The organism is Sphingopyxis sp., from assembly GCF_050725655.1.
GTDB lineage: Bacteria > Pseudomonadota > Alphaproteobacteria > Sphingomonadales > Sphingomonadaceae > Sphingopyxis.
This window is the reverse complement of sequence record NZ_JBOHHT010000026.1, coordinates 1-89,440: the sequence shown is the minus strand read 5'-3', so window position 1 is coordinate 89,440 and position 89,440 is coordinate 1. Positions and strand designations below refer to the sequence as shown.

The window sequence follows — 89,440 nt, the reverse complement described above, 5'->3', positions numbered from 1 at the left end:
TGATCCGGGGTCCATCAAACTGATGTCGCGCGAATGGATCCCGGATCAAGTCCGGGATGACGAAGAAAGGATGTCCGCAATCCACCCCCAAATCCAGCATCCGCCACGCGCGCCAAATCTCAATTTTCCGGATAAAACCGGCTGATCGCATCGACCACGCAGGCGGGCTTTTCGACGCCTTCGATCTCCACGGTCACCCGGACCACCGCCTGGATGCCGCCCTTCGCTTCCTCGGCCTTGACCAGTTCGCCCTTGCCCCTGATCCGGCTGCCGGCCCGGACGGGGCTCAGGAAGCGCAGGTTGTCGGTGCCGACATTGACGCCCATCGAGATGCCGCGCACCTCGACCAGTTCGGGGAGGAAGCGGTTGACGAGGCTCATCGTGAGATAGCCGTGTGCGATCGTACCGCCGAACGGGCCGTCCTTCGCGCGTTCGGGATCGACATGAATCCATTGGTGATCGTCGGTGGCCTTGGCGAACAGGTCGATGCGATCCTGCTCGATCGCGACCCACTCGGTCGGCCCGAAGCTCTCACCCACCGCGGCGAGCAGCTCCATCGGGTTTTTGAAGATACGCGCACTCACGCCTGCTGGCTCGAGACTGCGAGCACTTCGCCCGTCATGTAGGAGGAAAGCTCGCTGGCCAGGAAGAGCATCACGTTTGCCACCTCCCACGGCTCGGCATAGCGGCCGAAGGCTTCCTTCTCGGTCAGCTCCTCGAGCAACCCCGGCGGGGTCACTTTGGAAAGCGAGGCGTGCATCGCGAGGCTGGGTGAGACCGCGTTGATGCGGACGCCCTGTTCGGCGGCCTCGAGCGCCGAGCAGCGCGTGAAGGCCATCACCCCCGCCTTCGCCGCGGCATAATGCGCCTGCAGTTTCTGCGCGCGCCAGCCGAGCACCGAGGCGTTGTTGACGATCGCGCCCTTCTGGCGCTCGTACATGTGCGGCAGGATCGCGCGCGTCATCCGGAAGACGCTGGTGAGCGTCACGTCGAGCACCTTGTGCCATTGATCGTCGGTCATCTCGACCACCGACGCCGCGCCGCCGAGCCCGGCATTGTTGATGAGTATATCGATGTGCCCCATCGCGCCGATCGCGCCCGAAACCAGCGCCTGTACCTGATCCTCGTCGGTGACGTCGCAGACGAACGTGCGGGGGCGTGCGAAGCCGAGCGCGGCGATCCGGTCGGCGGTCTCGCCGAGGCGGCGTTCGTGCATGTCGGAGAGGAAGAGCGTCGCGCCCTCCTCGGCCGCGCGCTGCGCAACCGCACCGCCGATGCCGCTGCCCGCCGCGGCGGTAATCAGCATGGTCTTGCCTTTCAGCAGGCCGGTCGGGGTCGGGTATTCGGGGGCGGGTCTTGCCACGCTTGGCTCCTTCATTTGAGGTCGCCGCGCGGCTCGCGGGGTAGCCCCAGTGCGCGCTCGGCGATGATGTTGCGCTGGATCTCGTTGGTGCCGCCATAGATTGTGTCGGCGCGGCTGTAGAGGAACAGGTTGGGAAGCGCGGGGAAGGCGTATTCGTGCCCCGCGACGGTCTCGCCCGCCTGTCCCAGCACGTCCATCGCGAGTTCGCCCAGATCGCGGCGCCACGTCGCCCACTGGATCTTGTAGGTGAGCGCCGCCGGGTTGAGCCCGCCGCCCTCCGCATCGGTGAGCATACGTAGCGCGCCATAGCGCATCAGCCTCAATCCGATCTCGGCCTTGGCGATGCGCTGGCGGATCAGCGGGTTTCTCGCCTCGCCATTGGCGCGCGCCGCGGCGATCACCGCGTCGAGTTCGTTGCGAAAGCCCATTTGCTGCGCGAGCGTCGAGACGCCGCGCTCGAAGCCGAGCAGCCCCATCGCGACCGCCCAGCCATCACCGGGTTCGCCGAGGATGCTCTCGGCCGCGGTGCGCGCGTCGTCGAAAAAGGTTTCGTTAAACTCGGCCTCGCCCGTGATCTGGTGGATCGGGCGGACGGTGACGCCGCTCTGGTCGACGGGGACGAGCAGGAAGGATAGCCCCTTTGGTCCCTTCGATCCTGCCTCGGTGCGCGCGATCACGAAAATCCAGTCCGAAAATTGGGCGAGACTGGTCCAGACCTTCTGTCCCACGATCACCCATTCATCGCCCTCGCGCCATGCCTTGGTGCGGACATTGGCGAGATCGGAGCCCGCATTGGGCTCCGAATAGCCCTGGCACCAGATTTCCTCGCCTTTCGCGATCTTCGGCAGGAAGCGCGCCTTCTGTTCGTCGGTGCCGAAGGCGAGGATGGTGGGGCCGGCAAGCTCAATGCCGATATGGTTGAGCCGGGGCGGGGCGCCCGCGCGCGCATATTCCTCGGCGAAGATCACCTGCTGCGCGAGCGTTGCGTCGCGGCCGCCATAGGGCGTGGGCCAGCCGACGCAGCTCCAGCCCGCCTCGCCCAGCCGGCGCTCCCAGTCGCGGCGGCGTTCGGGCATTTCGGTCAGGCTGGTGAGCCCGCGCACGTCGGCGAAGGGGCCTTCCAACTCGGCCTTGAGCCACGAAGCGGCCTCGGCGCGGAAGGCTTCTTCCTCAGGGGAAAATCCAAGCTTCATGCGGCTTCGTCCAGTCCGGCGAGCCCCGCCACCTGCTCGCGGTGCCAGTCGGGTGTGCCGAGCAGGCTCGCATTGCTGCGCGCGCGCTTGAAATAGAGATGCGCGTCATGCTCCCAAGTGAAGCCGATCCCGCCGTGGAGCTGGATCATCTCGCCCGCGCAATGGGTGTAGGTGTCGCAGGCGAAGGCTTTGGCGGCGTGGACGGCGAACGGTGCTTCGTCCGACGCTTCGTCGATCGCGCAAGCGGCCCAATAGACCGCCGAGCGGGCTTGCTCGATGGCGATCATCATGTCCGCCAGCCGGTGTTTGACCGCCTGGAAACTGCCGATCGAGCGGCCGAACTGGACGCGTTCCTGCGCATAGGCAACCGTCCGGTCGAGACACGCCTGCGCGCCGCCCAGCGCATCGGCGGCGATGGCGAGCCATCCCGTGGTGCGCGCGGCGTGTACGGCGGCGCGAGGGTCCGCGAGCGTTTCGACGGCGACCCCGCCGAAATCGAGCCGGGCATAGGGGCGCGTCTGGTCCATGCTGGTGAGCGGGGTGACGCCGAGTCCGAGTGCGCCGCGCTCGACGATCGCGACACCATTGTCGGTCGCAACCACGAATATGTCGGCGCTGGCGCCGTGAGGCACGAGGAGCGCGGCACCGGTTAGCGTCCCGTCGCTGAGCGTCGCGCCCGGCATTCCGCCGGTGTTCGCGGCGACGAAGCTTGCCACCAGCTCGCCCGACGGAAGACGGGGGAGGAACCGCTCCTTCTGTTCATGGGTGCCGCCCGCAAGAATCGCCGGGGCAGCAAGCGCCAGGCTGGCGAGGAGGGGCATCGCCGCAGTGTGCCGTCCCGCCTCCTCGGCAAAGATCGCTAGTTCAACCATGCCGAGTCCTGCGCCGCCCAGTGCCTCGGGAATCGCGACGCCGGCGAGTCCGAGTTCACCGGTGAACGCCCGCCACAGGGGTTTGTCGATGCCCGTATCCGCCATTGCCGCGCGCGTGCGCTCGCTTGTCGCATTCTCCGCGAAGAACGCCTTCGCCGTTTCGGCGATCATCCCCTGTTCGTCGGTGAAGGCGAAATGCATCTTAGCTGCCCCAGACCTGGCGCGGTTCGCTGCGGACGGCGAGCAGCTTGTCGACCGCATCGCCGACCTTGGCGGGCGTCCACTTCGCCTGCTTGTCGACCGTCGGGCCGAGTCGCCAGCCATCCTCGATCGTGATGCGCCCGCCTTCCAGCTCGAAAACGCAGCCCGTCACATGCTTCGACTGTCCGGAACCGAGCCATACGACCGTGGGTGCGATATTGTCGGGATCCTGCGCGTCGAAACCGCTTTCGACCGCGGCCATCTTATCGGCAAATGCGCCTTCCGTCATCCGCGTGCGCGCAGCGGGGGCGAGCGCGTTGGCGGTGATGCCATACCGCCCCAGCTCGGCCGCCTGCACCAAAGTCAGCGCGGCGATGCCGCCCTTTGCCGTTGAATAGGCCGCCTGCGCGATCGAGCCCTGGAGGCCCGCGCCGCTGGTGGTGTTGATGATGCGCGCGTCGACAGGATGGCCCGCTTTCTGCTGCGCGCGCCAATAGTCGACCGCGTGGCGGGCGACGCAGAAATGACCGCGCAGATGGACGTGCATCGTCGCGTCCCATTCTTCGAGGGTGGCGGAGACGAACATGCGGTCGCGCACGATCCCGGCATTGTTGACGACGACGTGCAGGTTGCCGAACGCCGCGACCGCGGCATCGACGATGCGCTTAGCCGCATCCCAGTCGGTGATGTCCTCATGGTTGGCGATGGCGTTGCCGCCCGCCGCCTTGATCTCGGCCACCACGCCGTCGGCGGCCGAGGTGTCGCGGCCTTCGCCTGAGAGACTCGTGCCGATGTCGTTGACGACGATATTGGCGCCCTCGGCCGCGAAAGCGAGCGCATAGGAACGCCCGAGCCCGCGCGCCGCGCCGGTGATGATGACGGTCCGTCCGTCGCAGATGCCCATGTCGCTTACAGCCTTTCGATGATGGTGACGTTGGCCTGGCCGCCGCCTTCGCACATGGTCTGGAGGCCATAGCGGCCGCCGGTGCGTTCGAGCGCGCCCAGAAGCGTTGTCATCAGGCGGGCGCCGGTGGCGCCGATGGGGTGGCCAAGCGCGATCGCGCCGCCCTGCACATTGACCTTCTCGTGCGGGACGCCGAGTTCCTGCATCCAAGCCATCGGGATCGACGCGAAGGCTTCGTTGCATTCGAACAGGTCGATGTCGTCGACGGTCATGCCCGCCCTTTCGAGCGCATATTTCGTTGCGGGGATCGGGCCGGTGAGCATCCAGACGGGATTGTCGGCGCGCACCGACAGGTGATGGATGCGTGCGCGGGGTTTCAAACCATGCGCCTTCACCGCGGCCTCGCTGGCGATCAGTAGCGCCGCGGCGCCGTCGCAATTCTGGCTCGCGATACCCGCGGTGATCACGCCGCCTTCGTTGACGGTCTTGAGCGTCGCAAGCCCTTCGGGGGTCGTCTGGGGGCGGACGGTTTCGTCCTGCTCGAGCCCTTCGAAGGGCGCGATCTCGGCCTTGAACCAGCCATTGTCGATCGCAGCTTGCGCGCGGCGGTGCGATTCCGTCGCGAACGCCTCCATCGCCTCGCGACTGATCTGCCATTTATCGGCGATCATCTCGGCCGACTTGATCTGGTTGATCTCTTCGGTGCCATAGCGGGCGTCCCAGCCCTTTGCGCCGATAAAGGGGCTGTCAAAGCCATAGGCTTGCCCTGCATACATGGCGGCCGAAATCGGGATCGCGTTCATCGCCTGGCTGCCGCCCGCGACCACCAGGTCCTGCGTGCCGCTCATCACGCCTTGCGCCGCAAAATGCACCGCCTGCTGCGAAGAACCGCACTGGCGGTCGATCGTCGTGCCGGGGACATGCTCGGGAAGACCCGCGACGAGCCAGGCGGTGCGGCCGATGTCGCCCGCCTGCGGGCCGATCGTGTCGCAGCAGCCCCAGACGACATCGTCGACGAGACCCGCATCGATGCCGGTGCGCTCGACCAATGCCAGAATCGGATGCGCGGCGAGGTCGGCGGGGTGGACGGCGGCGAGGCTGCCCTTCTTGCGCCCGATGGGGGTGCGGACGGCGTCGATGATATAGGCTTCTGCCATCGTCTCTATTCCTTATGCGAAGCTGTGGCCGGGGCCGATTGGCAGCGCGCCGCCGACGACGGCGGCGTCGATGCGCGCGAGGTGAAAGGCGTGGTCGCCCCATGCGCTGGCGAGCGCCCAGGCGCGTTTCATCCAGAAATGCAGGTCGACTTCATAGGTATAGCCCATCGCGCCGTGCGTCTGGATCGCGGTTTCGCTCATCGCCCAAGCGGCGTCGGCGGCGGCAAGCTTGGCGTGGCTGACGTGAACCGGCGCGCTGGCCGAGCCTTCGGTGAGCGCCACTGCGGCGCGCTGGATCACCGGCTTGGCGAACTCGATCTTCACCACCGCGGTCGCGAGATGATGCTTGACCGCCTGAAAGCTGCCGATCGGCTGGCCGAACTGGCTGCGGTTCTTCGCATAGTCGGTCGCCTGTCCAAGCATCGCATCGGCGATGCCGACAAGCTGCGCGGCGGCGATCAGCGCGGCATGGTCGAGCAAGGTGTCGGCCGATCCGACAGCGGTGCCCGATGGGGCGACGGGCGCATAGAGGCGGCGGAGCGGGTCGACGCTGTCGAGAAGTTCGGCATCCCCGTTGTGCTCGGTGAGCAACAGCGCGCCGCCCTTGATTGACAGGATGTGGCTCGCGGCGCCCAAATCGGCGACCCACGGATTGACCGGGTGCTGGAGCGCGACCTTCGCCTCGCCCGCGGCGATCGCGGCGAGCAGTGTTTCCTGCCCCCCCGCCTTTACGATCAGCGGCGCGGCGATCAGCGCGGTGTCGGCGATCGGTTCGGCGACCCCGGCGCGGCCGAGTTCGGCGGCGATCAGCACCGCATCGAGCAGCGAGAGCCCGAGCCCGCCCTGCGCTTCGGGGACGAGCAGGCCGGGCAGGCCCATCTCGGTGAGGCCCTGCCAGACGTCGGCCGACCGGCGACTATCGCTGGCGTCGAGCGCGCGCAGCACTTCGGGCGTATGGACGCCCGCCAGATAATCGCGCACGCCCTGCGTCAGCGTCGCCTGATCTTCGGTAATTATGAAGTCCATGGCGGCTTACCTCGGCAGGCCGAGCAGGCGCTCGGCGATGATGTTGCGCTGGATCTCGTTCGACCCGGCGTAGATCGGGCCCGAGAGCGAGAAGATATAGCCTTCGAGCCACGCATTGAGCACGCCGCCATCGAGGTGTCGCAGCTCGGCGGACGCGCCGAGCAGCTGCATCGCGGTGCGGTGCGCGGCGCGGTCGAGTTCGGACCAGAAAATCTTGTTGAGGCTCGCCTCGGCGCCGATATGCCCGCCGGCCATGATCTTCGACGCGACGGCATAGGTGTTGTAGGCATAAGCCTGCGCGTCCATCCACGCCTGCATCACTTGCTCGCGCGCGGCGGACGCCGCCTTGGCTTCATGCTGACGGAACAGCTTGACGAGGCGTTCCGCCGCCGCCTGGAAGCGGGCAGGGGACCGCAGCATCAACCCGCGCTCGAAGCCCGCGGTCGCCATCGCGACATTCCAGCCTTCGCCTTCGCCCGCGATGCGGTTGTGGGCAGGAACACGCACCTCGTCGAAGAATAGCTCGGCAAAACCCGGATCGCCGTGGAGCTGGCGGATTGGGCGGCGCGTGACACCGGGCGCGTTGAGATCGAACAGGATGAAGCTCAACCCCTTGTGGCGCTTCGATTCCGGGTCGGTGCGAAACAGGCCGAAGCCCCAGTCGGCGAAGCTCGCGCGGCTCGACCAGGTCTTCTGGCCCGAGATCACATAATGATCGCCGGCGCGGATCGCCTTGGACGTAATCGCCGCCATATCCGACCCGGCATTGGGTTCGGACCATGCCTGCGCCCAGATTACCTCGCCCTTGGCCATCGGCGTCAGGAAGCGCGCCTTCTGTTCGTCGGTGCCGAATTCCATGACCGTCGGGCCGAGCAGGAAGATGCCGTTCTGGTTGACGCGCAGCGGCGCACCGGCGCGATAATATTCTTCTTCGAAGATCAGCCACTGGATCAGGTCGAGCCCGCGCCCGCCAAATTTCTCAGGCCATGTGACCATGCCCCAGTTGCCGCTCGCGAGCTTGCGCTCCCACTCGACATGCTGGTGATAGCCCTCTTCGCGTTCGAGCGTGATGAGCGGCTCCTTCGGGACATTGGCGTCCATCCACGCGCGCACCTCGGCGCGGAATGCCTGTTGTTCGGGGGTATAGGCGAGATCCATCAGAATTCGGCCGCCTTGCCCGTCTCGACAAAGGCGTCGCGCGATTTCTGGCTGTCTTCGTGCATGTACATTTCGAGGGTGAAGCCCTGCTCCCAGCGATAGCCACGATCGACATCGCGCGGTTCGAGCCCGTTCAGCGCCTCCTTTGCAATCACCAGCGCCTTGCGCGACTTGCCCGCGATCACGCTGGCGAAGGCGCGCGCCTCGTCGACCAGCGCCTCGCGCGGCACGACCTTCTCGACCGCGCCCAGCCGGTACGCTTCCTCGGCGGGGATATTGCCGCCCGTGAAGAAGGCCGCGCGGACCTTGTGGAGCGGCAACATGCGCGACAGGTGCGAGGCGCCGCCCATCGCGCCGCGATCGACCTCGGGCAGCGAGAAATAGGCATCGTCGGCGGCGATGATCGTGTCGGACGCGCCGCAGATGCCGATGCCGCCGCCGATCACGAATTTATGCACCGCAACGACCACGGGCACTTCGCAATCACGTACCGCCTTGAAGGTCAGATAATTGCCGCGGTTGAGCAAAGTGATGCGCTCGGGATGCGCCTGCATCTCCTTGATGTCGACACCGCCGCAAAAGCCGCGCGCGCTTTCGGCGGCGCGGATCAGCACGACATTGACCTCGGGGTTGCAGCCGGCGTCGCGGATGATCGCGGGCAGGCTGTTCCAGGTGGTGCTGTCGAACGCGTTGACCGGCGGGACGTCGAAGACGATCTCGGCGATGCGGTCCTTGATTTCGGTATGGATCGGCATGGGTCAGGCCCCCGTTTGCGAAGGAGAGGAAAGCGCGGCGAGGCGCGCGCGCGCATCGCGCTCGATGTCCGCGAGAAGTTCGGCGCAGCTCGGAAGGTCGGCGAGCCGCCCCGCGACGAGGCCGGTCGCCATCAGGCCATGGTCGGGGTCGCCCTCGACGACCGCTTTCTGGATCAGCATCGGCGCCGAGGCGGCCATCATCGCCTGCGGCAGGGTCAGCCCGCCATGGCTGGTCATGCCCCTCGCCGCCTTGAACAATTCGCCGAACGAGGCGCCGGTCTGCCGCTTCATCGCGAGCCCGCTTTCGATTGCGCGGCGCCAGATACCGAGGCCCGACGACCGCTCGATCCGGTCGAGCAGCGCATTCTTGATCATCCGCTGCGGCAGGCCATCGACCTTGGTCGAAACGAGAATATCGTCGGTGCCCGCCTTCACATAGCGCGCTTTGGTGAGGTCGGGGATCGGGCTTTCGCGCGTCATCAGGAAGCGCGTGCCCATGGCGATGCCGACCGCGCCATAGGCCAGCGCCGCTGCGAGCCCGCGTCCGTCGCCAAAACCGCCCGCCGCGATTACCGGCACCCTCACCGCATCGAGCACCTGCGGCAGCAATATCGTCGAGGCGACCGATCCGGTGTGCCCGCCGCCTTCGCCGCCCTGCACCGTGACCATGTCGACCCCCAGCTCGACCATCTTCTGCGCATGTTTGACCGCGCCGACGGTGGGGACGCAGAGGATGTCCGCATCCTTGAAGCGGCCGATCATCTGCGCGTCGGGCCCGCGTCCGAAGCTGACGGCGCGCACCTGGTCGCGGTGCTTCAGGATGACCTCGACGATCTCCGCCGCGCCCGGCTGGAACATGTGGAAATTGACCCCGAAGGGCTGCTTCGTGCCCTGCTTGACCGCGATGATCGCGGCTTCGAGCTCGGCTGGCTGCATCACCGCGCCCGCGAGAAAGCCGAATGCGCCCGCCTCGCTCGACGCGATCACGAGCGCCGGCGTCGCGATCCAGCCCATCGCGGTCTGGATTACCGGCAACCGGCAGCCAAGCCGTTCGGTCAAGATGGTGGCGAGCGGGCCGGTCATCAGCCTTCGCCCCGATCCTTTTTGGCGGCGTCCTTCTTGTTGGCTTCGGCCATCTTCTTGCCGTCGAATCCGGCGATATAGTCGCCCTTGACCAGGCTGTTGTTGGCGTGGGCGAAATGATGATAGCCGAACGCCGCGTCGATCCCGGCATTCTTGCCCGCCAGCGTCTCCATATGGTTGCACGCCTGCTTCGCGAGTTGCAGCGCGAGGCGGGGCTGCGTCGCGATCCGCTCCGCGACGCGCCTTACCTCGTCCGCGAGGTCGGCGCGCGGCACGACGCGGTTGACCATCCCGGCCTCGCGCGCCCGCTCGGCGCTCATCCGGTCACCAAGGAACAGAAACTCCTTTGCCAGCCGGACATTGAGCTCATGGCAATGCGCGAAATATTCGAGGCCCGGAAAGCCCATCTGCAGCACCGGATCCTGAAAGAATGCGTCGTCCGAGGCGATGATCAGGTCGCACACCCAGGCGAGCATCAGTCCACCGGCGATGCAGCCGCCGTGGACCTGCGCGATGGTCGGCTTGGGAATGTCCCGCCACCTTTTGCACATGCCCAGATATTGTTCATGCTCGCGAGCATAGGCTTTTTCGGCGCCCGCCTTGGTCGAATGATCGTACCACATCAGCCGGCGCGCGACGCGCGAATGAAAATCGCGTCCCGGCGTGCCGATGTCGTGGCCGGCGCTGAAATGCTTGGCGTCCGATTTCAGGACGATGACCTTGACCGCATCGTCGTCGACCGCGCGAAAGAAGGCGTCGTCGAGCGCGTAGGTCATCTGGCTGTTCTGGACATTGTGATATTGCGGGCGGTTGAGCGTCACCCACGCGATGCCGTCCGCCGCCTCATAGAGGACCGGCGTGTCGGTCTCATAGACCGGCGTTTCGTCGACCGGCGGGACCAGCCCGTCATTCTGCTCGCTCATGGCTCAGCTCCTCTTGCCCGCTGGATTGTCCTTGATCACGGTCGCGCGCAGACCATGCGGGTCGAGCCGCGCGATGATCGCAAGCTGCTCGGCGGTCGGGGCGGGGGTCGTCTCGATCTCGGCTGCGGCTTCCAGCGCGAAGCCGGTCGCCTCCTGCACCTCGTCGAAGGTCACGCCGGGATGGAGCATCACAACGCGGATCGCGTTGTCGGTGCCGCCGAAGTCCATGACGCAAAGGTCGGTGACGATCAGCCGCAGGTCGACGCGGCTGAAATTGACGCCGGGGGTACGCCGCGCCGGATTGTAACCGACGCTCGACACCATATCGACCTCGCCCTCGACGAAGATGCGCTTCGAATGGGCGGGGACGAACATCGAATTGATGTGGCAGATGCTGTTGCCCGGAAAACCGCGCGCGCCGAGCATCTGGACCTTCGGCTGGTCGTAGGTGCCGCCGAGATAGGAGATATTCGTCTGGCCGAAACGGTCGATCTGGCTCGGCGTGACCATCGCATGGCGCTTGCCGGACCAGACTGCGGCGTCGAAAAAGCGCGAGAAGGGGAGGTGGCCCGCGGCTTTGCGGTCGTCGTAACCGCGCGGGCCGAGCGGCACCGGATCCTCGACCAGCCAGGCTTCGCCGTCGGTCATCATCAGTTCGGAGGTATGCGTCAGCTTAGCGAGCGAAGCGGCGAGGCGCGGCGCGGGGCCGATGCCGGTCGCGACGAGTTCACCATTGCCGCGCCATGCTTCGGACGCGGCGACGATGAGCTGTTCGCAAAGGGTGAAGTCGGGTGCGGTGGTCATGTCGTCCGCCTCAGAAAATGGGAAGGGGGAGGGCGGCGACGGCATCCTTGCCGCCGACGCGGTCCAGATAGCCCGTCTCGTCGGCGCCGATGGTGTCGGCGAGCCAGGCGTCCCAGCCGCCGTCCTCGCGAGCGCTTGCGGCATAGGTTTTGAGGTGTTTCATGTCCCAGCCGTACGACGGCGGCATCGAGGTCGGGTGCGCGCCGAGCGGCGCCTCGACGACGGCGTGGACGAAGCAGCGCTCGACGATGTTGGCGCGTGCATCCTCGGGATAGCTATGGTCCATCCGGTCGACGATCTCTTCGGCCGAGACGAAGGTGCGGTCGGCGGCGCGGGCGAACCACTCGTCATAATAGGTGTCGGGGCCAAGCGCCTGGATATTGCCGAGCTTGTCGGCGCGGTTGACGTGAATGAGCGCCGCATCGAGCTTCAGCGGTGGCATCGCGAGCACCACCTCGCCATCGTGGTAGGGCGACTGGACGGTCTTGAACCCGCCGTGCGTCATGACGTCGGTGCCGAGGCCGACATGGGTGGGGAGGAAGGGCAGGCGGAACGCCGCGGCCTTCAGGCCCCATTGCAGCATGCCTTCGTCGAGTTCGAGAATGTCGAGCGTCCCGGCCTCGCGGGCCTTACGAAAATAGGGCTCGAGCGGGATCGCATCCATCGAGACGAAGCCGAAAATGAGCTTCTTCACCTTGCCCGCAGCGCAGAGCATCCCGACGTCCGGGCCGCCATATGCGACGATCGTCAGGTCGGTCAGGTCCGAACGCAGGATCGCGCGGACCAGCGCCATAGGCTTGCGCCGCGGTCCCCAGCCGCCGATTCCGATCGTCATCCCGCTCTTCAGCGAGGCGACGAACTCTTCGATGGTCAATTGCTTGTTCAATCCACTCTCCAGCCCACAGGCGCCGGGCACGAGGGCGCCCGCGATGTCGATCGATGGATAGGCGCGCTGGTTGTTCGCCCGATACCACCATATGGAGAGAGACTTTCACGCCGCCCGATAGGAGAGAGGCGGACGAGAAACGGAGATGGATATGGCGGACGAGAAACAGCGCGTGGCGCTCGTGACCGGCGGCAGCCGCGGTATCGGCCGCGCGATCGCGGAGCGGCTGCTGGAAAAGGGGATGCGCGTCGTGATCTGCGGCCGCAATGCCCCCGACGACCTGCCGCGCTACCATGACGCGGCGGCCGAGTTCGAGGCGTGCGACGTGCGGTCGGCGGACGACGTCAACGCGATGATCGACCGCATTTTTGAACGCCACGGCCGGCTCGACCTCGCCGTGAACAATGCCGGCGGATCACCCGAGGCCGATGCGGCTTCGGCATCGCCGCGCTTTTCCGAACGCGTCGTCGCGCTCAATCTGCTCGCACCGCTCCATGTCGCGCAGGCCGCCAACCGCGTCATGCAGGTGCAGGAGGACGGCGGCAGCATCGTCAACATCGCCAGCGTTTCGGGCGCGCGGCCTTCGCCCGGCACCGCGGTCTATGGCGCGGCCAAGGCGGGGCTGCTCAGCCTCACCGAATCGCTCGCGATGGAATGGGGACCTAAGGTGCGCGTGAATGCGATCATCGTCGGGCTGGTCGCCACCGAGGCCGCGGCCGACCATTATGGCGGCGAGGCGGGGATGAAACGTATCGACGCGATGCTCCCGCTCGGCCGGATGGCGCGCGGGCCCGATATTGCAGGTGTCGTCAGCTTCCTCGCATCGCCCGATGCTGCTTATGTCAGCGGCGCGAAGATCGCTGTGCACGGCGGCGGCGAGCGGCCGATCTTTCTTGGCCTCGCGCAAGCCGATTGAAGCGCGCAAGCCGATTGAAGCGTGGGTGGCGGCCGCTAGCCGGGCCGCTCCGGCGCAACGGCAGCGCGGGTAAGCAAATGGAGCAGCGCGCGGAAGCTTTCGAGTTCCGCGGGGTCGGCGGCGTCATAGCTGCGGTTCGAACCGAGCTGTTTGCTATTGCACACATAGAAGAGCGAGCTCGACCCCACCGCGTTGACGACATGCATCGGCGGCAGCGGGCGAAAGTCGCCGACGGCCACACCCTCGTTCACCACGATCTCGACATCGCGCAGCAATATGTTCGAGAATTGCGTGGGGTCGCCGCGGCGCGGTGAGACGTCGGCGACGAGGCGCTGAATGATCCGCGCTGCGGACGGCCGCGCGACGAGGAAGTCGAGCCACCCGTCGAACAGCGCGAGCAACTTGTCGATCGGCTTGTCGTGCTGCGCGATGCGGGTGAGTGCTTCGCCGTGCATCGAGGCGAAGATGTCCTCCTCGACCGCGTCATACAGCTCCTGCTTGTTGGAGAAATAATAGACGATCGACGGGCGGCGGATTCCGACCGCGGCGGCGACGTCTTCGAGCCGTGCCGTGGTGAAGCCGACTTCGGCGAAAACCGTCTCGGCCGCGTCGAGGATTGCCTGGCGCGTCGCCTCGCCGCGCGCATGTCTGATGGGCTTCACATTCAATGCTCGAAAACCTTCCATATCGGCGCCTGTCGGGCGCCCCCCTTTTGGCGGAATCAAATCGCGCTTGCAATCTACCTTCATGACGGTAGAAATCTACCTACACGAAGGTAGAATCGCGAAACGAGGCGAACGCTCGCCCGAATGTTCCATGGAGGGGAAGACGATGAAGAAGATTTCCGGGCCGCAGGCCCGCCTGCTGTTTTGCATGCTCGCAGTGACCACGGCGCATCCGGCGCTGGCGCAAAATACCGGGGCCGCACCCGATCAGGCCGCCGGTCTTGATGAAATCGTCGTCACGGCACAGAAGCGCGCCGAGTCGCTTCAGGACACCCCGATCTCCATCGCCGCCTTCACCGCTACCGATCTGGAGACCAAGGGTATCACGGGGCTCACCGATCTGCGCGCCAACGTCCCCAACCTTCAGCTTACCCCGCACCCCAACAGCGCCGCGACCACGCAGATATTCATGCGCGGCGTCGGCCTGAGCGACGACCAGATCACGCAGGATGCGGGCGTCGCCGTCTATATGGACGGCGTCTATGTCGCGCGCAGCCAGGGGCAGGCGCTCGAAGTCGCCGAGCTTGAGCGCGTCGAGGTGCTGCGCGGCCCGCAGGGCACGCTTTATGGCCGCAACGCGACGGGCGGTGCGATCAACTTCATCACCAAAAAGCCCGAACTCGGCGATTTCGGCTTCAAGGGGCAGGTGACACTCGGCAACTACGACAATCGCCGTATCAAGGCCGCGGTCAATGTGCCGATCGGCAGCACGCTCGCGGCGCGCTTTTCCTATGCGAACATCCAGCAGGACGGATTTGTGAAGAACCCCGGCACCGGCGTGAAGCGCTGGGGCGACAAGGATCGCCAGGCGATGCGCGCCGATGTGCTGTGGCAACCCGACGATGCGTTCAGCCTGCGCTACAGCTATGACCGTTCGGAAATTGCGGACACCCCGATCTTTGTCGCCTTCTCGCCGCTGCATCCGCTGACTATTCCGCGCCCGACCGCTGGCAGCCCGCTGGTCCGCGATCTGCTGGCCAACGACGTGACTTCGCAGGGGCACAGCCTGATCGGTGAGTGGAACGCCACCGACTCGCTCACCGTCCGCTCGATCACGGGGTATCGCAAGCTCGATAACTTCCAGAATCAGGATTATCTGACGGGCGTGCTCGGCCCGACGCCGCTGCAGAAGAACAGCAGCCGCGCCACGCAGGATCAGTGGAGCCAGGAGCTTCAGTTTGTCGGCGACGCGCTGGATCGCCAGCTCGAATATGTTGTCGGCGGCTATTGGTTCTCCGAAGAAGGCGACAATTTCAGCAACAGCTTCAGCCCGCCGACGCGGACGCGCAGCTTCACGACCACCACGATCGAGAACGAGTCCTGGGCGGTATTCGGGCAGGCGACCTACTCCCCAGAATGGCTCGACCGGCGCTTTCACCTGACGATCGGCGCGCGCCAGAGCTGGGACAAGCGCGAAGCGACGCTCGCGCGCGCGACCCAGGTTAATGAAGGCCCGATCGTGCCCGTGCCCGGCGTTGGCGACGGCAGCCGCAAGTTCAAGGATTTCAGCCCCAGCGTCATTCTGGCTTATGACGTTGCCGAAAATGTGAACGTCTATGGCAAGGTGGTGAAGGGCTATAAGTCCGGCGGATACAATACCCGCGCCAGCTCGATCCCGCGCTTCAACCAGGGTTTCGATTCGGAAACGCTCTGGTCCTACGAACTCGGCATGAAAAGCCAGTTCCTCGACAACAAGCTGCGCTTCAACGTCGCGGCTTTCCAGTCGAAGTACAAGGACATCCAGATCAACGTGCAGTCCGATCCGACCAACGTCCGGATCACCGACGTGCTCAACGCGGGCAAGGCGACGGTGAAAGGCATCGAGGCCGATCTGACGCTCGCGCCCGTTCGCGAGCTGCGTTTCACGATCAACTACGGCTATCTCGATGCGCAATATGATGAGGTTGTCGATGCAACGGGTGCCGACATCTCGGCCAATTTCCGCTTCTCCAACGCGCCGAAACACTCGCTGGGGCTGGACCTCAACTACGATCTGCCGCCGACGCCGGTCGGTACATTTTCGACCAATGTGAATTACACGATGCAGAGCGACAAGTTCGTCAGCTCGAGCATCTCGAGCGGCAAATTCATTGTCGGCGACTACGGGCTGCTCAACGCACGGCTGACGCTGGCCGATATTCCGGGCGTGGACGGCCTTCGCGTCGGTCTGTGGGGTCGCAACCTCACCGACAAGGAATATTACGTCACGCAGTTCAACATCGGCCGCCCCGGCGCGCTGTTTGGCGAACCGCGCACCTATGGCGTCGATCTCAGCGTCGAATTCTAAGGGGATTCGCGATGAGATATGCTGCCCTGACGCTCGGCGGCGTGCTCGCCCTGTCCCTGTCCGGTGTCGCCATCGGGCAGGGGGCGAAGGATTTTCGCGCGGGCACGCCCGACGTCGCACGCACGCAAAAGGATTTCGCGGGCGGCGCCGATGAGTTCCGCTTCGTCGTCATCGGCGATCGCACCGGCAAGCACCGCCCCGGGGTGTTCGAGGATGCGATGGACAAGGTCGAGGCGTTGCGCCCCGATTTCGTTATCAACATCGGTGACCTGATCGAAGGCAATACCGAGGATCGGGCGCAGCTCGGCGCGGAATGGGACGAGGTCAACGCCGCGATCGACCGGCTCAGCGTCCCCTTCTTCTATGTGCCGGGCAATCACGACCTGACCAACGAGGTGCAGCGGACCGAATGGCGCAAGCGTCTGGGCGCCGATTATTACAGCTTCACCTACAAGCGCGCGCTGTTCCTCGTGCTCAATACCGAGGACCCGCCCCAGCCCAAGATCGCGCGCATGAAGCTGTTTCAGCAATATGGCGGCGAGGCGATGAAGACGGTGTTCGAGGCGCTCCAGGGCGATCCCGCAAAGGCCGAGGCGCTGTTTGCGAGCGATCCGAAGCTGGCCGAGCTGGCGGGCAAGATCAGTGATTCGGAGAATGTCGCGTTCAGCGCGGATCAGGTGAAGATGGTGCGCGACGCGCTGGCGAAAAATCCGAAGGTCCGCTGGACCTTCGTGCTGATGCACCGTCCCGCATGGAAGGTGAATTCGCCCGCCTTTAGCGAGATCGAGGGGTTGCTGAAGGATCGGCCGCATACCGTGCTCGCGGGGCATCACCACAAATATGCCTATGAGGCGCGCGGGGGGCATGACTATGTCCAACTCGGCACGACGGGTGGAATGCCCGGCGGTGCGATCGACGATCCCGCGGTCGTCGATCACGTCATGTGGGTTTCGGTCGCCGGCGGCGCGCCGCGTGTCAGCAATTTGAAGCTCGACGGTTTTTTCGGAAAGCAGGGACCGTCACCGGTCGTCAAGGTTCGTTGACGCGGACGCCGGCACCCGGGAATTGAAGATGGTCCGCATATGGAGTGTGTCTCGCAATGAATTTCACTGATCTTTCGCCCGCGCTCGGCGTACCCGGGACTGCTGTCATCGTCACCGGGGGGGCGTCCGGGATCGGGCTCGCCTCGGCGCGCGCGCTGGCTGCGGTTGGCCGGGCGGTCGCGCTCTGGGATATTAATGTCGGCAAGGCCGAGGCCGAGGCTGCGACGATCGCGCAGGAATTCGGCGCAAAGGCCATCGGAATCGGCGTCGATCTTACCGATCTGGACGCCTATCCGGCCGCGATCGCAGCTAGCCGCGATGCGCTCGGCGCGCTGGGCGGGCTCGTCCACGCCGCAGGCATCGTCGACACCGCCTCGCTGGAAGGGATCACGCCCGAAAGCTGGGCCGCGGGCATCAACACGCATCTGCGCCCGCTCGCACTGCTGACGCAGAGGCTCCATGGCGACTTTACAGCCAATCCGGGTTCGGCGGTGGTCGCGATCACCTCGATCAATGCGACGCTCGGCAACGCGGTCAACCCGATCTACAGCGCGGCCAAGGGCGGCATGCTCTCGCTCGTCCGCTCGCTCGCCGATCGGCTGGCGCGCGACAATATCCGGATCAATTCGGTATCGCCCGGCCAGATCATGACGCCGATGATGAAGCCCGCGGTCGACAATTTGCCCGAGGGCTTTTTCGAAAAGCGGATCCTGCTCGAACGCATCGGCGTGCCCGAGGAGATCGGACGCGTCGTCCGCTTCCTGCTCTCGAACGAAGCGAGCTATATCACCGCCGCCGAACTGGTCGTCGACGGTGGCAATATCTCGTCGCAGCGCGGCTGAGCGCAGGAAGGAGCCTGAAGATGAGGAATCGCGATCACCCGATGTGGCGGGCTGCCCTTGCAGGCACATTGGTCCTGACTCTGCAGGCATGTGCGACGGTCGACCAGCGGCCAGTTGCCAGCGCGGTTGCCGAACAGCCGGCTGTCATTCCCTTCACCTCCGCCACCGTATCGGCGGATGGAACGATTAATTGGTCTGCGCCGGGCGCGGGTCAGGTTACAGTTTATGCGGGCACCGATTCCGCGGTGAGCGATCGGACGAAGCCGGTGGGGCAGGGTGACGCGACGGGCAGCCTCCGGGTTTCCGGTCTTGCCCCCGGCAAGCGCTGGTTTTTTGCGCTCGTTCCCGATCGGGGCGCGCCGCTGGTCATCGCGGACCGCGGGCTTCACCTCAAGACGATACCCAATTTGCGCGACATCGGCGGCTACCGCACGGCCGACGGCCGCTGGGTGAAGATGGGGATGCTCTATCGTTCGGATCAGCTCGACCGGCTGAGCGATAGCGACCTCGGCGCGATGGGCGATCTTGGCCTCGCGCTCGTCGCCGACCTGCGCACCGCAAGCGAACGCAGCCATGAACCCGATCGTGTGCCCGCCGGCGCCGAGCATCTCATGCTCGACGTCGTCGCGGACAGCAAGGGCAGCGTTGGCGGCGATATGCGTCAGGCGATAGCGACGATCGCGGCGGGCAAGGGCGCGGAGATGCTGACCGAGGCGAACCGCGATTTCGTCTCGTTGAACAGCGCGCGCAGCGCGTATCGCACGCTGCTCTCCCGCATCGGCGCAGAGGGCGCCGGACCGACGCTGTATCACTGTACCGCGGGCAAGGACCGCACGGGCTGGGCCAGCGCGGTGATACTGACTCTGCTCGGCGTGCCGCGCGAAACGGTGATGGCCGATTATCTTGCAAGCAACGACTATTTGCGCGCCAAAAACGAGGCCACGATGGCCACGCTCGGTGCATTGCCGACGCCGATAGCGCGGGAAAATCTCGAGCCGGTATTGACCGTCCGCGCCGCCTATATCGAGGCGGCCTTTGCCGAAGTCGATAAACGCTATGGCTCGTTCGATCGCTATGTTCGCGAGGGGCTTGGCCTGGATGATGCCGCGATTGACCGGCTTCGCACGGCCTTGCTGGCAGGCGTGCCGCAATAGCGCCGAATTCCGGTTCAGGCAGGTAAAGGGACTGAAATTCCCCAATGATTTGAATGCCCGTGATATTCATGCCGGGCACGCCATTTCCCTTTGTAGGCCGACCATTGAAGCGCCCGGCTGACAGGCCGCGCGGCACTCGACCCGCCCGTCCGGCTGGCCTAGCATGACCCTCGTCACTCAAACCTTGCGGGCGGGCCATGGATCGCATCGACGCGATGAAAATTTTTGTGGCGGCGGTCGACGAGGGCAGCCTCGCCGGCGCCGCGCGGCGCCTGCGCCGCTCGCCGACCGCAGTCAGCCGCGCGATCGCCTCGCTCGAGGCGCAGATCGGCGTGGAGTTACTCCACCGCACGACGCGCAGCATCCGGCTGAGCGAAGCGGGGCGGCATTATGCCGCCTCGTGCCGCCGCATCCTCGCCGAACTGGAGGAGGCGGACCTGCTCGCGGGCGGCGAGCGGTCGGCGCCGCGTGGCATGCTGACGCTGTCGGCCCCGCCGATCAGTGGCGAGGAAATATTGCGCCCGGTCCTCGACGAATTTCTGGATGCCTATCCGCTGGTGTCGGCGCGCCTGCTGCTGGTCGACCGGTCGGTCCATCTGGTCGACGAGGGTGTCGATATGGCGCTTCGGGTCGGCCAGCTTCCAGACTCCTCGCTGGTCGCGACGCGCGTTGGCGACGGTGTGCGGCGCGTGATCGTCGCCTCGCCGCGCTACCTCGGCGCGCATCCGCCGATCGAGGAGCCTGGCGATCTCGCCGGGCACCAGATCGTCTCGCTGACGCATTTCGGGATCGAGTCCTGGGCGTTCGGCACCGGCGCGCAGACGCGAACCGTCCATTTCACGCCGCGGCTCGTCGTCAACACGGTACGCGCCGCGGTCGGGTCGGCGGTCGCGGGGCGCGGGCTGACGCGCGTCTATTCCTACCATGTCGCGCGCGAGGTAAAGGAGGGATCGCTTCAAATCCTGCTCGCCGCCGCCGAACCGGCGCCGCAGCCGGTGCATCTGCTCGCCCCCGGCGGCCGCATGGCAGTGCCAAAAGTGCGCGCCTTCGCCGATTTCGCGGCGCCGCGGCTTCGCGCCGCCTTCGCGCGGCTGGCGATCGACGCTCGCGAGCTCTAGTCGCGTCGTTATCCCGATATTCGGCATAATGCCTGCCACATAGGGCGGATTATCATCATATGCCGCGCGACCTAACTTGCTCCTGTCGGCGCATGGCGCGCCGTACGGGCGAGCCCGCCTCGACCCGTCTTCACGCAAGCAAAGGTCCAATATCATGAGCAATGCACAGAAAGTCGCCGTCATCACCGGCGCATCGCAGGGTATCGGCGCTGCCCTTGTCGGCGCCTATCTCGACCGCGGCTACCGCGTCGTCGCGACCTCGCGTTCGATCAAGCCGCCCGCCAATCCCGACGTTCTCGCGATCGCCGGCGACATCGGCGACCCCGCCACCGGCCCGCGCGTGATCGCCGAGGCGCTCGCACGCTTCGGGCGCCTCGACACGCTGGTCAACAACGCGGGCATCTTCACCGCAAGCCCGTTCACGGACTTTACCGCCGAGCAATATGACGCGAACATCTCCACCAATCTGGCCGGCTTCTTCCACATCACGCAGGCCGCGGTCGCAGCGATGGAAAAGCAGGGGCGCGGTCATGTCGTGAGCATCACGACGAGCCTTGTCGATCATGCCAATTCGAACGTGCCGTCGGTGCTCGCTTCGCTGACCAAGGGCGGGATCAACGCCGCGACGCGGAGCCTCGCGATCGAATATGCCAAGCGCGGCATTCGCGTGAACGCCGTCTCGCCCGGCATCATCAAGACGCCGATGCATTCCGAAGAAACGCACGCGTTCCTTTCGGCGTTGCATCCGGTCGGGCATATGGGCGAGACGTCGGACATCGTCGACGCGGTCCTCTATCTGGAGAATGCGCAATTCGTGACGGGCGAGATCCTGCACGTCGACGGCGGCCAGTCGGCCGGTCACTAATCCACCCAGCCAAGGAGAAAGATCATGCCGATGGTAACTGTCCAGGTCACGAAGGAAGGCACCGAGCCCGGTGTCGACCATGTGACCGCCGAGCAAAAGGCCGCGATCTATCAGGGGATCAGCCAGGTGCTTTTCGATGTGCTCGGAAAACCGCCTGAATGGACATGGGTCGTTTTCCAGGAAGTCGAGATGGAAGATTGGGGCTGGGGCGGTATGCCGGTTGCGGAATATCGCAAGAAGCTCGCCGCCGCCGCTGGCTGACCCTTTCGACCCCAGGAGACGACCATGACCACCCGCTATCTGACCCAGCTGCTCGGCATCGAATTGCCGATCATCCAGGCACCGATGGCGGGTGTCTCATCGCCCGCCATGGCCGCCGCGGTCAGCGAAGCCGGCGCACTCGGTTCGATCGGCGTCGGCGCGACCGACGCGGGCGGCGCGCAGGCGATGATCGCTGCGGTACGCGAACGGACGGGGCGGCCCTTCAACGTCAATCTCTTCTGCCATCGCCCGGCGGCGACAAATGACAGCGTCGAAAGTGCGTGGATCGACAGGTTCCGCGACCTCTTCGCGCAATATGGCGCTGCGCCGCCCGATCATCTTTCCGAAATTTACCAGAGCTTCGTGACCGACGATGCGATGCTGCACATGCTGGTTGCCGAACGGCCCGCGGCCGTGAGCTTCCACTTCGGCATGCCGCCGGCGGACGCGATCGGTGCGCTGCGCGATGCCGGTATCGTCCTGCTCGCCTCGGCAACCAATCTGGCCGAGGCGCGGGCCGTCGCGGCTGCCGGCGTCGACGCGGTCGTCGCGCAAGGGTGGGAAGCGGGCGGGCATCGCGGCGTCTTCGACCCCGACGCGCCCGACGACCGGCTCGGCACGGCGGCGCTGGTTCGCCAGCTTGTCGGCGCGGTCGACCTGCCGGTGATTGCGGCGGGCGGCATCATGGACGGCGCGGGTATCGCCGCGGCGCTGAAGCTCGGCGCCGCGGCGGCGCAGCTCGGCACCGCCTTTCTCGCGAGCGACGAGAGCCTCGCCGACGCGGGATACCGGGCTGCGCTCGCCAGCGAGGCGGCGCATCGAACGGCGATGGTGCGGGCGGTGTCGGGGCGTCCGGCGCGGATATTGGCGAACAACTTCGCCGCGCTCGATGCCGACATCGCGCCTGCCGTCATCCCCGACTATCCCATCGCCTATGACCTCGGGAAGGCGCTCAATGCTGCCGCCAAGGCGCGCGGCGAATATGGTTTTGGCGCGCAATGGGCAGGGCAGGGCGCACCGCTAGCCCGCGCCATGCCGGCCGCCGGTATCGTCATGGTGCTGGCCGCTGAACTGACCGCCGCAATGGAGCAGGACCATGGGTGATTTTAGCGAAGCCTTTGCCACGCTCGGTCCCGCCGACTATTATTTCCGTATCCTGCCGCGCTTCGCGACGTCGGATCCGCGCTACGAATGGCTGAACCGCATCCTCGCGGTCGGCATCGGCCACCGCCTGCCGGAGGGGCCGGTATACAGCGTTTTCGCGATTATCTGAGGTTGAGCTTCAGCGTCTGGTCCCGCTCAACCGTGGCCGACGTCCAGCACCGCCTGCGCGAACGCCGCCGGCGCCTCCTGCGGCAGGTTGTGCCCGATGCCGCCGCCGATGTCGCGATGCTCGTAGCGCCCGGTGAATTTGGCGCGATAGGCGGCGGGCTGCGGGTGCGGGGCACCGTTCGCGTCGCCTTCCATCGTGATCGTCGGGACGCCGATCGCCGGCGCTGCGGCGATCTGGCGGTCGAGGTCGGCGTATCGCGCCTCGCCCTGGGCGAGCCCGAGTCGCCAGCGATAATTGTGGATCACGATGTCGACATGGTCGGGATTGTCGAACGACGCGGCGCTCTGTGCATAGGTCGCTTCGTCGAAATTCCATTTGGGCGAGGCGAGCTTCCAGATAAGCCGGTTGAAGTCCTTGCGGTTCTTGTCGTAGCCGGCGCGCCCGCGCTCGGTCGCGAAATAGAATTGATACCACCATTGCAGTTCGGCCTCGGGCGGCAGCGGTGCCTTACCCGCTTCCTGCCCGGACACCAGATAGCCGCTGACCGCGACCAGCGCGGTCGTCCGCTTCGGCCAGATCGCCGCGACGATATCGGCGGTGCGGGCGCCCCAGTCGAACCCGGCGAGCGTCGCGCGCTCGATCCGCAGCGCGTCCATGAAGTCGATCACGTCTATGTTGTCGACATCCTCCATCGATATACCAAAGAGCGATGGATATGCCGGGGTCGTTATGCTTTAATTGGGCGGCGATGGCTGAAGATAAACCTCGTTACAAATCCTACAACAGTCCCGCCGGTGGTTGGGGCGCGGCCGCCGCCACCGCAAAGGTGCTGCTCGAACAAAGCGTCGTCACGAAGGGGTCGCGTGCGCTCCTGTCGATGAACCAGCCAGGCGGCTTCAAATGCCCGAGCTGCGCCTTTCCCGACGCGAGCTGCACCAAGAAACTCGAATTCTGCGAAAATGGCGCCAAGGCGCTCGCGCATGAGGCGACGAAATTCCGCGTCACGCGCGAATTTTTTGCGCAGCACAGCGTGTCCGACCTGATGGAGCAGTCGGACTATTGGCTGGAAATGCAGGGGCGGCTGACCGAGCCGATGCGTTACGACGCCGCGAGCGACCATTATGTGCCGGTGAGCTGGGGCGATGCCTTTGCGTTGATCGGCGCGCATCTCCGCGCACTCGCCAGCCCGCACGAGGCCGAATTCTACACCTCGGGCCGCACCGCGAACGAGACGGCCTTCCTCTATTCGATCTTCGTGCGTGAATTTGGGACCAACAATTTCCCCGACTGTTCGAACATGTGTCACGAGCCGACGAGCCGCGGGCTGCCGCATTCGATCGGGGTCGGCAAGGGCACAGTGATCCTCGATGATTTCGAGCATGCCGAGGCGATTTTCCTGATCGGCCACAACGCGGGGACCAACGCGCCGCGGATGATGACCCCGCTGGTCGAGGCGCGCAAACGCGGCGTCCCGATCGTCGCGGTCAATCCGATGCCCGAACGCGCGCTCGTCCGCTTCACCGAACCGCAGGACATCGTCCAGATGGCGACCTTCGGCTCGACCGAGATCAGCAGCGAATTCGTACATATCAAGATCGGCGGCGACCTCGCGCTCTTGAAGGGCATGATGAAGGTGATGTTCGAGCGCGAGGCGGCGGGCGAGACGGTGCTCGATCACGACTTCATCGCCGAACATACATCGGGGTTTACCGAACTGAAGGCCGATATCGAGGCGCAGATATGGCCTGACCTTGCCGCCGCCTCGGGGGTCGACGAAGCCCAGATACGGCGCTGCGCCGAAATCTATATCCGATCGAACGCGACGATCATCTGTTACGGCATGGGGGTGACCCAGCACCAGCAGGGGTCGCAGCTGGTCCAGCAGATCGCGAATATCCTGCTGCTCAAGGGCAATTACGGCAAGCCTGGGGCGGGCATCTCGCCGATCCGCGGCCATTCGAACGTGCAGGGCGACCGCACGGTCGGCATCGATGAAAAGCCGAGCCAAGCCTATCTCGACAAGGTTCGCGATGTCTTCGGTTTCGAACCGCCGCGCGAAGAGGGCCATCATTCGGTCGAATCGGTCGAGGCGATGCTGGCCGGCACCGCAAAGGTCTTCATCGGCCTTGGCGGCAATTTCGTCCGCGCGGTCCCCGACACCGACCGCGCCTATGACGCGATGCGCAAACTGGAGCTCACTGTCGGCATCGCGACCAAGCTCAACCGCGGGCATCTGGTGCACGGCCGTGACGCGCTGATCCTGCCCGTCGTCGCGCGCTCCGAACGCATCGAAACCGCGGCGGGCGAGCAGTTCGTCACGATCGAGGATTCGATGTCGAACGTGACGGCATCGCGCGGCGTGCTCGAACCCGCCAGCGACGATCTGATGCCCGAGACCGAGATCGTCTGCCGCGTGGCGATGGCGACGCTGCCGCACAGCAAGACCGGCTGGGCGCGCTATATCGACGATTATAGCCTGATCCGCGACAAGATCGCCGCAGTCTACCCCGCGCTCTACGACGGTTTTTCGGAGCGCATCAAGGCGCCGATGGGCTTCCACCTCGACATCCTCCCGCGCCGCCGCGCGTGGGCGACGCCGAACGGCAAGGCCAATTTCCTCATCCTGCCGGGGCTTGCCGTCAATACGGCGGTCGACGATCCCGACATGCTGCGGCTTGCGACTGTCCGCTCGCACGACCAGTTCAACACGACGATCTACAGCTATAATGACCGCTATCGCGGCGTGTATAACGACCGCATGGTCCTGTTTATGAATGCCGACGATATTGCGGCGCGCGGGCTGGAAGCGGGAACGAAGGTGGCACTCGAAACGATCAGCGTCGACGGCATCGCGCGCCGGGTAGGGGGGCTGACGATCCTCGACTATCCGATGTCGCGCGGATCGGTGGCGGGCTATTATCCCGAGCTCAACCCGCTGCTGCCGCTCGCCTATTACGACAAGACCAGCGGCTGCCCGGCGGCAAAATCGATCCCCGTGCGCGTCGTCAGGGCTGCGGACTGACGCCGCCGATGCCCGTCGGCAAACATATCGCGCCCGTCCGTTTTCTGATCTTTCCGTTCGTGCTGGTCGCGGCGATGGGAGCGGCGCTCGCATCGGGCATCGATCCGCGCACCGCCTTCCTGATCGGCTTCGACCTCGCCGCCTTCGTCTTTCTTTGCACCGTGATGCCGCTGCTGAGCGCCGACGCCGATCAGATGCGCCGCCGCGCCGAATTTAATGACGCAAACCGTGTGGGCCTGCTCGCCATCACCGTGCTGCTGTCTCTCGTCATCCTGTTCGCGGTGGGCACGCTGATCGCGAGCCCGGGCAAGCTTGGTCGCTGCGACGTCATCCTGATCATCGCGACGCTCGCGCTCGCGTGGCTGTTCGCGAACATCGTGTTCACGCTCCACTACGCGCATCTCTATTATCTGCAAAAGGACGGCCGCGATCAGCGCGGGATCGAGGTGCCCGGGGTACACGAGCCCGGTTACTGGGACTTCCTCTATTTCGCCTTCACGCTCGGCATGACCTTCCAGACCTCGGACGTCACAATATCGGGCGCGCATATGCGGCGCGTCGTGCTCGGCCACTGCATGGCAGCGTTTATCTTCAACATGGGCATTTTGGCGTTCACGGTGAACGCCATCGGCGGATCATAAACCCGTCAGACGCTCGAGGTCGGCGACGCTGTTGATGTTCGGCGGCACGAAATCGCTGAAGACCGCCCGTGCGCCGATCCGGCGGGCATAGGCCCGGACCGCAAGGTCGCGTCCGTCCTCGAGGATGGCCCGCAGATCATCGACCGAGGCAACCGGCCAGAGACCAATCACCGGCTGCGTCTCGATAAAGGCGGGCGACGGTTCGAGCAGCGTGCGAAGGTCATCGGGCAAACGGAGACAATCGACCGGCGCCGTCAGCACCTGATCGAAGCCCTGATCCGCCGCATGGATAAACGCCCCCGCAATTCCGCCGAGCGGGCCCATGCCGGGGCGCGGCCAATCGGCGATCTCGTCCCTGCCGACAACGACCACCGCATCGCAATGCGGACGCAGCGCCGCCGACGCATGGTCGAGCAATGTCCGCCCACCCAGCATCGCCAGCGCCTTGTCCGACCCGAACCGGCTCGACCGCCCGCCCGCGAGCACGGCGCCGAGCGTCCTCATGCAATCATCCCATGCGGATCGCTGACAACCAGCGCAGAATCCGCGCGCGCCAGCGTCACGAGCGTCAGCCCCGCCTGCACCGCGCGTGTCGCGGCAAGGCTCGTCGGCGCCGAGATGGTGACGAGCATCGGACAACCCGCGAGCACCGTCTTTTCGACGAGTTCATAACTGCACCGCGCCGACAGCAGGATAAAGCCGGTGGCGGGAGACATATCGGCACGCGCCAGCGCCCCGATCAGCTTGTCGAGTGCATTGTGTCGCCCGACATCCTCGCGCGCGAGCAGGATGTCGCCGGCGGGCGAGCAGAAGGCGGCGGCGTGAACCGCACCCGTTGCGCGGCCGAGCGGCTGATGATCGTGCAGCGCCGCGAGCGCCGCCGCAACGGCGTCACGATCGGTCCCGATGCGCGCGGTCACCGGCGGAAGAGGCCGCAGCACCTGCTCGATATTCTCGATCCCGCACAGCCCGCAGCTGCTCTCGCTCACGCGCTTGCGCGCGCGTTCGAGCGCGAGCACGTTGCGCTCGGGCGGCAACCAGATACGCAGTGCCCAGCCGCCCTCGATCGGGTGCGCGTCGATTCGCCCGATCTGCTCGGCCGTTTCGACCAGGCCCTCGCCAAGCGCAAAGCCGACGGCGTAATCTTCGAGGTCGGCGGGCGTTGCCATCATCACCGCATAGCCGATGCCGCCGACCTCGACGGAAACCGGCGCCTCGACCGGAACGCCGCGGGTCAGTTCCGCGTCGCCGGGCTCGCCAAGCCCCAGTCGCCGGACCGGAAGGTCGATCATTTCCTGATTCATGATCGCACCGTAACGCATTCGCGCTCGCCTGTCTCAGCCGGCACGGCCGAGCCGTTCGCCGAGGAAGTCGACGAACACGGGCAGCGCGAATTCGCGCTCGCCGTCGCGGAAGGGCCAGACCGGTTCGGCTGTCAACATCGGGGCGCTCAACCTCGGTAATGCGGTTGGCGCTGCGGTCGACGGCGGCGTGATCGGCCTCGGCTCTGGTTTTCCGGCGGTCTCGATTGCAGGCGCGGCGATGGCGGTCGCTGGACTCGCGATCGTGCTCGCATCGCGCACGCAAAAGTCTCCGGCGCTCGCCCAAGCGTGACGATTGCCATTTCGGCGGCGGAGCTTATGCAATCGCGGTCATGAACGCCGAAATTCTCGCCGTCCTCCTTGGCAATGTCCGCCCCTTTCGCGGCGACGATGAACCGAGCGCCATCGGCAAGCTGCCGGTGGCGGATGTGGTTGCTGTCGGCGCGATGGGGCTTGTCGGTGACGAGCAGGCCGACCGGACGGTGCATGGCGGCATCGACAAGGCGATCCACCATTACCCCGCCGACCATTATGACTGGTGGCGGGGGTATCTGGGCGAGATGCCGCTGCTCGATGCGCCGGGTGCGTTCGGAGAGAATATCTCGACAGCCGGGCTCGACGAGCGGAATGTCTTTCTCGGCGATCGCTTCCGCCTCGGCACCGCGCTCGTCGAAGTGACGCAGGCGCGCCAGCCGTGCTGGAAGCTCGATCATCGCTTCGGGGCCAGGGGCGTGATGGCGCAGGTCGTGAAGACGCGGCGGACGGGCTGGTATTACCGCGTGCTCGAGACGGGGCAGGTTCAGGCGGGCGACACGCTCGACCTCGTCGAGCGGCCCTATCCCGAATGGCCGCTGTCCTCGCTGTTTGGCCTGTTGATTGGCGGCGAGGCAAAGGATCGTCCGGCGGACCTGCGCGCGCTCCGCGACGTGCCGATACTCGCCGAAACCTGGAAGGTGCGGCGCGCCAAACTCGCCGAACAATTCGGCGCCGACTAGGGCCAGGGCATCGGGGCGGCCATCGCATAGCGCTTCGGCGGCACCCCGACATGGCGGGCAAAGGCGGTGCTGAACGCGCTCGCCGATCCATAGCCGACCCGTTCGGCGATCTCGTCGAGCTTGCCTTCGCGGCGGCGCAGCAGGTCTTTGGCCAGACTCATCCGCCAGCCTTGCAGATATTCCATCGGCGGCACGCCCTGCGTGCGGGCGAAACGGTCGAAAAAGGCCGAACGCGACAGTGCCGCCTTCTTCGCGAGTTCGGCAACGGTCCACGGATGCGCGGGCGGGCCATGGATCTGCCGGATCGCCGCAGCAGGGGCAATCGCATTTCGCTGCCGGTGCGGACGCTTTGGCGATCGCCGCTGTATAAGCGTCACGAAGTCTGATCAGGCGGGCTGAGCGGCAGGGCGCTTCGCGTCGAGCCAGGCGGCGAGCTTCGCGACCTCATCGTCGCTGAAGTGCAGTCCCAGCTTGCTCCGCCGCCACAAGATATCTTCGGTCGTGCGCGCCCATTCGCGCGTGACCATCCACTCGACCTCCGCGGCGCTGAGCCCATGCGCGATCTCGCCGCCGAGGGCTTCCCAATCCTCGGCCTTGCCAAGCCAGACGCGCGCGTCGGTGCCATAGGCCCGGGCGATGCGGTCGACCGTCGCGGCGGTCAGGAAGGGGTAGGCGAGCCTATATTCGGCCTTGAGCGCCGCCACGCCGTTCGTCGGGAAGTTGCCGCCGGGAAGCGACGCCTTTGCGGTCCAATGCTTGGTCGACAGCGCCGGAACATGATCGACAAGTTCATCGACCGCGGCCTCGGCGACATGGCGATAGCTTGTGATCTTGCCGCCATAGATGGTGAGCAGCGGCGCGCCTTCCGCGAGGTCGAGGTCGATACGATAGCCGCGCGTCGCGGCTTCGGGGCGGCCCGATCCGTCCTCGATCAACGGCCGCACGCCCGAATAGGTCCAGACGACATCGGCAGGGGTGATGGGCGCGCGGAAATAGAGGCTGGCGCCTTCGCACAGATAGGCGATTTCTTCGTCGCTCGCCTTCGCCTCGCTCGCCGGCCCGTCATGATCCTGATCGGTCGTTCCGATCAGCGTGAAGTCGCGCTCATAGGGAATGGCGAAGAAGATGCGCCCGTCGGGAAGCTGGAAGAAATAGGCATAGTCGTGGTCGAAGATCTTCCGCACGACGATGTGCGATCCGCGCACCAGCCGCATCTGATGGTCGGGTTCGGCGTCGGCGCGTTTGAGAAGGTCAAGCACCGCGGGCCCCGCGGCATTGACGATACTGCGGCCGGAGAAGCGATATTGGTGGCCCTGATCGTCGCTCGCGTCGACCACCCACAGGCCATCCTCGCAGCGCAGCATTTCGGCGCGCGTGCGCGTGCGGACGCGGGCGCCGCGATCGGCGGCGTCGCGCGCGTTGAGCGCGACCAGCCGCGCGTCGTCGGCCCAGCCGTCCGAATATTCGAAGCCGTGCACATATTGCGGCTGGAGCGGTCCGCCTGCCGCGTGACGGCGCAGATCGATCGAACGCGTCGCGGGCAGTTTCTTGCGGCCGCCGATATGGTCGTAGAGGAAGAGGCCGAGCCGCAGCAGCCAGCGCGGACGCAGCCCCGGCCGATGCGGCAGGACAAAGCGAAGCGGGCGGATGATATGCGGCGCGATGCCCCACAGCACCTCGCGTTCCTTCAGCGCTTCGCGGACGAGCCGGAATTCATAATGTTCGAGGTAACGCAGCCCGCCGTGGATCAGCTTGGTCGATTTCGACGACGTGCCTTGCGCGAGATCGCCCGCTTCGAGCAGCAGCACGCGTGCGCCGCGTCCGGCGGCATCGCGTGCGACCCCGGCGCCATTGACCCCGCCGCCGACGACGATGACATCATAGGATTGCGCGCTATCGGGCATGGTGCATCCCTATGGCAGCGCTGTCGGATTTGCCAATAGCCGACATCGTATGCGGCCTACGTATGCGCGTTGCATTCGCTTCGTGTATCGCCCAATTCCTTTTATGTTATCCAAGGGGACGATCGTGAGCGTGAAAGTCGAAACATTGGTGCTGTTCGGCGCGACGGGCGACCTGGCGCAGCGCATGCTCTTTCCCTCGCTCTACAATCTCCACCTCGACGGGCTGCTCGCCGACGCGCTGACGATTATCGGATCGGGGCGTTCGAAGATGGACCGCGCGGCGTTCGGGCAGCAAGTCCGCGATGCGCTGACCGAGCATCTGCCCGCAGACCGTATCGAAGAGGCTGGCGTCGCCGCCTTCCTCGCCCGGATCGATTATTGCGCGATCGATGCCGGCGCGGGCACGGGTTACGATGAACTCGCGGCCTTGCTCGGCGACCGGATGCAGCGCCCGATCGGCGTCTACCTCTCGACCCCGCCGTCGATGTTCGGGCCGATCGCGCAGGGGCTCAACGCCGCGGGTATCGCCTGCACCGAATGTCGCATCGCGATGGAAAAGCCGATCGGCCACGACCTCGCCTCGTCGCGCGACGTCAATGCGCAAGTCGGCGATGCCTTTGCCGAGGACCGCGTGTTCCGCATCGACCATTATCTCGGCAAGGAAACGGTCCAGAACCTGCTCGCGCTGCGCTTTGCCAACATGCTGTTCGAACCGTTGTGGAACGCGCAGGCGATCGACCATGTCCAGATCACCGTCGCCGAGACCGTCGGGCTCGAAGGCCGCGTCTCCTATTATGACGGCGTCGGCGCGCTGAAGGACATGGTCCAGAACCATATGCTCCAGCTGCTCGCGATCATCGCGATGGAGCCGCCGTCGAGCGTGTCGTCGACCGCGGTGCGCGACGAGAAGGTCAAGCTTCTGCGCAGCTTGCGCAAGATGACGGCCGCCGACGTGAAGGCGCACAGCGTGAAGGGGCAATATACCAGCGGCGCGGTGAATGGCGGCGCGGTCGCGGGCTATGCCGATGAACTCGGCAATCCGTCAAACACCGAAACCTTTGTCGCGCTCAAAGCCTATATCGACAATTGGCGCTGGAAGGGCGTGCCCTTTTACCTGCGCACCGGCAAAAGGATGCCCGAGCGCAAGTCCGAAGTGCTGATCCAGTTCAAGCCCGTGCCGCACAACATCTTCGCGCGCGTTGGCGCGGGCAAGCTCGACGCGAACAGCATGATCATCAACCTGCAGCCCGAGGAAAATATCCGGGTCAAGGTGATGGCCAAGCAGCCCGGCCTCGACCGCGACGGCGTGAAGCTGAAAGAGGTGACAATGGACGTTTCGCTCTCGCACAGCTTTGCCGGCGAGCGTCGCCGGATCGCATACGAACGCCTGCTGCTCGATTTCATCGAAGGCGACCAGACCTTGTTCGTCCGCCGCGACGAGGTCGAGGCGCAGTGGCAGTGGATCGATTCGATCCGCGATGCCTGGGCCGAGGTCGATATGGCCCCGCAGAACTACACGGCCGGAAGCTGGGGACCGAGTTCGTCGATCGCGCTGATCGAGCGCGACGGGGCAAGCTGGCATGACTGACAAACGACATCCCCTCTCCCCTTGCGGGAGAGGGTTGCGCAGACCTGCCAGCTTGCTGGCTAGTCGTAGCTGGGTGAGGGGTATGCGCTCGCTCGGCGAGCGCGCGAGCCTCGGGCTCGCAACCCCTCATCCAACTGCGCCTAGCGCCTTCGGCACAAGGCTCCGTATCCTTCTCCCGCAAGGGGAGAAGGGAATAGGTTTTACATCATGACCACCCTCCACCCCACCATCGCCGCAGTCACCGACCGCATCATCGCGCGCAGCGCCAAGCGCCGCGCCGCTTACCTCGACCTGATGGACCGTCAGCGCGAGGCCGGCACCAACCGCGGCAACCTCTCGTGCGGCAACCTCGCGCACGGCTTTGCCGCGTCGGGCGAGGACAAGCCCGCGATCCGCGGCGGCGCCGAAATGAACATCGGCATCGTCACGAGCTACAACGACATGCTCTCGGCGCATCAGCCGTACGGCCGCTACCCCGAGCAGATCAAATTGTTCGCGCGCGAAGCCGGCGCGACCGCGCAGGTCGCGGGCGGCGTCCCCGCGATGTGCGACGGCGTGACGCAGGGGCAGGCGGGCATGGACCTGTCGCTGTTCAGCCGCGACAATATCGCGCAGGGAACGGTGATTGCGCTCAGCCACGCGATGTTCGAGGGCGCGCTGCTCCTCGGCATTTGCGACAAGATCGTCCCCGGCCTGCTGATCGGCGCGCTGCGTTTCGGCCATCTGCCGCAGATCCTGATCCCCGCAGGCCCGATGCCCTCGGGGCTCGCGAACAAGGAAAAGCAGCGCATCCGTCAGCTTTATGCCGAAGGCAAGGCGAGCCGCGACGAGCTGCTCGAGGCCGAGGCGGCAAGCTATCACGGCGCGGGCACCTGCACCTTCTACGGCACCGCGAATAGCAACCAGATGATGATGGAGCTGATGGGGCTTCACATCCCGGGTAGCGCCTTCACCAACCCCGGCACCAAGCTGCGTCAGTTACTGACGCGCGCTGCGACGCACCGGATTGCGCAGATCGGCTGGGACGGCGACGACTATCGCCCGCTCTCGCGCTGCGTGGACGAGAAAGCGATCGTCAACGCCGCGATCGGCCTGCTCGCGACGGGCGGTTCGACCAACCATGCGATCCACCTGCCCGCGATCGCGCGTGCGGCGGGGATCATCATCGACTGGCAGGATTTCGACGAGCTCAGCCACGCCGTGCCGCTGCTCGCGCGCGTCTATCCGAACGGCGCGGGCGACGTGAACAATTTCCACGCCGCGGGCGGCATCGGCTATGTCGTGCACGAACTGCTTGGGGCTGGCTTGCTCCACGGCGATGTGCTGACGGTCGGCGGGACGATGGCCGATTATGCGTCGGAACCCGTGCTGGTCGACGACGAACTCCACTGGCAGGCCGCGCCCGCCGAGAGCCGCGACGACACGATGCTGCGCCCCGTCGCGGCGCCTTTCTCGCCCGACGGCGGCATGCGCCTGCTTGCCGGCAATCTCGGCCGCGCGATCATCAAGACCAGCGCCGTCGCCGAGGATCGCTGGACGATCGAGGCGCCATGCCGGATCTTCGACACGCAGGATGCGGTGCTGACGGCGTTCAAGGCGGGTGAACTCGAACGCGATGTGATCGTCGTCGTGCGCTTTCAGGGGCCGCGCGCCAACGGCATGCCCGAACTGCACAAGCTGACTCCGGCGCTCGGCGTGTTGCAGGACCGCGGCTTTCGCGTCGCGCTGCTCACCGACGGCCGCATGTCGGGCGCGAGCGGCAAGGTGCCGGCGGTGATTCACCTCTCGCCCGAAGCCTTGCCCGGCACCGACGGCGTCAGCGGCCCGCTCGCCTTCCTCGCCGACGGCGACATCGTCCGCGTCTGCGCACGCAGGGGCGAAGTGCTCGCGCTCGTCGATCCCGCTATCTGGGCTGCGCGTACCGCTGCCGTAGCGCCGCCGCCTGCGGTCGGCGTCGGCCGCGAGCTTTTCGCGCTGTTCCGCCACCATGCCGACGAAGCCGAAAAGGGTGGGTCGGCCGTTCTTGCTGCCATGGAGTCCGTCATTTGAGCCAGTCCATCGACCAGATCATGCGTTTGGCGCCGGTTATCCCGGTGATCGTTATCGACCGGGTCGAAGATGCGGTGCCGATGGCCGAGGCGCTGGTCGCCGGCGGGTTGACGGTGCTCGAAGTCACCTTGCGCACCCCCGCCGCGCTCGACGCGATTTCCGCCATGAAAAGCGTCAAGGGCGCGATCGTCGGCGCAGGCACCGTGCTCGATCCCGCGATGCTTGAGGGCGCCATTTCGGCAGGGGCCGAATTCATCGTCTCGCCCGGCCTCACCGACAATCTCGGCAAGGCGGCCGTGGCGAGCGGCATTCCCTTCCTTCCCGGCACCGCCAACGCCGGCGACATCATGCGCGGGATGGACCTTGGCCTCGATCGCTTCAAATTCTTCCCCGCGGCGACCAGCGGAGGCTTTCCGGCGCTGAAGGCGCTCGCCGGCCCCTTCGGTCAGGCGCGTTTCTGCCCCACCGGCGGCATCAGCCTCGCGACGGCACCCGAATGGCTTGCGCTCGATCCGGTGCTGTGCGTCGGCGGCAGCTGGGTGGTCCCGTCGGGGCCACTCGATCCCGCGCGAATCGAGGCGCTTGCCCGCGAGGCTGCGGCCCTTTCGCGCCATTGATTAACCCCATTTTACCTGCCATCGTGCAGGCATAAGGCGGCAAACAAGCCGTTGGTGGGGAGACAGGCGTGCCGAGGCCGCAACCGCATTTGGACGAAGTTCTGGCATCGGAGCCGGGGTCGCATATCGCCGCGCTGTTCGATTTCGATGGCACGATCATCTCGGGCTATTCGGCGACCGCGATGCTGCGCGAGAAATTCCAGCGCCGCGAAATGTCGATGGAGGAAATCGCCGAGACCGCACAGGTCATCGCGCAGCACAGCCTTGGCACGATCGGCTTCTCGGGGCTGATGTCGGGCGCCGCGAAGTTCATGAAGGGCGTCGAGGAAGAGAGCTTCATCGCGTTCGGCGAAGAACTCTACAAGAAGCATATCGCGCGCAAAATCTATCCCGAGACGCGCGCAATCATCGAGGCGCATCAGGCAAAGGGTCACCGCGTCGCGATCATCTCGTCGGCGACGATCTACCAGATCGAACCGACCGCACGCGACCTCGGCATCGACGACATCAAATGCTCGGCTTACGAGATCGAGGACGGCGTCTTCACCGGCGAGATCATCCGGCCTTTGTGTTTCGGCGACGGAAAAGTGCTCGCCGCCGAGGAACTCGCCGCCGAATATGGCCTCGATCTCGACAACAGCTTTTTCTATTCGGACAGCGACGACGATATCGAATTGCTTGAACGCGTCGGCAAGCCGCGCCCGCTCAACCCCAATTTGAAGCTCAAGGCGATCGCCGAGGAAAATGGCTGGCCGGTGCAGCGTTTCGCCAGCCGCGGCACGCCGAGCTGGGTCGATTATACGCGCACCATTTACGCCACCGGCTCGCTCGTCGGCGCCTTCGCTGCGGGTCTCCCGATCTGGGCGCTCACACGTTCGCAGCGCGAGGCGGCGAATTTCTCGATCGGGCTGTTCGGCGATTTCGCGACGGCGATCACCGGCGTCGAGCTCGAGGTCGAGGACGAAAAGCATCTGTGGTCCTCGCGCCCCTGCGTCTTCATCTTCAACCACCAGAGCAAGGCCGATGTGATGATCCTCGCCAAGCTCATCCGCCGCGACATGGGCGGGGTGGGCAAGAAGGAAATCAAGAACATCCCCATCCTCGGCAAGCTGATGGAATGGGGCGGCACCGTCTTCGTCGACCGCGCCGACGGCAAAAGCGCGATCAAGGCGATGGAGCCGCTGGTCGACGCAATCCAGATCGAGGGCAAGTCGATCTGCATCTCGCCCGAGGGCACGCGCAGCCTGACGCCCAAGCTCGAACCGTTCAAGAAGGGCGCGTTCCATTTGGCGATGCAGGCCGGGGTGCCGATCGTCCCGATCGTCATTCATAATGCCACCGACGTCGCGCCCAAGAATGAGTTCGTGATGCGCCCCGCGACGGTGCGCGTCACCGTGCTGCCGCCGGTCGACACGTCGAAGTGGAGCGCGCGGACGATGAACAATCACGTCCGCGACGTCCGCAACATGTTCCTGCGCACGCTCGGCCAGCCCGAGGAAAGCGTGGCGGAATCGGTGGCGAAAGAACCCGCTCCCGAGGCCGCTTCGCCCGAAGCGAAGACCGAAAAGGCAAAGCCGAAAAAGGCGGCGGCAAAGAAGCCGGCGCCCGTCAAAAAGGCGTCCGCCAAGACACCCTCCCCGCGAAAGGGAAGGGCGGCCTAAGACATGCATCACCTCGTCATTGCGAGCGAAGCGAAGCAATCCAGAGCGGTTTACGCCATACTGGATTGCCGCGTCGCTTCGCTCCTCGCAATGACGGAGGGGTATTAGGACATGGCCGACGGATCGCCCCGCACCCCGATCGTGACGGAGGACGCGGCCGACCGGCTCTATATCATCGACGCGCGCAACGGGGTCGAACGGCAACTGTTGCTTGATTGGGTCCACGCCACATCAGGCGACAACGAACCGCAATGGGCGAGTCTCGCAATCGAGGACGACGATCATGCGTTGCCGCTCGACATGCTGCGCGCGCGGCTCGACGGATCGCCGTCGCGGCAGGTGGTGCCGCTGCGCGTCGCGTGGCGCATCCCCGGGTTCGAACGCGACCGTGCGCTCAAATTTCGCCACATCCTGTTCGGTGACCCGCGCCACCCCGGCCCGCTCCGCTCGCGGCTGATCCTGCTCCGCGACCGCCGCCGCGCGCAGATTTTGGTCGGCGAGGCGGCGACGCTCGACGCGCTGCGCAACCGTTTCTGCCGGCAGACCGGCGGCGGCGACGGCGAGGGGACCGACAGCCCCGAATTTGCGGGCTTCGTCGCACGGCAGGCGGGGCTCGCGCTTGACGTCGCCGAACGCGGCATCCGCGGCACGCGCTACAAGGTGCCGCGCTTCGTCGCCGATGGCCTGCGCACCAGCCCCAAATTCCGCGCCGCGCTCGTCGAACTGTCCGAGGCGACGGGGCGCCCGGTTGCCGAGCTTTTCCGCGAGGCGCGACCGCTGATGAAGGAAGTGATCGCGCGGCCTTCGGCGCTTTTCCTCGACCTGCGCGCGCGGCTCGACCGCATGATGTTCGGCGGCTACGCGCCCGAGATGGAGGTCGACGCCGCCGAGCTTGCAAGACTGCGGTCGATCCTGCGCGAGCATCCGACCGCGATCCTGTTTACCCACAAGACTTATATCGACGGCGCGACCCCCAGCCGGCTCACTTATGAAAACGACATGCCGATGCTGCACAGCTTTGGCGGCGCCAATCTCGATTTCGCGATCATGGGCGAATTTTTCCGCCGCTCGGGGATGATCTTCATTCGGCGCAGCTTTCAGGACCAGCCGGTCTACAAGCTCGTGCTGCGCCACTATATCGCGTGGCTGCTTGCGAAGCGTTTCCCGCTGAGCTGGGCGTTCGAGGGAACGCGCTCGCGGCTCGGCAAGCTGATGCCGCCCAAATATGGCTTGATGAAATATGTCCTCGACGCCGCGCATGCGACGGGGACGCGCGATGTGCATTTCGTGCCCTTCGTCACCAGCTTCGACCTGATCCGCGACGTCGAGGAATATGCCGCCGAACAGACGGGGCGAAGCAAGAAGCCCGAGAGCCTGTCGTGGTTCCTCGGCTATATGAAGAGCCTCAAGGAACCCTCGGGCCGCATCCGGCTCGACGTCGGCAACCCCGTGGTGATCGACGAAGCGCCGGGCCCCGACGACAAGCGCGCGCTCGAGAAGATCGCCTTTGCGGTCGCGGTCGAAGCGAACCGGGTGACGCCCCTGACAGTTACGTCGGTGATGTGCCTGATTCTGCTCGGCATGGCCCCGCGCGGCGCAACCGCCGCCGAACTGCTCGGCGCGATCGGCGCGGTGACCGACTGGGCGCGGGCGCGCGACATCCGGCTCAGCAGCGAACTCGAAAGCGGCGACGATGCGGCGCTCTCCACCACCGTCGACACGCTGGTCGAAAGCGGTCTGCTGACGCGCTACGAAGCGGGCAGCGAGAATGTCTATTCGATCGATCCCGCCAAGCATCCGATGGCGAGTTATTATCGCAACATCATCGCGCATCATTTCCTCGACCGCGCGATGATCGAGCTTGCGCTGTTCGAGCTGCGCGACGCCGATAGCGGAGATGCGACCGCAGCCTTCTGGGCGAAGATCGACCGGCTGCGCGACCTGTTCAAATTCGAATTCTTCTACCCGCCGCGGGGCGAGCATCTTGCCGCGATCGGGGCCGAACTCGCGCGCATCGATCCCGTCTGGGACCGCCGGCTTGCCAGCGGCGACCGCGGCATCGCGCAGCTCCTCCGGCGGTGTCAGCCGGTCGTCGGTCACGCGATATTGCTTCCCTTCGCCGAGGCTTACTCGGTTGTCGCCGAACCGCTCGCGCGCGCGAAGCCCGGTGACGTCGTCGACGAACAGGCGTTGCTTGACGCCGCGCTCGCCGAGGGCAAACAAGCCTATCTGCTCCGCCGGATCAGCAGCGAGGCGGCGATCGGGAAATTGCTCTTCGCCAACGGCCTGTCGCTGATGCGCCATATGGGACTGACCGCCGACGCGACCCCGGAGGGCCTTGCCGCGCGCCGCGCGCTGCTGATGGAACTGCGCGGCCTCGCCAACGTCATGGAAACGATGCGCCTTTCAACCGTGGCGCTCGCCGACCGGTTGCCTGGTTCAGGAGGATAGGATGCTCAAACAGCTCAGCGCGCAGGACGCCCAGTTCCTCTACACGCAGACCGCGAACAATCTGACGCATATCATGGGGGTCTATATCTACGACCCCTCGACCGCGCCGGGCGGGTTCGTGCGCTTCAAGGACATCATCCGCCACGTCGAAAGCCGCGTCGACACCTCGCCCTTGTTCAAGCGTCGCCTTCACCGCCTGCCGTTCGACATGGATCATCCCTATTGGGTCGAGGACGAGCATTTCGATATCGAGGCGCATATGAGCCACGCGCGGCTGCCCGAGCCCGGCGACTGGCGGCAATTCTGCATCGCGGTCGCGCGCTGGTTCTCGAAACCGATGGATATGAACCGACCGCTCTGGGACATTTATATCATCGAGGGGCTCGACCGCATCCCGGGTATTCCGAAGGGCAGCTTCGCGATGCTCCACCGCGTCCATCATGCCGCGGTCGATGGCGCGTCGGGCGCGCATGCTTTCATCGCGATGAGCGACATCGATGCGAAGGGCACGCCCGCGATTCCCGAACCGCCGCCGGTCGAGGAGCTGGGCAAGGCGCCGTCGAGCAGCGAAACGCTCTCGCGCGCCTGGTCGGCGTCGATGCAGTCGCCGGTCAAGTTCATGAACGCGCTGATGAAAATGTCACCTGCGATCATCTCGTCGGCGCGCAAGTCGATTGCCGAAGGCGGGATGACCGCCGGGGTGCCCGAAACGCGCTTCAACGTGCCGGTCGGCCCGCACAAGATGTTCGACGCGACCACGGTCGCGCTCGCCGATGTCGCCGAGATCCGCAAGAAGGTGCCCGGCGCGACGGTCAACGACGTCGTGCTCACCACCGTCGGTGGCGCGCTGCGCAAATATCTCGCGAAGCACAAGGAACTGCCCAAAGACAGCCTCGTCGCGGTCGCGCCGATCAACCTGCGCGGCAAGGGCGGCCCAGGAGGCAAGGGGGCGTCGAAGCCGGGCAATCAGGTGTCGGCGATGAGCGTGCCGATCCGCACCGACATCGCCGACCCGCTCGAACGGCTCGCGGCGGTTCGCGACTATACGGTCGAGGCGAAGGAGGCGAAGGCGGGGGTCAGCGCCCGCATCATGACCGACCTGTCGCAGCATATTCCCGGCGCGACGATGGCCGCGGTGGCGCGGCTCGTCACCAGCGAGCGTTTCGCGGTGCGCGGCACCAACCTCTTCATCTCGAACGTGCCCGGCGCGCAGGTGCCGCTCTATCTCGCGGGGGCGCAGCTCGTGCAGCAGCACGGCATGGCGCCGCTGGCGAACAATATGGGGCTGTTCGTCGCGACCCCCAGCTACAACGGCCGGATCGCCTTTTCGCTGATTTCCGAGCGCGCGGTGATGTCCGACATCTCGTTTTTCCGCGAATGTATCGAGGAAAGTTTCGCCGACCTGATGGCGGCGGTGCCGAAGCCCGAGAAGCCTAAAGCCGCTACGGCAACGCCGAAACCGACGGCCAAGCCCAAGCCGAAACCGAAAGCCGTCCCAAAACCTGCCGCCAAGCCCCCCGTGAAACCGGTTGCTAAAGCGAACGCAACCGGCAAGACTCGCAAAAAATAGACCATGCTCTCGCAGGATTACCGAATGCTCTTCACCCCGACGCTCAGCGCCGACCGCGATCTTGTGACCGCGCCCGACTATGCCACATGGGCGAAAGCCGCCCGCGAACATGACAGGAAATCGGGTTTGCAGGCGTGGCGCGACGCCGATGAAAGCAGGTATTTCGATTATAAGGCGATCCGTGCACGGCTCGAAAAACTGCGCAAGCTGTCGGCGGCGGGTGACGTCAAGGGGCTGCTGTTCGTGCTCAACGAAGGCATCCACGGCAACATCGACGGCATGGGGCACGAGCGGCTCTATCAAAAAGCCCGCTTCGGCACCAAAAAGCTGATCGAGGATTATGTCGCCGAAGTCGTCGCATCGCTCGACAAGATCGCCACCGCGCGCAGCATCACACGCGAGGAAAAGCGCGATTTCTTCCGCCGGGCGCAACATTGCTACGGCCGCTCGGCGCTGTTGCTCTCGGGTTCGGGTAGCTTCCTCTTCTTCCATATCGGTGCCGTGAAGGCTTTGTGGGAAGAAGGCGTGCTGCCCGCGATCATGTCGGGGGCGAGCGGCGGGTCGATCGTCGCGGCGATCGTCTGCACGCGCAAGAACGCCGACATCGGCGCCTTCCTCGAAAGCGAGCGCCTCGCCAATCCCGACCGCGATTCCGACGGGCGGCGCCTCGCGCCTGACGAAGTCCGCGAACGCCTCGCAGACCTGATCCCCGATCTGACCTTCCAGGAAGCCTATGAAGTCAGCGGCCGCCACCTCAACGTTTCGGTCGCGCCCGCCGAAAAGCATCAGAACGGCCGCCTGCTCAACGCGATCACCGCGCCGAATGTGCTGATCCGCGAAGCCGTGCTCGCGTCGTGCGCGGTGCCCGGCGTGTTCCCGCCGGTGATGTTGATGGCGCGCGACGACAAGGGTGCGCGCATCCCTTACCAGCCCGACCGGCGCTGGGTCGACGGGTCGGTGACGCATGATATTCCGACCAAGCGGCTCGAACGACTGTACGGGGTCAACCATCATATCGTCAGCCAGGCGAACCCGATCGCGCTGCCCTTTGCGACCGACACGCGCAAGCAGATGGCGCCGATCGAGGCCATTCAACACGCGTCGATGGCGACGTTCAAGGCGTGGCTCAACGCGAACATGGTGATTTTCCAGAAGCCGCTCGAATGGGTCCCGCCGCTCAACAGCCTCGCCAACATGGCGCGGTCGGTGATCAACCAGGAATATACCGGCGACATCAACATCATCCGCCCGCCCAAATTCTGGTCGCCGGCGAAGATCCTCTCCGACCTTGCGCAAGAGGACATCGACGAGCTGATCGACACCGGCGAACGCACCGCATGGCCCAAGGTCGAGATGGTCCGCACCCAGACCGCGATCAGCCGCGCGCTCGAAGCGATATTGGCGAGGATCGACAAGGCGGGCGACGATGGCCCCGGCCACCGCAGCGCGGCATTGAAGAAGGCGGTTCGCTGAGCATGGCGGCGGGCGCGGTGATCCTGCCTGCCGGTTCCGCCGGCGCGGGGGCCAGGCTCCACGTCACCCATTGGCTGCCCGAAGGCCGCCCGCGCGCGATCATATTGCTCGCGCACGGCTATGCCGAGCACGCCGGGCGCTATGAATATGTCGCGAAACGGCTGACCGATGCGGGTTATGCCGTCTATGCGGTCGACCATTGGGGCCATGGCAATTCGGACGGCGAGGGCGGTTTCGTCCCCCGCTTTTCGGCCTTTCTCGACGGCATGAGCGAATTGCTGACGCTCGTCGAGATCAACCATGCCGATACGCCGCGTCTGCTGCTCGGTCATAGCATGGGCGGTCTGATCGCGACCTTGTTCCTTGTCGAGCGCCAAAATGCCTTTGTCGCGGCGGCGCTTTCGGGTCCCGCGATCCTGCCCGCCGAACCGCCGTCGCGCTTCACCGTCTGGATCAGCCGTTTCCTCTCGCGCTTCTTCCCGCGCCTCGGCGTGCTGTCGCTGGATTCGAATGGCGTCAGCCGCGATCCGCAAGTGGTCGCCGCCTATCGGGCCGACCCGCTCGTCTATGGCGGCAAGATCGGGGCGCGGCTGGGCAAGGAATTCATGAACGCAATGGCGGTCGCGCAGGCCGACGCGCCAAAGATAAACCTGCCGATCCTGATCCAGCATGGCGAAGCCGACCGGCTGACCGCGCCCGCGGGATCGCGCTATCTGTTCGCCAATGTCGCGTCGAAGGACAAGGCGCTCAAAATCTACCCCGGCCTGTTCCACGAAATCTATAACGAGCCCGAACGCGATGCCGTCCTCGACGATCTGATCGGCTGGTTCGATGCGCATGTGAAGGGGCAGGGCGCGGCATGAAAATCCTTCTCGTCCTGATCTTCGCGCCGCTCATCACGCTCGCGCTGCTCTATTTTCTTTTCCCCGAACAGTTTGTGCAGCTGATGCGCTGGCTGATGCGAAGGCGCGCGCGGGTCGTGCGCAAGACGGTGACGGTCGACGGCCGCACCTGGCCCTATCTCGAAGGCGGCGATCGCTCGAAGCCGACGCTCGTGATGGTCCACGGCTTCGGCGCCGACAAGGATCACTGGACCTTTTACGCACCGTGGCTGACGAAGGACTATCATCTGATCGCGCCCGATCTGCCGGGTTTCGGCGAGAATGACCGCGACGGCGAATTGCCGTTCGACGTCGAAACGCAGGCGGCGCGGCTCAAGGCGTTTCTGGGTGCGCTCGGCATCGAGCGCCCGCACCTCGGCGGCAACAGCATGGGCGGGTGGATCGCGCTGCGCTTTGCGATCGATTATCCCGACCGGCTGCGCTCGCTGACGCTGATGAACAATGCCGGGATCGTCGGCGCGAACGAAAGCGAGTTGCAGAAACTGGCCGCCGACCGCGATTATAATCCGCTCGTGCTCGCCAGCCTCGAAGACGCCGACCGGCTGATCGCCTTTGTCGTCCGCAAGCCGACGCACGTGCCGGCGCGGCTGAAACCTGTCATCTACGCCGACGCGCTGAGGCATCGCGACCTGCTCGACAAGATTTTCTGGGTCATCGCCGACGAGATGGAGCAGAAGCCGCTCAACGACGAACTCGCCCGCGTGAAGGTGCCGACGCTGATCATCTGGGGCCGCCACGACAAGCTGATCGACGTCAGCTGCGTCGCGGTGCTCGAAAAAGGGATCGCGGGCAGTACGGCGCACATCTTCGAGGATGTCGCGCATGTCCCGATGATCGAGGCGCCGAAGGCGACCGCGATGGTCCAGCGCGAGTTTCTTGCCAAGCATTGAAATGATCGCCAGTCTCTCCCGAAAACAAGGGGGAGAGACGCATGCGGTTGAAGGTCGGCCTGCTCGGGGGAGGCAGTTGGGGCACCACGGTCGCGTCCTTGGTATCGCGCAACGCGCCGATCACCTTGTGGGCGCGCGACGCGGAGACCGTCGGCGACATCAACCAGCATAACGAAAACCGCAAATATCTGCCCGGCATCACGCTGCCGCCTGTCTTGCGTGCCAATGCAGACATGGCCGAGGTCGTCGCGAGCTCCGACGTCCTCGTCATGGGCGTCCCCTCGCACAGCTTCCGCGCCGTGCTCGAAGAAGCAAAGACCCATCTTCGCCCCTGGGTTCCCGTCATCAGCCTGACCAAGGGCCTCGAACTCGCGTCGGGCAAAAGGATGACCGAGCTGATCGAGGAAGTGCTCCCCGGCCATCCCGTCGGCGTGCTCACCGGGCCGAACCTGGCGCGCGAGATCATGACCGGGCAGGCTGCGGCGAGCGTGTTGTCGATGGAGGACGAAATCGTCGTCCGCGCGCTTCAGCCGGTGTTCCACTCGGGGCTGTTCCGCGTCTACACCAACACCGACCTGCTCGGCTGCGAGCTCGGCGGGGTGCTCAAGAATATCATCGCGATCGCGGTCGGCATGGGCGACGGGCTGGGGGCGGGGGACAACACTCGCTCGGCGCTGATGACGCGCGGGCTCGCCGAGATCACCCGGTTGGGCGTTGCGATGGGCGGGCGGCCCGAAACCTTTGCCGGCCTCACCGGCATGGGCGATCTGATCGCGACCTGTACCAGCCCCTTGTCGCGCAACCGCCACGTCGGGGTCGAACTGGGCAAGGGCGGGCGCATCGACGACATCATCGCGGGGATGAATATGGTCGCCGAAGGGGTGAAGAGCGCGCCGACCGTCATCGCGCTCGCCGAAAAGCACGGCCTCGACATGCCGATCGCGCGCGATGTGTATGACGTGACGCAGGGAAAACGCAGCGCGCAGGACGTGTTTCGCGGCCTCCTCCGCTCCGCCGTCGGCGACGAAGCGCACCCCGGATGAGCGTTTCCGCCGCGACCCGTGCAATTTCGGCGCTCAGTCGGGAATAAAAGGGCGATCTGCTTCGTTGACTCCTCTGACCGCCCCGCAAAGGGCGGGCAATCAGGAGATGGACGATGAAAAAATGGACCACCCTCGCTATTCTAGTGGCTCTCCCCGCCACCGCCGCCGTGGCAGCTGTTCCTTATGGCTCGCAGCCGCCGGGATTCGAGGCGCCACACATTCGCACCAGCCCCATTGCGGGCGTCGTCAACCAGCAATGGTATAATTACAAAGCCGATATTCTTGAGGCGGAGAAGGAATTGACCAGCGACCTTCGCCATTCGACCGACCGCGAGGACCGCTGGGACGCGTGGGACGAATGGGAGACCGAGGTGGTCGACGCCGACAAGGATTATGTGAAGGAAATGCGCAAGAAGGGTTATCGCAGCGGCCGCGTGACGGTTGGCGGCTAAGCTCTCCCCGGAGCCTTGCTCTGGGTCGCAGGGAAGGGCGGGTGTCATGGGGCACCCGCCCTTTCTTGTTTCAGGACTGGGCCTCGGCCAGCAGCGCCTTCGCCTCGGCACCCTGCCAATCGATCGCCCCCACAACGCGCCAGATCTCGCGGCCCTCTGCATCATAATAGATGCTCGTGGGCAGCGCGCTGTTGGCGGCGTCGAGCAGGCTGTTCTGCGGATCGACATAGGGTTGCAGTGCCTTCAATCCGGCTTTCTGAAACCACGGATCGACCACGGCGGCGCCTTGCAAATCCTGCGCGACCGCGATCACCGTCATCTGCTCGCCGCTCTTCGCCGCGAGCGTGTCCAGCGTCGGCATTTCGGCGACGCACGGTGCGCACCATGTCGCCCACAGGTTGACGAGCAGCGGCTTGCCGCGAAAGTCGGCGAGGGTGACGGGGGCATCGTCGGGACCCTGAAAGGCGACGGTCGGCGCTGCCTTGCCCTTGTTGGTGCGGTCAACCTGATGCTCGAAATGGCCGACGCCCTTCGCTTGGCCCGCCGAAACATTTGCTTGGCTCCCTGCCGCTTGCTCGCCCGCCTGCTTTTCCCTATCGCAGCCCGCGATTGATCCGGCCAGCAGCACGGCGAGGATCGCAAGATACGGGCTTGGAACGCGGCGGATGGCGAATACTCCGGATAGCAACAGCATGTGGGGCGGCCGCTTCGGTGGCGGACCCGCGGCAATCATGCAAGAGATTAACGCATCGATCCCCGTCGACAAGCGCCTGTGGGAAGAAGATATCGCCGCCAGCCGCGCGCACGCCGCGATGCTTGGCGCCGCGGGCATCATCGGCGCCGACGATGCCGTGGTGATCGACCGCGGGCTGGCACAGATCGCGGGCGAATTTGCTGCAAACGGCGTGCCGGTCGACCTCAGCCTCGAAGACATCCACATGACCGTCGAATCGCGGCTGAAGGACCTCGTCGGCGAAGCCGCCGGACGGCTCCACACCGCGCGTTCGCGCAACGACCAGGTCGCGACCGATTTCCGCCTGTGGACGCGCACCGCCTGCGAGCGCATCGACGCGGGATTGCAGGCGATCCAGACCGCGCTGCTCGCGCGCGCCGAGGAACATGCCGACAGCATCATGCCCGGCTTCACGCACCTGCAGGTCGCGCAGCCGGTGACGCTCGGCCATCATCTGCTCGCCTATGTCGAGATGTTCGGCCGCGACCGCTCGCGCTTCGCCGACGCGCGCCGCCGCCTCAACGAATCGCCACTCGGTGCCGCCGCGCTCGCGGGCACCGGCTTTCCGGTCGATCGCCACGCGACCGCCGCGGCGCTCGGCTTCGACCGCCCGATGGCGAACAGCATCGACGCCGTCTCCGACCGCGACTTCGCGCTCGAATTCTGTGCGTCGGCGTCGATCGCCGCAATCCACCTGTCGCGTCTTGCCGAAGAAATCGTGATCTGGGCCAGCCAGCCCTTCGGCTTCATCAGCCTGCCCGATGCCTGGTCGACGGGCAGCTCGATCATGCCGCAAAAGCGCAACCCCGACGCCGCCGAACTGGTGCGCGGACGTGCGGGCCTGCTGCTAGGCGCGTTCCAGCGGCTCGCGGTGATCGTGAAGGGCCTGCCGCTCACCTATTCGAAGGATCTACAGGACGACAAGGAAACCGTCTTCGGCGCCTTCGACGCGCTCGCGCTGTCGCTCGCCGCGATGACGGGCATGGTCGAAACGCTGACATTCCGCACTGACCGCATGCGCGCGCTCGCCGCCTCGGGCTATTCGACCGCGACCGACCTTGCCGACTGGCTCGTGCGCGAGGCGGGGCTGCCGTTCCGCGCGGCGCATCATGTCGTCGGTTCGTGCGTGAAGCGCGCCGAGGAACTCGGCGTCGAGCTATCGGCGCTGCCCGAAACCGACGCCGCGGCGATACATGCCGCGGTCACACCCGACGTGCTGGCGGTGCTGACCGTCGAGGCGTCGGTCGCCAGCCGCACCAGCTATGGCGGGACGGCGCCCGAACGGGTAAGGCAGGCCATCGCCGCGGCCCGCGCAGCGCTCGAAGGAACGATTTGATGGCGACCAAGCGCCTCATTATTGTTGGCATGGCTACAATCGCGCTGCTCGGCGCGTGCGGCAGCAAGGAAGATCTGAAGCCCGTTGCAGGCCAGCCTGCACCGGTGATTCCCGTCGGCGCGGCCCGCGCCCCGACTACGGAGGAGCTTACGACGCCTGACGCGCAGGCCCGGCCCGCGCGCAGCGACGAACTTCTCAAACGGTCCGAACAACGCGAACCCGACGATTTCGACTTGCCGCCTCCGGGCTGAGCTTCAGGACTTTACCAATGAATCACTTTGAACTTCGTGACGGCGTGATGCACGCCGAGGATATTCCGCTGCCACGCATTGCCGAAGAAATCGGCACCCCCGTCTATGTCTATTCGCGCGCTACGCTGGAACGCCACGCGCAGGCGTTTCGCGACGGGCTCAAGGATGTTCCGAGGAAGCACATCGCCTTCGCGATCAAGTGCAATCCCAATCTCGGCGTGCTGCGCGTGCTCGCGCGGCAGGGCTATGGCGCCGATGTCGTGTCGGGCGGCGAACTCGAACGCGCGCTTGCGGCGGGCATGGCGCCCGAGGACATCGTCTTTTCGGGCGTCGGCAAGACGCGCGCCGAACTGGCGCAGGGCCTCGACCGCGGCATCGGCCAGTTCAATATCGAACATGAGCCCGAGGGCGCCGCGCTCGCCGAAATCGCGCTGGCAAAGGAAATGACCGCGCCCGCGGTGCTGCGCGTCAATCCCGACGTCGATGCCGGCACGCATGCCAAGATTTCGACCGGAAAGGCCGAGAACAAGTTCGGCGTCGGTATCGATGTCGCGCCCGAAATCTTCGGACGGCTGTCGGCGCTGCCGGGGCTCAACATGCGCGGCATTGCGGTCCATATCGGCAGCCAGCTCACCAGCCTCGATCCGCTCGAAGCGGCGTTCACCCGCGTCGGCCTGCTCGTCGCCGAGTTGCGCGCCGCGGGGCACAGCATCACCCATGTCGATCTCGGCGGCGGGCTCGGCGTGCCGTACAAGGCCGGCGACAATCCGCCCAGCCCGGCCGAATATGGCGCGATGGTCGCACGCGTGACGAAGGATTGGGATGTTACCCTGATGTTCGAACCCGGGCGCGTGATCGCGGGCAACACCGGGGTGCTGCTGACCGAGGTTCTCTGGGTCAAGCCCGGCGCGACCAACCCGTTCGTGATCGTCGATGCCGCGATGAACGACCTTGCGCGCCCCGCGCTCTACGACGCCTATCACGACTTCGTTGCCGTCAAGCCGACCGGCGAGACGATGACCGCATCGATCGTCGGGCCGGTGTGCGAAACCGGCGACACCTTCGCGCGCGACCGTGTCACCGACAAGGTCGAGGAGGGCGATCTTGCGGTGTTCCGCACCGCGGGCGCTTATGGTGCAACCATGGCGTCGACCTACAACAGCCGCAGTCTTGTTCCCGAGGTGCTCGTCGACGGGGACCGCTATGCCATCGTTGCCGACCGCATCACGGCGGGCACGATCATGGCCGCCGAGCGCGTGCCCGACTGGATCGACTGACGTGGAGCAGCTTCCCATCTTCCTCAACCTGCGCGGCCGCACGGTCGTACTGGTCGGGAAGGGGGAAGCCTCCGACGCCAAGGCGCGGCTGATCGTCCGTGCCGGCGGGCGGATCGTGCGGCAGTGGGAAGACGGCGCAACGATCGCCTTCGTCGCACTCGACGATGACGATCAGGCCCGCGCCGCGGCCGAGGCGCTCCGCGCGCGCGGCCTGCTCGTCAATGTCGTCGACCGCCCCGACCTCTGCGATTTCACCACCCCAGCGATCGTCGACCGCGCCCCGGTGACGATCGCTATCGGGACGGGCGGCGCGTCGGCCGGCCTTGCGAAAGCCGTCCGCCAGCGCATCGAAGCCCTGCTCCCCGCCCGCCTTGGCGCGCTCGCCGCGGCGCTCCACGCCGCGCGCGCTGCGATGAAAACCCGCTGGCCCGCCGCCGCCGACCGCCGCCGCGCAATCGATGCCGCGCTGGCGAGCGGCGGTGCACTCGACCCGTTCGACACCAATGCGGCCGACAAGGTCGAAAGCTGGCTGGCGAGCGATGCGTTGATCCAGCATGCGCGCCTCGAAACCATCCGCCTCACCAGCGCCGACCCCGACGACCTGACCCTACGCGCCGCACGCCTGCTCGGTGAGGCCGATCATATCTTCCACCCGGCGGATCTTCCCGCCGCCATCCTTGACCGCGCCCGCGCCGACGCGGTGCGCCACGTTGCCGATGCGCCGCCCGCCGATCCGCCGCCCGGCCTGTCGCTCTGGCTTTCGCGGTCATGAGCCCGGCCCACCCGCTCTACGCTGCGATGGAGCCGACGATTTTCGAGCATATGTCGGGGCTCGCGCGGGCGCATGACGCGATCAACCTCGGCCAGGGCTTCCCCGACGAGCCGCCGCATCCCGACATGATCGCCGCCGCGTCGCGCGCGCTCCTCGAAAAGTCGAACCAATATCCGCCGGCCTTCGGACTGCCCGAACTGCGCGACGCGATTTGCGGTTTCTATGCCCGGCGACAGGGTCTCGCTCTGTCGCGCGAGCAGGTGATCGTGACCTCTGGCGCGACCGAGGCACTTGCCGCAGCCATCCTCGCCTTCGTCGGGCCGGGCGACGAGGTGATCCTGTTCCAGCCCGCCTATGACAGTTACGCGCCGATGGTGCGCCGCGCCGGTGGTATTCCCGTTTCGGTCGCGCTCAGCCCGCCCGACTGGCGGTACGATGCCAAGCAACTGGCCGCGGCGATCGCGCCGCGCACGCGCGTGCTGATCCTCAACGATCCGCTCAATCCGGCCGGCACCGTTGCCAGCGAAGCTGAACTGGCGATGATCGCCGACGCTTGCGTGCGCCACAATCTTATCGCGATCTGCGACGAGGTCTGGGAGGATATTCGCTTCGACGGAGCGCCGCATCGTTCGTTGCTGTCCTTCCCGGGCATGGCCGAACGCGCGGTGAAGATCGGTTCGGCGGGCAAGATTTTCGGCCTGACGGGGTGGAAGACCGGCTGGATATGCGCCGCGCCCGGACACGCGACCGCGCTCGGCCGCGCGCATCAGTTCCTCACCTTCACGACGCCGCCCGCGCTGCAATGGGCGGTGGCCGAAGGGCTGGGCCGCTCTGACGCATGGTTTGCTGTGCAGCGCGACGGCTGGGCCGCATCGCGTCGGCGCCTCGGTGACGCGCTGGGTGCCGCCGGTTTCGCCGTCCTGTCGAACGCTGCGACCTGGTTCCTCTGCGTCGACCTCGCCGCGTCGGGGATCGCGCTTTCGGATCGCGCGTTCAGCGAACGCGCAGTGCGCGAAGCAAAAGTCGCCTCGATCCCCGTTTCGGCGCTGTTCGAAGGCGGCGGCCCGCGCCACATCCTGCGCCTCTGCTTCGCCAAGGAGGGCGCGGTGCTCGACGAGGCTGTCCGCCGCCTCGCGGCCTTTCGCGATACATTGCGGGCAGAAAAAGCCTAGGGCGCGATCGCCAGCCCGTCGCCATTCTTCCCCGCCGCGATCCGGCGCAGCACCTGACCGCTCGCAACGTCGATTTCCGCCACCTTGTCATGCCCGGTCTCGGCGGCATAAAGCCGCTTCGAATCGGCGCTGAACAACAAGGTCACCTGGCCCTTCGCCGCCTCGCCCGATACGTTGATCGTCCGCACCGGCGCGCGCGTTTCGGCATCGAACAGGCTGATCGTCCCCGCAGCGATATTGCTCGTCGCGACCAGCTTGCCGTCGGGGCTCGCCAGCACGCGGATCGCGACCGGATCGACCGGCTGCTCGGCGATCTTCTCGCCCTTCGCGGTATCCCAGATCGACACCCGCGGCGCATCGAGATCGCCGACCCACAATTCGCGCCCGCCTTTCGTTAGCGTCAGTCCCTCGGGTTTGCCGCCGACCGCGAAATCGCGAAGCTTCTTCGCGGTCTTCAGGTCGAGCACGCTGACCGTCCCCGCCGCGATATTCGCGGTGTAAGCGGTGCGGTTGTCGGGCGCGACGACGATCATGTGCGTCCCCTTCTGCCCCGTCGAAATCGACGTCACCTTGCCATCGGGCGCAACCACCGCGACCGACTCGCTGCCTTCGGTCGTCGCGACCAGCCGTCCGTCGGACAGCCACAGCAGCCCGTGCGGCCTCTGGTTGGGGCTGAGGTCGATCGTCCGGACCTTGGTCCGGCTCGCCACATCGAACACGTCGATCGTCGTGCTGCCATAGGCGACGACCGCCGCCTGCTTGCCGTCGGGCGAGATCGCGATCTCGTGCGGCATTTTGCCCGTCGGCAGCCGCGCCAGTTCCTCCCCCGACGCCAGCGCGATGACGCTCAGCGTATCCTCGCCCTTGTTGCCGACGAGCAGGGTTTCGGCCCCCGCGGGCGCGGCGAGCAACAGCGTGCAAAGGACGGCGGCGATGGTACGGCGCATGACGTGTCTCCCGGTTTCGAGCCCTGCATCCTATCCCCGGCGCCCGCTGCCGCAACCCCGCTTCGACCAGCGACATGCCCTGATTACGATAAGTTAACTGGGAAGCGCGCCCGCGCCTTCCTAGCCCTGTTCCCGGCGGCAGGTCGCGCCGCCGGTCAGGACAGGAGGGGGAATATGGGTCTGCCAACCATCGATATCGAGGCACTGCCTTTGCTTGACACCGCGGTCGGATTGTTCGGCTCGCTGATGGGCGAAAGCGCATCGTCGGGGCCGTCGGTGTTCGAACTCGCCGTCGCCATCGCCATGATCGTCTACGATTGACCGCGGCGGGAACGGGCGGCGCCACCAACCCGGTGCCCTCCGTTCCCCCGCTTTTCGCGATGCCCATCATCCCATCTCGCCACGACCATTTCCCCCATGCCGATGCCGCGCGCCGTTCGGCGATGCGCCGCGCGGTCGCCGGTCTCGACGCCGCGTGGAAAGCCGCCGACACAGCCCCCGACGGGCTGGTGACCGCCATCGCGGCGCTCGCCGATACTCACGCCGACGTCGCGATAGCGCGCCTTCTTCCTTGGCTCTCCGACACCGGCTGGCTCCGCGGCAGGCTTGATTCGGCGCTGGCCTTGATCGCCGCCGACCCCTTCGCGCGCCCGCCGCTGCGGATGGTCGGCGGCGGCGATGGCGGCGCCGGCGGACTGGTTCTCGCCGATAGCGGGGCGATCCGCCTGACGCTCCAGTTACGCCCGTTCGCCGCGAACAGCGCTGCGCCCGGCACCGCGGTCTTCGTCCCCGGCCGCGCGGCGATCCATATCCTGGACTGCAGCGGCGCACAGCTTCGCGCGCATGCGGTGACGATCAGCGCCGCCGAGGAAGCTGGCGGATTCACCGCCAAGGACGCCGCCCTATGCCGCAGCCAGCCGCCGCGTCGGTTGCACGATGGCGAGACGCTGATCCTCGACACCGCCCGCCAAAGCTTCACGTTTGAGTGCGGGCACGCGGGCGCCGACCACGACATCCTCTTCCTCGAACTTACCGTTCAGCCGCCGTCGCGGCTCCCGATCCGCGCCTATGACATCGAAAGCGGCCGTTTGACCCATGTCAGCGCCTCGCGCCGCGACAGCAGCTTTCGCCAGATGGCGCTCGCGCTGTTGCGCCAGCTTGGCCGCACCGACGCAGCGCCGCTTTTCGTCGCCGAGACGGCAAGCGAGGATTTCGCCGCGCGCTGGAACGCGATGCGCGAACTAGTCGCACTCGACCCTGCGGCAGCGCTTCCGCATCTCGGCGCGATGGCGGCAAGCGACCCGCATCCCGAAGTCCGCCACGCCGCCACCACAACGCTGGCAATAATTTCACCCCCTCCCGCAAGCGGGAGGGGCAGCGAGACTTGCGAGCTTGCTCGCTAGTCGCAGCAGGGTGGGCGATGCGTACTGTCGCTGACCCGCCCCCAACTCCTCCCGCCTGCGGGAGGGGAGAGGAGAAACGCATGCCCCGCCTGATCGACCCGCCCGCCGGCCCCACACTCGACCTCGCCGAAGTCACCGCCCGCCTCGACGAACGCGGCGTCGACCTCACCAATGAGGCGAGCATCGCCCACTGCGCCGACCTCCTGGCCGGCCTCCAACGCAACCCCGATTTCCTCGCCGACCGCGTCATCGCCGCGCTCAAGGCGAGCTACGCCGACCAGCTCGAAGTGAACCGCTATTCGGCGCAGGTCTTCCTTCTCCACCGCAGCCCGCGCGGCTTTTACCTCCGCGCGAATATGTGGCCGTCCGAGCGCGACGCCGCCTTCACCGCGAGCGGCCCCGCGGCCTTCTCCTACGGCGTCCCGCACGACCATAATTTCAGCTTCCTCACCGCCGGCTATTTCGGCCCCGGCTATGTCAGCGACTATTATGATTACGATCCCGAGCCGGTCGACGGCCGCCTCGGCGAACCCCTGAACCTGAAATTCGTCGAGCGCAGCCAGCTCGATGAGGGCAAGATGATGCTCTACCGAGCCCACCGCGACATCCACAGCCAGCTCCCGCCCGAAAGCCTGTCGGTCAGCCTCAACATCATGGACGAGGGCGAGCATGTCCCCTGGCGCGACCAATATATCGTCGACCTCGACCACGGCACGATCGCCAAACGCCCGACCCTGACGAGCAGCGAAATGCTGCTCCGCTGCGCGGTGCATCTGACGGGCAACGGCAAGGACATCGCCGAACAGTTCGCGAAAGCGCACCCGGTGCCGCGGGTGCGCGCGAATGCGATTGGAGCGCTGGCGGCGGTAGCGGACGGTGCGGGGCGGGCAGCGCTGCTGGAGCGAGGAATGGAGGATAGGGATGCGCGCGTCAGGGATGATTGTGTGCGGTGGCTGAGTACCCATTTTTTCTCCCCGGAGCATGAACTTTTGTTGACCGTCAGTCACGCTCGCGATAACGAACTCACATGATTCAGAGAGAGCTTGATTTTCCCGACGTGGTGCGATTGCCCGACGAGGCGTTCGCCGAATTCCCGACGACGCGCTATCAAGGCTCCAAACGCAAATTGCTTCCGTTTCTTTACGAGGCTTGCAAATCTTATGATTTTTCAAGCGTCCTTGATTTATATAGCGGTACCAGCAGTGTCGGTCTTATGTTTCGTCACATGGGCAAAATTGTCTATGCTAACGATTACATGCTGTATAATTGGACGACAGGAAAAGTCCTATTAGGTGCAACAAAAAGTTCGATCGCAGGCATCGATATTCCAGCCCTGATCGAACGTGCTTTCTCTAAAAATCCTCAATCAAATAGCTTAGTTTACGAAAACTTTAGTGGAATTTATTTTCCGGATGATGAGAATCACCAGATCGACAATTTTTGTTCAAACCTTTTGCAGTTCTCACCTGTAGAAGCAGATTTATTGATCTATCTTATGGGGCAAGCGATGCTGATGAAGCGCCCCTATAATCTGTTCCACCGGGCCAACCTTGAAATGAGGACGAAGGATGTTCCTCGATCCTTCGGAAATGCCAAGACGTGGGAGACGCCTTTCTCAACGCACATGCTGAAGCTCGGGCAGAAAATATCGAGTTGCTCGTTCACAGGCCCAATTGGTGAGGCATATTGCATGAACGCTAGCGAAATCGATGGAATGAATGTCGACCCTGATTTAATTTATCTTGATCCACCTTACTTGAACAGGAACAATATTCCAGTCGACTATTCTACTTTCTATCATTTCTTGGACGGTCTTGTAGATTACTCTTTGTTTTCGCAGGGAAATGCTAAATATCCTCACCGCCCAATTGCTTTAAAACCGTCCCGTTGGCGGACTCCGGGGGGCGGTCTGGCTGAAATTCGAAGCGTTCTGGATCGATGGCCGACCGCTCGAGCTGCAATCAGCTATCGCGGGGATGGACGCCCATCGGTTGAGGAGTTGAAAGCCATTCTTGATGGAGCAGGCTATGTGATCAACGAACATACCGCAGTCGATTATAAGTATGCGCTTTCCAAAAATTTTGATGCCACCGAAGATCTCATAATCGGAACGCCAGCGCGCCTCACTTGAAACGCTCAAAATCGGCATGCGAGAGTAATTGATCTACGGAGCGGATAGCGAGGTAATATGTCTCGTAGTTCGCCCAATAAAAGTCACATGCTTCTTTTGCGCTAGCGAAGGCTCCAAAGGGGCCGACGCCGTGCTCGAAATCTCGAGGTTTCAAGCCGACAAAGCTACCAATATTTTTGGTATTGCCGCTTCCCGCTTGGAGTCCGCACAGTTCGTGCTTTTCTCTTATAAAGACCGTTTCGACTTTGTACGGACACGAAATGTCGCCAGCTTTCGGTAGGTTATCTAAATCGTATTCGGTAAAACTATCTAGCTGCCTATAAACAAATCCAAGAATCCAATGATCTCTATATGTATTGTAGGGATAAAGGATATTTTTTGTATTATTTCTTAAGAATGAATTATAGCCACCTAAGGTAAAGACCATACGATTTCTTACATAGGTAGTCTTGATGTCCAGTGCTATTCGGTGGCTTGTCATTTCGTTTGTTATCGTAAAGTCAGGGTAGGTGGTTTGGTTTGCTAGTTCGACGCGGTAGCCAAATTTTGTTGCAATGCTGCGTAGCGCTGGCGCGGCCATCCGTTCAAAAACTGTCGAAATAACCTTAGTGTCGGAATCGATAGGATGGACAAACGAATTCGAGTCTATGAATCCTTGAACTTCCCATGACCAGTTTTCCGTTAGGTCAAAAAAGATGTGACGAAACTCGTCGATCGCAAGCCCACTCATTTATCTGCGTCCCCAGCAAAATCGCAAAGTTCAGAAACCGTGACGTTCAACGCTTGTGCAAGGCTTGCTACACAAACCAAGCTGGGGTTGCGTCTCCCCCGTTCTAGCAAGCTGATGTAAGTTCGGTCTAACTCGGCGAGCTCGGCGAGGGCCTCTTGCGAAATCTGAGTCGCTGCGCGAACGGCGCGTAGGCGCAGACCAAAAGCTAACAAAATGCTGGTATCTGCTTCCTTCATTTTTTCGCAGATCGCGCATAAGTGACTGGTAGTCCACAGACTGTGAGTCACGGTCTTCCGCTCGCGTGAGGCAATCTTTCTCTTCCTCCGCGCCTTCCGCGTCTCCGCGCGAAAAAATCGCTTTCCTACATTATCCCGCCATGCCAGCATCGCAGTCCGGCTCTTTGACTCGTCGTTCTGCTGCTTCCGCCGCGCGCCCGAACATCGCGCGCGTGCGACCTTTACGATGTTTCATCGCGCGCGCCGTGGACGACCTTTACTATCTTCGGGTATCGCCAAGGGTCCGCTATACGCCGCGCATGTCGCTAACCCCTTGTTTCCAAGCCCTGGGGGGTGACAAGTTTGACAACTTCCGCCGCGCTCCGCTCCACCCCGTTTCGTTGCTGCTGACAGCGCGCATTTCCCCTGCTAACGCGCCCGCATGACCACGCCTCTCTCCCATATCCGCAATTTTTCGATCATCGCGCACATCGATCATGGCAAGTCGACGCTTGCTGACCGGCTGATCCAGTTCACCGGCGGGCTGACCGCGCGCGAGATGTCGGCGCAAGTCCTTGATAATATGGACATCGAGAAAGAGCGGGGGATTACGATCAAGGCGCAGACGGTGCGCCTGTCGTACAAGGCGCATGATGGCGAGACGTACGAGCTGAACCTGATGGACACGCCCGGCCACGTCGACTTCGCGTATGAAGTGTCGCGGTCACTCGCGGCGTGCGAGGGCGCGCTGCTCGTCGTCGACGCGGCGCAAGGGGTCGAGGCGCAGACGCTGGCGAACGTCTATCAGTCGATCGAGCACGACCATGAAATCGTGCCGGTGATCAACAAGATCGATCTGCCCGCCGCCGACGTCGACAAGGTGAAGGCCGAGATCGAGGACATCATCGGGCTGCCCGCCGACGACGCGGTGCTTGCGTCGGCCAAGGCCGGGATCGGCATCGAGGAAGCGCTCGAGGCGATCGTCACGCGCATCCCGCCGCCAAAGGGCGACGCGACCGCGCCGCTCGTCGCGATGCTCGTCGACAGCTGGTACGACCCCTATCTTGGCGTCGTCATCCTGATCCGCGTGATCGACGGCGTGCTTAAAAAAGGCCAGCAGATCAAGTTCATGCAGGCGGGCACCACCCATTTGATCGACCGCGTCGGCTGTTTCACGCCGAAGATCGAGCAGCTGACCGAGCTCGGCCCCGGCGAGATCGGCTTCATCACCGCGCAGATCAAGGACGTCGCGCAGGCGCGTGTGGGCGATACGGTGACCGACGCGAAAAGGCCCGCGGCGCGGGCGCTGCCGGGGTTCAAGGAAGTCCAGCCCGTCGTCTTCTGCGGCATGTTCCCGACCGACGCCAACGACTTCGAGAAATTGCGCGAGAGCATCCAGAAACTGCGCCTCAACGACGCGAGCTTCTCGTTCGAAATGGAAAGCTCGGCCGCGCTCGGTTTCGGCTTTCGCTGCGGCTTCCTCGGCCTGCTCCACCTCGAGATCATCCAGGAGCGGCTGACCCGCGAGTACGACCTCGACCTGATCACCACCGCGCCGTCGGTGGTGTACAAGCTGAAGCTGGGCCATACCAAGAATGAGGCGGCGAAGGAGATCGAGCTCCACAATCCCGCCGACATGCCCGACCCGAACCGTATCGACGAGATCCAGGAGCCGTGGATCGAGGCGGTGATTTATGTGCCCGACGAATATCTCGGCCCGATCCTGAAGCTGTGCCAGGACCGCCGCGGGGTGCAGAAAAACCTCACTTATGTGGGCGGCCGCGCGCAGATCACCTATGAACTGCCGCTCAACGAAGTCGTGTTCGATTTCTATGACCGGCTGAAGAGCATCAGCCGCGGTTACGCCAGCTTCGACTATCACCAGATCGGCCACCGCCCCGGCGACCTCGTCAAGATGAGCATCCTCGTCAACAACGAGCCGGTCGACGCGCTTTCGATGATCGTCCACCGCGGCACCGCCGAAACCCGCGGCCGCGGCATGTGCGAGCGGCTGAAAGACCTGATCCCGCGCCACATGTTCAAGATCCCGATCCAGGCCGCGATCGGCGGCAAGGTGATCGCCCGCGAAACCATCGCCGCGCTGCGCAAGGACGTGACCGCCAAATGCTACGGCGGCGACGCGACCCGCAAGAAGAAGCTGCTGGAAAAGCAGAAAGAGGGCAAAAAGCGGATGCGCGAATATGGCAACGTCAACATCCCGCAGGAAGCGTTTATTGCGGCCCTGCGGATGGGCGACGATGCGTAGGGGCAGCTTTGCGCCTACTGCAGACGTTCAGCTGTATCTTGGCCGAGCAGACACCCATGTCTTGATTCGGAACTGCCAGCCAAATCTGAGCACATGAACCAGGTTGGCGGACTCACACTCATTCCGGGCTGACGACCAAGGCGGCTTAAGCTACATGCGCTCATATGCCAAAGAAACCTGCTGCACCTGCTACCCCATTTCCCGCTGATGGCCTGCACCGCTCGGGCCCGCTTGTTTGGGTGCCACTGAAGCATGAATGGCGAGATTTGGGGAGCAAGCCGGAGGAGGAGGTGCGACAGGAGTTCGTGCGCCACCTCCATGTGACGCTGGAATATGAATTAGCGCAGATGGGCCAGGAATTGCGGGCCCAATCGGGCACGAAGTCGGTGCGTGCTGATATTGTCGTGTGGGGGTCGGCTGCAGACAAAATCAACGGAATGTCGCCAAAAATTGTTGTCGAATGCAAGGCGGAGAGCGTTAGCCTCAACCTCAAGGATTACTATCAGGGCGAGAGTTATGCACGCTCGATGGGCGCGGAGTTTTTCATCGCCCATAATCGACGCTTTACCGAGCCATTCGAGGTTGTCCCCGCCGCGCCTGGCAAGTTCAAATCGGTTGTGCGCATCCCGACTGCATCTGACTGGGGCGATGCAAAGAAGCTCAAGGCGATCAAGGATACACAGCGCGCCTTCAACCGCATCGAGTTCACGCGCCTGCTGCAAACCAGCCATGATATTATCCGCGACGTTCACAAGAAGGACCCAACCGCCGCCTTCGATGCCATATCCAAGGTGCTGTTTATCAAGATGTTTGTGGAAAGGTCCGGGCTGCACGGCACCTTCACCACCGAATATCTGGACAACCGCAAGAAGCTCGCGCTGCCCGGCGATCCTCCGGTTCATCAGCAGCTTTTCGACCAGACCAAAAATTTCTATAAGGCCGATAACCTTTTTACTGAAAAAGACACGCTCGACATTTCGGAAGCGACGTTCCGGCGCATTGTCGAGACGCTGCAAGCCTTTGATCTCGCCAAGACCGGCGACGATATCAAGGGCATCGCCTTCGAGAAGTTCCTAGGCGCGACCTTTCGCGGCGAGCTGGGTCAGTTCTTCACGCCCCGGCCCGTCGTGGATTTCATGGTCGAGATGCTTAATCCCCGCGAGGGACAGCTCATCTGCGACCCGGCGGCTGGCTCCGGCGGCTTCCTGATCCGTGCGTTCGAACACGTGCGGAACGACATTGAAGCCGACCTCCAGAAGCAAAAGGATACCAAGCGGGCTGAGATCGAAGCTCAGGGGCTTGATGCCGACGCGGAAGCCGACACCATCGAAGCCGCCTTCTTGGACATCAACAAACAACTGCTGCCCTCCACCGACGAGAACAAGCCGGTCGATACCCGGTTGGGGCGCCTGGCATGGGGTTGCATCTTCGGCACCGACGCGGAGCCGCGCGCCGCTCGCACGGCCAAGATGAACATGATCATGCACGGCGATGGGCATGGGGGCATTCACCACCACGACGGCCTTGTCGATGTGAACGGCATTTTCCCGGACAGGTTCGATCTGATCGTCACCAATCCGCCGTTCGGATCGACAGTCGGGCGTGACCAGCGTCTTGGCGACAGCGACGAAACGCACATCACCACCGATGGCGATCTCATCGCCAAGCATCACGCCCGCTATGGCAAGGTATGGGAAGAGAACCATGCCCGGTTGCTCGTTGCGCAGGGTGAACGGAAGCCAGTGCTCGACCTGTTCGAGATCGGGCGGGACAAGGCCAGCCGCGACACGGAAGTAATCTTCGTCGAGCGGTGCCTTGGCCTGCTCAAGCCCGGCGGTCTGCTCAACATCGTCCTGCCCGACGGCAATCTGAACAACCCCTCGCTCAACTGGCTGCGTCGGTGGTGCGAGGGCCGGGCGAAGCTGCTCGCCGTGGTCAGCCTGCCGGAGGAAACCTTCCGTTCGAGCAAGGCGACGGTCAAATGCTCCGTCGTGACGCTGCGCCGGTTCACTGCCGAGGATGAAGTGGCTTGGGACGTGGCTTGGGAAGCCGCCCACGCCGCGCTGGACGCCACCTATGCGGCGGAGCGCGATGCCGCCTGCGACGCTGCGCGCGATGCGATCCTGACCGGCGGCGATGCCGGCGTGACGCAGGCGCTGGCGGAACTCGCCGCGCTGGGCGAGCAACAGATCGGGTCGGGCTGGCGCCCCGGGGTGGCGCCACCCTATCCACGCATGGCAACGCCGTCGCGCGTTGAGGCAGTTCGCTGGCTTAAGGAAGGCAAGGACGCCAAGAAGCTGCGCGCAGCGCGGGCGGCGCTCAAGGACGCATGGGCCGACAACGCGACGGCGAAAGCCGCGGCTGCGGAGGCGGCGCGCGGACTTGCCCGGAAGCTGAAAAAGATCGACGCGGAGCATACCGCTGCGCTGTGGACGCACGTCCGCGCCGCGTTCGATTATCCGGTTTTTCTCGCCGCCCCGAAGGCGGTGGGGATCAGTTCCACCGGTGACACTGGCGCGAACGTCCCCAACGAATTGCCGGAGGTGCTGGCCGCTTGGCGCGCTTTCGATGCCTGGCTTGATGCCGGCGCGAAGGCAGAGGAACTGCCGGATTTTCAGGTGCCCCTCGCTGCCTGATCCGGCGGTGGGGGGAGCTAGACAGTTGGGCCGTGCACGAGGTGTTGACCGCACAGGCAAGCGCGTATCCGCTCGCGTCCATCGGGGACTTGGTGGCTCCGCGCACGGAAACGACGACTGCCGAAAAGTTCGGCGAGCACAAGCCGATTACCGTGCACTTGACCGGAGAAATCTCGGCTCGTGATCGAGCGGAGCCGTTCCAAGGTGCAATGTTCGTCGGGCACCCCGGCGACATTATATTTTCCAAGATCGATGCGCGCCTTGGCGCGATTGGCGTTGTTCCCCAAAGCATCGGAACCGCTGTCGTCACGGCGGAATATCCGATTCACACGCCAGATCCGGACGCGCTGGACGCTGACTATTTGAAGATGGTCCTTCGCACAGGCCACTTCATCGCGGGTCTACGCCAAAAGGCGAGCGGCACCAGCGGGCGAAAGCGGGTCAACCCTGAAGCGTTCCGCTCGCTGCGCGTCCCTTGCCCGGACATCGGTGATCAGCGCGCGCTGGTCGCCGCCTATCACGAGGCGCTCGGGCTGGCGGCGGCGCTTGAGGCGGAAGCGGCGCGACTCGAATCCGAGGGGCTGCGTGCATTCGAGGCGGCGCTGGGCATCGTCCCGCCGCCGCCGCTGCCGGATCGCCCGCTGTTCGTCGCGCGCTTCTCCGATCTTGGCCGGTGGAGCCATGAAGCCGTGCTCCGCCACGTCACCGGCACCGAGCCACCGCCCAGTCTTTATCCCATCGTTGCGCTTGAGGACGTGATCGCCGATCTTGAAAACGGCTGGAGTCCGCAATGCCTTGCTCGGCCCGCCGATGGTGAGGAATGGGGGGTGCTTAAGGTCAGCGCAGTATCATCCGGTGCATTCAAGGCAGTCGAGAACAAGGCGCTGCCTCCGCAGCTTAGGCCAAGAGCCAGATTGGAAGTCCGAGCGGGAGATGTGCTGATCGCGCGCGCTAGCGGCGCAGCATCACTTGTGGGGCAATGCTGCTTTGTTGACGAGCCGCCGCCGCGACTCATGACCTGTGACAAAATCTTCCGCGTTGTTACCATGGAGAGGAGCCCAGTGGATCCCCGCTTCCTTACTCAAATCCTTAAAACGGAGCTCGTGAGGCAGCAGATATTGGGCGAATTTTCCACCGAATCGAGCATGATGAAGAACGTAACCAAGCCCGTCCTTCTCGGTTTGACCTTCCCCATGCCGCCGGACCTCGCCTTCCAGACCGCGCTGGTGGCCGATCTCACCGCGTCGCAGTCCGCCGCCGCCGCTCGCCGTGGCGAAGCGTTGACCATGCGGCGCGACGCATGGCGCGCATTCGAGACGGCCCTCTACGGCGACGCTTCCGAACTGCCGTCAGTTGATGACTCAGCAGATGCGATCGTCGCCGAGGCCGAGCAAGTTTAGATATCTTGCGAACTGATTATTCGGTTTGGGAGCACACGGCGACCATGGTTAAGGTCTGATTGTGCTCGACGCCCCCTAGAATCTGCCGATCCGCAGTCGGCCCAAATCAGGCCAACCTCTCCTCCAATCACACAATCCACGCACCGCGCCGGCATCTCGATGATCCCGCTCAGCCTCAAACCTTCGTCGCCAACGAACATCACCGATCCGGCGGGTACTTTTGCGATATAGTAGTCGTGGATCAGGCGGCCTACCGACATGCGAGTCTGTACCTATTCGGGTTCGAAGCCATAGTAATTGACCCAGCCGCCATAAGGGGCGCGCGGCTGAATCACGGATCAAGTCCGGGATGACGAAGGTCCAGAAGGCGCGCCCAACGCCGCCCCGTGTCAGGGGCGGGGCGACGAAGGGGGAGGGTGGCGGCAGCGCGGGGCGCCTACATCTCGATGGTGATGCGCACTTTCGACGGGGTCGTGCCCGCGGCGTGGGCGATTTCGGCGCGCATGCGGGTGACGAGATCCGAAAGATGGTCGTTGCTCGGTGCGCTGTCGCGGCTCAAGAGCTCGGTGGGCGAGGTGCCGAGGAGGTCGGCGAGCGCCTGCAACCGCGCGAGCCGCGGGCGCGAACGGCCCTGTTCCCAATAGCAGATCGAGGTGACGGTGACGCCGAGCCGGTCGGCGATGTCGGTTTTGCTGAGCCCCCTTGCCTGACGCAGCCGCGCGAGACGATCGCCGAGCACTTCATAACGTGTGCCGCTGTCCGGGTGGGCGTGGATCACAGATGCGCAACCTTTTCGACTTCGAGGTGCAACATTTACCAAAGTTAAGGCTGGTCCGGCTTTCAACATTTCACCGAATTATGGCGGGGAAAATGCGTAGGAGCCTTCGCCGTGCCGGCGATTGCGGCGGGCGCGCAGTGCCCCTATCGTGCGGGGACAGGAGACTGCGATGACCGGGACGGACAGGCAGCCAGGTGCGAAGGTGCATCCGCGGATCGAGGACATCGCGGTGCATTGCACGCTGAACGACGGCACCGCGGTGTGCCTGCGCACGATCACCCCCGACGATGCGCCGCTGATCCGCGAGGGGATTGCGAAACTGTCGGCGGAGTCGCGCTATCTGCGCTTTTTCTCGCCGGCACCGGTGCTGCCCGATGCGGTGGTCGAGCGGCTGGCCGATGTCGACGGGCACGACCATATCGCGTGGGGCGCGATCTGCAGCGAATGCCCGGGGCAGCCGCCGATCGGCGCGGTGCATGCGGTGCGCCATCGGGCGGGCGGGCCGGTGGGCGAATTTTCGGTTGCGGTGCTCGACGCATTCCAGGGGCGGGGGCTGGCACGGATGATGACTGCGGCGCTGCTTGTCCATTGCCACGCCGAGGGGCTCGACGTGCTCGACGTGCATATGCTGTCGGAAAATGCCGCGGCACGGCGGCTGGTGAAATCGCTGGATGCGGCGTGGACGGGCGAGTCGGCGGGGGTCGCGGAGTATAAGCTGGACGTCGCGGCGGGGATCGCGGCGCTGCGCGCCGATGGCGACGCCCCGGGGGTGCAGGATGTGCTGCGCGGGCTGGAAGACGCTAGCGGCTAGTCCCTCCCGCCGCCCTGGGTCGCTGGCGGCGGCGGAAGGGTGGTCCGTGAAATGGTTCGCTGAAAGCGAGTTCCCGTCCCATTCAGGGTCAATATCCGCGATTGCGCGGGACGGCGGTGATCGAGATCACAGGCCGCGAAAAATGGGGCGCGAAAATATGCCGCGCACGACAAAGGGCGCCGGAATCATCCGGCGCCCTTCACCCTGCCGTTTAGGGGAGGCAGCCCTTATTTCTTGGCGGGGTCGGCCGGCGGCGTGGTGGGGGCGCCGACTTCCGACGGAGCGATCTCGCCATTGTCGTCCATCGCGTTGGCCTTTTCCTCGCCGGCGGCTTCGACGGCGTCGGCCTTCGCTTCGGTTGCTTCCTTCGCTGCGCCTTCGGGCATGGCGTCGGCCTGCTCGTCGATCACGTCGGCCTTGGCTTCGGCCTGATCCTCGACCTTGTCGGCGGCCGGGCTCTGGCAGGCGCCGAGCGCGAGGGCCGAGGTGGCGGCGAGGGCGATAAACATCTTACGCATATTGAATGACTCCCAAAGTTGACTTGGGGGCTTAACGCGGGGTGAACGGAAGGGTTGCAAGGAAAACGTCAAATGGAGGAATTTGCCCGGATTTCCGGCGATATTCTCACCGGACTCCGGTTCGATCGGCGACCGATTCGATCATCGGCATCGCGCCGCCCGCATACCAGGTGTCAAAACTGGCTGTGGTGTATGCCCACCAGATTTTGTGGAGTTGACCCTGGCTGTCGCCGCGTACGGCGACATAGCGAGGTTCGCGTGAACGGATGGGTCGCTGGGGCGCCAACAACCAGATATCACCGATACGCCGCGCCCAGCGGAATCCCTTGGCGGTAAAGCGTTTGCATTTCGGGAACATGCTTTCGATCAAGACGCCGCCCGGCCAGAAACAGGTGCCGGGAGCCAAATCCGTGGCCGGATCGATGCCGAGGGCCAGGAACGCGGCGGCGGGCACTTGTTCGCTGGACCATATAGGTTTCGATGCGCCCCGCGTGATCGGGGCGAGTGCGGTATAATAGCGGCTCGCCTGCTCGACGTCCTTGAAGGCGCCGATGCCGGCCTGACACTGACGATATTGCGCCTTGGTGCGGGCGGATGCTTCGGCCTTCAGCCTGTTCATTTCGTCGACATGCCGATGATGGCGACTCCGACCTTCGGCCAATCGAAATTCGAGCCTGTCATCAGGATTTAATCCATTGTCCACCCAAGGATGGAAAGACAGCGTGAGCTCGGGCAGATCGCCATATTCCTCGATGCGGCAGCTGAGCTGTTCGGGCATGCACCATTTGGCTGCCATCGTATCGCCATTGGCACGGCCGACGATATTGGCTTTGCCAAATCGCGCCTCGGCCGCCGCAAGATGCTCGCCCCAACTTGCCGGTGACTTTCGTTCGGTAATCGTTATGTCGCCGATGAACGAGTGAGTGGGGACCGTGACAAAGTGCACGAGATATTCGTTGCGCGCCGCATCGTCGAAATAGAAAGGGCTAGGGAAGTGTCGGCTGCTCGCCTTTGCACGGTCCGCTTCTGCCGCTGGATTCAAAAGGGCATCGCAGTCGAAGCCCACTTCGAATGCCTGTACTCGAAGTTCGCCGAAGTCGGTACGCGAGGCGACCAAATTTTCGAATTCGTCGGCCGTCATGCCCAGATATAGGCCGACGAAGCGGGTCTCATGGAATTTCAGGGTTTCCGCCCTCGCCTTTGCGGGGGTGGCCGACGCCGTGAAAACCGCGATAGCGCCGATCAGGATATGAAGGCCGTGGTTCATGAAGGGCATCCAGTGCTTCTGACGTAATACCGTCGACATCCGGCGACCGCCGGCAAAAAAGAGGGCGCCCGAAGCGCCCTCTCTCATGCCTGGTCCGGTCCCGCGGCCTTTAGAAGCGCTGTTGGCGCTCGTAGAGGTCGCGGTAATGCTGGATGCGCGTGACGCGCAGTCCGGGCATGCCGCTGCGGTCGATCGACCGCTGCCAGCCTGCAAATTCCTCGAGGGTCAGCCCATAGCGTTCGCACGCCTCGTCGACGGACAGGAGTCCGCCGTTGACGGCCGCGACGACCTCCGCCTTGCGGCGAACGACCCAGCGGGTCGTTGACGGGGGCGGCAGCGAGTCCAACGTCAACGGCTCCCCGAGGGGGCCGATAACCTGTGCGGGCCGGATTTTCTGATTCTCGATCATAGTCATTCCACATTTTTACCGTCGGAGGGGGGTGTGTCCGACGCATTCGTATCTAGATCAGAGGGATTCAACATCGGCTGAAACCCTCTGGTAAACAGGCCGTTCATAGTTTCGGGCAGGACGTTCGCATCGTCGGACAAATCGAAGAAACGAACGACCCGCGGGGCTTTTTGTTCCGCCCTTGTGTGCGTCCCGCAAAATATGTGGCGCACGGCGTTAAGCTTCGCCGCATGGCGTTCGCGATGCGCCTGCGTCCGCAGTTGCCGTACCGTCGGCAGGGCAGCCTGGCGCGCGCTGGACACGGCCAGAATGATGTCGAAGCCGGGCTTTGACAGCTTGGCCGCACCGGCGATGCGCGGAAGATCGGACGGAACGAAGTTCATGCGACTCGTCTAGGCCAGAGGAGCTAAGGTCCCGTAAATGCCTGTTTCAGAACCTGTTAGCGAAGCTTAACCCCCGTCAATATCTTGACACTTCGCGCGGAAAAGCTGGCTTTTTTGCGTTCGCGCCCCTAGATGGCGCCGACCATGATCGAGACGATTCCTTCGCCTGCCGGGCTTGCCCAGGCCGACTTTCAGCTGCCGATGCCGCTAAAGGGCCGGCGAATCGTCGTCGCGATGTCGGGCGGAGTCGATTCGAGCGTCGTCGCCGCGCTCGCCGCGCGATCGGGCGCCGAGGTGATCGGCGTGACGCTCCAGCTCTATGATCATGGGGCCAAAGCGAAGCGCGTCGGTGCCTGCTGCGCCGGGCAGGACATCCGCGACGCGCGCGCGGTCGCCGACAGGCTGGGCTTCGCGCACCATGTCTATGACCATGAGAGCCGCTTCCGCGACACGGTGATCGACCAGTTCGCCGACGAGTATCTGAACGGGCGGACGCCGATCCCGTGCGTGCGCTGTAACATGGGGGTAAAGTTCACCGACCTGTTCCGGCTCGCCAAGGAGCTCGGCGCCGACTGCCTCGCGACGGGCCATTATGTCCGCCGCGTGATGGGGCCCGCGGGCGCCGAACTGCACCGCGCGGTCGATCCGGCGCGCGACCAGAGCTATTTCCTGTTCGCGACGACGCAGGACCAGCTCGACTTCCTGCGCTTTCCGCTCGGCGGCCTCGAAAAGAGCGTCGTGCGCGAGATCGCGCGCGACCTCGGCCTCGGTGTTGCCGGCAAGCCCGACAGCCAGGACATCTGCTTCGTCCCCGACGGCGATTATGCAACGCTGGTGCGCAAGCTGCGCCCCGAGGCCGACGATCAGGGCGACATCGTGCATGTCGACGGTACGGTGCTCGGCGCGCACAAGGGCCTGATTCATTATACAGTGGGGCAGCGGCGCGGGATCGAGATCGGCGGGCAGGCCGAACCGCTCTATGTCGTGCGCCTCGAGGCCGAGACGAAAGCGGTCGTCGTCGGGCCGCGGCGCGCGCTCGCGGTGTCGGGTGCGCGGCTGGGCGAGGCGAACTGGCTGGGCGCGGTCGACGGGCGCGATGTGATGGCGAAGGTGCGCAGCATGGCGAAGCCCGTGCCGGCGCGTGTCGCGGGCGATCGGCTGATCTTTGCGGAGGCCGAATATGGCGTCGCGCCGGGACAGGCGGCGGTACTGTATGACGCGGCGGACAATTCGCGCGTGCTCGGCGGCGGCTGGATCGAAGAGACTTTTGCCGCGGATGATCTTTAACCCGGAATAGATTGCACTTTTTGCCCCGATGCCGCAGCCTGCCGGCAAATTGGGGAGAAGAATGATGGTCAATTGGGTCTTGCGCGGCGCCGTCCTGCTGTGGGCGCTGTTCTTCGTCATCGTCGGCGCGCGCGGGTTGTTCGATCCCGCGAGCTATACCGAGACCTTTGGCATATTGGTCGAGGGCCCGGCCACGAATACGATCCGCGCCGACCTGTCGGCCTTTTTTCTTGTCGCCGCAGGCGCCGCCGCGATCGGCGCGCTGGTGCCGGGCTGGCTGCGCGCGCTGCTTGTGCCCGCTGCGCTTTACGGGACGGCGCTCGCCGGTCGGTTGTTCGGGGTCGCGAGCGGCGATCCCGTTAATGCCGGCATCGTGCAGGCGATGATCATCGAGGCGCTGACCGTGTTGCTGATGGTTGGTAGCTGGTGGGTGTTGTCGCGTCCGGGCGCTGCGGTCGACAACGCGGTGCCCGTCGACGCAGGATAGCGGGCGATCCGATGACGTTCGCCGATAGCTATCTTGGAAAGCTGCGGTCGCTCGTCGGGAGCCGCTGCCTGCTCGTTCCGGGCGCGCGCGTCGTGATCGTCCGGGGCGATGGATCGATCCTCCTGCAACATCGAAGCGATTTCGACATGTGGGGTCTTCCCGGCGGAAACGCGGAGGAAGGCGAAGATCTGACGGAGGTGGTGGTCCGCGAGACGCTTGAGGAGACAGGACTTCGCATCCGAAATCCGGTGCCCTTCGGCTTCGGCAGCGATCCGGAATATGAGACGGTACGCTTCCCGAATGGCGATATTTGTCAGTTCTTCGTCATGATGTTCTACGCCACCGAATTTGACGGCGATATAACCGCCGACGGCTCGGAAACGCTGGATCTGTTATGGTTTCGCCCGGACAACCTGCCCCCGATGCTTGAGAATATGCGCCGAAGTATCGAGGCTTATGCCGCTTTTGAGAAGAGCGCGTCATTTCAGATGATTTGATGATTGGACAAGCCGAGGGGTGTGCGCGCGCCAGACAGGCACCGAGCAGCAGGTTTCGACCGGTAGCGGCCGTTCCCCTTCCAGATTTCGGATGGCCGCTTTCCACCATAGAGCCAACTTGCTCACAAACGGCGGATTTCCGGCGTTACTTGTCTTCTTAACCATTTTATGAGTTACTGTTTTCCGGGTCGCTTCTGTTTTCCTTTGTGGTGGGGAGGAAGCGTATGGCAAGCGATGAGGATAAGAGGGCAAGTTCGGAGCGGCGATCGAGTGACCGCCGAACGACAGAAGACCCGAATTACAAAGGGCCGGATCGTCGCAAGGGCGATCGGCGAACGGGCAAGGATCGCCGCTCCGACTGAGCGCGGCGACGCGCGCCGACAGGAGAAGAAATTTGACTGAACCGCGCGTGCCGCGCCTGAGCGTCGACATCGTGTCCGACGTGATGTGCCCGTGGTGCATCATCGGCTGGCTGAAATTCCGGAAGGTCATGGACCATTTTGCGGGCCGGCTGGATTTTCGCGTGCAGTGGCATCCGTTCGAGCTCAACCCCGACATGCCGGCGGAGGGCGAGGACGCCGGAAGCCATGTGATGCGCAAATACGGGATCAGCGCCGAGCAGAGCCGCGCGAACAGCGGCAAGATGGCGGGGGTCGCCGCCGACCTCGGCTTCGCCTTCAATCGCGGGCCGGAGTTCCGGATGCGCAACAGTTTCGATGCGCACCGCCTGCTGACATGGGCGGGCGCGCTTGAAGAGCCTGAGCAGGATACGGCGACGGGCGTGCAGACCGCGCTGAAGCTCGCGTTGTTCTCCGCGCACTTCACCGACAATCGCGATGTCGGCGACCATGAAGTACTGGCCGATGTCGCGGCGTCGGTGGGGCTCGACCGCGACCGTGCGGCGGCGATCCTGGCGTCGGGCGAGTTCGGCGAGATGGTACGCACCGAGGAAGCCTATTGGGCCGACCAGAATATCACCGGGGTGCCCGCCTTCATCCTCGGCGGGCGGATGCTGATCCCGGGCGCGCAGGATCCCGAGGTTTTCATTCGCGTGATCGAGACGAAAGTGCTTGCGGCCGCCGCCTGAGGAACGGCCGCGCGATCCCGCGCGTTTCCCGGCTACCCCCTGAAAGGAGCCGGCCATGATCGACGATTCCCGCAAAGCAGATGCCCAAGCCGACGAAGCGCCCGAAGCGCGCAATCGCGAGCAGGACGACGAGGATGCGCAGGCGCAGAGCGTCGCCGAAGCGGCGCGGCGCGACCGCCCGCAGGAAGACAGCGACAAGGTCAGCCGCGGCGACGACAGCGACGATGTGCAGGATCTGGTCGATCATATGAACCAGATGGAGCGGTCGGGTGTGATCGACATGGACGCGTATCGCGGCGAACGCAGCGACGACGACGAGGATGACGAGCTGGGCCCCGGCGGGGTCGAGGACGACGAGCCGCGCGGGGCGCCTTGATCCGGCGTGAGCTATCCCGAGAGTTATGTGTGCTAATCGGAAACGGCGCCGCGACGGACGCGTTTGAACATGGTCGTACGCCATAGTGGAGCCGCCTCGTTGGGATTTTGCTAAGCCTCCAGCGCTAGGGTCGCGGTATGTCCGGACCCGATTTTCACTATCCGAGGCGCCGTATCGCTCGCCGCCGCAGGCCGGTGCGCAGCCGGCGCACCGTCCGATCGAATCTGTGGCTGGCACCGGTGATGGCGGTCGCCTTCGTCGCCGCGCTCGCGACCTTTCAGCGCTTTCCTGGCGGAGCCGAGGCGGTGTCCGCGCCCATGGCATCCTTGTTCGCGGGCGGCGAAGGCGCAGCGGTGCGCGACGCGCTGTCGGCGCGCTTCGCGCTCTGCCACAGCGGCGGCGGCCGTAATTGCGTTGTCGATGGCGACACCTTCTGGTTCGCGGGCGACAAATATCGCATCGCCGACATCGATACCCCCGAAACGCATCCTGCGCGCTGCGCCGAGGAGGCGGCGCTCGGCGATGCCGCGACCGAACGGCTCCGCGCCTGGCTGAATGCCGGCGCCTTCAGTCTGGAAAGCGCCGGGCGCGACACCGACCGCTACCGCCGCAGCCTGCGCATCGTCACGCGCGGCGGGACGAGTGTCGGGTCGGTGCTGGTCGCCGAGGGGCTGGCGCGGCCATGGGAGGGACCGCGGCGCCCCTGGTGCTAATCGTTCGGGACGGCGGCTTCGGCCTCTTCGGTCGCCACCTCGGCTGCGTCGGCTGCCGCATCGGCCGCGGCTTGGGCTTCGTCAGCCGCTTCCTCGATGGTTCCGTGTTCCGCCGGAGGGAGTTCGATCGAGCCCTTCAGCGGGGCGTTCGGTCCAGCGAGCTGGCGGTCGATGTCGGCAGCGATCAGCTGTGCGACCGGATCGTCACCGAGCGCGCCGAGTTCGTCGCGGCGTGCGGTCAGCGCAGCGATGCGGTCCTCATCGGGCAGCCTCGCGACCTCGATGTAGAAACGCACCGCCTGCAGCCAGGGGGCGTCGTCGGTCAGCACATCTTCGGCCCAGCGGCTGAACGGGCCGCCCGCCGCGTGCCAGGCGCCGTCCTGCCGATCGAGGAAGAAGAGCACGCGCGATCCGCGCGGAAAGACGTAGCGGACGCATGCGCCGGCAAGGCTTTGCGGATGCGCGTCCCTGAGGTCATAGGGATTGCTGAGCTGCATGTCGGCGTCGGTCGCGATCATCGCGGGCAAGGCGATCGGCGCGTTCGGCATCGCGCCCTTGAGCGCCGCGACGGGCTCGACCGCGATCATCTGCTCCGGCGTGCTGTCGGGTTCGAAATCGCCCGCGGTCACGGTGCCGAGCAGGATGAGGTCGGCGCTCTCGACGAGCTCCATATTGGTCGGCACGCGGTAGTCCGGTGCGACCGAGCAGGCAAGGACGGGGAGCGGCGCGGCAAGAAGCGCGGCGGCAGCGAGCAGGGGAAGGGGGCGCATGGCGGGAGGGTAGCGGGGCGGCCGCCGTATGGGAAGCGGCGCGGCTTTCGGTCGCTCTACCTTAGTATAGGGACCCGACTCGATTTCTGTGCGTATGATGCAAAAGCTCCCCCCTCCGGAGCGGCAAGGAGAATGACCATGGCAGAGCATGACCATAGCGCGATCAAGGAAGGTCTGAATGTTGTCGGCGCGGACGGCGTCCACATCGGCACCGTCGATCATCTCGACGGCGAACGCATCAAGCTGACCAAGGCCGACAGCGGCGACGGCAAGCATCATTATCTGCCCGCGGGTCTGGTCGCGGCGGTCGAGGGCGACACGGTACGCCTGTCGGCGAACGCTGCGAACGCGGTCGACCTGTTCGAAGAGGCCGAATAGGCTTGAAGCGATAACAGAGGGCCGGCGGCGCAATCGGGCGCGCCGGCACCGAACTGGCCCGTCCCCTCCCCTGGGGCGGGCCATTTTCATATGCGGGCGGGTGCAGCAAAAAAGCCCCGCGCGGCCTAACGACGAAAGGGAGCCGGTGTCCCGGCTCCCTCCCCGATCGCTGGCGCGATGCGGTCTCTCGATTTTCTAGGGTGGGGAGCCGAGTGCACCCGGCTCCCCCCAGCGCGGCCACGTCCCTTTTTGCAAGGGGTCGCCGCGGCTTGTCTTGTCCCGTATCAGCGCGATTCGATCGCCGCTGCGGTGCGCGCCTGGATTTCGGCGCTCGACAATTTGGTGACGAGGCCGTGGGTCGCACCCACCGCGCCATGATATATCTGGGCGATCGGTACATTGTAGAGCTTGCCGCCGCGGATCACGACCGCGGTGTCGCCCTCGACGCTCTGCACCGTGCCGACGCTGTTGCCGCCGGTGTCGTAAAGCTCGGCGCCCGCGCGCACCTGTTCGCGCGTCGCGAGGGTCAGGTTGGCGGCATCGACCGTCTTGCCGACCGCGCCGTCGACCCGGTCGACGGTGCCGCCGACGGGGTTGGTGACGCCATCGACCGCGGCATCGACCGCGCCGCCTTTCAGCCCGACCTTGCCGACGAGATTGACGTTGGCGCTGCCGTCCGGAGCGAGCTGGGCGGGGGCCGGCGCGGGCGCGGTCTGGGCGAGCGCGGGGAAGGCGAGGAGGGCGGGGGCGACCGTCAGAAGGGCAAATGCTTTGCGCATGTCTGTCTCCGTCGTGGGACCTGGGGTCAGGCATCGGCGCGCCCCGCGGGGGGGAAGGGGGCGGCGCCGATGCCTTGACCGGAGAAACCTGTGTAATGTCCGATTGTTGCACCGCTCGCGGCCGATTGCGATGGACCGCCGCCCGCGCGCGACGAGTGGCTAATGCGGTTGCGGACGCGACGGTTTTCCGGGCGGCGCGGCGATCAGTTTGTTGAGCGTCGCGAGGCGCCGACGCGCCGTGGTCCAGTCGCGTTCGGGGTGCGCCTGGATCTGATCGAGGAGGACGCGAACCTCCTTGCGGCGATCGCCTTCGGTTACGGTCTGCATGGGCTTTCTCCTTTCGCGCCGGAGTATAGCAAGGATCGGGCGCGGCGGGGGGCGGTCCGTCGTGCGGCCGGGGCGGTTAGTCCGGCCCGGACGCCGCGTCGTTGCGCTCATCCTGGCGCACCTGTTCGCGCGCGCGCTGGCGGGCGATTTTGCGGTCGTGGCTGTTGTGGCGCAGGAACGCAATGGTGACGATAGCCGCCGCGGCCAGCAACAGGATCAGGCCATAGGCAATGAGGGTTCTGGTCTCGATGATCTCGACTCCGCGGGCGCAGCCGTGTTGCGCCGCAATAATTACGGATGCTTCGCGCTTAGGTTCCCTTTGGCGCCACGAGAGCGGGAGAATTGGGCGTGCCGAAGCGTGGCCAATCCGGGGGGGCCGTAACTTGTCAAACTTGTCACCTCTTCGCGTCCCGGAACAAGGCGTTGGCGAGGGGGATGGCGGAGCGAAGATCGCAAAGGTCGCCCACGGAGCGCCCGGACCAAAGGTCGCAAAGGTCGCGCGCGCGTGCGATGTTTCGCGCGGCGGGGCGGCTGCGGATTTCAACGGTTCAAAGAGCGAGGGGCGCAAGGCTGGCACGCGGCGGCAATGTAGGAAAGGGGCGCGCGGTCCTATTTCGCACCGGCGCGAAAGCGCACGAGCCGGGGCGGGGTAGCGCGGCGGGGCGGCGATGCCTATCTAGGCCGCGATGACGGACAGGGACCGGAAAATGGTAGTGGTGGCCCGGCTGCGCGCCGCGCCCTTGGTGGGGTGGCAGTTCGCCTGCGCGGTGCTGCTCGGCGTGCTCGCGGTGCGGCTCGACTGGGGCGGCGATCCGCTCGATGCGTTCTGGAACATGGTGTTCGGGCAGCCGCTGCGGCTGCTCGGCATCGCCGCGGTGCTGAGCGTCTGGGCCTATATGATCGGCATGTGGCGGCGGCGCGGCGATTATGTGCGCCACGACGGGGTGACGCTCTATCGCGGCGCGAGCGCAAAATGGCCGCTGGCGCTGGTGCGCGACGTGGTGGTGGCGCGCGGCAATATGGGGCAGGGTTCGCTCCGGCTGGTCGTCGACGACGACAGCGAGGTCACGCGCGAGCTGGTGAAGCTCTATATGCTCGAAGGCCCGCCCGAGGTGGTGCGCGACGGCGTGATGTTCGCGGTGGCGCGTGTGGGCGGGGTGATGCGGCCGGTTACGGTGCATTGAGGGGAGAGGGCGTGACACGCCCCGGCCACTTTTTCCCTTTCGTCACCCCGGACTTGATCCGGGGTCCATGCAACGGCCCTAGGAATGGATCCCCGATCAAGTCCGGGATGACGATGGAAGAGGAGGCAGCCCCAATTCCTCGGCCAAATCGTGCCACTCCGGGTTCGCCGCCTCGATCAGCTCGATCTTCCACTTGCGCTGCCAGTTCTTGATCTGCTTCTCGCGCGTGATTGCGGCGTGCATCGTCGCGGCGAGTTCGAACCAGACGAGCGTCTTGACGCCGTAGCGCGTGGTGAAGCCTTCGAAACTGCCGCCCCGATGCTGGCAGACGCGCTGGATCAGGTGCGAAGTGACGCCGGTGTAGAGCGTGCCGTGCCGCGCGCTGGCCATGATATAGGCGCAGGGCTGAAAGTCGCGGTGCATGGGGTGGAGGCCAGGGCGGCGATGGACCCCGGATCAAGTCGGACGAGTCACGTGCTTCGTCCGAGGGTGACGAAGATTAGGTCATCCCGGACATTTCTTTTCTTCCCTCGCGCCTCGTTATGCCGGACTTGATCCGGCATCTATTTGTCGCTGCGAGGGCGGTTAATTGGGGGTTATTGCATCTGTTACCGTAATTCCACCCCGTAATTCCACCGCAATTCGTCATCGTAATTCCAACGGCGCAATGGGCTATCGTCGCACGCCTCAGTCAATATGATTGGCGGACCTTAGCATCTGCGCTTCGGCATCGTCTTTTGGACGGTAGGACATAAATTCACGATAGCCAAATTTCAGTCCGAGCGCTTGCATCAATTCGCGGTCATTTTCCGAATACAAGACAGCGATACCTTTCGGCGCCAGAAAGTCGCGCGCTCCGCCCCCTCGACGGATTCGGCGCATGGGATCGTCTTGTGCGGCAACGGCAATGATCTGGACACGGGAGATGGCGACTTCCTGATAATGCTCAAATAAGAACGCCACCTTTTTACTGCCGCCGCCAGCCTGCATGATGTCGTCACGGTCCTGCGCATTCACATGCAACCAGAAATTCGGCGTGTAACTGAAATCGGACACGAGCCACCAAATGTTCTTCCGACCCTCGGCAGAGAACGACGTCTTTTTATCCTGATTCTTGCCGACCCTGAGATAGCCCGGACGCGCTCTGACAAGCCCGACGGCGCATTTCGAAAGCACCTCGTTGACCCTTAGCACGATGCAAAATCGATCGATCGCCTCTCGCGGAATCATCCAGTCCGATTTGCCTTTGGTCGTCGATTTGACATCGACCTCCCGACCTTCGATCAGCAGGTCGAGAACGATCCCGCGCGGCACCTGTAGCCAGTCTCTAAGCAGATTCTCGAACTTTGTTCCGAGATATGTCTTTTCGGTCTTTTCCAGATCGTCGAGAAAGAATCGGCCCGTTCTTGCGGTATCGATCACTTCGTCGATCGCAGAACGGAAGAACGAACGGAGCTTTTCCTCGAACAGCTCCTTGCTTTTGACGGCCTGTATCAGATCGGCTTCAAGGGCCGCGAGGTCGTCATGGTCGATGTGATTTGCCGGTAATGGCCTATAGCCATTATCGGACAACAAGCTCACGCAGCCCGCACGAGAAAATGCTTCTGGACCGACAGCGCAATATTCAGATTCTTCGCCACGGCCTTTGCCACCGGCGGCGGGAAGGCGTTGCCGACCTGGCGGTAGCTGGTGGTTTTGCCGCCGTGGAATTGCCAGTTGTCAGGAAAGCCTTGCAACCGTGCGACCATGCGCACCGTAAGACGTGGCGTACCCACGAAATCGGGTCCGGGGGCTTCGTTGAACAGGCTTTTGCCTTCGACGCCCAAAGTCGCCCATGCGGTTCGGGCGCGGGTAGGGCCGAGGTCGGGGCCGCCATGTTTCTTTGAGCCGCCGACGATAGTCGGGGCAATGTCGTTGGCGCGCTTTGCCCAAGCCTGTGCCCCGAGCCAGCCGTTTTCGCCCATTAGGTCGACCAAAGTTTCACCAACAGTTGGCGGGTTGTGCGGGTTGGCGGTGGGCCAATCGAATGCATCGACGTAGTCTTTCCGGACCGCCACTATTACCACGCGCGGTCGCAACTGCGGCACACCGAAATCGGATGCGTTGAGCAAGCGCCAGTCGGTCTTATAGCCCAATTTCTCCAACTGGCCCTTCAACCCGTTGCGATAATCCTCAAATACCGCCGACAGGAAGCCACGGACATTTTCGATCATGATGGCCTTGGGCCGCATTTCGTCAATCAGCCGGATCGCAGCGGGGAACAGATTGCGTTCGTCCCGTTCCCCCAATTGCTTGCCGGCCATCGAAAAAGGTGGGCACGGCAAACCGCCGGCGAACATATCGATCCCGGCAAAAGACCGTCCGTCAAAAACGTTCATATCGGCGCAGCGCACGTCCCAATTGGGACGATTTAGCCGCAAGGTGGCAGCATAATCTGGTTCAATTTCGACCACTGCCGAGTGGCGAAACCCGGCTTGCTCTAAACCAAGAGCTTGGCCACCTGCACCAGCACAAAACTCGATAGATTGCATGACTTTCCTCCTGCTCAGCGCAGGCTATGTTCTTGTTACGTTCGCGTCAATCCCTGACGCTCAATCTCAAACCGAAAACCCCCCAGCGTTCCGCCGGTTCGAGTTCGCCGCCAGCACCTTCTTGCCCTGCGGGGTCAGCGCCCATTTGGCGCCCTGTGCGACCACCAGTCCCAGCGTGACGAGTTCGTCGCGGGCGGGGTCGGTGGGGAGTTGGGGGCGGCGGTTGGCGATGCCTTCCAAGCTGGCGCGCTGGGGCTGGCTGAGGATCATCAGTTTGAGTTTGGGTTTCTTGTCGGTCATTGTCTTTGCCTTGTTCTGATTATTGGGCGCGGGCCTGTCGCTTGATGCTGCAGGCCCACCCCGCTGCGACTAGCGGGCAAGCCCGCAAGTCTCGCTGCCCCTCCCGCTTGCGGGAGGGGGTTATGTTTACTCGGCGGCGATGCCGGCTTGTTTGAACATGTCTTCGCCGTCGGCTTCGGCGTCGTTGACCGGCGCGGCGTCTTCGCTGTTCTTGGCTTTCTTGCGGTTGTCGAAGCTCGACCAGACGGTGTTCCACTCGCCGCGCGTCGCGCCCTTGCTGTATTCGGTCGCGCGCGTTTCGAAGAAGTTGGCGTGCTCGACGCCGTTGAGGAGCGGGGCGAGCCAGGGGAGCGGGTGTTCGTCGATCATGTAGATCGGCTGGAACCCGAGCTGGCCCAGCCGCCAGTCGGCGATGTAGCGGATGTAGCGCTTGATTTCCTTGGGCGTCATGCCGGGGACGGGGCCCTGTTCGAACGCGAGGTCGATGAACGCATCCTCGAGCCGCACCGTTTTCTGGCAGGTGTCGATGATGTCTTCCTTCACCGCCTTGGTCAGGCAGTCGCGTTCCTTGGTGAAGGTGTGGAACAGCTTGATGATGCCTTCGCAGTGGAGGCTTTCGTCGCGGATCGACCAGCTGACGATCTGGCCCATGCCTTTCATCTTGTTGAAGCGCGGGAAGTTCATCAGCATCGCAAAGCTGGCGAAGAGCTGGAGCCCCTCGGTAAAGCCGCCGAACATCGCGAGGGTGCGTGCGATATCCTCGTCATTGTCGACGCCGAACTGCTGCATATAGTCGTGCTTGGCGCGCATCTCGTCATATTCGAGGAACATGCCATATTCGCTTTCGGGCATGCCGATCGTGTCGAGCAGGTGCGAATAGGCGGCGATGTGCACGGTTTCCATGTTGCTGAACGCGGTCAGCATCATCTTGATCTCGGTCGGCTTGAACACGCGGCCGTATTTGTCGTGGTAGCAATCCTGCACCTCGATATCGGCCTGGGTGAAGAAGCGGAAAATCTGGGTGAGCAGATTGCGTTCATGGTCGCTGATCTTTTGCGCCCAGTCGCGGCAATCCTCGCCCAGCGGCACTTCCTCGGGAACCCAATGGATCTGCTGCTGGCGCTTCCAGAAATCGAACGCCCACGGATATTCGAAGGGCTTGTAGGTTTTGCGGGCTTCTAGCAACGGCATGGCGGTTACACTCCAGAAATTCGGACGGTCACAGGGACCGTAGCATGGGCATCACGCCGGCGAGGACGAACCCCGTACCGGCGATCATGAACAGGAGGCCCGAGAGCTTGCTCTTTTTCGCTCCGGGCTCTTCGGCTGCCTTGCGCGCGTGCGCCGTCATCGCGGCACTGAGCGCGAAGAAGACCGCGGCGAGCGCGATGTATGTGACGTTCACATTCATCGCGTGATCTCCGCGCGGCACATCATTGGCACGCCAGACACTCATCATAATCGGTCGTCGCGAGCTCGTACACCGGGGCTTCGGCGGTGTTGTCGGCCTCGACCCCGCCCGCGAAGCCGGCGCGCTGGACCGATTTCGAGCGGAGATAATAGAGCGATTTGATGCCGAGTTCCCACGCGCGGTAGTGGAGCATGAGCAGGTCCCATTTCTCGACGTCGGCGGGGATGAACAGGTTCAGCGACTGCGCCTGATCGATATAGGGCGTGCGGTCGGCGCTGAGTTCGAGCAGCCAGCGCTGGTCGATCTCGAAGCTGGTCTTGAAGCAGTCCTTTTCGTCGACGCTCAGGAAGTCGAGGTGCTGGACGCTGCCGCCCTTTTCCAGAATCGAGTTCCAGATATTGTCGCTGTTCTTCGCCTTGTCGACGAGCAAAGCTTCGAGGTGCGGGTTGCGGATCGAGAAGCTGCCCGAGAGCGTCTTGTGGGTGTAGATGTTCGCCGGGATCGGCTCGATGCACGCGCTGGTGCCGCCGCAGATGATCGAAATCGACGCGGTCGGCGCGATCGCCATCTTGCAGCTGAAACGTTCCATCACGCCCTGATCGGCGGCGTCGGGGCAGGGGCCGCGTTCCTTGGCGAGCAGCATCGACGCCTGGTCGACCTGCGCGCGGATATGCTTGAAGATGCGCAGGTTCGACGATTTCGCCATCGCGCCTTCGAAGGGCAGGCCGCGCGCCTGCAGGAAGCTGTGGAAGCCCATGACGCCGAGGCCGACCGAGCGTTCGCGGCTCGCGCTATATTTGGCGCGCGCCATTTCGGGCGGGGCGCGCTCGATATAATCTTCGAGGACGTTGTCGAGCATGCGCATCACGTCTTCGATGAAGACCTTGTCGCCGTTCCATTCGTCCCAGGTTTCGAGGTTCAATGACGAGAGGCAGCAGACCGCGGTGCGATCGTTGCCGAGATGGTCGCGGCCGGTGGGGAGGGTGATTTCCGAGCAGAGGTTCGACGTGGTGACCTTGAGGCCGAGATCGCGGTGATGCTTGGGCATCATGCGGTTCACCTGATCGATGAAGATGATGTAGGGCTCGCCCGTCGCGAGGCGCGTTTCGACGAGCTTCTGGAAGAGCGAGCGCGCGTCGACGGTGCTGCGGGTGCTTTGATCCTTGGGCGAGCGGAGGCTGAATTCCCTGCCGTCGCGGACGGCTTCCATGAACTCGTCGGTGATGAGGACGCCGTGGTGGAGGTTCAGCGCCTTGCGATTGAAGTCGCCCGAAGGTTTGCGGATTTCGAGGAACTCCTCGATCTCCGGATGGCTGATGTCGAGATAGCAGGCGGCCGAACCGCGACGGAGCGAGCCCTGGCTGATCGCGAGGGTGAGCGAGTCCATCACGCGGACGAAGGGAATGATGCCGCTGGTCTTGCCGTTGAGGCCGACCGGCTCGCCGATGCCGCGCACGCTGCCCCAATAGGTGCCGATGCCGCCGCCGCGCGAGGCGAGCCAGACATTCTCGTTCCACGTCTCGACAATGCCTTCGAGGCTGTCGGGGACCGAATTGAGATAGCAGCTGATCGGCAGGCCGCGGCCGGTGCCGCCGTTCGAGAGAACGGGGGTCGCGGGCATGAACCACAGCTTCGAGATATAATCATAGAGGCGCTGCGCGTGGTCCTGATCGTCGGCATAGGCCGACGCGACGCGCGCGAAGAGATCCTGATAGGATTCGCCGGGAAGCAGATAGCGGTCCTCGAGCGTTTCCTTGCCGAAGTCGGTGAGCAGCGCGTCGCGGTCACGCACGGTGACGATGTCGAATCGACGCGCGTGAACCTTGGCCTCGCTGCTGTCGTTGAGCTTGGCCGCGGGCGCCGCATCGGGAGCCGATTCGCCCTTCGCTTCAGGCGCTGCAGGAGCTTCATTCTTCGTCAGTTCCACCGTCGCCACGTCGCTCGTCTCCACCCGTTCCGTTTCCCGAAAATCCATCTTATTCGCCCCCGATCTGAACGCGCACCCGGTGCGCTTTGTTCCTGTCTTGTTCGACTCAGGGCGAAGCCCCGGTCTTAGCATCTAAACCTGTCCCCGTGGGCACTTATTTTGGGCGCAAGGAGGGTTTTTCCGTGTCCATATGGGATGGACGACGGAAATCCGCCACTTGCAGCCGAATACTATTTCTTGGGGTGCCCCCGTGTTTGACCCACCACCTATAGTGCCACGTCGGCGCCGCGATGCAAGACGGTAAATGACAGATCGGGGACTCAACTCGTCGATAATTTGATTCGTCTCGTCGCGGCTGATGCACGAGCGCGAGGCGTCGCGCCAGCCTTTCCGCGGGTTAGCGCGCGGATTGGCAGAAACGCATCAAAAAGCGAATTTTTCGAGCGGGAAGACCGGCGAGAAAGGCGGCACCGGTGACGCCGTTTCGATGTGGATCGCCATAACGGCAAGCGATCATCCCGGCGACCGCGCGGGCTCCGGGCAAAAAGAAAGGGCCCCGGCGATGCCGGAGCCCCTCCTGAAACTTGTTTCTTGCTTAGGCCTGGCCGCCAGCACTGTCCGTGCCGGTGCCGCCCATCCACCTGTAAAACCAACCCATCTCAAATCTCCTGTCGGCACTGCCCACAAAGAACAGTTAACGGAGCGTATACCTTAATTAGTAAGGTAAATCGAGTCTTAACTATAAGCATTACCGCCAGTTTGGCAGTTATGCGGTGCGGTTCTGGGGAGTGGCGGCGAGCGTTGCGGTCAGCTCGGAAAACAGTTGAGGTTTTCCAAGATGATAGCCCTGGCCGACATCGCAGCCGAGGCTGGCTAGAAGTGCCATGGTTTCGGCGTCTTCGATGCCTTCGGCGACCGCGACGGCGCCCAGACGGTGCGCGAGGTCGATCGTCGATTTGACGACTTCGAGGTTCCGCTGCGAATCGCGCATGGTCATCACGAATCGCTTGTCGATCTTGATTTCATCGGCTTCGATCTCGGTCAGATATTCGAGGTTCGACTGGCCGGTGCCATAATCGTCGATCGACAGGCGAATGCCGGTGCGGCGGAGCCGCGCGAGCGTCTGGCGCGCCTGGCGGCTGTTTTCGATCTGCGCCGTCTCGGTGATCTCGATCGTCAAACTCTCGGGGGGCAGGTGGTGCGCGGTGAGCATCACGCGGATCGTGCCGACGAGGTCGCTGTGGTCGAGCAGCGTCGCCGAAAGGTTGACCGACATGTTGATCGGAAGCCCGCGTTCGCGCAGCTGCGCCGCCGAGCGGATCGCCTGATCCATCACGAACAGCGTGAGGCGATAGATGTCCTGGCTTTTTTCGGCCTGGACGATGAACTCGTCGGGCGGGATCGGGCCGCGCGTCGGGTGCGTCCAGCGTGCGAGCGCCTCGACCCCGACGAGCCGCCGCGTCGCGATTTGATATTGCGGCTGGAAGGCGACCCAGATGTCGCCGCCGGTCAATGCGTCCTCGAGCTGCGAGTGGAAGCTCAATTGCCAGCCCGCATCCTCTTTCTGGCGCGAGGTGTATTTGGTCCATAGCGAGCGCGTGCGGATCGCGCGCTCGGCCGCAACGAGGGCGGCGGCGAGGCGCTGCGCATTCGACCCTTCGAACTCGTCGTTGACCCCGAAGGCGATCGCGACGTCGACGCGCAGCTCGCCGATCGTCAGTGGCGCGTTGAACAGCGCGGCAAGCCCCGCGAGCTGGCCCTCGATCTGGCTGTGCTGATAATAGGGGACGAGCCAGGCGAAGGTGCCGTCGAGATCGTGGTGCAGCGTCGTGCCCTGCGAGGCGAGTTGGAGACGGCGCGTGACCTGTTCGACGAGCTTGCCGATCCCGTCGCCCGGGATGAAGGCGGCGAGATCCTCGAAATTGACGACCTTTGCCGCGACGACGGTCGCGCTGCCGAAGGGAGGCAGCGACCGCAGCGCCTCGAAATTGGGCAGACCCGAGACCGGGTTTTCGCGTTGCGCCGAAGCGCGGCGGCGGGAGCGCGACACGTTGGCGGCGATTGCGGCGATGAAGAATAGCGCGGTGCCGATCCACGAAGTGACGAGCATGGTGCCGAGGAAGACCTTGCCGCCGATGAGGATGACCGTCGTGCCCAAGGCGATCGGAGCGAAGGCGCGCTGAAAGCGCGGGAGCAGTGCCAGCCCCGTCGCGGCGACAGCGAATAGCAGCGGAGGAATCCAACCGATGTCGATGGGATTTCCGCGCTTCAGCGTTTCCGCGGCGATGACGTGAAGGAAGCCACCGGGAATGCGATTATGCCCCGGCAGATAGAAATAATCCTGAAAGCTGGGCGCGGTCGGAGCAAAGATCACATCCTTGCCAGCCAGTTCGCGCATGCCCACCTTGCCCGAAAGCAGATCAACTGCGCTATACTTCGGGATTGTCCGGGTGTCGTAGCCGAGATCGAGGCGAAAGCTTTTCGGCGTATCGCTATGCCGGCCGGCAATGATCGCGGCAAATGTCGGAAGCAGCTGCCCTTCGGCGCGATAAGCGATCGGAGCGCTCCAGACCTGCCAGAACTCGCTTTCAATGGCGATGCTTGCCATCGGCACATCGGGGCCGAATTGCTTGCTGGGAAAGGTGGTAACTTTTTCGTCGCTGCCGGGAACCTGGCGCGTCGAGACGGCGAGCACCACGCGGTCGCCCATATTCCTTACTGCATTGACGAATAGCGGGAAGTCGCGGTCTGCCTCCCGCCGGTCGAAATAGAAATCGATCAGAAGACGCTTGGCGCCGGCCCGGTTGGCGGCATCGACCACATTGGCATATTGCGTCATCGAAAAGTTGCGGTTGGGCGATTGCGCCATTGTGCGCTCGTCGAGCGCGACGACAACGACCTGCCCGGTAACCGCGCGATTGGCGAGACGGCCGACGACCATGTCGAGCACCCGGTCGGCGATTTCGCCAGCCGACGAAATGCCCACCGCCAGCGCAATCAGCAGCGACAATGCGATCGTTCGCCAGCTGATGATCAGACTTTTGACCGGGATGGGCACGCACGTCTCCAGCAATTGCCGGTCGTGCGTAGCCTCAGATGGTTATCATCGCGTTAATTATGAATGAAATCCTACGCCGGGCGATCGGGCGCAAGGCGCAGGATTTCGGTCAATTCAGGCGATTGCCGGCAGCGGTTCGAGCGCCGCATCGCCGGCGAGCGCCGAGGCGGCGAGGCCGGTCGCCGCGGGGACGATCTGTTCGAGGTAGAAGCGCGTCGAGACGATCTTCGCTTCGAGGAAGGCGCGGTCGCCATTGCCTTCTTCCAGTGCGGTGCGCGCCGCCTTGTGCTGGATCGCCATCAGCCAGCCGCACGTCGCCGTCGCAAGCATGGTGAGATAGGGATAGCTGCCCGCGAGCCGGTCGCCGGTGTTCGCGCCGATCATCCAGTCGGTGACTGCGCGGCACGCGCCCGCAAGCTGCTGTAACTCGGGGACATCGGCGGCACCCTGTGCGATATCGTCGATGAGGCCGCGGACGAGATCGCCGCCCGCCATGCCGAGCTTGCGCCCGACGAGGTCGGCGGCCTGGATGCCGTTGGTGCCTTCGTAGATCGGGGCGATGCGCGCGTCGCGATAATGCTGCGCGGCGCCGGTTTCCTCGATGAAACCCATGCCGCCATGGACCTGGATGCCAAGGCTCGCGACCTCGCAGCCGATGTCGGTCGCGTGCGCCTTGACCAGCGGGATCAGGATGTCGGCGCGCATCGCGGCGGCCTCGTCGCCCAATTTGCCGAAGTCGATCTGCGCCGCGGCATAATAGGTGAGGGCGCGCGCAGCCTCGGTCTGTGCGCGCATCCGCCACAGCATGCGGCGGACGTCGGGGTGCTGGTCGATGGTAACGGGGGTGCGGTCGGGCGAACCCGCGAGCGACGACTGGACGCGCTCTGCGGCGAAGCGCTGCGCCTGCTGCGTCGCGCGCTCGCCGATCTGGATGCCCTGGCAGCCGATCATCAGGCGGGCGTTGTTCATCATCACGAACATCGCGCGCATGCCGCCCATTTCGTCGCCGACGATCTCGCCAAGGCAATCCTCGTCCTCGCCATAGACCATCACCGCGGTCGGCGAGCCGTGGATACCGAGCTTGTGCTCGATCGACGCGCATTGGACGCCGTTCGAATGCGCGGGCTTGCCGCCTTCATCGAGGCGGTATTTGGGGACGAGGAAGAGCGAGATTCCGCGCGTCCCCTCGGGCGCGCCGGGGGTGCGCGCGAGGACGAGGTGGACGATATTGTCGGTGAGGTCATGCTCGCCGAAGGTGATGAAGATTTTCTGCCCCTTGATCCTGTAGAGGCCGGCATGTTCGCCCTCGGTGACCTTTTCGGCGACCGTGCGCAGTGCGCCGACGTCACTGCCGACGGCGGGCTCGGTCAGGTTCATCGTGCCGTTCCACTCGCCGGTGATCAGCTTGGGCAGCCATCTCTGGCGCTGGTCCTCGGTGCCATAGGCCATCAGCGCGTGGATCGCGCCGGGGGTCAGGATGCTGCAGAGCGAAAAGCCCATGTTGGCGCTGCCGAGCGCCTCGATCACCACCGTGGCGAGGGTGAAGGGCAGGTCCTGTCCGCCATATTCGCCGGGGCCGTCGATGCTGCCCCAGCCCGCCTCGACGAACTGTTTATACGCACCCTTGAAGCCCGGAGGCATGGTGACCTTGCCATTGTCCCATTTGGGGTTCTGCGTGTCGCCGACGCGGTTGAGCGGGGCATACACCTCGGCGGCGAAATCGCCGATCCCGGTGACGATCGCCTCGACCATGTCGGGGGTCGCGGCGGCGAATTTGTCGTGCGCGGCCATCGCGTCGACGCGCGCGATATGGCGCAGGACGAAAAGCTGTTCGGTGGTCGGCGGCGTATAGGTCATGGGCTGGGTACTTTGCTGGTGAATATCGTTGCGCGGGCGCTATAGCGCGGCATGGCCGATGCCTCAAAGTCCACAATTGTACTTCCGTTCGATAGCGCAGCTATCGCCGACGCGGTGGCGCTGGTCGCGGCGGGGCAGCCGGTCGCGGTGCCGACCGAGACGGTCTACGGCCTCGCCGCCGACGCGCGCAACCCGCAAGCGGTGGCGCGAATCTATGCCGCGAAGGGGCGGCCCGATTTCAATCCGCTGATCGTGCATGTGCCGGACCTTGCGGCGGCGGAGACGCTGGGCGTGTTCGGTGCGGTCGAGCGGGCGCTGGCGGCGCGCTTCTGGCCGGGGCCGCTGACGTTGGTCGTGCCGCGCACGTTGGATTGTCCGGTGGCGAGCATCGCGACGGCGGGGCTCGATACGATCGCGCTGCGTGTGCCGGGGCATCGCGCGATGCAGGCGTTGCTGGCCGAAACGGGCGCACCGCTCGCTGCGCCGAGCGCCAATGCGAGCGGTGGGGTGAGCCCGACGAGGGCAAGTCATGTGCTGGCGAGCCTCGACGGGCGGATCGCGTTGGTGATCGATGACGGGCCGACGACGGCGGGCGTGGAATCGACGATCGCGCGAGTGAAGGACGGCGCGGTCGAGATACTGCGGCCGGGGCCGGTGACTGTGGACATGCTGGCGGCGGCGAGCGGGCTTGCGGTGTCCGGGGTGAAGGGTTCGAAGATTGTCGCGCCGGGGATGCTCGAAAGCCATTATGCGCCGGGCAAGCCGGTGCGGCTGGGGGCAAGCGAGTTTGCGAGCGACGAATATGGTATCGGGTTCGGCGCGGTTGCGGGCGACTATGATCTGAGCGCCTCGGGCGATCTGACCGAAGCGGCGGCACATCTGTTCGATGCGCTCCACGCCGGGGCCGCAAGTGCCAAGCCGAAGATTGCGGTGGCGGCGATCCCGTTCGAGGGGCTGGGCGCGGCGATCAATGATCGGCTGGCAAGGGCGGCGGTTTAACTTCTCCCCTCCCTCTTGCGGGAGGGGATGATTAAGTCACGCCGCCGCGGGCTCGATGGGGTCGCCGTGCGGCGCCTTGCGCGCGACGATCAGGCAGGCGGCGACGATGAGCAATGCGCCGGCGAAGGTCGGCAGCGTGACGGCTTCGTCGAAGAAGAACCAGCCGAACAGCATCGCCCAAAGGAAGCCCGTATATTCGGTCGTCGCGAGGATCTGCGTCTCGGCGCGCGCATAGGCCCAGCTTAAAAGCAGCAACGAGGTGGTCGCGAGGATCGCGGCGCCGAGGATGTGCGGCGCGTGGCTCGCGTCGGGCACGGCGAGGAACCAGGGCGCGCCGAGCGTGAGGATCGCGGCGACGAAGAAATTCTGGAAAAAGGCGATCTCCATCGGCTCGGCCATCTTCGCCTGTCGCCGCGCGAGGATGAGGTTGTAGGCGTAGAAGATCGCCGAGAGGAACACTGCGCCGACCGCGAGCAGCGCCTCGCCCGAATAGTCGCTGCCGCCGAGTTTCCCCGCGACGATGACGAGTACACCGCAAAGGCCGAGCGCCGACGCCGCGATCGAACGCGGGCCGATCTTTTCGCCGAGGAAGATCGCGGCCATGTAGAGCGCCATCAGCGGCGCGACGAAGGCGAGCGCGATCGCTTCGGCCATCGGCAGCCGTGCGAGCGCCCAGAAGAAACTGAGCGCCATCCCCGCGACGAACAAGGAGCGCCAGGCGTGGATCCGCATCGTCGCGCGATCGGGCATTTTCGGGCGGCTCAAGAAATAGAGCGTGCCGGCGACGAGCGTGCCGGTGCCGGTGCGCCAGAGCACGGCGTTGTAGGCGCCGATGTCGATCGACAGCCCCTTCATCAGCACATCCATCGCCGAAAAGGTCGCGATGCCCGCGCAGGCGATCAGGAAGGGGATGACGGGGGAGGGCGAATCGGGGCGCATCGCCCGCCTCTAGCGGAGGGGTTCTCCCTTGCACAATGAAACGAAGGCGCGCAGCATCGTCTAGGTTATTGGGTGGCGTGGGGCCATGACGAAGCCGAGCAAGTTCTGAGCTGCTCGCGCGGTACGAAGCGGGCGCCAGCGAGGCGGACCTGATGCGCATGCCCGAGGGGCCGCCGTCGGGAATTCCCGATGCGCACGGGATGACCGTCTAGCGGAAGGTCGCCTGACCCGCGCCGTCGATGTTGAGTTTCTGGCCCGAGCAATAGCTGTTCGCATCGCTGACGAACCAGACGACCGCCGCGGCGACGTCGGCGGGGACGGCGACGCGGCCGAAGGGCATTTTGGCGTCGAGGTGGTGGATGTCCTCGTTGCCGGTGATCGCGCGCGAAAGCTTTTCGCCCATGTCGCTGACGGTGAGCGCGGGAGCGACGATGTTGACGCGGACGCCGTTCGGTAATTCCTCTTTGGCGAGTGCGTAGGCGAGGGCTTCGCTGGCCGCCTTGGCCATCGTGTAGGGCGCGCCGTTTGGCGAGTGGGTGTAGGTCGCGATACTGGAGATGATGATGATGTCGCTGCGCTTGTGGGTGCGCAGCTGCGGCAGCGCGAGGCGCGACAGGCGGTGCGGGCCGGCGGCGTGGACGGCGAAGAGTTTGTCGACTTCCTCGGGGCTGGTGTTGGCGACCGACAGCCCGCGGCTCGCGATGCCGGCGTTGTTGATCAGGATCGACAGCGGGCCGAAGTCGGCCTCGACCGCGGCGACCATCGCGGCGCAGGCGGCCTCGTCGGCGACCGACGCCTGATAGGCTTTCGCCTTGCGGCCGAGCGCCTCGATCGCGGCGACGGTTTCGGCTGCCTCCTGCTCGCCGCGGGTGTAGTTCACCGCGATGTCGGCGCCCGCTTCGGCGAGGCCGATCGCGATGCCGCGGCCGATGCCGCGCGAGGCGCCGGTGACGAGCGCGACGCGCCCCGCGAGGTTCATCCCGGCCATATGTCTCTCCCTAACCCATCAATTCATCATAGATGTCGTCGTCGCTCCGGCTCGCGGCGTTGCGCCATTTGGGGGCAGTTTTGCGGTTGAGGACGGTGCCGTTCGCATCGAGGATCGCGACGGTCGGCGTGCCCTTGATCCGGAAGCCAAAACGCCCGGGCACCTCGGGGTTCCGGCCCATGCCGTCGACATGCGGCATGCCGATGTCGGCGAAGACGATTTCGTAGCGGGCGCGCACCGGGGCGAAGCGGTCGGTGGCGATGAGGTTGGCGAGCCAGGCGCTGTCGTGGCACGTGTTGGTGCCCATGATGAGGAGGACGCGCTTGCCCGATTGCGCCGCGGCGGCCAGCGCGGCGTTGATCGCGGCCAGATTGTCCGTGTCGGGGTCGAATGCCTCGGTCTTGTAGGGCTCGGTGACGCCGGCGATTGTTCTTTCGGCGCTGGCGTGGGCGGCAAAGACGGGCGTGAGAGCGGCAAGCGAAGCGGCCAGAAGGAGCGCGGTGCGGCGGATCATCGTGCGACGATAGCAGGGGGCAGAAAAGCCTCAAGCCCCTCTCCTTCAGGGGAGGGGCGGCGAGACTTGCGAGCTTGCTCGCTAGGACCAATCGACATTCAGCCCATGGCGGTCTGCAAATGGCAATTTCCCGTGCTTCCGGTGCTCACGTACCAGATGTACGCTGCGCTCCGGGTCACGGAAAACCACCATTTTCGACTCACCCTG

At 64.7% G+C, this 89,440-nt stretch carries 90 protein-coding genes; 46 read left to right on the top strand and 44 right to left on the bottom strand.

The features are described 5' to 3' along the window. Window positions 1-119: 119 nt before the first annotated feature. From ACREBX_RS03320 to ACREBX_RS03260, 13 genes are read right to left on the bottom strand one after another with little or no spacing between them, the layout of a single operon-like run. Entirely contained in the window at window positions 120-584 is a 465-nt protein-coding gene (locus ACREBX_RS03320; protein ID WP_431560333.1) for a MaoC family dehydratase, read from the bottom strand. Continuing rightward, a complete protein-coding gene (locus tag ACREBX_RS03315; RefSeq protein ID WP_431560332.1) occupies window positions 581-1,363 on the bottom strand; it encodes an SDR family oxidoreductase in 783 nt (260 codons plus the stop codon). The genes ACREBX_RS03320 and ACREBX_RS03315 overlap by 4 nt, the downstream gene beginning before the upstream one ends. An 11-nt stretch (window positions 1,364-1,374) precedes the next feature. Then, window positions 1,375-2,556, bottom strand: coding sequence for an acyl-CoA dehydrogenase family protein (locus ACREBX_RS03310; RefSeq protein ID WP_431560331.1), 1,182 nt, complete (start codon window positions 2,554-2,556; stop codon window positions 1,375-1,377). After that, window positions 2,553-3,629, bottom strand: coding sequence for an acyl-CoA dehydrogenase family protein (locus ACREBX_RS03305; RefSeq protein ID WP_431560330.1), 1,077 nt, complete (start codon window positions 3,627-3,629; stop codon window positions 2,553-2,555). The genes ACREBX_RS03310 and ACREBX_RS03305 overlap by 4 nt, the downstream gene beginning before the upstream one ends. A gap of 1 nt (window position 3,630) precedes the next feature. Beyond that, window positions 3,631-4,533, bottom strand: a complete 903-nt coding sequence (locus ACREBX_RS03300; protein ID WP_431560329.1) for an SDR family oxidoreductase — start codon at window positions 4,531-4,533, stop codon at window positions 3,631-3,633. 5 nt (window positions 4,534-4,538) lie between these two features. After that, window positions 4,539-5,690 (bottom strand): acetyl-CoA C-acetyltransferase, encoded by a 1,152-nt coding sequence (locus tag ACREBX_RS03295; RefSeq protein WP_431560328.1) that lies wholly within the window; start codon window positions 5,688-5,690, stop codon window positions 4,539-4,541. A gap of 12 nt (window positions 5,691-5,702) precedes the next feature. Next, a complete protein-coding gene (locus ACREBX_RS03290) occupies window positions 5,703-6,716 on the bottom strand; it encodes an acyl-CoA dehydrogenase family protein (RefSeq protein WP_431560327.1) in 1,014 nt (337 codons plus the stop codon). A 6-nt stretch (window positions 6,717-6,722) separates the two neighbouring features. Next, window positions 6,723-7,874, bottom strand: a complete 1,152-nt coding sequence (locus tag ACREBX_RS03285) for an acyl-CoA dehydrogenase family protein (protein WP_431560326.1) — start codon at window positions 7,872-7,874, stop codon at window positions 6,723-6,725. Beyond that, the gene (locus ACREBX_RS03280) at window positions 7,874-8,629 is read right to left on the bottom strand and encodes an enoyl-CoA hydratase family protein (RefSeq protein WP_431560325.1); all 756 of its coding nucleotides are present in this window, start codon (window positions 8,627-8,629) and stop codon (window positions 7,874-7,876) included. Before ACREBX_RS03280 ends, ACREBX_RS03285 begins: the two co-directional genes overlap by 1 nt. A 3-nt stretch (window positions 8,630-8,632) precedes the next feature. Beyond that, entirely contained in the window at window positions 8,633-9,712 is a 1,080-nt protein-coding gene (locus ACREBX_RS03275) for an NAD(P)H-dependent flavin oxidoreductase (protein ID WP_431560324.1), read from the bottom strand. Then, on the bottom strand, window positions 9,712-10,635 hold the full coding sequence (locus ACREBX_RS03270) for an enoyl-CoA hydratase (RefSeq protein WP_431560323.1): 924 nt from the start codon (window positions 10,633-10,635) through the stop codon (window positions 9,712-9,714). Before ACREBX_RS03270 ends, ACREBX_RS03275 begins: the two co-directional genes overlap by 1 nt. A gap of 3 nt (window positions 10,636-10,638) precedes the next feature. After that, entirely contained in the window at window positions 10,639-11,439 is an 801-nt protein-coding gene (locus ACREBX_RS03265) for a CoA-transferase subunit beta (RefSeq protein ID WP_431560322.1), read from the bottom strand. 10 nt (window positions 11,440-11,449) lie between these two features. After that, window positions 11,450-12,325: a CoA transferase subunit A gene (locus ACREBX_RS03260; protein WP_431560321.1), complete on the bottom strand. Its 876-nt coding sequence runs from the start codon at window positions 12,323-12,325 to the stop codon at window positions 11,450-11,452. A gap of 151 nt (window positions 12,326-12,476) precedes the next feature. Between ACREBX_RS03260 and ACREBX_RS03255 the strand changes: the two genes are divergently transcribed. After that, on the top strand, window positions 12,477-13,241 hold the full coding sequence (locus ACREBX_RS03255) for an SDR family oxidoreductase (RefSeq protein ID WP_431560320.1): 765 nt from the start codon (window positions 12,477-12,479) through the stop codon (window positions 13,239-13,241). 35 nt (window positions 13,242-13,276) lie between these two features. Here ACREBX_RS03255 and ACREBX_RS03250 read toward each other — a convergent pair whose 3' ends face one another. After that, window positions 13,277-13,903, bottom strand: coding sequence for a TetR/AcrR family transcriptional regulator (locus ACREBX_RS03250; RefSeq protein WP_431560319.1), 627 nt, complete (start codon window positions 13,901-13,903; stop codon window positions 13,277-13,279). 169 nt (window positions 13,904-14,072) lie between these two features. On the opposite strand from ACREBX_RS03250, the gene ACREBX_RS03245 reads away from it, so the two are divergent. The 9 genes from ACREBX_RS03245 (at window position 14,073) to ACREBX_RS03205 (ending at window position 22,809) form a co-directional block, all read left to right on the top strand. After that, window positions 14,073-16,253 (top strand): TonB-dependent receptor, encoded by a 2,181-nt coding sequence (locus tag ACREBX_RS03245; protein ID WP_431560318.1) that lies wholly within the window; start codon window positions 14,073-14,075, stop codon window positions 16,251-16,253. 11 nt (window positions 16,254-16,264) lie between these two features. After that, entirely contained in the window at window positions 16,265-17,296 is a 1,032-nt protein-coding gene (locus ACREBX_RS03240) for a metallophosphoesterase family protein (RefSeq protein WP_431560317.1), read from the top strand. A 56-nt stretch (window positions 17,297-17,352) separates the two neighbouring features. Next, complete coding sequence (locus ACREBX_RS03235; protein ID WP_431560316.1) at window positions 17,353-18,138, top strand: SDR family NAD(P)-dependent oxidoreductase; 786 nt, start codon at window positions 17,353-17,355, stop codon at window positions 18,136-18,138. A 20-nt stretch (window positions 18,139-18,158) separates the two neighbouring features. Beyond that, window positions 18,159-19,292: a tyrosine-protein phosphatase gene (locus tag ACREBX_RS03230; RefSeq protein WP_431560315.1), complete on the top strand. Its 1,134-nt coding sequence runs from the start codon at window positions 18,159-18,161 to the stop codon at window positions 19,290-19,292. A 215-nt stretch (window positions 19,293-19,507) separates the two neighbouring features. Further along, complete coding sequence (locus ACREBX_RS03225) at window positions 19,508-20,410, top strand: LysR family transcriptional regulator (protein WP_431560314.1); 903 nt, start codon at window positions 19,508-19,510, stop codon at window positions 20,408-20,410. 154 nt (window positions 20,411-20,564) lie between these two features. Continuing rightward, window positions 20,565-21,275 (top strand): SDR family NAD(P)-dependent oxidoreductase, encoded by a 711-nt coding sequence (locus tag ACREBX_RS03220; protein WP_431560313.1) that lies wholly within the window; start codon window positions 20,565-20,567, stop codon window positions 21,273-21,275. Between the two features lie 24 nt (window positions 21,276-21,299). Then, complete coding sequence (locus tag ACREBX_RS03215) at window positions 21,300-21,536, top strand: tautomerase family protein (RefSeq protein WP_431560312.1); 237 nt, start codon at window positions 21,300-21,302, stop codon at window positions 21,534-21,536. Between the two features lie 24 nt (window positions 21,537-21,560). Beyond that, window positions 21,561-22,640, top strand: coding sequence for an NAD(P)H-dependent flavin oxidoreductase (locus ACREBX_RS03210; protein ID WP_431560311.1), 1,080 nt, complete (start codon window positions 21,561-21,563; stop codon window positions 22,638-22,640). Next, window positions 22,633-22,809 carry a DUF3237 family protein gene (locus ACREBX_RS03205; RefSeq protein WP_431560310.1) on the top strand — a complete coding sequence of 59 codons (177 nt, stop codon included), beginning with the start codon at window positions 22,633-22,635 and terminating at the stop codon, window positions 22,807-22,809. Before ACREBX_RS03210 ends, ACREBX_RS03205 begins: the two co-directional genes overlap by 8 nt. A gap of 26 nt (window positions 22,810-22,835) precedes the next feature. Here ACREBX_RS03205 and ACREBX_RS03200 read toward each other — a convergent pair whose 3' ends face one another. After that, window positions 22,836-23,501 (bottom strand): alpha/beta fold hydrolase, encoded by a 666-nt coding sequence (locus ACREBX_RS03200; RefSeq protein ID WP_431560309.1) that lies wholly within the window; start codon window positions 23,499-23,501, stop codon window positions 22,836-22,838. A 56-nt stretch (window positions 23,502-23,557) separates the two neighbouring features. Here ACREBX_RS03200 and ACREBX_RS03195 point away from each other — a divergent pair, with 56 nt between their 5' ends. Beyond that, window positions 23,558-25,831, top strand: a complete 2,274-nt coding sequence (locus tag ACREBX_RS03195; protein ID WP_431560308.1) for an FdhF/YdeP family oxidoreductase — start codon at window positions 23,558-23,560, stop codon at window positions 25,829-25,831. An 8-nt stretch (window positions 25,832-25,839) separates the two neighbouring features. Then, a complete protein-coding gene (locus tag ACREBX_RS03190) occupies window positions 25,840-26,472 on the top strand; it encodes a DUF1345 domain-containing protein (protein ID WP_431560307.1) in 633 nt (210 codons plus the stop codon). On the opposite strand, the gene mobA is transcribed toward ACREBX_RS03190, so the two are convergent. Both mobA and fdhD read right to left on the bottom strand, forming a co-directional pair. Further along, a complete protein-coding gene (mobA, locus tag ACREBX_RS03185) occupies window positions 26,467-26,976 on the bottom strand; it encodes a molybdenum cofactor guanylyltransferase (protein ID WP_431560306.1) in 510 nt (169 codons plus the stop codon). The two genes, ACREBX_RS03190 and mobA, sit on opposite strands and share 6 nt — an antisense overlap. Further along, window positions 26,973-27,794: a formate dehydrogenase accessory sulfurtransferase FdhD gene (gene fdhD / locus ACREBX_RS03180; RefSeq protein WP_431560305.1), complete on the bottom strand. Its 822-nt coding sequence runs from the start codon at window positions 27,792-27,794 to the stop codon at window positions 26,973-26,975. Before fdhD ends, mobA begins: the two co-directional genes overlap by 4 nt. 332 nt (window positions 27,795-28,126) lie before the next feature. Here fdhD and ACREBX_RS03175 point away from each other — a divergent pair, with 332 nt between their 5' ends. Continuing rightward, the gene (locus tag ACREBX_RS03175; protein WP_431560304.1) at window positions 28,127-28,789 is read left to right on the top strand and encodes an MOSC domain-containing protein; all 663 of its coding nucleotides are present in this window, start codon (window positions 28,127-28,129) and stop codon (window positions 28,787-28,789) included. Here ACREBX_RS03175 and ACREBX_RS03170 read toward each other — a convergent pair. Both ACREBX_RS03170 and glpD read right to left on the bottom strand, forming a co-directional pair. Next, window positions 28,786-29,166: a helix-turn-helix transcriptional regulator gene (locus ACREBX_RS03170; RefSeq protein WP_431560303.1), complete on the bottom strand. Its 381-nt coding sequence runs from the start codon at window positions 29,164-29,166 to the stop codon at window positions 28,786-28,788. The genes ACREBX_RS03175 and ACREBX_RS03170 overlap by 4 nt on opposite strands. A 9-nt stretch (window positions 29,167-29,175) precedes the next feature. Then, window positions 29,176-30,693, bottom strand: coding sequence for a glycerol-3-phosphate dehydrogenase (gene glpD / locus ACREBX_RS03165; RefSeq protein WP_431560302.1), 1,518 nt, complete (start codon window positions 30,691-30,693; stop codon window positions 29,176-29,178). A gap of 103 nt (window positions 30,694-30,796) precedes the next feature. Here glpD and zwf point away from each other — a divergent pair, with 103 nt between their 5' ends. From zwf to ACREBX_RS03110, 11 genes are all read left to right on the top strand, one after another. Beyond that, entirely contained in the window at window positions 30,797-32,281 is a 1,485-nt protein-coding gene (gene zwf / locus ACREBX_RS03160; protein WP_431560301.1) for a glucose-6-phosphate dehydrogenase, read from the top strand. Window positions 32,282-32,488: 207 nt separating this feature from the next. Continuing rightward, window positions 32,489-34,330, top strand: coding sequence for a phosphogluconate dehydratase (gene edd / locus ACREBX_RS03155; protein WP_431560300.1), 1,842 nt, complete (start codon window positions 32,489-32,491; stop codon window positions 34,328-34,330). Next, complete coding sequence (eda, locus tag ACREBX_RS03150; protein WP_431560299.1) at window positions 34,327-34,947, top strand: bifunctional 4-hydroxy-2-oxoglutarate aldolase/2-dehydro-3-deoxy-phosphogluconate aldolase; 621 nt, start codon at window positions 34,327-34,329, stop codon at window positions 34,945-34,947. Before edd ends, eda begins: the two co-directional genes overlap by 4 nt. An 89-nt stretch (window positions 34,948-35,036) precedes the next feature. Beyond that, complete coding sequence (locus ACREBX_RS03145; RefSeq protein WP_431560298.1) at window positions 35,037-36,608, top strand: HAD-IB family hydrolase; 1,572 nt, start codon at window positions 35,037-35,039, stop codon at window positions 36,606-36,608. Between the two features lie 111 nt (window positions 36,609-36,719). Then, window positions 36,720-39,059, top strand: coding sequence for a glycerol-3-phosphate 1-O-acyltransferase (locus ACREBX_RS03140; protein ID WP_431560297.1), 2,340 nt, complete (start codon window positions 36,720-36,722; stop codon window positions 39,057-39,059). A 1-nt stretch (window position 39,060) separates the two neighbouring features. Next, a complete protein-coding gene (locus ACREBX_RS03135) occupies window positions 39,061-40,629 on the top strand; it encodes a WS/DGAT/MGAT family O-acyltransferase (RefSeq protein ID WP_431560296.1) in 1,569 nt (522 codons plus the stop codon). A 24-nt stretch (window positions 40,630-40,653) separates the two neighbouring features. Then, on the top strand, window positions 40,654-42,102 hold the full coding sequence (locus tag ACREBX_RS03130; protein WP_431560295.1) for a DUF3336 domain-containing protein: 1,449 nt from the start codon (window positions 40,654-40,656) through the stop codon (window positions 42,100-42,102). Between the two features lie 2 nt (window positions 42,103-42,104). Further along, window positions 42,105-42,965: a lysophospholipase gene (locus tag ACREBX_RS03125; RefSeq protein WP_431560294.1), complete on the top strand. Its 861-nt coding sequence runs from the start codon at window positions 42,105-42,107 to the stop codon at window positions 42,963-42,965. After that, window positions 42,962-43,894 carry an alpha/beta fold hydrolase gene (locus ACREBX_RS03120; RefSeq protein ID WP_431560293.1) on the top strand — a complete coding sequence of 311 codons (933 nt, stop codon included), beginning with the start codon at window positions 42,962-42,964 and terminating at the stop codon, window positions 43,892-43,894. Before ACREBX_RS03125 ends, ACREBX_RS03120 begins: the two co-directional genes overlap by 4 nt. Before the next feature lie 41 nt (window positions 43,895-43,935). Then, on the top strand, window positions 43,936-44,937 hold the full coding sequence (locus ACREBX_RS03115) for an NAD(P)H-dependent glycerol-3-phosphate dehydrogenase (RefSeq protein ID WP_431560292.1): 1,002 nt from the start codon (window positions 43,936-43,938) through the stop codon (window positions 44,935-44,937). Window positions 44,938-45,050: 113 nt separating this feature from the next. Further along, window positions 45,051-45,389 (top strand): hypothetical protein, encoded by a 339-nt coding sequence (locus ACREBX_RS03110; RefSeq protein WP_431560291.1) that lies wholly within the window; start codon window positions 45,051-45,053, stop codon window positions 45,387-45,389. A gap of 70 nt (window positions 45,390-45,459) precedes the next feature. Here the strand turns inward: ACREBX_RS03110 and ACREBX_RS03105 are convergent, their stop codons facing one another. After that, a complete protein-coding gene (locus ACREBX_RS03105) occupies window positions 45,460-46,083 on the bottom strand; it encodes a TlpA family protein disulfide reductase (protein ID WP_431560290.1) in 624 nt (207 codons plus the stop codon). Between ACREBX_RS03105 and argH the strand changes: the two genes are divergently transcribed. The 5 genes from argH to ACREBX_RS03080 are packed head-to-tail and all read left to right on the top strand — an operon-like array spanning window position 46,082 to window position 50,930. Beyond that, window positions 46,082-47,458, top strand: a complete 1,377-nt coding sequence (gene argH / locus ACREBX_RS03100) for an argininosuccinate lyase (RefSeq protein WP_431560335.1) — start codon at window positions 46,082-46,084, stop codon at window positions 47,456-47,458. The two genes, ACREBX_RS03105 and argH, sit on opposite strands and share 2 nt — an antisense overlap. Then, window positions 47,458-47,709, top strand: coding sequence for a hypothetical protein (locus ACREBX_RS03095; protein ID WP_431560289.1), 252 nt, complete (start codon window positions 47,458-47,460; stop codon window positions 47,707-47,709). Before argH ends, ACREBX_RS03095 begins: the two co-directional genes overlap by 1 nt. Window positions 47,710-47,726: 17 nt before the next feature. Beyond that, window positions 47,727-48,986 carry a diaminopimelate decarboxylase gene (gene lysA, locus ACREBX_RS03090; RefSeq protein WP_431560288.1) on the top strand — a complete coding sequence of 420 codons (1,260 nt, stop codon included), beginning with the start codon at window positions 47,727-47,729 and terminating at the stop codon, window positions 48,984-48,986. A gap of 1 nt (window position 48,987) precedes the next feature. Beyond that, the gene (locus ACREBX_RS03085; protein WP_431560287.1) at window positions 48,988-49,758 is read left to right on the top strand and encodes an NAD(P)-dependent oxidoreductase; all 771 of its coding nucleotides are present in this window, start codon (window positions 48,988-48,990) and stop codon (window positions 49,756-49,758) included. Next, a complete protein-coding gene (locus ACREBX_RS03080) occupies window positions 49,755-50,930 on the top strand; it encodes an aminotransferase (protein ID WP_431560286.1) in 1,176 nt (391 codons plus the stop codon). The genes ACREBX_RS03085 and ACREBX_RS03080 overlap by 4 nt, the downstream gene beginning before the upstream one ends. Here the strand turns inward: ACREBX_RS03080 and ACREBX_RS03075 are convergent. Beyond that, window positions 50,927-51,877, bottom strand: coding sequence for a hypothetical protein (locus ACREBX_RS03075; RefSeq protein WP_431560285.1), 951 nt, complete (start codon window positions 51,875-51,877; stop codon window positions 50,927-50,929). The two genes, ACREBX_RS03080 and ACREBX_RS03075, sit on opposite strands and share 4 nt — an antisense overlap. A gap of 174 nt (window positions 51,878-52,051) precedes the next feature. Here ACREBX_RS03075 and ACREBX_RS03070 point away from each other — a divergent pair, with 174 nt between their 5' ends. The 4 genes from ACREBX_RS03070 to ACREBX_RS03055 all read left to right on the top strand — a co-directional run bounded on the left by ACREBX_RS03070 (window position 52,052) and on the right by ACREBX_RS03055 (window position 55,411). Next, entirely contained in the window at window positions 52,052-52,198 is a 147-nt protein-coding gene (locus ACREBX_RS03070; protein WP_156419673.1) for a hypothetical protein, read from the top strand. Continuing rightward, complete coding sequence (locus ACREBX_RS03065; RefSeq protein ID WP_431560284.1) at window positions 52,195-53,280, top strand: HEAT repeat domain-containing protein; 1,086 nt, start codon at window positions 52,195-52,197, stop codon at window positions 53,278-53,280. Before ACREBX_RS03070 ends, ACREBX_RS03065 begins: the two co-directional genes overlap by 4 nt. An 80-nt stretch (window positions 53,281-53,360) precedes the next feature. After that, window positions 53,361-54,311: a transposase gene (locus ACREBX_RS03060; protein WP_431560283.1), complete on the top strand. Its 951-nt coding sequence runs from the start codon at window positions 53,361-53,363 to the stop codon at window positions 54,309-54,311. Next, window positions 54,308-55,411 (top strand): DNA adenine methylase, encoded by a 1,104-nt coding sequence (locus ACREBX_RS03055; RefSeq protein WP_431560282.1) that lies wholly within the window; start codon window positions 54,308-54,310, stop codon window positions 55,409-55,411. The genes ACREBX_RS03060 and ACREBX_RS03055 overlap by 4 nt, the downstream gene beginning before the upstream one ends. On the opposite strand, the gene ACREBX_RS03050 is transcribed toward ACREBX_RS03055, so the two are convergent. Further along, window positions 55,404-56,141: a type II restriction endonuclease gene (locus tag ACREBX_RS03050; RefSeq protein ID WP_431560281.1), complete on the bottom strand. Its 738-nt coding sequence runs from the start codon at window positions 56,139-56,141 to the stop codon at window positions 55,404-55,406. The two genes, ACREBX_RS03055 and ACREBX_RS03050, sit on opposite strands and share 8 nt — an antisense overlap. Further along, window positions 56,138-56,377 carry a helix-turn-helix domain-containing protein gene (locus ACREBX_RS03045; protein WP_431560334.1) on the bottom strand — a complete coding sequence of 80 codons (240 nt, stop codon included), beginning with the start codon at window positions 56,375-56,377 and terminating at the stop codon, window positions 56,138-56,140. Before ACREBX_RS03045 ends, ACREBX_RS03050 begins: the two co-directional genes overlap by 4 nt. A 421-nt stretch (window positions 56,378-56,798) precedes the next feature. Here ACREBX_RS03045 and lepA point away from each other — a divergent pair, with 421 nt between their 5' ends. The 3 genes from lepA to ACREBX_RS03030 all read left to right on the top strand — a co-directional run bounded on the left by lepA (window position 56,799) and on the right by ACREBX_RS03030 (window position 62,658). After that, window positions 56,799-58,622, top strand: coding sequence for a translation elongation factor 4 (gene lepA / locus ACREBX_RS03040; RefSeq protein ID WP_431560280.1), 1,824 nt, complete (start codon window positions 56,799-56,801; stop codon window positions 58,620-58,622). Window positions 58,623-58,786: 164 nt separating this feature from the next. Next, window positions 58,787-61,258, top strand: a complete 2,472-nt coding sequence (locus ACREBX_RS03035; RefSeq protein WP_431560279.1) for an N-6 DNA methylase — start codon at window positions 58,787-58,789, stop codon at window positions 61,256-61,258. Window positions 61,259-61,290: 32 nt separating this feature from the next. Continuing rightward, on the top strand, window positions 61,291-62,658 hold the full coding sequence (locus ACREBX_RS03030) for a hypothetical protein (RefSeq protein WP_431560278.1): 1,368 nt from the start codon (window positions 61,291-61,293) through the stop codon (window positions 62,656-62,658). A 436-nt stretch (window positions 62,659-63,094) separates the two neighbouring features. Here the strand turns inward: ACREBX_RS03030 and ACREBX_RS03025 are convergent, their stop codons facing one another. Further along, window positions 63,095-63,436, bottom strand: a complete 342-nt coding sequence (locus ACREBX_RS03025; protein ID WP_431560277.1) for a helix-turn-helix domain-containing protein — start codon at window positions 63,434-63,436, stop codon at window positions 63,095-63,097. A gap of 169 nt (window positions 63,437-63,605) precedes the next feature. Here ACREBX_RS03025 and ACREBX_RS03020 point away from each other — a divergent pair, with 169 nt between their 5' ends. Continuing rightward, on the top strand, window positions 63,606-64,247 hold the full coding sequence (locus tag ACREBX_RS03020; RefSeq protein ID WP_431560276.1) for an N-acetyltransferase family protein: 642 nt from the start codon (window positions 63,606-63,608) through the stop codon (window positions 64,245-64,247). A gap of 227 nt (window positions 64,248-64,474) precedes the next feature. On the opposite strand, the gene ACREBX_RS03015 is transcribed toward ACREBX_RS03020, so the two are convergent. The 4 genes from ACREBX_RS03015 to ACREBX_RS03000 form a co-directional block, all read right to left on the bottom strand. After that, a complete protein-coding gene (locus tag ACREBX_RS03015) occupies window positions 64,475-64,765 on the bottom strand; it encodes a hypothetical protein (protein WP_431560275.1) in 291 nt (96 codons plus the stop codon). A gap of 106 nt (window positions 64,766-64,871) precedes the next feature. Continuing rightward, complete coding sequence (locus ACREBX_RS03010) at window positions 64,872-66,119, bottom strand: hypothetical protein (RefSeq protein ID WP_431560274.1); 1,248 nt, start codon at window positions 66,117-66,119, stop codon at window positions 64,872-64,874. 22 nt (window positions 66,120-66,141) lie between these two features. Next, window positions 66,142-66,441 carry a DUF1153 domain-containing protein gene (locus tag ACREBX_RS03005; protein WP_037518529.1) on the bottom strand — a complete coding sequence of 100 codons (300 nt, stop codon included), beginning with the start codon at window positions 66,439-66,441 and terminating at the stop codon, window positions 66,142-66,144. Window positions 66,442-66,443: 2 nt separating this feature from the next. Beyond that, window positions 66,444-66,824, bottom strand: coding sequence for a hypothetical protein (locus ACREBX_RS03000; protein ID WP_431560273.1), 381 nt, complete (start codon window positions 66,822-66,824; stop codon window positions 66,444-66,446). A 132-nt stretch (window positions 66,825-66,956) separates the two neighbouring features. Here ACREBX_RS03000 and mnmA point away from each other — a divergent pair, with 132 nt between their 5' ends. The 6 genes from mnmA to ACREBX_RS02970 all read left to right on the top strand — a co-directional run bounded on the left by mnmA (window position 66,957) and on the right by ACREBX_RS02970 (window position 71,271). Continuing rightward, a complete protein-coding gene (gene mnmA / locus ACREBX_RS02995) occupies window positions 66,957-68,111 on the top strand; it encodes a tRNA 2-thiouridine(34) synthase MnmA (protein WP_431560272.1) in 1,155 nt (384 codons plus the stop codon). Window positions 68,112-68,172: 61 nt separating this feature from the next. Next, window positions 68,173-68,598, top strand: coding sequence for a hypothetical protein (locus ACREBX_RS02990; RefSeq protein WP_431560271.1), 426 nt, complete (start codon window positions 68,173-68,175; stop codon window positions 68,596-68,598). Window positions 68,599-68,609: 11 nt separating this feature from the next. Further along, a complete protein-coding gene (locus ACREBX_RS02985) occupies window positions 68,610-69,095 on the top strand; it encodes an NUDIX domain-containing protein (protein ID WP_431560270.1) in 486 nt (161 codons plus the stop codon). A gap of 394 nt (window positions 69,096-69,489) precedes the next feature. Continuing rightward, the gene (locus tag ACREBX_RS02980; RefSeq protein WP_431560269.1) at window positions 69,490-70,182 is read left to right on the top strand and encodes a DsbA family oxidoreductase; all 693 of its coding nucleotides are present in this window, start codon (window positions 69,490-69,492) and stop codon (window positions 70,180-70,182) included. 55 nt (window positions 70,183-70,237) lie between these two features. Continuing rightward, window positions 70,238-70,558 (top strand): hypothetical protein, encoded by a 321-nt coding sequence (locus tag ACREBX_RS02975; protein WP_431560268.1) that lies wholly within the window; start codon window positions 70,238-70,240, stop codon window positions 70,556-70,558. A 137-nt stretch (window positions 70,559-70,695) separates the two neighbouring features. Continuing rightward, window positions 70,696-71,271, top strand: coding sequence for a thermonuclease family protein (locus ACREBX_RS02970; RefSeq protein ID WP_431560267.1), 576 nt, complete (start codon window positions 70,696-70,698; stop codon window positions 71,269-71,271). Here ACREBX_RS02970 and ACREBX_RS02965 read toward each other — a convergent pair. Next, complete coding sequence (locus ACREBX_RS02965) at window positions 71,268-72,041, bottom strand: hypothetical protein (protein WP_431560266.1); 774 nt, start codon at window positions 72,039-72,041, stop codon at window positions 71,268-71,270. The genes ACREBX_RS02970 and ACREBX_RS02965 overlap by 4 nt on opposite strands. A gap of 138 nt (window positions 72,042-72,179) precedes the next feature. On the opposite strand from ACREBX_RS02965, the gene ACREBX_RS02960 reads away from it, so the two are divergent. After that, window positions 72,180-72,419: a DUF2171 domain-containing protein gene (locus ACREBX_RS02960; RefSeq protein ID WP_056368769.1), complete on the top strand. Its 240-nt coding sequence runs from the start codon at window positions 72,180-72,182 to the stop codon at window positions 72,417-72,419. 284 nt (window positions 72,420-72,703) lie between these two features. Here ACREBX_RS02960 and ACREBX_RS02955 read toward each other — a convergent pair whose 3' ends face one another. The 3 genes from ACREBX_RS02955 to ACREBX_RS02945 all read right to left on the bottom strand — a co-directional run bounded on the left by ACREBX_RS02955 (window position 72,704) and on the right by ACREBX_RS02945 (window position 73,736). Beyond that, complete coding sequence (locus ACREBX_RS02955) at window positions 72,704-73,198, bottom strand: hypothetical protein (protein WP_431560265.1); 495 nt, start codon at window positions 73,196-73,198, stop codon at window positions 72,704-72,706. 159 nt (window positions 73,199-73,357) lie between these two features. Then, entirely contained in the window at window positions 73,358-73,525 is a 168-nt protein-coding gene (locus tag ACREBX_RS02950; protein ID WP_431560264.1) for a hypothetical protein, read from the bottom strand. Between the two features lie 76 nt (window positions 73,526-73,601). Next, entirely contained in the window at window positions 73,602-73,736 is a 135-nt protein-coding gene (locus ACREBX_RS02945) for a hypothetical protein (protein WP_431560263.1), read from the bottom strand. A 496-nt stretch (window positions 73,737-74,232) separates the two neighbouring features. Between ACREBX_RS02945 and ACREBX_RS02940 the strand changes: the two genes are divergently transcribed. Beyond that, window positions 74,233-74,709 (top strand): hypothetical protein, encoded by a 477-nt coding sequence (locus ACREBX_RS02940; protein WP_431560262.1) that lies wholly within the window; start codon window positions 74,233-74,235, stop codon window positions 74,707-74,709. Between the two features lie 96 nt (window positions 74,710-74,805). On the opposite strand, the gene ACREBX_RS02935 is transcribed toward ACREBX_RS02940, so the two are convergent. From ACREBX_RS02935 to ACREBX_RS02895, 9 genes are all read right to left on the bottom strand, one after another. Then, on the bottom strand, window positions 74,806-75,132 hold the full coding sequence (locus ACREBX_RS02935) for a GIY-YIG nuclease family protein (RefSeq protein ID WP_431560261.1): 327 nt from the start codon (window positions 75,130-75,132) through the stop codon (window positions 74,806-74,808). A gap of 264 nt (window positions 75,133-75,396) precedes the next feature. Continuing rightward, window positions 75,397-76,290, bottom strand: a complete 894-nt coding sequence (locus tag ACREBX_RS02930) for a NaeI family type II restriction endonuclease (protein ID WP_431560260.1) — start codon at window positions 76,288-76,290, stop codon at window positions 75,397-75,399. Further along, window positions 76,287-77,240 (bottom strand): DNA cytosine methyltransferase, encoded by a 954-nt coding sequence (locus ACREBX_RS02925; RefSeq protein ID WP_431560259.1) that lies wholly within the window; start codon window positions 77,238-77,240, stop codon window positions 76,287-76,289. Before ACREBX_RS02925 ends, ACREBX_RS02930 begins: the two co-directional genes overlap by 4 nt. A 66-nt stretch (window positions 77,241-77,306) precedes the next feature. After that, window positions 77,307-77,540, bottom strand: coding sequence for a hypothetical protein (locus tag ACREBX_RS02920; protein WP_431560258.1), 234 nt, complete (start codon window positions 77,538-77,540; stop codon window positions 77,307-77,309). A gap of 126 nt (window positions 77,541-77,666) precedes the next feature. Further along, on the bottom strand, window positions 77,667-78,731 hold the full coding sequence (locus tag ACREBX_RS02915) for a ribonucleotide-diphosphate reductase subunit beta (RefSeq protein ID WP_431560257.1): 1,065 nt from the start codon (window positions 78,729-78,731) through the stop codon (window positions 77,667-77,669). Window positions 78,732-78,759: 28 nt separating this feature from the next. Beyond that, complete coding sequence (locus ACREBX_RS02910) at window positions 78,760-78,945, bottom strand: hypothetical protein (protein WP_431560256.1); 186 nt, start codon at window positions 78,943-78,945, stop codon at window positions 78,760-78,762. Window positions 78,946-78,973: 28 nt separating this feature from the next. Beyond that, the gene (locus tag ACREBX_RS02905) at window positions 78,974-80,926 is read right to left on the bottom strand and encodes a ribonucleoside-diphosphate reductase subunit alpha (protein WP_431560255.1); all 1,953 of its coding nucleotides are present in this window, start codon (window positions 80,924-80,926) and stop codon (window positions 78,974-78,976) included. A gap of 718 nt (window positions 80,927-81,644) precedes the next feature. After that, a complete protein-coding gene (locus ACREBX_RS02900; RefSeq protein WP_431560254.1) occupies window positions 81,645-83,936 on the bottom strand; it encodes an EAL domain-containing protein in 2,292 nt (763 codons plus the stop codon). A gap of 114 nt (window positions 83,937-84,050) precedes the next feature. After that, window positions 84,051-85,793, bottom strand: coding sequence for an acyl-CoA dehydrogenase (locus ACREBX_RS02895; RefSeq protein WP_431560253.1), 1,743 nt, complete (start codon window positions 85,791-85,793; stop codon window positions 84,051-84,053). A gap of 51 nt (window positions 85,794-85,844) precedes the next feature. On the opposite strand from ACREBX_RS02895, the gene ACREBX_RS02890 reads away from it, so the two are divergent. Then, complete coding sequence (locus ACREBX_RS02890; RefSeq protein ID WP_431560252.1) at window positions 85,845-86,792, top strand: L-threonylcarbamoyladenylate synthase; 948 nt, start codon at window positions 85,845-85,847, stop codon at window positions 86,790-86,792. Between the two features lie 36 nt (window positions 86,793-86,828). Here the strand turns inward: ACREBX_RS02890 and ACREBX_RS02885 are convergent, their stop codons facing one another. The 3 genes from ACREBX_RS02885 to ACREBX_RS02875 all read right to left on the bottom strand — a co-directional run bounded on the left by ACREBX_RS02885 (window position 86,829) and on the right by ACREBX_RS02875 (window position 89,233). Next, the gene (locus tag ACREBX_RS02885) at window positions 86,829-87,731 is read right to left on the bottom strand and encodes a DMT family transporter (protein WP_431560251.1); all 903 of its coding nucleotides are present in this window, start codon (window positions 87,729-87,731) and stop codon (window positions 86,829-86,831) included. 208 nt (window positions 87,732-87,939) lie between these two features. Then, window positions 87,940-88,719 carry an SDR family NAD(P)-dependent oxidoreductase gene (locus ACREBX_RS02880; protein ID WP_431560250.1) on the bottom strand — a complete coding sequence of 260 codons (780 nt, stop codon included), beginning with the start codon at window positions 88,717-88,719 and terminating at the stop codon, window positions 87,940-87,942. A gap of 10 nt (window positions 88,720-88,729) precedes the next feature. After that, window positions 88,730-89,233, bottom strand: coding sequence for a thioredoxin family protein (locus ACREBX_RS02875; RefSeq protein ID WP_431560249.1), 504 nt, complete (start codon window positions 89,231-89,233; stop codon window positions 88,730-88,732). Window positions 89,234-89,440: the final 207 nt, after the last annotated feature.

Bases quoted from the DNA above. Each gene is read 5' to 3' on its own strand.
- ACREBX_RS03310 (WP_431560331.1), bottom strand. From the start codon at position 2,556: ATGAAGCTTGGATTTTCCCCTGAGGAAGAAGCCTTCCGCGCCGAGGCC.
- ACREBX_RS03305 (WP_431560330.1), bottom strand. From the start codon at position 3,629: ATGCATTTCGCCTTCACCGACGAACAGGGGATGATCGCCGAAACGGCG.
- ACREBX_RS03300 (WP_431560329.1), bottom strand. From the start codon at position 4,533: ATGGGCATCTGCGACGGACGGACCGTCATCATCACCGGCGCGGCGCGC.
- ACREBX_RS03295 (WP_431560328.1), bottom strand. From the start codon at position 5,690: ATGGCAGAAGCCTATATCATCGACGCCGTCCGCACCCCCATCGGGCGC.
- ACREBX_RS03290 (WP_431560327.1), bottom strand. From the start codon at position 6,716: ATGGACTTCATAATTACCGAAGATCAGGCGACGCTGACGCAGGGCGTG.
- ACREBX_RS03285 (WP_431560326.1), bottom strand. From the start codon at position 7,874: ATGGATCTCGCCTATACCCCCGAACAACAGGCATTCCGCGCCGAGGTG.
- ACREBX_RS03280 (WP_431560325.1), bottom strand. From the start codon at position 8,629: ATGCCGATCCATACCGAAATCAAGGACCGCATCGCCGAGATCGTCTTC.
- ACREBX_RS03275 (WP_431560324.1), bottom strand. From the start codon at position 9,712: ATGACCGGCCCGCTCGCCACCATCTTGACCGAACGGCTTGGCTGCCGG.
- ACREBX_RS03270 (WP_431560323.1), bottom strand. From the start codon at position 10,635: ATGAGCGAGCAGAATGACGGGCTGGTCCCGCCGGTCGACGAAACGCCG.
- ACREBX_RS03265 (WP_431560322.1), bottom strand. From the start codon at position 11,439: ATGACCACCGCACCCGACTTCACCCTTTGCGAACAGCTCATCGTCGCC.
- ACREBX_RS03255 (WP_431560320.1), top strand. From the start codon at position 12,477: ATGGCGGACGAGAAACAGCGCGTGGCGCTCGTGACCGGCGGCAGCCGC.
- ACREBX_RS03245 (WP_431560318.1), top strand. From the start codon at position 14,073: ATGAAGAAGATTTCCGGGCCGCAGGCCCGCCTGCTGTTTTGCATGCTC.
- ACREBX_RS03240 (WP_431560317.1), top strand. From the start codon at position 16,265: ATGAGATATGCTGCCCTGACGCTCGGCGGCGTGCTCGCCCTGTCCCTG.
- ACREBX_RS03235 (WP_431560316.1), top strand. From the start codon at position 17,353: ATGAATTTCACTGATCTTTCGCCCGCGCTCGGCGTACCCGGGACTGCT.
- ACREBX_RS03230 (WP_431560315.1), top strand. From the start codon at position 18,159: ATGAGGAATCGCGATCACCCGATGTGGCGGGCTGCCCTTGCAGGCACA.
- ACREBX_RS03225 (WP_431560314.1), top strand. From the start codon at position 19,508: ATGAAAATTTTTGTGGCGGCGGTCGACGAGGGCAGCCTCGCCGGCGCC.
- ACREBX_RS03220 (WP_431560313.1), top strand. From the start codon at position 20,565: ATGAGCAATGCACAGAAAGTCGCCGTCATCACCGGCGCATCGCAGGGT.
- ACREBX_RS03215 (WP_431560312.1), top strand. From the start codon at position 21,300: ATGCCGATGGTAACTGTCCAGGTCACGAAGGAAGGCACCGAGCCCGGT.
- ACREBX_RS03210 (WP_431560311.1), top strand. From the start codon at position 21,561: ATGACCACCCGCTATCTGACCCAGCTGCTCGGCATCGAATTGCCGATC.
- ACREBX_RS03205 (WP_431560310.1), top strand. From the start codon at position 22,633: ATGGGTGATTTTAGCGAAGCCTTTGCCACGCTCGGTCCCGCCGACTAT.
- ACREBX_RS03200 (WP_431560309.1), bottom strand. From the start codon at position 23,501: ATGGAGGATGTCGACAACATAGACGTGATCGACTTCATGGACGCGCTG.
- ACREBX_RS03195 (WP_431560308.1), top strand. From the start codon at position 23,558: ATGGCTGAAGATAAACCTCGTTACAAATCCTACAACAGTCCCGCCGGT.
- ACREBX_RS03190 (WP_431560307.1), top strand. From the start codon at position 25,840: ATGCCCGTCGGCAAACATATCGCGCCCGTCCGTTTTCTGATCTTTCCG.
- mobA (WP_431560306.1), bottom strand. From the start codon at position 26,976: ATGAGGACGCTCGGCGCCGTGCTCGCGGGCGGGCGGTCGAGCCGGTTC.
- fdhD (WP_431560305.1), bottom strand. From the start codon at position 27,794: ATGCGTTACGGTGCGATCATGAATCAGGAAATGATCGACCTTCCGGTC.
- ACREBX_RS03175 (WP_431560304.1), top strand. From the start codon at position 28,127: ATGAACGCCGAAATTCTCGCCGTCCTCCTTGGCAATGTCCGCCCCTTT.
- glpD (WP_431560302.1), bottom strand. From the start codon at position 30,693: ATGCCCGATAGCGCGCAATCCTATGATGTCATCGTCGTCGGCGGCGGG.
- zwf (WP_431560301.1), top strand. From the start codon at position 30,797: ATGTTATCCAAGGGGACGATCGTGAGCGTGAAAGTCGAAACATTGGTG.
- edd (WP_431560300.1), top strand. From the start codon at position 32,489: ATGACCACCCTCCACCCCACCATCGCCGCAGTCACCGACCGCATCATC.
- ACREBX_RS03140 (WP_431560297.1), top strand. From the start codon at position 36,720: ATGGCCGACGGATCGCCCCGCACCCCGATCGTGACGGAGGACGCGGCC.
- ACREBX_RS03135 (WP_431560296.1), top strand. From the start codon at position 39,061: ATGCTCAAACAGCTCAGCGCGCAGGACGCCCAGTTCCTCTACACGCAG.
- ACREBX_RS03130 (WP_431560295.1), top strand. From the start codon at position 40,654: ATGCTCTTCACCCCGACGCTCAGCGCCGACCGCGATCTTGTGACCGCG.
- ACREBX_RS03125 (WP_431560294.1), top strand. From the start codon at position 42,105: ATGGCGGCGGGCGCGGTGATCCTGCCTGCCGGTTCCGCCGGCGCGGGG.
- ACREBX_RS03120 (WP_431560293.1), top strand. From the start codon at position 42,962: ATGAAAATCCTTCTCGTCCTGATCTTCGCGCCGCTCATCACGCTCGCG.
- ACREBX_RS03115 (WP_431560292.1), top strand. From the start codon at position 43,936: ATGCGGTTGAAGGTCGGCCTGCTCGGGGGAGGCAGTTGGGGCACCACG.
- ACREBX_RS03110 (WP_431560291.1), top strand. From the start codon at position 45,051: ATGAAAAAATGGACCACCCTCGCTATTCTAGTGGCTCTCCCCGCCACC.
- argH (WP_431560335.1), top strand. From the start codon at position 46,082: ATGTGGGGCGGCCGCTTCGGTGGCGGACCCGCGGCAATCATGCAAGAG.
- ACREBX_RS03105 (WP_431560290.1), bottom strand. From the start codon at position 46,083: ATGCTGTTGCTATCCGGAGTATTCGCCATCCGCCGCGTTCCAAGCCCG.
- ACREBX_RS03095 (WP_431560289.1), top strand. From the start codon at position 47,458: ATGGCGACCAAGCGCCTCATTATTGTTGGCATGGCTACAATCGCGCTG.
- lysA (WP_431560288.1), top strand. From the start codon at position 47,727: ATGAATCACTTTGAACTTCGTGACGGCGTGATGCACGCCGAGGATATT.
- ACREBX_RS03080 (WP_431560286.1), top strand. From the start codon at position 49,755: ATGAGCCCGGCCCACCCGCTCTACGCTGCGATGGAGCCGACGATTTTC.
- ACREBX_RS03075 (WP_431560285.1), bottom strand. From the start codon at position 51,877: ATGCGCCGTACCATCGCCGCCGTCCTTTGCACGCTGTTGCTCGCCGCG.
- ACREBX_RS03070 (WP_156419673.1), top strand. From the start codon at position 52,052: ATGGGTCTGCCAACCATCGATATCGAGGCACTGCCTTTGCTTGACACC.
- ACREBX_RS03060 (WP_431560283.1), top strand. From the start codon at position 53,361: ATGCCCCGCCTGATCGACCCGCCCGCCGGCCCCACACTCGACCTCGCC.
- ACREBX_RS03055 (WP_431560282.1), top strand. From the start codon at position 54,308: ATGATTCAGAGAGAGCTTGATTTTCCCGACGTGGTGCGATTGCCCGAC.
- ACREBX_RS03050 (WP_431560281.1), bottom strand. From the start codon at position 56,141: ATGAGTGGGCTTGCGATCGACGAGTTTCGTCACATCTTTTTTGACCTA.
- ACREBX_RS03045 (WP_431560334.1), bottom strand. From the start codon at position 56,377: ATGAAGGAAGCAGATACCAGCATTTTGTTAGCTTTTGGTCTGCGCCTA.
- lepA (WP_431560280.1), top strand. From the start codon at position 56,799: ATGACCACGCCTCTCTCCCATATCCGCAATTTTTCGATCATCGCGCAC.
- ACREBX_RS03035 (WP_431560279.1), top strand. From the start codon at position 58,787: ATGCCAAAGAAACCTGCTGCACCTGCTACCCCATTTCCCGCTGATGGC.
- ACREBX_RS03020 (WP_431560276.1), top strand. From the start codon at position 63,606: ATGACCGGGACGGACAGGCAGCCAGGTGCGAAGGTGCATCCGCGGATC.
- ACREBX_RS03015 (WP_431560275.1), bottom strand. From the start codon at position 64,765: ATGCGTAAGATGTTTATCGCCCTCGCCGCCACCTCGGCCCTCGCGCTC.
- ACREBX_RS03010 (WP_431560274.1), bottom strand. From the start codon at position 66,119: ATGAGAGAGGGCGCTTCGGGCGCCCTCTTTTTTGCCGGCGGTCGCCGG.
- ACREBX_RS03005 (WP_037518529.1), bottom strand. From the start codon at position 66,441: ATGATCGAGAATCAGAAAATCCGGCCCGCACAGGTTATCGGCCCCCTC.
- ACREBX_RS03000 (WP_431560273.1), bottom strand. From the start codon at position 66,824: ATGAACTTCGTTCCGTCCGATCTTCCGCGCATCGCCGGTGCGGCCAAG.
- mnmA (WP_431560272.1), top strand. From the start codon at position 66,957: ATGGCGCCGACCATGATCGAGACGATTCCTTCGCCTGCCGGGCTTGCC.
- ACREBX_RS02990 (WP_431560271.1), top strand. From the start codon at position 68,173: ATGATGGTCAATTGGGTCTTGCGCGGCGCCGTCCTGCTGTGGGCGCTG.
- ACREBX_RS02985 (WP_431560270.1), top strand. From the start codon at position 68,610: ATGACGTTCGCCGATAGCTATCTTGGAAAGCTGCGGTCGCTCGTCGGG.
- ACREBX_RS02975 (WP_431560268.1), top strand. From the start codon at position 70,238: ATGATCGACGATTCCCGCAAAGCAGATGCCCAAGCCGACGAAGCGCCC.
- ACREBX_RS02970 (WP_431560267.1), top strand. From the start codon at position 70,696: ATGTCCGGACCCGATTTTCACTATCCGAGGCGCCGTATCGCTCGCCGC.
- ACREBX_RS02965 (WP_431560266.1), bottom strand. From the start codon at position 72,041: ATGCGCCCCCTTCCCCTGCTCGCTGCCGCCGCGCTTCTTGCCGCGCCG.
- ACREBX_RS02960 (WP_056368769.1), top strand. From the start codon at position 72,180: ATGGCAGAGCATGACCATAGCGCGATCAAGGAAGGTCTGAATGTTGTC.
- ACREBX_RS02955 (WP_431560265.1), bottom strand. From the start codon at position 73,198: ATGCGCAAAGCATTTGCCCTTCTGACGGTCGCCCCCGCCCTCCTCGCC.
- ACREBX_RS02950 (WP_431560264.1), bottom strand. From the start codon at position 73,525: ATGCAGACCGTAACCGAAGGCGATCGCCGCAAGGAGGTTCGCGTCCTC.
- ACREBX_RS02940 (WP_431560262.1), top strand. From the start codon at position 74,233: ATGGTAGTGGTGGCCCGGCTGCGCGCCGCGCCCTTGGTGGGGTGGCAG.
- ACREBX_RS02935 (WP_431560261.1), bottom strand. From the start codon at position 75,132: ATGCACCGCGACTTTCAGCCCTGCGCCTATATCATGGCCAGCGCGCGG.
- ACREBX_RS02925 (WP_431560259.1), bottom strand. From the start codon at position 77,240: ATGCAATCTATCGAGTTTTGTGCTGGTGCAGGTGGCCAAGCTCTTGGT.
- ACREBX_RS02920 (WP_431560258.1), bottom strand. From the start codon at position 77,540: ATGACCGACAAGAAACCCAAACTCAAACTGATGATCCTCAGCCAGCCC.
- ACREBX_RS02915 (WP_431560257.1), bottom strand. From the start codon at position 78,731: ATGCCGTTGCTAGAAGCCCGCAAAACCTACAAGCCCTTCGAATATCCG.
- ACREBX_RS02905 (WP_431560255.1), bottom strand. From the start codon at position 80,926: ATGGATTTTCGGGAAACGGAACGGGTGGAGACGAGCGACGTGGCGACG.
- ACREBX_RS02895 (WP_431560253.1), bottom strand. From the start codon at position 85,793: ATGACCTATACGCCGCCGACCACCGAACAGCTTTTCGTCCTGCGCCAT.
- ACREBX_RS02890 (WP_431560252.1), top strand. From the start codon at position 85,845: ATGGCCGATGCCTCAAAGTCCACAATTGTACTTCCGTTCGATAGCGCA.
- ACREBX_RS02885 (WP_431560251.1), bottom strand. From the start codon at position 87,731: ATGCGCCCCGATTCGCCCTCCCCCGTCATCCCCTTCCTGATCGCCTGC.
- ACREBX_RS02880 (WP_431560250.1), bottom strand. From the start codon at position 88,719: ATGGCCGGGATGAACCTCGCGGGGCGCGTCGCGCTCGTCACCGGCGCC.
- ACREBX_RS02875 (WP_431560249.1), bottom strand. From the start codon at position 89,233: ATGATCCGCCGCACCGCGCTCCTTCTGGCCGCTTCGCTTGCCGCTCTC.